Annotated in this window: 94 protein-coding genes, 2 tRNA genes and 1 pseudogene (2 of these 97 cut by a window edge); 44 read left to right on the forward strand and 53 right to left on the reverse strand. The window is 38.0% G+C overall.

Annotated elements, in window-relative coordinates; translation table 11 throughout:
* From GN157_RS02860 to porT, 7 genes are all read left to right on the forward strand, one after another.
* Positions 1–919, forward strand: the 3' portion of a protein-coding gene (locus GN157_RS02860; protein WP_157481620.1) for an electron transfer flavoprotein subunit alpha/FixB family protein. It extends 50 nt beyond the left edge of the window; 919 of the gene's 969 nt are visible here — the last part of the coding sequence; the start codon falls outside the window, past its left edge; it ends in the stop codon at positions 917–919.
* A gap of 97 nt (positions 920–1,016) precedes the next feature.
* The gene (locus tag GN157_RS02865; protein WP_157481621.1) at positions 1,017–1,628 is read left to right on the forward strand and encodes a bifunctional nuclease family protein; all 612 of its coding nucleotides are present in this window, start codon (positions 1,017–1,019) and stop codon (positions 1,626–1,628) included.
* 74 nt (positions 1,629–1,702) lie between these two features.
* Positions 1,703–2,527, forward strand: a complete 825-nt coding sequence (locus GN157_RS02870; protein WP_157481622.1) for a thymidylate synthase — start codon at positions 1,703–1,705, stop codon at positions 2,525–2,527.
* Between the two features lie 39 nt (positions 2,528–2,566).
* Positions 2,567–2,938, forward strand: coding sequence for a 2TM domain-containing protein (locus tag GN157_RS02875; protein ID WP_157481623.1), 372 nt, complete (start codon positions 2,567–2,569; stop codon positions 2,936–2,938).
* Positions 2,938–3,426: a dihydrofolate reductase gene (locus GN157_RS02880; RefSeq protein WP_157481624.1), complete on the forward strand. Its 489-nt coding sequence runs from the start codon at positions 2,938–2,940 to the stop codon at positions 3,424–3,426. Before GN157_RS02875 ends, GN157_RS02880 begins: the two co-directional genes overlap by 1 nt.
* A gap of 84 nt (positions 3,427–3,510) precedes the next feature.
* Positions 3,511–4,239 carry a bifunctional demethylmenaquinone methyltransferase/2-methoxy-6-polyprenyl-1,4-benzoquinol methylase UbiE gene (ubiE, locus tag GN157_RS02885; protein ID WP_157481625.1) on the forward strand — a complete coding sequence of 243 codons (729 nt, stop codon included), beginning with the start codon at positions 3,511–3,513 and terminating at the stop codon, positions 4,237–4,239.
* Between the two features lie 4 nt (positions 4,240–4,243).
* Entirely contained in the window at positions 4,244–4,945 is a 702-nt protein-coding gene (porT, locus tag GN157_RS02890) for a type IX secretion/gliding motility protein PorT/SprT (RefSeq protein WP_035133946.1), read from the forward strand.
* On the opposite strand, the gene GN157_RS02895 is transcribed toward porT, so the two are convergent.
* Positions 4,932–5,672 carry a TrmH family RNA methyltransferase gene (locus GN157_RS02895; RefSeq protein ID WP_157481626.1) on the reverse strand — a complete coding sequence of 247 codons (741 nt, stop codon included), beginning with the start codon at positions 5,670–5,672 and terminating at the stop codon, positions 4,932–4,934. The two genes, porT and GN157_RS02895, sit on opposite strands and share 14 nt — an antisense overlap.
* 39 nt (positions 5,673–5,711) lie before the next feature.
* On the opposite strand from GN157_RS02895, the gene tamL reads away from it, so the two are divergent.
* The 3 genes from tamL to accD are packed head-to-tail and all read left to right on the forward strand — an operon-like array spanning position 5,712 to position 10,288.
* Positions 5,712–8,282, forward strand: a complete 2,571-nt coding sequence (gene tamL, locus GN157_RS02900; RefSeq protein ID WP_157481627.1) for a translocation and assembly module lipoprotein TamL — start codon at positions 5,712–5,714, stop codon at positions 8,280–8,282.
* Between the two features lie 48 nt (positions 8,283–8,330).
* Positions 8,331–9,398 carry a class II fructose-bisphosphate aldolase gene (gene fbaA / locus GN157_RS02905; protein ID WP_035133950.1) on the forward strand — a complete coding sequence of 356 codons (1,068 nt, stop codon included), beginning with the start codon at positions 8,331–8,333 and terminating at the stop codon, positions 9,396–9,398.
* Between the two features lie 35 nt (positions 9,399–9,433).
* Positions 9,434–10,288: an acetyl-CoA carboxylase, carboxyltransferase subunit beta gene (gene accD, locus GN157_RS02910; protein ID WP_157481628.1), complete on the forward strand. Its 855-nt coding sequence runs from the start codon at positions 9,434–9,436 to the stop codon at positions 10,286–10,288.
* 68 nt (positions 10,289–10,356) lie between these two features.
* Here accD and GN157_RS02915 read toward each other — a convergent pair whose 3' ends face one another.
* A complete protein-coding gene (locus GN157_RS02915; RefSeq protein ID WP_157481629.1) occupies positions 10,357–11,607 on the reverse strand; it encodes an ABC transporter permease in 1,251 nt (416 codons plus the stop codon).
* A gap of 157 nt (positions 11,608–11,764) precedes the next feature.
* Between GN157_RS02915 and purH the strand changes: the two genes are divergently transcribed.
* From purH to rodA, 6 genes are read left to right on the forward strand one after another with little or no spacing between them, the layout of a single operon-like run.
* Complete coding sequence (purH, locus tag GN157_RS02920) at positions 11,765–13,291, forward strand: bifunctional phosphoribosylaminoimidazolecarboxamide formyltransferase/IMP cyclohydrolase (RefSeq protein ID WP_157481630.1); 1,527 nt, start codon at positions 11,765–11,767, stop codon at positions 13,289–13,291.
* Positions 13,292–13,349: 58 nt separating this feature from the next.
* The gene (locus tag GN157_RS02925) at positions 13,350–14,378 is read left to right on the forward strand and encodes a rod shape-determining protein (RefSeq protein ID WP_035133962.1); all 1,029 of its coding nucleotides are present in this window, start codon (positions 13,350–13,352) and stop codon (positions 14,376–14,378) included.
* 13 nt (positions 14,379–14,391) lie between these two features.
* A complete protein-coding gene (gene mreC / locus GN157_RS02930) occupies positions 14,392–15,216 on the forward strand; it encodes a rod shape-determining protein MreC (protein ID WP_157481631.1) in 825 nt (274 codons plus the stop codon).
* A complete protein-coding gene (locus tag GN157_RS02935) occupies positions 15,209–15,712 on the forward strand; it encodes a rod shape-determining protein MreD (protein WP_157481632.1) in 504 nt (167 codons plus the stop codon). The genes mreC and GN157_RS02935 overlap by 8 nt, the downstream gene beginning before the upstream one ends.
* The gene (gene mrdA / locus GN157_RS02940; RefSeq protein WP_157481633.1) at positions 15,709–17,562 is read left to right on the forward strand and encodes a penicillin-binding protein 2; all 1,854 of its coding nucleotides are present in this window, start codon (positions 15,709–15,711) and stop codon (positions 17,560–17,562) included. The genes GN157_RS02935 and mrdA overlap by 4 nt, the downstream gene beginning before the upstream one ends.
* Positions 17,559–18,815 (forward strand): rod shape-determining protein RodA, encoded by a 1,257-nt coding sequence (gene rodA, locus GN157_RS02945; RefSeq protein ID WP_157481634.1) that lies wholly within the window; start codon positions 17,559–17,561, stop codon positions 18,813–18,815. Before mrdA ends, rodA begins: the two co-directional genes overlap by 4 nt.
* A gap of 8 nt (positions 18,816–18,823) precedes the next feature.
* Here the strand turns inward: rodA and GN157_RS02950 are convergent, their stop codons facing one another.
* The gene (locus GN157_RS02950; protein ID WP_157481635.1) at positions 18,824–19,933 is read right to left on the reverse strand and encodes an ABC transporter permease; all 1,110 of its coding nucleotides are present in this window, start codon (positions 19,931–19,933) and stop codon (positions 18,824–18,826) included.
* 5 nt (positions 19,934–19,938) lie between these two features.
* Positions 19,939–22,137 carry a carboxy terminal-processing peptidase gene (locus GN157_RS02955; RefSeq protein WP_157481636.1) on the reverse strand — a complete coding sequence of 733 codons (2,199 nt, stop codon included), beginning with the start codon at positions 22,135–22,137 and terminating at the stop codon, positions 19,939–19,941.
* Positions 22,138–22,275: 138 nt separating this feature from the next.
* On the opposite strand from GN157_RS02955, the gene surE reads away from it, so the two are divergent.
* The 5 genes from surE to GN157_RS02980 all read left to right on the forward strand — a co-directional run bounded on the left by surE (position 22,276) and on the right by GN157_RS02980 (position 27,330).
* Positions 22,276–23,058, forward strand: a complete 783-nt coding sequence (surE, locus tag GN157_RS02960) for a 5'/3'-nucleotidase SurE (RefSeq protein WP_157481637.1) — start codon at positions 22,276–22,278, stop codon at positions 23,056–23,058.
* Positions 23,045–23,335, forward strand: a complete 291-nt coding sequence (locus GN157_RS02965) for a hypothetical protein (protein ID WP_157481638.1) — start codon at positions 23,045–23,047, stop codon at positions 23,333–23,335. Before surE ends, GN157_RS02965 begins: the two co-directional genes overlap by 14 nt.
* 45 nt (positions 23,336–23,380) lie before the next feature.
* The gene (gene lpxB, locus GN157_RS02970) at positions 23,381–24,502 is read left to right on the forward strand and encodes a lipid-A-disaccharide synthase (RefSeq protein WP_157481639.1); all 1,122 of its coding nucleotides are present in this window, start codon (positions 23,381–23,383) and stop codon (positions 24,500–24,502) included.
* Between the two features lie 64 nt (positions 24,503–24,566).
* A complete protein-coding gene (locus GN157_RS02975; protein ID WP_157481640.1) occupies positions 24,567–25,280 on the forward strand; it encodes a C40 family peptidase in 714 nt (237 codons plus the stop codon).
* Between the two features lie 34 nt (positions 25,281–25,314).
* Positions 25,315–27,330: a ComEC/Rec2 family competence protein gene (locus GN157_RS02980; protein ID WP_157481641.1), complete on the forward strand. Its 2,016-nt coding sequence runs from the start codon at positions 25,315–25,317 to the stop codon at positions 27,328–27,330.
* Between the two features lie 62 nt (positions 27,331–27,392).
* Here the strand turns inward: GN157_RS02980 and GN157_RS02985 are convergent, their stop codons facing one another.
* Genes GN157_RS02985 through GN157_RS03005 form a run of 5 tightly spaced genes read right to left on the reverse strand, consistent with a single transcriptional unit; the run spans position 27,393 to position 33,993 of the window.
* The gene (locus tag GN157_RS02985) at positions 27,393–27,872 is read right to left on the reverse strand and encodes a thioredoxin family protein (protein ID WP_157481642.1); all 480 of its coding nucleotides are present in this window, start codon (positions 27,870–27,872) and stop codon (positions 27,393–27,395) included.
* A gap of 34 nt (positions 27,873–27,906) precedes the next feature.
* Entirely contained in the window at positions 27,907–28,368 is a 462-nt protein-coding gene (locus GN157_RS02990) for a thioredoxin family protein (protein WP_157481643.1), read from the reverse strand.
* Positions 28,369–28,410: 42 nt separating this feature from the next.
* Positions 28,411–30,168 carry a peptide MFS transporter gene (locus GN157_RS02995; protein ID WP_157481644.1) on the reverse strand — a complete coding sequence of 586 codons (1,758 nt, stop codon included), beginning with the start codon at positions 30,166–30,168 and terminating at the stop codon, positions 28,411–28,413.
* Between the two features lie 28 nt (positions 30,169–30,196).
* Complete coding sequence (locus tag GN157_RS03000; RefSeq protein ID WP_157481645.1) at positions 30,197–31,828, reverse strand: peptide MFS transporter; 1,632 nt, start codon at positions 31,826–31,828, stop codon at positions 30,197–30,199.
* Positions 31,828–33,993 carry a S9 family peptidase gene (locus GN157_RS03005; protein WP_157481646.1) on the reverse strand — a complete coding sequence of 722 codons (2,166 nt, stop codon included), beginning with the start codon at positions 33,991–33,993 and terminating at the stop codon, positions 31,828–31,830. Before GN157_RS03005 ends, GN157_RS03000 begins: the two co-directional genes overlap by 1 nt.
* A gap of 176 nt (positions 33,994–34,169) precedes the next feature.
* Between GN157_RS03005 and GN157_RS03010 the strand changes: the two genes are divergently transcribed.
* From GN157_RS03010 to GN157_RS03025, 4 genes are all read left to right on the forward strand, one after another.
* Positions 34,170–35,519, forward strand: a complete 1,350-nt coding sequence (locus GN157_RS03010; protein WP_157481647.1) for a hydroxymethylglutaryl-CoA reductase, degradative — start codon at positions 34,170–34,172, stop codon at positions 35,517–35,519.
* Positions 35,500–36,414, forward strand: a complete 915-nt coding sequence (locus GN157_RS03015) for a GYDIA family GHMP kinase (protein ID WP_157481648.1) — start codon at positions 35,500–35,502, stop codon at positions 36,412–36,414. The genes GN157_RS03010 and GN157_RS03015 overlap by 20 nt, the downstream gene beginning before the upstream one ends.
* Positions 36,415–36,417: 3 nt before the next feature.
* Complete coding sequence (locus GN157_RS03020; RefSeq protein WP_157481649.1) at positions 36,418–37,305, forward strand: helix-turn-helix domain-containing protein; 888 nt, start codon at positions 36,418–36,420, stop codon at positions 37,303–37,305.
* A 183-nt stretch (positions 37,306–37,488) separates the two neighbouring features.
* The gene (locus GN157_RS03025; RefSeq protein ID WP_157481650.1) at positions 37,489–37,884 is read left to right on the forward strand and encodes a VOC family protein; all 396 of its coding nucleotides are present in this window, start codon (positions 37,489–37,491) and stop codon (positions 37,882–37,884) included.
* A gap of 75 nt (positions 37,885–37,959) precedes the next feature.
* On the opposite strand, the gene GN157_RS03030 is transcribed toward GN157_RS03025, so the two are convergent.
* From GN157_RS03030 to GN157_RS03060, 7 genes are all read right to left on the reverse strand, one after another.
* Positions 37,960–40,062 (reverse strand): peptidylprolyl isomerase, encoded by a 2,103-nt coding sequence (locus GN157_RS03030; protein WP_157481651.1) that lies wholly within the window; start codon positions 40,060–40,062, stop codon positions 37,960–37,962.
* A gap of 101 nt (positions 40,063–40,163) precedes the next feature.
* Positions 40,164–41,423, reverse strand: a complete 1,260-nt coding sequence (locus tag GN157_RS03035) for a hemolysin family protein (RefSeq protein WP_157481652.1) — start codon at positions 41,421–41,423, stop codon at positions 40,164–40,166.
* Positions 41,424–41,436: 13 nt separating this feature from the next.
* Positions 41,437–41,619, reverse strand: a complete 183-nt coding sequence (locus GN157_RS03040) for a hypothetical protein (RefSeq protein ID WP_157481653.1) — start codon at positions 41,617–41,619, stop codon at positions 41,437–41,439.
* A 9-nt stretch (positions 41,620–41,628) separates the two neighbouring features.
* A complete protein-coding gene (gene lptC / locus GN157_RS03045; protein WP_157481654.1) occupies positions 41,629–42,183 on the reverse strand; it encodes an LPS export ABC transporter periplasmic protein LptC in 555 nt (184 codons plus the stop codon).
* 1 nt (position 42,184) lies between these two features.
* On the reverse strand, positions 42,185–43,555 hold the full coding sequence (locus GN157_RS03050) for a tetratricopeptide repeat protein (protein WP_157481655.1): 1,371 nt from the start codon (positions 43,553–43,555) through the stop codon (positions 42,185–42,187).
* Between the two features lie 20 nt (positions 43,556–43,575).
* Positions 43,576–44,841, reverse strand: a complete 1,266-nt coding sequence (locus GN157_RS03055; protein ID WP_157481656.1) for a hypothetical protein — start codon at positions 44,839–44,841, stop codon at positions 43,576–43,578.
* Positions 44,834–45,568, reverse strand: coding sequence for a type III pantothenate kinase (locus GN157_RS03060; protein WP_157481657.1), 735 nt, complete (start codon positions 45,566–45,568; stop codon positions 44,834–44,836). Before GN157_RS03060 ends, GN157_RS03055 begins: the two co-directional genes overlap by 8 nt.
* Positions 45,569–45,667: 99 nt before the next feature.
* Here GN157_RS03060 and GN157_RS03065 point away from each other — a divergent pair.
* Positions 45,668–45,740: transfer RNA gene (locus GN157_RS03065), tRNA-Phe, on the forward strand.
* A gap of 66 nt (positions 45,741–45,806) precedes the next feature.
* On the opposite strand, the gene GN157_RS03070 is transcribed toward GN157_RS03065, so the two are convergent.
* Positions 45,807–46,040 carry a hypothetical protein gene (locus GN157_RS03070; protein ID WP_394350053.1) on the reverse strand — a complete coding sequence of 78 codons (234 nt, stop codon included), beginning with the start codon at positions 46,038–46,040 and terminating at the stop codon, positions 45,807–45,809.
* A 145-nt stretch (positions 46,041–46,185) separates the two neighbouring features.
* A complete protein-coding gene (locus tag GN157_RS03075) occupies positions 46,186–46,476 on the reverse strand; it encodes an RNA recognition motif domain-containing protein (RefSeq protein WP_157481658.1) in 291 nt (96 codons plus the stop codon).
* 304 nt (positions 46,477–46,780) lie between these two features.
* Between GN157_RS03075 and GN157_RS03080 the strand changes: the two genes are divergently transcribed.
* From GN157_RS03080 to GN157_RS03120, 9 genes are all read left to right on the forward strand, one after another.
* Positions 46,781–48,037 (forward strand): DoxX family protein, encoded by a 1,257-nt coding sequence (locus GN157_RS03080; RefSeq protein ID WP_157481659.1) that lies wholly within the window; start codon positions 46,781–46,783, stop codon positions 48,035–48,037.
* A 90-nt stretch (positions 48,038–48,127) separates the two neighbouring features.
* Positions 48,128–49,315: a porin gene (locus GN157_RS03085; protein WP_157481660.1), complete on the forward strand. Its 1,188-nt coding sequence runs from the start codon at positions 48,128–48,130 to the stop codon at positions 49,313–49,315.
* Between the two features lie 74 nt (positions 49,316–49,389).
* The gene (locus GN157_RS03090; RefSeq protein WP_157481661.1) at positions 49,390–50,481 is read left to right on the forward strand and encodes an acyl-CoA dehydrogenase family protein; all 1,092 of its coding nucleotides are present in this window, start codon (positions 49,390–49,392) and stop codon (positions 50,479–50,481) included.
* A gap of 107 nt (positions 50,482–50,588) precedes the next feature.
* A complete protein-coding gene (locus tag GN157_RS03095; protein ID WP_157481662.1) occupies positions 50,589–51,167 on the forward strand; it encodes an RNA polymerase sigma factor in 579 nt (192 codons plus the stop codon).
* 99 nt (positions 51,168–51,266) lie between these two features.
* Positions 51,267–52,199, forward strand: a complete 933-nt coding sequence (locus GN157_RS03100) for a FecR family protein (RefSeq protein ID WP_157481663.1) — start codon at positions 51,267–51,269, stop codon at positions 52,197–52,199.
* Between the two features lie 93 nt (positions 52,200–52,292).
* Positions 52,293–55,730: a SusC/RagA family TonB-linked outer membrane protein gene (locus GN157_RS03105; RefSeq protein ID WP_157481664.1), complete on the forward strand. Its 3,438-nt coding sequence runs from the start codon at positions 52,293–52,295 to the stop codon at positions 55,728–55,730.
* A gap of 12 nt (positions 55,731–55,742) precedes the next feature.
* Complete coding sequence (locus GN157_RS03110) at positions 55,743–57,173, forward strand: SusD/RagB family nutrient-binding outer membrane lipoprotein (RefSeq protein WP_157481665.1); 1,431 nt, start codon at positions 55,743–55,745, stop codon at positions 57,171–57,173.
* A gap of 15 nt (positions 57,174–57,188) precedes the next feature.
* Positions 57,189–58,763, forward strand: coding sequence for a calcineurin-like phosphoesterase C-terminal domain-containing protein (locus GN157_RS03115; RefSeq protein ID WP_157481666.1), 1,575 nt, complete (start codon positions 57,189–57,191; stop codon positions 58,761–58,763).
* 2 nt (positions 58,764–58,765) lie between these two features.
* A complete protein-coding gene (locus GN157_RS03120) occupies positions 58,766–59,683 on the forward strand; it encodes a glycerophosphodiester phosphodiesterase family protein (RefSeq protein ID WP_157481667.1) in 918 nt (305 codons plus the stop codon).
* Between the two features lie 87 nt (positions 59,684–59,770).
* Here the strand turns inward: GN157_RS03120 and GN157_RS03125 are convergent, their stop codons facing one another.
* Positions 59,771–60,457 (reverse strand): peroxiredoxin-like family protein, encoded by a 687-nt coding sequence (locus GN157_RS03125; RefSeq protein ID WP_157481668.1) that lies wholly within the window; start codon positions 60,455–60,457, stop codon positions 59,771–59,773.
* Between the two features lie 260 nt (positions 60,458–60,717).
* On the opposite strand from GN157_RS03125, the gene GN157_RS03130 reads away from it, so the two are divergent.
* The 3 genes from GN157_RS03130 (at position 60,718) to GN157_RS03140 (ending at position 64,380) form a co-directional block, all read left to right on the forward strand.
* The gene (locus GN157_RS03130) at positions 60,718–62,739 is read left to right on the forward strand and encodes a thioredoxin domain-containing protein (RefSeq protein WP_157481669.1); all 2,022 of its coding nucleotides are present in this window, start codon (positions 60,718–60,720) and stop codon (positions 62,737–62,739) included.
* A 2-nt stretch (positions 62,740–62,741) separates the two neighbouring features.
* Positions 62,742–63,578, forward strand: coding sequence for a mechanosensitive ion channel family protein (locus GN157_RS03135; protein WP_157481670.1), 837 nt, complete (start codon positions 62,742–62,744; stop codon positions 63,576–63,578).
* Positions 63,579–63,702: 124 nt separating this feature from the next.
* Positions 63,703–64,380: a hypothetical protein gene (locus tag GN157_RS03140; RefSeq protein WP_157481671.1), complete on the forward strand. Its 678-nt coding sequence runs from the start codon at positions 63,703–63,705 to the stop codon at positions 64,378–64,380.
* A 5-nt stretch (positions 64,381–64,385) separates the two neighbouring features.
* Here GN157_RS03140 and tsaB read toward each other — a convergent pair whose 3' ends face one another.
* The 3 genes from tsaB to GN157_RS03155 are packed head-to-tail and all read right to left on the reverse strand — an operon-like array spanning position 64,386 to position 67,741.
* The gene (tsaB, locus tag GN157_RS03145) at positions 64,386–65,048 is read right to left on the reverse strand and encodes a tRNA (adenosine(37)-N6)-threonylcarbamoyltransferase complex dimerization subunit type 1 TsaB (RefSeq protein ID WP_157481672.1); all 663 of its coding nucleotides are present in this window, start codon (positions 65,046–65,048) and stop codon (positions 64,386–64,388) included.
* A gap of 26 nt (positions 65,049–65,074) precedes the next feature.
* A complete protein-coding gene (locus tag GN157_RS03150) occupies positions 65,075–66,370 on the reverse strand; it encodes an efflux RND transporter periplasmic adaptor subunit (RefSeq protein WP_157481673.1) in 1,296 nt (431 codons plus the stop codon).
* Positions 66,371–66,376: 6 nt separating this feature from the next.
* Positions 66,377–67,741 carry a TolC family protein gene (locus tag GN157_RS03155; RefSeq protein WP_157481674.1) on the reverse strand — a complete coding sequence of 455 codons (1,365 nt, stop codon included), beginning with the start codon at positions 67,739–67,741 and terminating at the stop codon, positions 66,377–66,379.
* 138 nt (positions 67,742–67,879) lie between these two features.
* Between GN157_RS03155 and GN157_RS03160 the strand changes: the two genes are divergently transcribed.
* On the forward strand, positions 67,880–69,268 hold the full coding sequence (locus GN157_RS03160; protein WP_157481675.1) for a DUF4403 family protein: 1,389 nt from the start codon (positions 67,880–67,882) through the stop codon (positions 69,266–69,268).
* Positions 69,269–69,286: 18 nt separating this feature from the next.
* Here the strand turns inward: GN157_RS03160 and GN157_RS03165 are convergent, their stop codons facing one another.
* From GN157_RS03165 to GN157_RS03295, 27 genes and pseudogenes are all read right to left on the reverse strand, one after another.
* Positions 69,287–69,523: a hypothetical protein gene (locus tag GN157_RS03165; protein WP_157481676.1), complete on the reverse strand. Its 237-nt coding sequence runs from the start codon at positions 69,521–69,523 to the stop codon at positions 69,287–69,289.
* Positions 69,524–69,535: 12 nt separating this feature from the next.
* Positions 69,536–70,126: a DUF420 domain-containing protein gene (locus GN157_RS03170; RefSeq protein ID WP_157481677.1), complete on the reverse strand. Its 591-nt coding sequence runs from the start codon at positions 70,124–70,126 to the stop codon at positions 69,536–69,538.
* A 1-nt stretch (position 70,127) separates the two neighbouring features.
* On the reverse strand, positions 70,128–70,754 hold the full coding sequence (locus GN157_RS03175) for an SCO family protein (RefSeq protein ID WP_157481678.1): 627 nt from the start codon (positions 70,752–70,754) through the stop codon (positions 70,128–70,130).
* A gap of 5 nt (positions 70,755–70,759) precedes the next feature.
* On the reverse strand, positions 70,760–71,425 hold the full coding sequence (locus GN157_RS03180; RefSeq protein ID WP_157481679.1) for a hypothetical protein: 666 nt from the start codon (positions 71,423–71,425) through the stop codon (positions 70,760–70,762).
* Between the two features lie 81 nt (positions 71,426–71,506).
* Positions 71,507–71,857 (reverse strand): cytochrome C oxidase subunit IV family protein, encoded by a 351-nt coding sequence (locus GN157_RS03185; RefSeq protein ID WP_157481680.1) that lies wholly within the window; start codon positions 71,855–71,857, stop codon positions 71,507–71,509.
* 20 nt (positions 71,858–71,877) lie between these two features.
* On the reverse strand, positions 71,878–72,864 hold the full coding sequence (locus GN157_RS03190) for a cytochrome c oxidase subunit 3 (protein WP_157481681.1): 987 nt from the start codon (positions 72,862–72,864) through the stop codon (positions 71,878–71,880).
* 47 nt (positions 72,865–72,911) lie between these two features.
* Positions 72,912–73,496 (reverse strand): cytochrome c oxidase subunit 3, encoded by a 585-nt coding sequence (locus GN157_RS03195; RefSeq protein WP_157481682.1) that lies wholly within the window; start codon positions 73,494–73,496, stop codon positions 72,912–72,914.
* A gap of 2 nt (positions 73,497–73,498) precedes the next feature.
* Positions 73,499–74,401 (reverse strand): heme o synthase, encoded by a 903-nt coding sequence (gene cyoE / locus GN157_RS03200; protein ID WP_394350054.1) that lies wholly within the window; start codon positions 74,399–74,401, stop codon positions 73,499–73,501.
* A 253-nt stretch (positions 74,402–74,654) separates the two neighbouring features.
* Positions 74,655–75,398, reverse strand: a complete 744-nt coding sequence (gene deoC, locus GN157_RS03205) for a deoxyribose-phosphate aldolase (protein ID WP_157481684.1) — start codon at positions 75,396–75,398, stop codon at positions 74,655–74,657.
* A 39-nt stretch (positions 75,399–75,437) separates the two neighbouring features.
* Positions 75,438–75,740, reverse strand: coding sequence for a VanZ family protein (locus GN157_RS03210; RefSeq protein ID WP_197429384.1), 303 nt, complete (start codon positions 75,738–75,740; stop codon positions 75,438–75,440).
* Between the two features lie 55 nt (positions 75,741–75,795).
* Positions 75,796–76,176 (reverse strand): glycine cleavage system protein GcvH, encoded by a 381-nt coding sequence (gcvH, locus tag GN157_RS03215; protein WP_157481686.1) that lies wholly within the window; start codon positions 76,174–76,176, stop codon positions 75,796–75,798.
* Positions 76,177–76,237: 61 nt separating this feature from the next.
* The gene (gene sov / locus GN157_RS03220; protein ID WP_157481687.1) at positions 76,238–83,641 is read right to left on the reverse strand and encodes a T9SS outer membrane translocon Sov/SprA; all 7,404 of its coding nucleotides are present in this window, start codon (positions 83,639–83,641) and stop codon (positions 76,238–76,240) included.
* 3 nt (positions 83,642–83,644) lie between these two features.
* Positions 83,645–84,226: a Holliday junction branch migration protein RuvA gene (gene ruvA / locus GN157_RS03225; protein WP_157481688.1), complete on the reverse strand. Its 582-nt coding sequence runs from the start codon at positions 84,224–84,226 to the stop codon at positions 83,645–83,647.
* 56 nt (positions 84,227–84,282) lie between these two features.
* A complete protein-coding gene (locus GN157_RS03230; RefSeq protein ID WP_157481689.1) occupies positions 84,283–86,574 on the reverse strand; it encodes an NADP-dependent malic enzyme in 2,292 nt (763 codons plus the stop codon).
* 94 nt (positions 86,575–86,668) lie between these two features.
* A pseudogene (locus GN157_RS03235) lies at positions 86,669–86,812 on the reverse strand (winged helix-turn-helix domain-containing protein); the annotation flags it as partial.
* Positions 86,809–87,732, reverse strand: coding sequence for a tRNA epoxyqueuosine(34) reductase QueG (gene queG, locus GN157_RS03240; protein WP_157481691.1), 924 nt, complete (start codon positions 87,730–87,732; stop codon positions 86,809–86,811). The pseudogene GN157_RS03235 and the gene queG, both read right to left, overlap by 4 nt.
* A gap of 83 nt (positions 87,733–87,815) precedes the next feature.
* Positions 87,816–88,340, reverse strand: coding sequence for a hypothetical protein (locus GN157_RS03245; RefSeq protein ID WP_157481692.1), 525 nt, complete (start codon positions 88,338–88,340; stop codon positions 87,816–87,818).
* 33 nt (positions 88,341–88,373) lie between these two features.
* Complete coding sequence (gene ruvB / locus GN157_RS03250) at positions 88,374–89,393, reverse strand: Holliday junction branch migration DNA helicase RuvB (RefSeq protein ID WP_157481693.1); 1,020 nt, start codon at positions 89,391–89,393, stop codon at positions 88,374–88,376.
* Between the two features lie 24 nt (positions 89,394–89,417).
* On the reverse strand, positions 89,418–89,720 hold the full coding sequence (locus tag GN157_RS03255) for a GNAT family N-acetyltransferase (protein ID WP_157481694.1): 303 nt from the start codon (positions 89,718–89,720) through the stop codon (positions 89,418–89,420).
* A gap of 86 nt (positions 89,721–89,806) precedes the next feature.
* Positions 89,807–91,600 (reverse strand): cytochrome c oxidase subunit I, encoded by a 1,794-nt coding sequence (locus GN157_RS03260; RefSeq protein ID WP_157481695.1) that lies wholly within the window; start codon positions 91,598–91,600, stop codon positions 89,807–89,809.
* A 37-nt stretch (positions 91,601–91,637) separates the two neighbouring features.
* Entirely contained in the window at positions 91,638–92,810 is a 1,173-nt protein-coding gene (locus GN157_RS03265) for a cytochrome c oxidase subunit II (protein WP_157481696.1), read from the reverse strand.
* An 18-nt stretch (positions 92,811–92,828) separates the two neighbouring features.
* Positions 92,829–94,226: a quinol:cytochrome C oxidoreductase gene (locus tag GN157_RS03270; RefSeq protein ID WP_157481697.1), complete on the reverse strand. Its 1,398-nt coding sequence runs from the start codon at positions 94,224–94,226 to the stop codon at positions 92,829–92,831.
* Between the two features lie 25 nt (positions 94,227–94,251).
* Positions 94,252–94,797 carry a c-type cytochrome gene (locus GN157_RS03275; RefSeq protein ID WP_157481698.1) on the reverse strand — a complete coding sequence of 182 codons (546 nt, stop codon included), beginning with the start codon at positions 94,795–94,797 and terminating at the stop codon, positions 94,252–94,254.
* 7 nt (positions 94,798–94,804) lie between these two features.
* Positions 94,805–95,329, reverse strand: coding sequence for a DUF3341 domain-containing protein (locus GN157_RS03280; protein WP_035134090.1), 525 nt, complete (start codon positions 95,327–95,329; stop codon positions 94,805–94,807).
* A gap of 5 nt (positions 95,330–95,334) precedes the next feature.
* Positions 95,335–96,753, reverse strand: a complete 1,419-nt coding sequence (gene nrfD, locus GN157_RS03285) for an NrfD/PsrC family molybdoenzyme membrane anchor subunit (RefSeq protein WP_157481699.1) — start codon at positions 96,751–96,753, stop codon at positions 95,335–95,337.
* A gap of 38 nt (positions 96,754–96,791) precedes the next feature.
* On the reverse strand, positions 96,792–99,851 hold the full coding sequence (locus tag GN157_RS03290) for a TAT-variant-translocated molybdopterin oxidoreductase (protein ID WP_157481700.1): 3,060 nt from the start codon (positions 99,849–99,851) through the stop codon (positions 96,792–96,794).
* 33 nt (positions 99,852–99,884) lie between these two features.
* Positions 99,885–101,210 carry a cytochrome c3 family protein gene (locus GN157_RS03295; RefSeq protein WP_157481701.1) on the reverse strand — a complete coding sequence of 442 codons (1,326 nt, stop codon included), beginning with the start codon at positions 101,208–101,210 and terminating at the stop codon, positions 99,885–99,887.
* Positions 101,211–101,426: 216 nt separating this feature from the next.
* Here GN157_RS03295 and GN157_RS03300 point away from each other — a divergent pair, with 216 nt between their 5' ends.
* A complete protein-coding gene (locus GN157_RS03300) occupies positions 101,427–101,816 on the forward strand; it encodes an SPOR domain-containing protein (RefSeq protein ID WP_157481702.1) in 390 nt (129 codons plus the stop codon).
* Between the two features lie 135 nt (positions 101,817–101,951).
* On the opposite strand, the gene infB is transcribed toward GN157_RS03300, so the two are convergent.
* Genes infB through rimP form a run of 3 tightly spaced genes read right to left on the reverse strand, consistent with a single transcriptional unit; the run spans position 101,952 to position 106,691 of the window.
* Positions 101,952–104,909, reverse strand: a complete 2,958-nt coding sequence (gene infB, locus GN157_RS03305; protein WP_157481703.1) for a translation initiation factor IF-2 — start codon at positions 104,907–104,909, stop codon at positions 101,952–101,954.
* Positions 104,910–104,966: 57 nt separating this feature from the next.
* Complete coding sequence (gene nusA / locus GN157_RS03310) at positions 104,967–106,208, reverse strand: transcription termination factor NusA (protein WP_035134109.1); 1,242 nt, start codon at positions 106,206–106,208, stop codon at positions 104,967–104,969.
* A gap of 18 nt (positions 106,209–106,226) precedes the next feature.
* Positions 106,227–106,691 (reverse strand): ribosome assembly cofactor RimP, encoded by a 465-nt coding sequence (rimP, locus tag GN157_RS03315; RefSeq protein ID WP_157481775.1) that lies wholly within the window; start codon positions 106,689–106,691, stop codon positions 106,227–106,229.
* Between the two features lie 173 nt (positions 106,692–106,864).
* On the opposite strand from rimP, the gene GN157_RS03320 reads away from it, so the two are divergent.
* Positions 106,865–107,713, forward strand: a complete 849-nt coding sequence (locus GN157_RS03320) for a universal stress protein (protein ID WP_157481704.1) — start codon at positions 106,865–106,867, stop codon at positions 107,711–107,713.
* A 104-nt stretch (positions 107,714–107,817) separates the two neighbouring features.
* On the opposite strand, the gene GN157_RS03325 is transcribed toward GN157_RS03320, so the two are convergent.
* Positions 107,818–107,888 (reverse strand) — tRNA-Gln (locus GN157_RS03325).
* 153 nt (positions 107,889–108,041) lie between these two features.
* Here GN157_RS03325 and GN157_RS03330 point away from each other — a divergent pair.
* From GN157_RS03330 to GN157_RS03340, 3 genes are all read left to right on the forward strand, one after another.
* Complete coding sequence (locus GN157_RS03330) at positions 108,042–111,287, forward strand: protein O-mannosyl-transferase family (protein WP_157481705.1); 3,246 nt, start codon at positions 108,042–108,044, stop codon at positions 111,285–111,287.
* 140 nt (positions 111,288–111,427) lie between these two features.
* Positions 111,428–114,715, forward strand: coding sequence for a protein O-mannosyl-transferase family (locus GN157_RS03335; protein WP_157481706.1), 3,288 nt, complete (start codon positions 111,428–111,430; stop codon positions 114,713–114,715).
* Between the two features lie 61 nt (positions 114,716–114,776).
* On the forward strand, positions 114,777–115,343 hold the 5' portion of the coding sequence (locus tag GN157_RS03340; protein ID WP_157481707.1) for a polysaccharide deacetylase family protein. The gene runs 78 nt beyond the window's last position; the window shows 567 of its 645 coding nt (coding positions 1–567); it begins with the start codon at positions 114,777–114,779; its stop codon lies off the right edge, out of view.

The raw sequence follows: 115,343 nt of genomic DNA on the forward strand, positions 1-115,343 counted from the left end.
AGCTTTCGAGCTTGCTTCTTACGCTAAGAAAGTAGCAGGTGAAACAGGAAGTACTGTAACTGCAGTAGCTGTTAATGCTGCCGATGCTTCTCAACTTGGAAAATACGGAGTTGATAAAGTATTAAACGTAAAGAACGACAAACTAAATTCTTTTAACGCTAAAGCTTATGCTGATGTAGTTAAGCAGGCAGCGCAAAAAGAAGGTGCTAAAATAGTACTTCTTTCCTCTACTACAGACAGCCTTTACCTGGCTCCGCTTGTAGCCGTAGGTCTTGAAGCAGGTTATGCATCAAACGTAGTTGCTCTACCGGAAAGCGTTTCTCCTTTTCGTGTTAAAAGAAATGCTTTCTCTAACAAAGCTTTCAATGTAACAGAAATAAACACTGACGTAAAAGTATTAGCTATTGCTAAAAACTCTTTCGGACTTATTGAAGCAGCAGCTGCCGCTACAGAAGAAGAGTTTGCTCCGTCATTAAATGATAACGACTTTACTATTAAAATTGAGTCTACAGAAAAAGTAACAGGAAAAGTAACTATTGCTGATGCCGAAATAGTAGTTTCGGGCGGACGCGGACTTAAAGGCCCTGAGAACTGGGGACTAATTGAAGACCTAGCTACTGCACTTGGTGCTGCAACGGCATGTTCTAAACCGGTATCAGACCTTGGATGGAGACCTCACTCTGAGCACGTAGGACAAACCGGTAAACCGGTGGCTTCTAACCTTTACATAGCAGTAGGTATCTCGGGAGCTATACAGCACATTGCAGGTATCAACTCCTCTAAGGTAAAAGTAGTTATAAACACTGACCCGGATGCTCCTTTCTTTAAAGTTGCAGACTATGGTGTTGTAGGTGACGCTTTTGAAGTTGTTCCTAAGTTGACTGAAAAAATAAAAGAGTTTAAGGCTCAAAACTCATAATTTTATTATAAATTGTGCCCATTAAAGGGCTATCTGAAACAGATGGTTTTATATTTGTTCAGATAGCCCTTTTTATTTGAAAAGAGGAACGATTTTTATGAGCTTAGTTAAACTTACTATTAAAGGGATTTCGTACAGTCAAACACAAAACGGCGCGTATGCTCTTATCCTGAATGAGGTGGACGGTGAACGAAAATTACCAATTGTGATTGGTGCGTTTGAGGCCCAGTCTATCGCAATAGCGCTGGAAAAAGAGATTAAACCGCCAAGACCCCTTACCCACGATCTTTTTAAAAACTTTGCAGACCGTTTTGACATCGTAGTAAAGCAGGTTATTATACACAAACTTGTAGACGGTGTTTTCTTTTCGAGCATTATTTGTGAACGCGACCGCATTGAGGAAATTATTGACGCCAGAACTTCTGACGCTATTGCACTTGCCCTGCGTTTTAATGCTCCTATTTTTACCTATAAAAACATTTTGGACAAAGCCGGGATTTACCTTAAAATTAATCCTGAGCCGGATAATCCTGAAAGTGAAGATGTACTTTCAGAACCGCAAACTTTCGGAACTGAAGAAGTTTCGGGTGAAGGCTATTCACAGTACTCCATACAGGAACTGTATGATATGTTGGACGGCGCAGTGCAAAATGAAGACTATGAAAAGGCAGCTAATATAAGAGACGAAATATCTAAGAGAGAGAGTTAATTTGGTTATTCGTTAATTCGGTTATTTGAGAGTCAAATCAACAAATAACCACATAAACAAATCCACATAAAAAAATGAAGCAGTATTTAGATTTAGTGAAGCATGTAATGGAGAACGGAAACCAAAAAGGCGACCGTACAGGAACGGGTACTAAAAGTGTTTTTGGTTACCAAATGCGTTTTGACCTTAGCGAAGGTTTTCCGCTTGTTACTACAAAAAAGCTACACCTTAAATCTATTATATACGAACTGCTTTGGTTTTTAGAAGGCAATACCAATATTGGTTACCTAAACGATAACGGTGTAAAGATATGGGACGAATGGGCTGATGAGAACGGCGATTTGGGTCCGGTATACGGTCACCAGTGGAGAAACTGGGACAGTCAGGAAATAGACCAGATCAAAGAACTTATAGACACCCTTAAAAACAACCCTAACAGCCGCAGGATGCTTGTTAGCGCATGGAACCCTAAAGTACTGCCGGACACTTCTAAATCATTTGCAGAGAATGTAGCCGAAGGCAAGGTAGCACTACCTCCATGCCATGCTTTCTTCCAGTTTTATGTGGCCGACGGAAAATTATCATGCCAGTTATACCAAAGGAGTGCCGATATCTTTTTAGGCGTTCCGTTTAACATTGCATCATACGCATTACTTACCATGATGATTGCTCAGGTATGCAACCTTAAACCGGGAGATTTTGTACATACTTTTGGCGATGCTCATATTTACAACAACCACATGGAGCAGCTGGAACTTCAGCTAACGCGTGAACCAAGACCGCTGCCTAAAATGATACTTAACCCTGAGGTTAAAGATATTTTTGACTTTAAATTTGAAGACTTCACATTAACAGATTACGATCCGCATCCACATATTAAAGGAGTTGTGGCCGTGTAATTATTTTTTTCCTATCTTTAAGTTATATAAAACTAACTTATGGAACCAAATCAACAGGAGTTGTATGAATATGCCCGTAAAAGGGTAAAGCAGAAGAAACGTGTTTACTTCCATTTTATACTGTTTTTTGTAGGCAGTATTTTTTTATACATTATAAACAAATGGCTTAATGTAAACCCCGAACAGGACTGGTACTTATGGGCTATTACCGCATGGGCATTTCTGTTTATAATGCACTTTATAAAAGTATTTGTTACCGAGAGTTTTATAAACAAGAAATGGGAACAGGAACAAATTGATAAACTTGTAGCCAGACAGGAACGCAGGATAAGTCAACTTGAAAAGAAACTGGAGAAAGACAGCGAAAACACACAAACCGAAACCGATAATACTACTACCCCAACAGAATAATGACTATTACCCTTATAGCTGCTGCAGCAGAAAACAATGCTTTAGGAAAAGACAACCAGATGATATGGCACCTGCCGGATGATTTTAAACGCTTTAAGCAGCTAACTTCCGGACATTATATAATAATGGGACGCAAAACGTTTGACAGCTTACCGGGAATGCTTCCAAACCGTACCCACGTTATTATTACAAGACAACAGGACTACACTGCCGAAAACTGCATTATAGCCAACAGCCTTGAAGAAGCTTTAAAAGCCTGCCCGCAGGACGAGGAGGTATTCATAATAGGCGGTGGAGAGATTTACAAACAGTCCCTACCGTTTGCTAATAAGATAGAGCTTACCCGTGTACACGGCACCACTCCCGAAGCAGATGCTTTTTTCCCTGAGATAGACCTCAACAAATGGGAACTCACCGAAAAAGTACATCATCCAAAAGACGAGAAACATAAGTTTGACTTTACGTTTGAGACTTTTGTAAAGAAATAGAATTTGGTTTAAACCAAAATGAGTTTAAGTCAATAACAACGCATTACAAAAACTATTTTTATCTTTGCGCCGTAAATATTTGCAATGTCACAAAACGTAACCCCTTATAAAGATTCCCAACTGGGAAAAAAAGAACAGGTAGCCCAAATGTTTGACACCATTTCAGGTAAGTATGACGGGCTAAACCGCGTAATTTCTTTTGGTATTGATGTTAAATGGAGAAAAAAAGTATTGAAACTGGTATCGGACACAAAACCCGAAACCGTTCTTGATATTGCCACAGGTACGGGTGACCTTGCCATTTTAATGACACAAACCGGAGCAAAAAAAATTACCGGACTTGACATTTCTGCAGGTATGCTTGAAGTAGGCCGAAAAAAAATAGCCGAAAGAAAACTTGACATCAAAATTGATATGGTACTGGGCGATAGTGAAAACATTCCGTTTGAAGACAATAGCTTTGACGCAATCACCGTAGCTTTTGGGGTTCGTAATTTTGAAAACCTTGAAAAAGGTCTTTCAGAAATCTTAAGAGTACTTAAACCGGGTGGGATTTTTGTAATACTGGAAACATCAGTACCCACAAAAACACCTTTTAAACAGGGATATAAATTCTACACCAAATACATATTACCACTAATAGGCAAACTGTTTTCTAAAGACAAATCGGCCTATGCTTACCTTAGTGAATCGGCCTCAGTTTTCCCTCATGGCGAAATGTTAAACAATATTTTGAGAAAAATTGGGTTTATAGAGGTGAAGAACAGACCACAAACAATGGGTGTGGCTACAATTTATTCCGCTTCAAAGTAATACAATGAAAAGATATTTAATATACCTTATCCTTATATGTGGTATGCAAGGCCATGCCCAGCTTAAAATATTTGGTAAAGACCCAATTATACACCTTGAGAATTTTGACAAACAAAGGGTTCACTGGGGGTACTTTTTAGGCTTTAACAGCTATGGCTTTAAAATGGATTACATTGATGATCCGGTAACCGATATTGTAGTAAAACAAACTACCGGATTTAACGTAGGACTTGTAGGAAACCTAAGGATTATGGAGCATCTGGATCTTCGTTTTGAACCGGGACTATACTACACTCAAAGAGATCTTACTTATCCTGACATTGAACGCCAGAGCGACGCTTTAAGACAGGCAAAATCGACTTATATCCATTTCCCGTTATTACTTAAGTTTTCTGCAAAAAGAACAGGTAACATAAAACCATACCTTGTGGGAGGCTTTTCAAGAACATTAAACCTTTCGAGTAACGCTTCGTCTCTTGACGACAACTACTCAGGGACTTTCAGGATGAAAAAATGGACTACCAACTATGAAGTAGGATTTGGTATTGATTTATACCTGGAGTACTTTAAATTTTCACCGTCTATTAGAGGTGTGTTTGGACTTAACGACGAACTTATTCGCGATAACAACCCAGACAGCCCATGGACAGGAAACATAAACTCCATGAAAACAAGAGCTATTTTAATCAACTTTACTTTCCACTAAAAGAGCGCCTAAACTCGCTTAGTATTATTGCAGTAGCTGTAGCCACATTAAGGCTTTCGGTTTTTTGTATAGCACCAAAACGTGGTATGGCAATTTTATCGGTTACGGTTTGCTCTATAGTTGCTGATATTCCGTTTGCCTCGTTCCCAAAAACAACAATACCGTTTTCAGGGAGTTGTTGAGTATAAATATTTTCACCATCCATAAAAGTACCATATACCGGTAATGACGTATTTTTAAGATACTCTTCTAAATCAGTATAAACAACATTTACTCTGCTTATGGACCCCATTGTAGCTTGCACCACTTTTGGATTGTAGACATCAACACAGCCCTTAGAGCATACTAAATGGGTTACACCAAACCAGTCGCACATCCTTATAATGGTACCTAAATTCCCCGGATCACGCACCTCATCAAGCGCAACTATAAGTCCGCCGGTAGGCAGTACCTCATTTTCGTCAGGCATTAAAAAAACAGCCAAACAGGTATTTTGTGTAGTAAGCGCACTAATTTTTTTCAGCTCGGCATCAGTCACCTCTACCCTTTTGGATTGAGGTATTGCATTAAAATCGTTTTGCGTGGTAAACAACTGATGTAATTCAAAATGCGAGTTTAATAGCTCTTCCACCACTTTAACACCTTCGGCAATAAACATTTTATGCTCCTTTCGGTATTTTTTTTGCTGTAAACCCGTTATTGTCTTAATTTGGTTTTTACTAACCATAAAAAATGTATTTTTGAATTACGATTTAGAGTCCTGCCCTTGAGAAATAAGATAACAAAAATAGCACTTATTATATTAACCGCTTCTGTTTTATTTTCATGTTCCCTAACTAAAAGGGTCCCTGATGATAAACAGTTATTGCGTGAAACCAATATAACCGTAAACGACAAGAAAGTAAATGATGAGGATGTAACCAATCAGTTATATCAGTTACCTAATAGCGATGTGCTTGGACTTAACATCAGGCTGCACATGTATAACTGGGCAACACCTAACCCCGATTCATCATACCAGGCATGGCTAAACAGGAAACCTAACCGCCGTAAAAGATACACCGCCCTGCTTTCAGACAAACAGGTGCAGCGTTTAGGTCAATCGTTTTTTGTTACCGGTATAAGTAGTTTCCTTAAAAATGTTGGCGAACCTCCTGTTGTTGTAGATGAGAAACGCACTAAAAGATCGGCATCCAGGCTAAGAGCTCATTATTTCAGACAAGGGTATTTTCGCACACAGGTAGATTACAAAATAGACAGCATTGCTTACAAAAAAGCAAAAGTAAGCTACACAGTAAATACCGGTAAACCTTATATAGTAGATTCAATATCTACACAAATTGCAACCCCGGTATTGGACTCACTTTACCAAACTACAAAAGACAAATCCCTTATCAAAAAAGGAAAACAATACAACCAAAATGATTTTTCGGGAGAACGTGACAGGATTACAAACTATTTTCTAAATCACGGGGTTTACAATTTCCAACCCAACTATGTTTCATACAATATAGACACAATTGGAACAGGGTATAAAGCAAATGTAGAGCTATTAGTTACTGATGAGCTTATAAGAACACAGGATTCTACCTACACAAGACCTTTTAAAATATACACCGTTAAGGAAGTTAACATATATACCGAAAACCCAAATGGCGAAGAAACACCCGCTATAGACAGCACAACCTACAAAGGCTTTAATATATACAGTAACGGAAAACTTAACTACAGACCAAAAGCTTTGACCGATCCTGTATTTGTTACTCCGGGAAGCACCTATGCCGATTTTAGACGTACACTTACCTACAGATACCTTAACAACCTTAGCGTATTTTATTACCCTAAAATAATATATGAAGTAGACCCTAACGACTCTACAGGAACATCGCTTATTACAAATATATACCTTAAGCCGAAAGATAAGTTTGATCTTTCTACCAGCGTAGACTTTAATCACTCAAACATTCAGGATTTTGGTATACAGGGTAATGTTACTTTATCTGCCAGAAATGTTTTTAGAGGAGCCGAGGTATTAAGTATCAGTACAAGGGGCAACATCGGCTCATCAAGAGACCAGGCTATTAAGGATCGTTCTTTCTTCAACATTCTTGAATATGGTGCTGATTTACGACTGACTTTCCCGCGAATATTTTTCCCTCTCAATACCGACAGGATAATCCGTAAGGAAATGATCCCCTCTACCACTATGAGTTTTGGTATCAGCAGGCAGCAAAATATTGGGTTGGACAAAGAGAGCTTTACCGGAATATTAAATTACAACTGGACACCTAAAAGAAATGTTACTGCAAAACTTGATTTACTTAACATTCAATACATCCGTAATGTAAATCCGCAAAATTACTTTAACGTTTATCAATCGTCATACTCCCGATTAAACGATTATGCACTACAGTACCAGTCGCAGGTTGACCCCGATTATTTCACGACCAATCCGGACACAGGAGAAGAAGAGCTAATTATCGAATCAGGAACTAATGGCTTTATAAACGATGTTAAAAACGAAAATGTAACTGTAAGCAACGAAGACTTCAAAAGTATTAATAGCCTTGAGGAAAGAAGACAAAGGCTTACAGAAAACAATCTGATATTTGCTTCAAACTTTACTTATACCACAAGTACAAAAGAAAACCTTTTAGATAATACTTTTTTCATTTTTAAAACCAAACTGGAAACGGCAGGCAACTTCCTTACACTACTTTCCAGATTACAGGGTGATAAAAACATGAATGAAAACGGAAGAAGAACCTTTGTAAATGTGGAATACTCGCAATATGTAAAAACAGAATTCGACTTTATAAAACACTTTGACTTAAGGCGCGGAAAAGTACTTGCCATGAGAGCCTTTTTTGGTATCGCTATACCTTATGGGAACTCCAACTCAATTCCGTTTACACGAAGTTACTTTGGTGGTGGGTCTAACGATAACAGAGCATGGCAGTCTTACAGCCTTGGACCGGGACGAAGCGGAAGCCCTAACGACTTTAACGAAGCTAACTTCAAAATGGCTTACAGTGCTGAATTACGTTTTAACATATTTGGGCAGTTAAACGGCGCCGTGTTTGGCGATGTAGGTAACATTTGGAATGTTTTTGATAATGAGGAAGACGAAGACTATACCTTTAACGGTATTCAATCCTTCCGCGACCTGGCTTTTGGTTCGGGTTTTGGATTTAGATATGATTTTAATTTCTTTGTAGTCCGCCTTGACCTAGGTTTCAAAACATACAACCCGGGCAGGGAAGTAAACGACAGGTGGTTTAAAGAGTATAATTTCTCCCACTCTGTCCTAAATGTCGGAATTAATTATCCGTTCTAAATTTAAAAATACTATTTTTGTAAATTAATTTTAAAAATCTATAAATAAATGGCTCATAATATTAAACCCGGGGTTGCAACCGGAGATCAGGTTCAGGAGATCTTTCAGTACGCTAAAGAAAAAGGATTTGCTCTACCGGCGGTAAACGTAACGGGATCAAGCACAATAAACGGAGTACTTGAAACAGCTGCAAAATTAAATGCACCGGTAATCATTCAGTTCTCTAACGGCGGTTCGTCTTACAATGCAGGTAAAGGATTATCTAATGACGGTCAGAAATCTGCCATTTTAGGTGCTATTGCAGGAGCAAAACACATACATACACTTGCAGAAGCTTATGGAGCTACTGTTATATTACATACAGACCACTGTGCTAAAAACTTACTACCTTGGATAGACGGTTTACTTGACGCTAGTGAAGAGCACTTCAAAGCTACAGGAAAACCACTTTTCAGCTCTCACATGATTGACTTATCAGAAGAGCCTCTTGAGGAAAACATAGAAATTTCTAAAAAATACCTTGAGAGAATGAGCAAAATGGGCATGACCCTTGAAATTGAATTAGGTATTACAGGAGGTGAAGAAGACGGAGTAGATAACTCTGACGTAGACAGCTCTAAACTATATACTCAGCCGGAAGAAGTAGCTTATGCTTATGAAGAACTAAGCAAAGTTTCTAACAGATTCACTGTAGCGGCTGCTTTTGGTAACGTACACGGTGTATACAAACCGGGTAACGTAAAACTTACACCAAAAATCCTTAAAAACTCTCAGGATTACATTCAGGAGAAATACAACACAGGTGTTAACCCTGTAGATTTTGTTTTCCACGGTGGTTCAGGTTCTACACTTGAAGAAATCAGGGAAGCAATTACTTATGGTGTAATTAAAATGAACATTGACACTGACCTTCAGTTTGCATTTACAGAAGGTATCCGTGATTATGTTTCTAAAAACATTGAATATCTTAAAACTCAAATAGGTAACCCTGAAGGGGCCGATTCTCCAAACAAAAAATACTACGATCCAAGAAAATGGATGCGTGAAGGAGAACTTACCTTTAACGCAAGGCTTGCAAAAGCTTTTGAAGACCTGAACAACGTTAATACCCTATAATAATTAGGGCCGTATAACTAACTAATATTTGTAAAATGGCTTGGTTTAAAAGAACGGAAAAAGGAATACAAACACCAACCGAGAACAAGAAGGATGTACCTAAAGGATTATGGTACAAATCACCAACCGGTAAAATTGTTGATGCCGAAGAATTGGCAAAAAACTTTTATGTAAGCCCTGAAGACGGATACCACGTTAGGATAGGCAGTAAGGAATATTTTGAAATACTGTTTGACAATAACGAGTATGAAGAACTTGATGCCGATATGACATCAAAGGATCCTCTTAAGTTTGTGGACACCAAAAAGTATGGCGATCGTTTAAAAGACGCTCAGGAAAAAACAAAACTTAAAGATGCCGTTAGAACCGGAGTAGGTAAATCTAAAGGAAAAGACATCGTAATTGCATGTATGGATTTCGCTTTCATCGGCGGATCTATGGGAGCTGTGGTAGGTGAAAAAATTGCAAGAGCAATTGACCACTCTATCAAAAACAGAATTCCTTTCCTTATGATATCTAAATCTGGTGGAGCAAGGATGATGGAGGCTGCTTATTCACTTATGCAGCTTGCTAAAACATCAGCTAAACTTGCTCAGCTTGCAGATGCTAAAATACCTTACATCTCTCTATGTACAGACCCTACAACGGGTGGTACAACTGCATCATACGCGATGCTAGGAGACGTAAACATTTCAGAACCGGGAGCTCTTATCGGGTTTGCAGGTCCACGTGTAGTAAAAGACACTACAGGTAAAGACCTACCTGAAGGATTCCAAACTGCAGAGTTTGTATTAGAACACGGTTTCCTTGACTTTATCACTCCTCGTAGAGAACTTAAAGACAAGGTTAACCTATACCTTGACCTTATTCAAAATCAACCGGTACGATAAATAAACAAATAAAAATGCCCCTGCAATACAGGGGCATTTTTTTATCATTTTTTTATATCTATACTTAATTACATTCCGCTTCTTATAGCTTCTACAGGATCTAACCTTGATGCCGAAACCGCAGGCATTATTCCCGAAACAAGACCAATAGCTACCGATATACCTACACCCCAAATGATATTGGCTACACTTAAAACAAACTCAAAGTCTAGCACCTTGGTTAAAACCGCCGCTATTACCCATACGAGCGCCATACCTACCAGTCCGCCAATTACACAAAGTATAATAGCTTCAAACAAAAACTGAAGCAATATAAATTTCCTTTTTGCTCCAAGCGCTTTTTGAATACCTATAAGATTAGTCCTTTCTTTAACCGAAACAAACATAATATTAGCAATACCAAATCCGCCAACAATAATAGAGAAAAAGGCTATTATACCGCCACCAAGGTTTAGGTTAAACACAATATCATCAATAAAATCAGTAAAGCCCGAAAGGATATCAATCATAAAATTATCAATCTCACCAGCCTTTATACCCCTGTAACTTCTTAACTTATAAGCCACCTCAGCTTTTACTTCTTCTCCCGTATAACCAGCTTTGGGTTTTATGATAATTATAGGCGTCATAAAATCATTATGATCACCATATTTGCGACGTAAAAAGTTAACCGGAAGAAATACAGCCGTATCATTATTTTCACCAAAGCTCCCCTGCCCCTGCTTGTTCAAAACACCTATCACGGTAAATTTCTGACCATACATTCTTATTTTTCTGCCTACAGGATCAGCAGCTCCAAATAAAGCATCAGCTACTTCATAACCAATTACGATAACCGGTGTACCGGAAACCGATTCGGCTTCATTATAAAAACGCCCGTTAGATATATCCAGCTTCTGTATATCAGTAAACTCATACGACACCGGAACAACATTTATATCACTAACCGATTTATCATTATATTTAACCACCTCTCTACTGGTAAAAATCTGGTAGGCCAGCTTATCAGCCATTGTTACCGATTCTTTCAGGTACTGGTATTCGGCATAAGTAACATCAGGAAACTGATCTCTTTTCCACCTTGGCACATTGCTGGGCGCAAAAGAGAATCTTTTTAAATACATGGTATTCCTGTCCACACTGCTAAGTTGCTCTTTTATTTGCCTGTCCATAGAGTCTACAGCCGCCCAAACAGCAATAATAGAGAATATACCTATAGTAACTCCCAGCAGCGATAAAAAGGTACGCAGCTTGTTGTTCCTAAGTGCATTTAGGGCAAATCCGAGGCTTTCTCTAAGCAAACGCAGGTATAACAGCATAACATTTTTTATTGAGTTGTGTAAAATTCAATATTTTTTTCGCAAAATCCTAAAAACTAAAAACATTAAAATTAAAAAAACATAAAATTATATGTTATATCTCTTTGAATGTTAGCCATACAATAACTACTTTTGCACCTTTAGAACACGCATCAAAATGAGCACAGTAAAAAACATTTCATCGGCCCTTATCTCAGTATTCGATAAAGACGGCTTAGAACCTATTGTTAGGAAACTACACGAAAATTCAGTAACCATCTATTCTACCGGAGGAACAGAATCTTTTATCAAAGATTTAGGCATACCGGTTGTAGCTGTTGAAGACGTAACTTCTTACCCTTCAATACTTGGAGGACGAGTAAAAACATTACACCCAAAAGTATTTGGAGGTATTCTTAACCGTCAGGATAACGAGTCGGACGTACAGCAGATGAAAGAATTCGATATCCCGCAAATTGACCTGGTTATCGTTGACCTGTATCCTTTTGAAAAAACTGTAGCATCAGGCGCTCCTGAAGCCGACATTATCGAGAAAATCGACATCGGTGGTATTTCACTTATCCGCGCTGCTGCAAAAAACTTTAAAGACACTGTTATCGTTGCTTCTGTAGATGAGTACAGCCTGTTTTTAGACATGATTACTAAAAACAACTGCGGCACTACAATTGAAGAAAGAAGACTACTTGCTACAAAAGCATTCCACGTTTCTTCAAACTACGATACTGCTATATTCAATTACTTTAATACAGACGATACTTACTACAAAGAGAGTATTGCTAACGGACAGGTACTTCGCTATGGCGAAAACCCTCACCAAAAAGGCTTCTTCTTTGGCGAGTTTGACAAAATGTTCAGCAAACTTCACGGTAAGGAATTATCATACAACAACCTTCTTGATGTAGATGCTGCCGTTAACCTAATGCAGGAATTTAAAAACGACGACCCTACATTTGCCATCCTTAAGCACAACAACGCTTGTGGTCTAGCAACAAGAAGCAATGTAAAAGAAGCTTATCTTGATGCTCTTGCAGGCGACCCTACTTCTGCCTTTGGAGGTGTACTTATCTCTAATGCAAAAATAGACAAAGCTGCTGCCAGTGAGATAAACCAGCTTTTCTGTGAAGTTGTTATCGCTCCGGCTTATGACAACGACGCTCTTGAGGTACTTCAGGAAAAGAAAAACAGAATTATTTTAATTCAAAACGAAGTGGAACTACCTGCTAAACAGGTTAGAACATGCTTAAACGGATTATTAGTTCAGGACAAAGACAACATTACAGACAATAAAGAGCATTTAAACACCGTTACAGTAACTTCACCTACTGAGCAGGAAGTGGAAGACCTGCTGTTTGCTTCAAAAATCTGTAAGCATACAAAATCCAATACCATCGTTTTTGCTAAAAACAAACAACTGTTTGCCAGCGGTACCGGACAAACGTCTCGTGTAGATGCTTTAAGACAGGCTGTAGAAAAAGCAAATTCATTTAACTTTGACCTTAACGGAGCTGTAATGGCAAGTGATGCGTTTTTCCCTTTCCCGGATTGCGTTGAACTGGCTAAGCAGGCAGGAATCACCGCTGTAATACAGCCTGGAGGTTCAATTAAAGACGAACTAAGTATAAACTACTGCAATGAAAACAATGTTGCAATGGTATTTACAGGAACACGTCATTTTAAACATTAATTTGTTATTTTTGTTTGTGCATCTAATTTTAAATAAACTAAACCCTGAGGAATAAAGTATGGGATTTTTTGATTTCATGACCGAGGATATTGCGATTGACCTTGGTACCGCAAACACCCTGATTATACATAATGACAAAGTTGTTATTGACAGCCCGTCTATAGTAGCACGGAACCGTGTTACCGGTAAAATAATTGCCGTTGGTAAAGAAGCCAATATGATGCAGGGTAAAACCCATGAAAATATCAAAACCATACGTCCGCTTAAAGACGGGGTTATTGCAGACTTTGCTGCATCGGAAGAAATGATAAAGATGTTTATCAAAAGTATTCCGGCTTTAAAAAAGAAACTGTTTCAACCGGCCCTTCGCATGGTTATCTGTATTCCTTCGGGTATTACCGAAGTGGAGATGCGTGCAGTAAAAGAATCTGCTGAAAGGGTAAACGGTAAAGAAGTATACCTAATCCACGAACCTATGGCTGCAGCCATAGGTATTGGTGTGGATATCATGCAGCCTAAGGGTAACATGATTGTAGATATAGGTGGTGGTACTACCGAGATTGCTGTTATAGCACTGGGTGGTATTGTATGTGACAAATCGGTTAAGATTGCGGGTGACGTTTTCACTAACGATATTGTTTACTACATGAGAACCCAGCATAACCTTTTTGTTGGTGAGACAACTGCCGAAAAAATCAAAATCCAAATTGGTGCTGCCCTTGAAGACTTAGAGTCCCCACCGGAGGAAATGTCTGTTCAGGGTCGTGACCTTTTAACAGGTAAACCAAAACAGGTTGATGTTTCATACCGTGAAATTGCCAAAGCCCTTGATAAGTCTATTCAACGTATTGAGGACGCTGTTATGGAAACCTTATCACAAACCCCTCCTGAGCTTGCTGCCGATATTTACAATACCGGTATTTACCTTGCAGGTGGTGGTTCGATGTTAAGAGGACTTGACAAGCGTATATCACAAAAAACAGACCTACCGGTTTACATCGCCGAAGACCCGTTAAGAGCGGTTGTACGCGGTACCGGAATGGCACTTAAAAACATCGAGAAATTCAGGAGCATACTTATCAAATAAACAGCAATAGTTCATGCAGCAAATATTTAATTTTATATTTAAAAACAGTATCTTATTACTGTTTTTGCTGCTTTTAGGCATATCGTTATCGCTGGTATTTCAGTCACACTACTATCACAGGAGCAGGGCTGTTACATCGGCTAACGCTATATCGGGCTATACCTACGAAAAAATAAACGACGTAGAGCAATATTTCAGCCTTAAAGAACAAAATGATAAACTTGCTACCGAAAATGCCACATTAAAACAATTACTGTACAACAGTCAGGACACTATTAATATTCCTGCTGTACAGAAACCACAGGGACTTGATAATTTTACCGTTATACAGTCTAAAGTCATCTCCAACTCATACAACAATCAAGAAAACTACCTTACTATTAACAGCGGTACTAACGATGGTGTTAAACCGGATATGGGCGTTGTAAGCAGCTTAGGTGTTGTAGGTATAATAGAGAATACTTCAAAAAATTACGCTACGGTAATCAGTATACTAAACTTAAAATTTAAACTGGATGCCAAAATTAAAGGTAGTAACCACTTCGGGACCCTGAAATGGGATGCAAAAAATGCAGGTTACGCCCTTCTTACCGAAGTACCAAGACTGGCATCTGTAAAAAAAGGTGACACTATTGTAACCGGAGGACGATCGGTAATATTCCCGGAAAACATTCCGATAGGAAAAATTGAAAATATTTTCAGGGATACCAAAACAAATTATTACACCTTAAATGTTAGACTGTTTAACGACATGACTAACCTTGACCATGTATACATTATAGAAAATAAAGACTTGCAGGAAATAAGAGACCTGGAAGCCCGTACCGGAGATGAATAGTACACTTATAGGCAACATATCACGATTTGTCCTTTTAATGGCAGCACAAATTCTTGTTTTTAACAAGATGGAACTGTTTGGCTATACCGCATTTCCGTATATATTATATATCCTTTTATACCCTGTTAACGGCAACAAAGCTTTATTGCTTATCACTGCTTTCTTTTTAGGGCTAACTCAGGATATCTTTTTAAACACATCAGGACCACATGCCGCTGCCTGTGTTTGCTTAGCCTATTTCAGGCCTGCTTTTTTCAGATTCTCATTCGGTATCAGTTACGAATATCAAACTATACGGATAAATGACCGCCTTACGCCCGAACGTTTTTCATTTATTCTGATTTCAGTTGTAACACACCATTTAATTTTATATCTTTTGGAGTTATTAAGGTTTACTCTTATCATAGACACCCTGATAAGAACAGTTGCAACTACTGCTTTCACCTTGATTCTTAGTATTACCATAATTTATTTAATTAAGCCGGGCAAACAATGAGAAAGATTTTACTGCCAGCCATAATTATAGCTGCAGCGTTACTGATAACAGTCAGACTTTATTATCTACAAATACTTGACGACTCCTACAATGAGGCATCGGACAACAATGCTGTTAAAATAAAATACGAATACCCTGAGCGCGGTTATATATACGACCGTAACGGAGAGCTACTGGTAGCTAACCAACCTTCATACGATATTATGGTCACCCCTAATGAAATGAAGGACACAGATACGCTTGAAATATGCAGTCTTTTAAGCATCACCAAAGAAGAGTTTATACGAAAAGTTGAAAAGGCAAAAGTATACAGCCCAAGGCTACCCTCTATCTTTTTAGCTCAGCTAAACAAAAAAGAGTTTGCCGCTTTTCAGGAAAAAATTCGTCGTTTTAAAGGTTTTGATATCGTTAAGCGTTCACTAAGAGATTATCAGGTAAACGAAGCCGCAAATGTTTTTGGTTACATTCAGCAGGTTAATGATTATATCATTCAAAAAAATCCATATTACAAGAGCGGTGATCTTATAGGCAGACAGGGAGTTGAAGAAATGTATGAGGATGTACTTAGAGGTGTTAAAGGTGTAAAACGCATACAGAGAGACCGCTTTGGAAGGGAAATAGGCCCTTTTAAAGAAGGTATGTATGACACTATTGCCGTAAAAGGAAAAGACATCACATTAACCCTTGATGCCGAACTACAAAAATATGGCGAATCACTAATGTTTGAAAAGCGCGGTGGTATTGTTGCCCTTGAGCCTAAAACAGGCGAAATACTGGCATTGGTTACTGCCCCAAATTACGACCCGTCTATACTTGTAGGACGTAAACGTTCAGAGAACTACACCAAATTATCAAGAGATACTATAGGTGTACCTCTATTTGACCGTGGACTTTTAGCCGAGTATCCTCCCGGGTCTCCGTTTAAAATCCTTACCGGACTTATAGGACTACAGGAAGAGGTAATAGATGAGAACACTACCTTTATTTGCCACCATGGTTTCTTTTATGGCCGTGGGGCATTTATGAAGTGTCACGATAGCGGTCCGTCAAAACTGCATAACGGTATATACAACTCCTGTAACACTTACTTTGCCAGCACTTACAAACTGACTATAGATAAGTACGACAAACCTAAAGACGGTATGGATGCCTGGAGTAACCATTTAAAGAGTTTTGGGCTTGGTAACTTTTTAGGGTATGACCTGCCACCGGGAAGAAGAGGATTAATACCTGATGGTGATTACTACAACCGCTACTACCCTAACGGCGGATGGAGAAGCACAACCACTATATCAAACGCTATTGGGCAGGGTGAGATTAAAATGACTCCTATCCAGCTGGCAAACATGATGGCTACTGTTGCTAACGAGGGTTATTATTACACCCCTCATATCATCAAAAATATTCAGGATGGTGAAATTGACGAGAAATTTACCACCAAGCATGAAACCACTATCAACAAAGAGCATTTTAAACCGGTTATAGACGGGCTATATGATGTGTATAACTTAGGTACAGCAAAAAGCCTTCGTGTTGAGGGCATAGAGATTTGTGGTAAAACAGGTACAGCAGAGAACTATGCCAAAATAAACGGTAAAAGGGTAAAACTACAGGATCACTCGGTATTCGTAGCATTTGCTCCAAGGCATGATCCAAAAATCGCTATCGCTGTATTTATTGAGAACGGATATTGGGGAGCACGCTGGGCAGGACCTATTGCCAGCCTTATGATAGAGAAATACCTTAAAGGCGAAATAACACGTAAGGATTTAGAAACAAAAATGCTTACACAGGGTCTTAAAGAGGAATATGATAAAGTTATAAACGGATATTATAATAACAAGCAATGAGAAACCAGAGTGTAATTAATAATGTTGACTGGCCTTTAATTTTCCTGTATACCGCATTGGTATTACTGGGCTGGATGACTATATACTCTGCTTCCTTACCTACAAATCCGGGTTCTATTTTTGACCTGAGCGAGATTTACGGCAAGCAAATGCTTTTCATAATGATGTGTATCCCTTTGATAAGCGTAATACTTATGCTCGATGCTAAAATCTATGAGAAGTATTCCCTCATATTTTACATTCTGTCACTCATACTCCTTGCCGGACTCTTTGTTGCCGGTAAAACCATAAAGGGACAAACCAACTGGTATGCCTTTGGAGGCTTTAGTATACAACCTTCAGAATTTGCCAAGATAGCCACCTCGCTTATACTTTCTAAATACCTGAGTGATGTACAAATAAACTTAAAGACGACCAACAATCAAATGGTAGCCTTTGGTATCCTTGCAATGCCGGTATTACTTATCATGATGCAGCCTGATGCCGGTAGTGCCATGATATTCTTGTCTCTGGCTTTTGTACTGCACCGTGAAGGTTTACCTTCATGGTATTTATGGACAGGCTTTTTTGCAATACTGTTATTCCTTTTGGCATTACTTATAAAACTACAGTTCCTGGTGGTTTATATTATTGCCGGAATTATTATCCATTATGTACTGAACAGAAAAAACAAAAGAAACATATTCATTTACGTTATCACATTAATAGCAATGATAGGTTTTACCTTCTCGGTAGACTATGTTTTTAATAACGTACTGGAAGAACACCAAAAGGATCGTATCAATGTACTTTTTGATAAAAATGTAAACATTCAGGCAGAGGGTTATAACCTAAACCAATCAATGATTGCTATTGGATCGGGTTCATGGACAGGCAAAGGATACTTAGAAGGAACACAAACCAAAGGTAAGTTTGTGCCCGAACAACATACCGATTATATTTTTACTACAGTAGGTGAAGAATGGGGCTTTGCAGGTTCAATGGTTGTAATAGTACTGTTTGTAACTCTGCTACTACGCATACTATACCTCGCGGAGAGGCAAAAATCGCGCTTTAGCCGAACGTATGGCTATTGTGTGGCAGCATTGCTTTTTACACACTTTTTCGTTAACATAGCGATGCTTATAAAGCTTTTCCCAACTATCGGGGTTCCGCTTCCGTTTTTCTCTTATGGAGGATCGAGCCTGTTTGCTTTTACTACCCTCCTGTTTATTTTTATAAAACTGGATGCCAATAAGGTTAATGAGTGGTAGTTATTATTCTATTCGGCTTTTACATCGAGAGCGTCCCTTAGAGCATTACCTACCATCATAAAGGCAAGCACCAATAACAACATGGCTATACCCGGTGCTAATGCCAAATAAGGTTTCCCTAAAATAATATAGTTGTAGTGATCTTTAATCATACCTCCCCAGCTTGGCACGGGCGGTTGTGCCCCCAGCCCTAAAAAGCTAAGTCCGCTTTCCACCAGAATAGCCGAAGCAAAATTAGCCGCCGATATTACTATAACCGGAGCCATACTGTTAGGCAGTATATGATTAAATATTATCCTGACATTCTTATACCCTAAAGCCCTCGCAGCCGTTACAAACTGCATTTGTTTAATACTCATAACCTGCCCCCTAACCACACGGGCAACCTCTACCCACATAGTAAGCCCTACAGCTACAAAAACCTGCCAGAATCCTTTTCCTAAAGCCAGTGTAATAGCTATTACTAAAAGTAGTGTAGGTATGGACCAGATTATGTTTACCAGCCACATCACAAAAGCATCTACCTTACCGCCAAAAAACCCGGCAATGGCACCAAAAAATATCCCTACAAGAAGCGATATAAATACAGCCACAAAACCAATAGCAATAGATACCCTTGAACCAACAATAAGCCTACTTAATAAATCCCTACCCTGACTATCGGTACCCAGTATAAACTTTTGTTCCTTAATAAAATCTGACTTAATAGTTTCGAGATTAGTTGTACCAAATACCGTAAGCGGAACTGATTTAGTAACTGCCAAATCAGGATCGTTAGCATATTCGGTATAAGTAAGGCTGTCATTATTTATTTCATAACCAAGTATAGGCACTTTAGGCTGAATAAACTCTTTCCCTGTAAAATAATCAGACAGGTGTGTTTCCTCTGTTTTACCCGGCACAGGAAGCGTTAGCATTTCAACTGTAAACCCCGGTGACTTAGAATGAATAGACAAATCCCCCCAGTTAGCATTTTTGGTATTATCGGGCGCAAACACATAGGCAAACACAGCAATAAATACCAAAATCAAAATGAACGATAAACTTAAAACGCCCCAAAAGTTCTTTTTAAACTTTTGGAGCGCTAAGATTGTGAGGGATTGATTATTTCTACTCATTAAAACTATCTTGTTTTAATAGGTTTTTCTTTCTTATTAAGGGTAACCGCTGTTTTAGCCGATTTATCCTGCATGTCACCAAGTACATTTATTGCTTCTTCAACATAAACATCTTTAGCCAGGCTCTCATACCATATTTGCTTTTTCTCTGCAAAGGCAGGGTCTTTATCAAAAATTGCCTGTTCGTATGGAAGCGGTTTAAATTCAAGTCCGTTTTTGTAATCAGAGATAGCTTTAAACTTCTTGGTAATATCTTCCGTCTTTTTAAGCTCAGCCTTAAACTTATCAATATTCAGGTCAAACTGATTGTCGTCTTTTTTAGCGTCAATCCATTTTGCATTTTCATCAATAAGCTTAAACTGGTCATTTTTAGAAATCCTGTCGTTACTTTTAGCAATAACTAAATCATAGTTACTTTTAAAGGGCTTAAATGAAGCTGCATCTATTTTATCCCAAGGCATAGCCGTTTCGCTATCACGCTCACCCATTTGCAGGTAAGCATATCTGTCCGGCATTACAATATCACTGTAAACACCTTCTCTTTGGGTAGAACCACCGTTAATTCTGTAAAACTTCTGCGTAGTAGTTTTAAGTGCACCAAGATCGCCCATAGAGTTTCCTCTTACAAACTGGTTAAGATCTATTACATTTTGTACTGTACCCTTACCATACGTATGTCTGCTACCCAATATTAATCCACGGTTATAATCCTGAATTGCTGCTGCAAAAATCTCTGAAGCAGAAGCTGAGAAGTTGTTCACTAAAACCACAAGCGGTCCGTCCCACTCTACTTTAGTTCCTTTATCCTCTAATACTTCTTTATTCTTGTTAGATGATTTTACCTGAACAACAGGTCCTTCAGGCACAAATAAACCTGTCATATCTACAACAGTTCTAAGTGAACCTCCACCATTATTTCTTAAATCGATAACAATACCGTCTACTCCATATTCTCTTAATCTGATAACTTCCTGCTTAACATCTTTAGCCGCATCACGGTTGTCTTTATTCTCAAAATCAATATAGAACTTAGGTAGATTAATGATACCGTATTTTTTCCCATCTTTCTCTACAACACTTGATTTGGCATAAGTCTCTTCAATCTCTACTACCTCTCTTACTATAGGGATAACTTCAATGCTACCATCTACTTTTTTAACTGTAAGTCGAACCTCAGTTCCTTTAGGACCTTTAATTTTCTTAACCACATCGTCAAGGCGCATACCTGCAATATCAACAGGCTCTTCTTCACCCTGAGCTACTTTCATAATAAGGTCACCCTGCTCAAGCTCCTTACCTCTCCAGGCTGGTCCTCCCGGTATAAGTTCAGATATTTCTACATAATCACTTTTCTTTTGCAATCTGGCACCAATACCTTCAATAGAACCTCTCATACTGGTATCAAACTTCTCCTTATCATCGGGAGCAAAGTAGAATGTGTGCGGATCAAACCTCTCTACGATAGAGTTAAGATATATACTAAACCACTCATCACGGGTAAGATCGTCAATAAACTCAAAGTACTGGTCTAATGATTTACGGCTAGATTCGCGAGCCTCTTTTTCAAGCTCTTCAAAAGATTTCATTTCAGGCTTATCAGCTTTCTCTTTTTCTTCAGCCGACTTCTTGTTGTAAGTCTCAAGATTTTTTTCCTGTACCTTTTGCTTATCTGTTATAGATGAAAGCACAGAAAGTTTAAGTTGTTTTTCCCAACGTAACTTTAGTTCATCTTTAGATTTAGCATATGGTTTATGCTCATAATCAGCATCAAAAGTTTCATCGATACTGTAATCAAAAGGTTTATCCAATATATCTTTATAAATATCTTCAGACTCTTTTAATCGCTGAATCAATTTAGTGTAAGTAAGATCAAAAAAGGCAAGATCCTGAGTATTGATCATATCATCTATCTGAGTTTCATACTTAGCAAACTCATCAATATCTGACTGTAAGAAAAAACGTTTTGAAGGATCTAATCCTTCAATGTAGTCTTTATACACTCCTTTAGAGAAATCGTCGTTAATAGCAGCCGGATCATAATGTCCTTTTTCAATAACAAACGTTATAAGTTCCAGTAAAAGTTTGTCCTTATCTGGGTCAGATTCTTTTTTCCCGGGGATAAAACTAAGTAGTGCCACCGCAAGCACGGCAACAAACATCAGTATTTTATAGTTTCTTTTCATAAATTCCAAAATAGCTTTCATTATATAATCTGTATAAAAAAGCGTGCCAAAAATTCAAACGGCATGAGTTAACATCAATAAAAATAAAGGGCACGAAAGCAAAAATGCTTATTTTAGCTAACGTAAAAGTACAATACTTATTTTGATTTTACTAGAAGCATGAAGAAAAAACCCCTAATACTGGTCACCAACGACGACGGTATTTCTGCACCCGGAATAAGAGCATTAATATCGGTAATGAAAACCATAGGTGATGTTGTGGTAGTGGCACCCGACAGTCCACAATCTGCCACAGGTCACGCCATAACTATAAACAGCACACTGTCTGTCAACAAAATAAACATTGATCCTGATGTTGACAGCGAATACAGTTGCTCGGGCACCCCGGTTGACTGTGTGAAATTTGCCGTAAACGAAATACTGGACCGAAGACCCAGCTTATGTGTATCGGGCATTAACCACGGATCCAATTCATCCATAAACGTAATATATTCAGGAACACTAAGTGCCGCGGTAGAAGCCGGTATTGAAGGCATACCTGCCATAGGTTTTTCATTATTGGATTACAACTGGAACGCCGACTTTGAACCTGCTAAATCGTTTATTAAAAAAATAACCCTACAGGTACTTGCAAACGGATTACCGGAGGGCGTTATTCTTAATGTAAATATCCCTAAACTAAAGGAAAACGAAATTAAGGGCATCAAAATATGCCGACAGGCAAAAGCCATGTGGATGGAGGAGTTTGACAAAAGACAAAACCCCCAGGGACGTGATTATTACTGGCTAACCGGAAAATTTGTAAATCTCGACAACGGTGAAGACACTGACGAATGGGCTTTAGAAAAGGGATACATTTCCATAGTACCGGTTCAGTTTGACCTAACCGCACATCACGCCATACAACAATTAAATTCGTGGAAATTAAATGAAAATAAGTAAATATATACAGGTAGCCATAGGTATAATTATTGGCTTTGCCATTGCCTCACTAGGTATATTTTTATACCTGAAATATGTGGAATCTACTACAGGGAGTAACCTAAACGATACTATCACTGCAATTAAGTCGCAGGGGGTAATGGGTAAAGTAATTACCATTGGCGCAATACCTAACCTGCTTATATTTTTCCTCCTGTTGCGATTAAAAAGAGATATGATGGCATGGGGCATAATAATTGCTACGGCTATTTTAACTTTAATTACAGTATTTGTATAAAAAAGGCTGATTAAATTAAGTACTTTTGACCTATAAACACTAAGCATGAAATATTACATTATAGCCGGTGAAGCCTCGGGAGACCTGCATGGTTCCAACCTTATGAAAGAACTGCACAAACAGGATCCGGAAGCAAACATACGCTTTTGGGGAGGTGACCTTATGCAGCAGGCAGGCGGAACACTGGTTAAGCATTACCGCGAGCTGGCATTTATGGGTTTTGCAGAAGTTGTAGCCAACCTGCGTACTATTTTAGGTAATATTAAATTTTGCAAGGAAGACATATTGGGCTTTCAGCCCGATGTAATTATTTTTATAGACTACCCCGGCTTTAATATGCGCATAGCCAAATGGGCAAAAGAACTGGGTATTAAAACACACTACTACATTTCCCCACAAATATGGGCCTGGAAAGAAAACAGGATTAAAGCCATTAAGAGAGATGTAGACCACATGTATATCATTCTCCCTTTTGAGAAGGACTTTTATGAAAACAAACATCAGTTTGCCGTGGAGTTTGTAGGACATCCGTTAATTGATGCCATACACAACCGCAAACCAACCGATGCCGAAAGTTTTAAGAAAGAACATAACTTAGACGACAAACCCGTTATTGCGCTTTTACCGGGTAGTCGTAAACAGGAAATCTCGAAACTACTTAGCGAAATGCTTTCCGTAGTAAAATATTTCCCAGACTATCAGTTTGTAATTGCCGGAGCTCCGTCACAGGATTATGAGTTCTACCAGCAGTTTCTTAAAAACAGTAATGTTCATTTTATAAGCAATAAAACTTACGATCTCCTAAGTATAGCACATGCTGCTTTGGTAACATCGGGCACCGCTACGCTGGAAACAGCACTCTTTAAAGTACCCGAAGTGGTATGCTATAAAGGCAGCTGGATATCTTACCAGATAGCTAAACGCATTATCACCCTTAAATTCATTTCACTGGTTAATCTTATTATGGATCGTGAAGTGGTTAAAGAACTAATACAGGGTGAATGCAACCGTAAGAACATTAAAAAAGAGCTCCAGAAAATATTAGACCCAAAACACCGAAAGAAAGTACTTGCCGACTATGACTTACTGGAACAAAAACTGGGCGGTGAAGGTGCAAGCCAAAAAACAGCTCAACGAATAATTAAGCATTTGAACGAAGGAAAATAAAACCCATATTTTTATTTTTATATTTGTGTACAGCACAACTGTAATAATAACCAAATAACCGCTTTTGAAAAAATTAGTATCCATATCCGTTTTCCTGTTACTGGCGCTTTCCTGGAAAGCTTCGGGACAGATTATAACATCTAAGGAAGAGGCTGTGGAGAAAGGATTATATTCTTACAGTGAAGTACCCGGAAGCCTTGATATTACATCAGGAGGTAGCGGAAGCCAAAGTAGTGAGACTGAAGAAAAATCAAAGAAAAAGAGAAAGCGCAGAAGCAAAAAAAATGAGTCGGTAAACATACCTGCTACAGAGCCTGTATCCGTTACTAAAACAGAAATTAAACTGGACGAAAATGATTATGGTTTTGTTTCTGACTTTACCATTGATAATTACACTCAAATTCAGATTGTAAATAATGCCATGGATTTTGAAGGTGTACGTTACAGAACAGGCGGAACTACAAAAGACGGCATGGACTGTTCCGGACTTGTATTCACAACCTTTAAGATTTTTGATATTTCCCTACCCAGAAGCTCTTACGAACAGGCAAAGGTTGGCGAAGAAATTAAAATATCTGAAGTAAAACCGGGCGACCTGCTTTTCTTTAAAACTAACCGCCGCAAAAAAGCCATTAATCACGTAGGACTGGTTATATCTGTTGAAAACGGCGAAGTCCAGTTTATACATTCAACACTTAGCCTAGGTGTTACCATATCTTCCATGAGTGAAGAGTATTACACAAAAAGCTTTGCTCAGGCTAACAGAATACTAAACTAACATCTCCCTTTTACAAAACTAACTTTTACTATCTTTGGGCAACACCTTACCTAAAGATATGATAATAGCATTACTAACCCTGTTTTTTGCAGTAGGCATTATTGCCGGCTATTACATAAACCCATATTTAAGTTTAGCATTATCTTTTTCGGCAGTTGCCTTATTACTTTTCCTTTTCATGTACAGGAAAAGTAAAAGCCAACTAATACAAAAACCGTACTTTTCAATAAGTACATGGCTGTTAACTTTTAGCCTCGGAATACTTTCTTACACTATACACAACGCCCCTAATCAAAAACTACATTACTCTCATTACATAACCAACAATGCAATTATTGAAGGTACTATAACCCACCGACTAAAACCTACCGAATTTTCTGAAAGGTATTATTTTGAAGTTAGCAGAGTAAATCACTATAAAACCAGAGGCAGAATATTAATTAGCTCAAAAAATAAAACATTTAGTCCGGGAGACAACCTTATTATTACTGAAACACCAAAACCCATAAACAAACCTCTCAACCCTTATCAGTTTGACTATGCCGCTTACATGGAAAAACAGAATATTTTCCATCAATTAAACCTGAATAAAAATTATATACTTACCGGTGAGACCAAGAGCTTCAATTATTATCTTGACTACACAAGAAACAAACTAACAGACAGTTTCAACAAAAACACTTTCGCTCCAAAAGAAATTGCTCTACTAAAGGCTTTACTACTGGGACAACGGCAGGACCTGAGCACAGAAACAACAGAGATGTTTGCTTCGGCAGGAGCCATACATATACTGGCTATATCAGGACTACATATTGCAATCCTATTTTTACTGCTCAACCTGTTACTAAAACCGTTAGACCGATTATCAAAAAGAGGTAAAACAATAAAGTTGATATTATTACTACTATTACTTTTGGGGTTCGCCATACTTTCGGGTTTATCACCATCGGTAGTCAGGGCTGTCATCATGTTTAGTTTTATAAGTATTGGTCAATACCTAAACCGAAACAGCAGCATGATGAATTCGGTCGCCATATCTATGCTACTTATACTCCTGTTCAGCCCCAAACAGCTTTTTGATGTAGGTTTTCAGTTAAGTTATACAGCAGTTATAGCCATTATTGCTCTAAGACCTGTTTACAAAAACATAAGGCTTTCCAAATACAGAGTTATAAACTATTTTACCGATATAGCCATTATATCGGTCATAGCACAAGTAAGCACCCTCCCGCTATGCCTTTATTATTTTAAACAAATCCCATTACTATCTGTCATTACCAATATTATTGTTGTTCCGCTAACCGGATTATTATTAACCTTTGGAATACTGACATTACTAGTCAACTTTATTAGCACATACTTAGCACATGCAACAGGAACAATCTTAAAATGGCTTATACAAATCCTTAATCATTATACCGAATGGATTGCCGGGTTTGAGAGTTTTAATATTAAAGACATTACATTTCCTTTGTTATTTTCAATTACCCTGACATTAGTAATCACTGTATTTGGCATATGGTTAAGAAAGCCAACTTTTAAAACCACAATAGTTGTATTAAGTTGCTTTTCACTCTTTCAAATTAGCTATTTGGGTTATAAAACCTACATGAATAACAAAAGCGAACTGATTGTATTTAACAACTATAATGAATCGGTTGTCAGTATAAAAGACTGCAACAGATTAACCATTCTCTGCAACGATACTACAGCATATCCTATAAAAACAATTAAACCCTACCTCACAGCCGCTTTTAATCCCAAACCCACACTTACCCAACTCAACACATTATTATGGTTTAAAGGGCAAAAAATAGCCGTTTTAGAACCCAACACCATTTATCCCGAAGACCTAAAACCGGATATAATACTATTAAGTCACTCTCCTAAAGTAAATCTTGAAAAAATAATTATTGAAATGAAGCCGAAAGTAATTATTGCTGACGGCACTAATTACAGGAATTTAATACAACACTGGAAAGCTACCTGCCATAAACAAAATATCCTTTTCCATGCTACTGCAGAAAAAGGATATTATAAACTTGAATAAATAATTAATCACTAAAAAAATCCCTTTTCACCAAAACGGGAAAAGGGATAATATCTTTAATTTTATTTTTTTTGTGTTTTACCGTGGTCTAATATTGCATTAGCACCTTCAAGCCAGGCAGAAGCTCCGCCTCTAACATAGCCTGTTTTACCAAGCTGTTTCAGTACAGGTTTTTTATCTTCACCCTTTTGCACATCTACAAACCATACGGTAGGATATCCCTGCACAGCAAACGATCTTGCCAGTGAAGCATTTTGTTGCTTCAGTTCGGCAGACTGAGCTGTTCTTTTAGGAAAGTCAAGCTCCACAAGGATAACATTATCATTAGCCCATTTTGCAAATTCATCTGTTTTCAGCACTTCTTTTTGCAAACGCATACACCAGCCGCACCAGTCACTTCCGGTAAAAAACAACAATAAAGGTTTCTTGTTTTTTTGCGAAAGCTCCATCGCTTTATTCATATCGGTATGCCATTCAAGCTCCTGAGCCTGTATGGTAATTGAACCCAGTACAATAAAAAGCGTTAACAGTATTTTTTTCATGAGCTATATATTATCCGGCAATAACCGGAGTTAATTATTCTTCTTTTAAAGCAGTTAGTAACTGATCGGGAGTTTGTAAACCAACAATGGTATTTATAATCTGCCCTTTTTTATCAAAAACCATCATAGTAGGATAAGAACGAATACTTAATTCCCTTGCAAACTGATGAACAGAATTTCTTCCTTTACGTCCTTCTACAAAATTAGGGTTAGTATATTTTTTACCCTTATAGTTTACGTCAAAGTTACCTTCAGCATTAAACTTAACTGCATAATAATTTTTACTTATATACTCTACTACCGCAGGGTCATGAAAAGTGTGTTTATCCAGTATTTTACATGGACCGCACCAATCAGTATACACATCCATAAAAATAGGCTTGGCTTCTTTTTTCTGAGCCGTCAGTGCCTCGTCCATAGACATCCATTTTATTTCCTGAGCCTGTGTAGCCATAGTACCTAAAGCTACAAACAGTATTAAAAGTATTTTTTTCATAAGTATTTATTTTCCGATTGGATTTCAAAAACAGTGCCGAAATTATTTAACCCCGTGCATCAGTTTTTTAAGTATTGGGTTTAGCGACATAACAATTAAACCTGCTATTGTAGGAACAATAGTAAATATAAGGAAGAACGTAGAAAGAGAGTACTCTTTAGTAATATTCTCAATCTGCCCACCTAAGATAGCCGCCAACTTGTTACCTATAGCAATTGCCAGGTACCACATACCAAACATAAAAGCAATCATTCTTGCCGGCACCAACTTACTCACATAAGAAAGTCCTACAGGCGATAAACATAACTCACCCAATGTATGGAACAAATAAGCCAATACTAACCATATCATACTTACTTTAATACCTTCTGTAACGCCATAAGCACCGAAAGCAAGTAAACCAAAACCTATTGCCATTACAATTAAACCAAGTCCATACTTAACTGCTGCACTTGGATTATACTTACTATCCCATATTTTAGAGATTGACGATGCAAATGTTATGATAAAGAAAGAGTTTAATATACTAAACCATGATACTGTTATTTCTGACTTATCAGCTGTAAAGTACTGGTAAAGCATCCACACAACTACACCCCATACACCAATAAAACAAACTGCAAGTACAATGTTAGAACCAGGTATCCTATTCCATGTTTGTTTTGCTAATAAAATAAGTACCCAGCTAACTATTAGTAAAGGAACAATAGTTAATATCGTATTTACAATATTAAATGTCATAAGCGAACCTCCTTCAAGAGTCCTATCAACATTATCTCTGGCAAATATTACAAGTGAAGAAGCTCCCTGTTCAAACGACATCCAGAAAAATACCGTAAAAAATGCAAAAACAACAACAGCAATCATTCTATCCCTAACAACTGTAGTATATCTCGCAATTCTTGTAATTACCAACACAAGGAATAGAATAAGCGCGATTAACACCATTACATTTTGACCATCAACACTGCCGGCTTTAAAAGGGAAGAGGTTTATATTCCCAATTTTAGACAACGGGTCATTAAAAGCATATAATAAACCTATTACAATTGTAACCAATATCAATAATTTATCGACAAGCGTAAAAGGATTTCTTTTATCCTCAGCATTAAGAGATGTTTTTGCAGCCTCTTCAGCAGCAATACGATCTGCTTTTGAAGGCACTTCTCCAACTGTACCAAAAAGTGGTTTTGCCAACCAAAACTGAAGTGTACCAAAAAACATAAAGACACCTGCTAAACCAAAGCCCCAGCTCCATCCAACATTTTCAGCAAGGTAACCACACAGCATCATTCCAAAAAAGGCCCCTGCATTAACCCCCATATAGAAAATAGTATATGCTCCATCCTTTTTATCTGAATGACCTTTATACATTTCTGAAAGAATTGAGGTCATATTAGGTTTAAAGAATCCGGTACCTATTACCAATAGTCCCAAACCTATATATAAAAACAGAGGTGTTTCAATAGCCATTGAAGCGTGACCCAATGTCATTATTATAGAACCTATTACAACAGCCCGTCGATAACCTATATACCTATCAGCTAATATACCTCCAAAAATAGGAGTTATATAAAGCAGCATTGCATATGTACCGTATAAAGCAGCCGCATTTTCGGCAGACCATCCCCACCCTGGGTTATCCCCTATAATAGAAAATGTTAAGAAGTTAATAAGAAGCACACGCATTCCGTAAAAGGAAAAACGCTCCCACATCTCAGTAAAGAACAAAACAAACAACCCTGCCGGATGTCCTAATACTTTCGATTTAAAAAAATCATTCGTTGTTGTCGTAGACATATTAAATATATTAATTCCTAAATAAATTCTATTTTACATCCTGCATTAGCTTTCTCACAATTGGTGATATTACGATTAATACCACACCTGCTATTGCTGCATAAATTGCTAACTGTAAATAACCATCAGTGTAAGTTACCAGCTTTTGCTGCAGAGAATCTCCTTCACCTGCCTGAGAAAGACCAGCCCCAAGAATACCTGCCACATACTGACCATATGCACTTGCCAGGAACCACATACCCATCATTACACCCTGTAGCCTTTGCGGAGACAGTTTTGTCATGATAGATAAACCAATAGGTGACAAACAAAGCTCGCCAAAGGTAATTACAAAATAAGCTAAAACAAAAACATCTAAGCTTGCAATTCCTGACCCTGCAACTACTTCAAAGAATCTTGTAGTATAAAACGTATAAAAACCACCTGCAAGGAACAGGAAACCTAAACCAAACTTAATAACAGTATTAGGTTCTATTTTCTTTTTCGCCATAGCAATCCATACAAGACCTACTATTGGCGCAAATACTATTACAAATATTGAGTTGGCTGCATTATTTACCCCGTTTGGATCAAGCGTAAATACGCCCAACACTTCATTGTTAAGATTTTTAGCTGCAAAAATACTTAACGAACCTCCACTCTGCTCAAAAAATGCCCAAAAGACAATAGAGAACAAAATGAATACAAGTGCTGCTATAAGCTTTTTACTCTCTTCCCAAGAGTGTTTTGTCATTTCGTAAATAAGATATATTAATGTACATGGCCCTATTATATACATAAACCAGTCGGTATACTCAGTCTTGGCAACCATAGTCATAATAACAGGAATAAGAGCAAGTGTACCTAGGTATACTACATACTCATACCAAGCTTTACCTGATTTAACTTTAGTTTTTACTGTAGTAGCTTCTGGCTGCACTGTACCAACCCCATCAATTTCAGGAATTTCTTCAATCGTATCATTATTCTTTCTTAAAGGAGAAAGACCAATAGGACCTAGTGTTTTTTGAGTAAAAATAAATGTCACTAAACTAATAGTCATTACAACACCTGCAAGACCGAAAGCAACATTCCAGGTTTTATCGGCAGGGATAAAACTGGTAAATAACTGTCCCTTACCTATTGCGATACATGCATACCCACCTAAAAGAGCACCAATATTAATACCTGAATAAAATAATGAGAAACCTGCATCTCTCCTTGGATCACCTTTTTTATAAAGCGACCCTACCATGGTAGAGATATTTGGTTTAAAGAAACCGGTACCGATTACCGTGAAACTAATACCTAAAAAGAAATTCTTTTCAGGAAACGGGTCAAATGCCAAAATAAGGCTACCTATAATCATTAAAATACCACCCCAGAAAAGTGATTTACGGAAACCTAAAATTTTATCAGCAAACAAACCTCCTATAAAAGTAAAGGCATAAACAAAGGCCTGTGTTGCCCCATACTGTAAGTTAGCCTGACTTTCCTGCATGTGCTCACCATTTTCCAGTATAAGGTGAGTAATCATAAAGTAGGTTAAAACCCCTCTCATCCCATAGAAGCAAAAACGCTCCCACATCTCAGAGAAAAATAAGCCCCATAATTGTTTTGGATATTTCCCTTCAAAACCCTGAATCTCTTCCAGAGTTGCTGTTTTAGTAATAGTACTCATTATAGTTTCTCTTTAATAAAGTTGGTCATTTTTGTAAATAACTGAAGGCGTGTTGCGCCTCCATAAATACCATGATTCTTATCTGGATAGATAGCCCAGTCAAACTGCTTGTTAGCCTGAACCAAAGCCTCTACCATAAGCATAGTGTTTTGCACATGCACATTATCATCGGCAGTACCATGAATAAGCAGGTAAGAACCTTCCAGTTTGCCTACATGACTTATTGGAGAATTTTCATCATACCCAGATGCGTTTTCCTGTGGTGTTTGCATATATCTTTCGGTATATACCGAATCATAAAGACGCCAGTTTGTTACCGGGGCAACAGCTATTGCCATTTTAAACACATCATTTCCTTTCAAAATACAGTTTGAAGACATGAAGCCTCCAAAACTCCAGCCAAATATACCTATTCTTGACGCATCTACATAATCATAGCGACCTAGTACTTTTGCAGCATCAATTTGGTCTTCCACTTCATACTTTCCAAGTTCCTTATAAGTTACCTTTTTAAAGTCGGCACCTTTAAAGCCTGTACCCCTACCATCAACACAAGCCACAATATAACCCCGTTGTGCCAGCATTAAGAACCAATAGTCATTATAACTGTTCCATTTGTTAGCCACTTCCTGAGAACCGGGACCACTATATTGATACATAAACAGCGGATATTTTTTTGAAGAATCAAAGTTTGCCGGTTTAATTATCCAGGCATTAAGCTCATGCCCTTTATCTGTTTTAATGGTAGTAAACTCTTTTGTTGGAAGATTATAATTTGCTAATCTGTCCTTAAGAGCTTTATTATTAGCTATTTCTTTTACCTCTTTACCATTCTTAGCATTCAATAAAGCATAAGAAGTTGGTTCCTGAGCGCTTGAAAAACTATTAATAAAGTATTCGAAGTTAGGACTGAATGTAGCATTGTTAGTCCCTGTTTTTTGCGTAAGTCTTGTTTTGTTTTTACCTGTTAAGGCAATTCGGTACACATCACGGTTAATGGAACCATTTTCTACCGACTGGTAAAAAATATTTCCTGTTTTTTTATCAAAACCATAATAAGCCGTTACTTCCCAATCACCTTTTGTTACCTGACGGATAAGCTTACCCGATTTATCGTAGTGGTAAATATGATTGAATCCGTCTTTCTCACTGGTCCATATAAAACTGTTATCGTTAAGGAAAGTTAGATTATCAGTAATATCAACATAAGCCTTATCTGTTTCATGAAGCACTGATGTAACCTTACCCGAATTTCCGTTTACAAAAACAAGGTTAAGGTCATTTTGATGCCTGTTGATTAACTGAACGCTTAACGTTTGCTCATCATTAGTCCATTTAATTCTTGGAATATAGTAAGCATCGATATTAGTAAAAGCTATTTTTTGTGTAGTATTATTTTTTACATCATAAATATGAAGAGACACTTTAGAGTTGTTCTCCCCAGCTTTAGGATATTTAAATGAATATTGCTGAGGGTAAAGTCCGCCCTGGTAAATATCCATCGAGAATTCCGGTACTTCGCTTTCATCAAAACGGATGTAAGCAATTTTATCTCCGGCAGCATTCCAGTCATAAGCTCTTACAAAAGCAAACTCCTCTTCATAAACCCAGTCGGTAATACCGTTTATCACAGCGTTTTTAACTCCGTCTGTAGTAATTTGTTTTGTAGCACCTGTAGCCATGTCATAAACATACAGGTTGTTATTGTAGCCATAGGCTATTTTAGAATTATCGGCAGAGAAGGTAGGCTCCTGAACTTTATCATCACTAAGTCTTACCAGCTTTTTGGAAGCAATGTCATAAATAAAGTAATCAGCCACAAAAGAATGCCTGAAAATTTGTTCTGAATTAACTGCTATCAGCACTTTTTTCTCATCCGGACTAAAAGTATAACTATCTATACCATCAAGCTCACTAAAATCTTTTGAGCTGATAATAGTAGTGACTTTTTCCAGTGTAGCAAAATCATACAAATCGATTTGCCCGCTACCCCAACCACCGTTTAACACAGTATATTGGTTAGTGTTTTTCATGGCTTCCAGCGAATACATTCCCTGAGTTCTGAATGCTCCGCCCCAAATCTCTTCGAGGGTTATTTTTTGCTGACCGAGAACCGGCAGGCTTAACAGTAAAAATAAGTAAAGTGAGTTTTTGATATTTTTCATTTCATACTTGGTAAAAAACTTCCAATTTTAGTAAAATTTTATGAGATAACCCTGCTTTTTTTTGTTAAATGAAATTTTACCGCATATTCACTAACAATATCGCACCTATACTTTTTTAGTATTTACACATGTTAAAACGTATCTTTGCAACCTGTAATTACTTTAAGACACTGAAAATGAGCAAGGCTATAGCTGGTTTTTCAAAACTGACTAAACAAGAAAAAATTAACTGGATTGCAAATGAATATTTTACCAATCCGGCGGTGGCAGTTTCACTATTAAAAAAATACTGGAACAATGACGAAAACCTGCAAAAACTACACGACGAGTTTATAGAGAACACCATTACCAATTTCTATCTTCCGTTAGGGGTTTGCCCAAACTTCAATATCAACGGAAGGGAATATACCATACCAATGGCTATTGAAGAAAGTTCGGTAGTAGCAGCAGCATCAAAGGCCGCAAAATTTTGGGCACAGCGCGGTGGTTTTAAAACCATGATACTGGGTACCGAAAAAATAGGTCAGGTTCACTTTATATACAAAGGGGACAAACAAAAGTTAACAGCCTTTTTCAACACAATAAAACCAAAGTTTTTTACCGAAACAGAAAGTATTACCAAAAACATGCAAAAGCGTGGCGGAGGTATTACAGATATAGAACTAAGAGACAAAACCGAATCGTTAGACAACTACTACCAGCTTCATGCTACTTTTGAGACTAAAGACAGTATGGGAGCTAACTTTATAAACTCCTGCCTGGAGCAGTTTTCTAAAACACTAAAAACCGAAGCATTACAGTATACCGATTTTACTGAAGAGGAAAAACATATTGAAACGGTAATGAGTATACTTTCCAACTATGTTCCTAACTGCGTTGTAAGAGCAGAGGTTTCGTGTCCGGTAGCCGATTTAAACGAAGGAAACAATATAGACCCACAGGAATTTGCCGAAAAATTTATTACAGCCGTTAAAATAGCCGAAGTAGAGCCCTTTAGAGCCGTTACCCACAACAAAGGGGTAATGAACGGTATTGACGCTGTAGTTGTAGCAACCGGTAATGACTTTAGAGCTGTTGAAGCCGGAGTTCATGCTTACGCATCAAAAAACGGCACATACAGTAGCCTATCACACGCTAAAATAGAAAATGGCATTTTCACTTTTTGGATGGATGTACCTTTAGCTTTAGGAACTGTAGGCGGACTTACAACACTACACCCGTTGGTTAAGTTTTCACTGGAGATGCTAGGCAACCCAACAGCTAAAGAACTGATGCAAATTGTAGCTGCTGCCGGACTGGCACAAAACTTTGCTGCGCTTCGATCGCTTACTACTACAGGAATTCAGCAAGGTCATATGAAAATGCACCTGATGAACATACTAAATCAACTGGAAGCTAACGAAAGTGAAAAATTACAAACTGTTAAACATTTTGAACAGAACACCGTGACTCATGCCGCAGTGGTAGACTTTATAAAAGAGTTACGTAAAGCAACAGCAAGCAACATTGAAACAGACATTTTATAGTAACGGAAAACTTTTAATAACAGGAGAATACACCGTACTTGATGGTGCAGATGCTTTTGCACTGCCTACCAAATACGGTCAGTATCTCTATGTGAATGAAGCAGAAACCCAACTGGTTAAATGGACAAGTTTTGATGCTGACAAAAGTATATGGTTTGAAGATACTTTATCCTTCAGCGATATAAAAGCAGGTAAAACAGAAAGTATTAATCCTGTTACTCAAACACTGGTAAAAATACTGCATACTGCAAACAGTATGAATCCGAAAACACTATCGGATTCAAAAGGATTTAATGTAGTTGCAGAATTAACTTTTCCAAAGCACTGGGGACTGGGAACGTCATCTACACTTATAAACAACATTGCACAATGGTTTACCATTGATGCTTTTATTTTATTAAAAAATAGTTTTGGCGGTAGCGGATATGATATTGCCTGTGCCCAAAATAACACCCCTATCATCTACAATATAGGCAGCCCGACACCAACTGTAAAGAGCGTAAATTTTAACCCTGAATTCTCTAACAATATTTATTTTGTTTACCTGAATCAAAAACAAAACAGCCGTAGTGCTATCGCAGCTTACAACGAAAAGAAAAGCAATATAGCCACCACAGTTAACCAAATAAACAGCATTACACAGGAACTACTAAACACAAACAACATTGAGCGATTTATGGAACTACTGGACAAACATACAGCCATAATGAGTGACGTACTGGAAACACCTCCTGTTAAAGAACAATTATTCCCTGACTATACAGGGAGTGTGAAGAGTCTTGGAGCATGGGGAGGCGACTTTGTATTAGCAGTATCTAAAAATAGCGACACAGCCAGTTATTTTAAGCAGAAAGGCTATCCTGTGGTTATACCTTACAAAGACATGATATTATAAACAATGACCTCAGAATCTTTAGAAATAAAAGATTTCATAAAAAGGCTTTTTAATCATCTGCCTAATAGTACCGAAGACACCAGTTGTACCGTACTACACACTAACCAATACCCAAAATCTATTGACGCTTTAAAGCTAAATTTCCATTTGGTTATTTTATGCAACAAAGGTAAGTGTGACACATCTGTCGGGCATCATGATTTTGCCATACAATCATCTGCAATTTCTATTATTCCACCGCATACGGTTTTTTCCATAAAGCATTTCTCAGAAGATTTTAATGCTCATTTTTTACTCTTCAAATCTGATTTTGTAAAAAAAGGCTTTGTAAAAAGTGACATCATGGAAGAGCTACTACTCATAAACCCTGATTACCCGCCAATCTTCGACCTGGAAGCAAACAACTTTAACGACACATTATATAAGTTTGAAAAGATAAAATACGAAAACGAAAATCAATCACCATTTTGCGTTGAAGTTTCCCGTTTGTACGTATTACAAATACTTTATGATTATAACAGAACCTGCGAGATATGCCTGTTAAATTCTGATAAACTAATTAACCGTCAATATCAGGTTATGTATGAGTTCAGGAAATTAGTAGACAGCAATTTTGACAAACTCAAAACTGTAAAGGAATATGCCGATATAATGAACTTATCCTCTAAGTACATTAGTGAGTGTATTAAAAACCAAACAGGCGTATCTGCACTTAGTTTAATTCAAAACCGAATTATTCTGGAAGCCGAGTTTTTATTAAAATACTCTCAGCTAACCATAAAATCAATTTCTAATAAATTAGGTTTTACATCAACATCAGCCTTCTCACGCTTTTTTAAAGGAATAAAAAGTATATCTCCTGACAATTACCGCAACAAACAGGAAAACTGACAACACAAACCGAATTCCTGCAATTGACTAACAATGCTTTTGTTCTGAATTTTGCTTCATAACATTTAAATCAATTTTATGAAACAGAAAACATTAAGCATTATAGCTACCGCTATTGCGATGATTTTTATTACATCGTGCAACAATTAAACAAATTCAGAGTCAACTAAAAATCAAAAAGAAATGAAAGCTGTACAGTTTAGAATTGCAAGACCAACAAACAACCTTGCTCAAATTGTAAGGTTTTACCACGAGGGCTTAGGGCTAAATATATTAGGTGAATTTAAAGGTCATGCAGGGTATGACGGAGTTATGATGGGTATGCCCGATAAAACTTATCATTTAGAGTTTACACAACACATTAATAAAGAACCATTACCTAACCCTACAAAAGAGAATTTAATAGTTTTATACTACGATACCCCAGAAGAATACAAAAAAGCAAATGAACAAATTCAAAAACTCGGAATAATACCTGTAGAGCCCGAAAATCCCTACTGGAAAGGAAAAAGCGAAACTTATGAAGACCCAGACCAATGGAGAGTTATACTATTTAATGGCATTTACAGCCCTGAATAAAAGCTTTTACTACATTTTACAAATAAAAAATCCCGCCTATTAGACGGGATTTTTTATTTATATATGTTTGTGAAATTACATTTTCACTCTGTTATCTTCAATATCAGCATTCTCTTTAAGAGCAGGACTTATTCTTGATGCAGCAGCAGTTTTCTCCTGCTTTTCAACTCTAGCTAAATAAGAGTTATAGTTAGGAAGCTCAGCAGCTTTCTCTACAGTTTTTGTAGCTATTTTAAATACACCTGACTTACCTACAATAAGACCAGATGTTTTACCAGCCTCAAGAGCAAAAGCAGAACCTACTACTTTTGGCTCAACACCTACTGTTGGAACCATAGCAGAACCTAATGTTACATTTTCTGCTGTAGTAACCTTAGCTCCCGACGCCTGTGAAACAGCATCAAGAGTATCTCCAGTCATTTTAGTTTTTATCTGCTCAGCCTTTTTCTCATTTCTGATTGTTGGAGCTACAGCAAGCCTAGCTTCTTCAACAGGCATCAACCCAGACTCGTTTACATCTTTAATTCTTGCAATAACATATCCGTCTGAAATATCAAATCTCTTAACATCACCAACTTCAGAATCTTTAGAGAAAGCCCAAAGAACAACTCCTCTTTGCGCTCCTAATCCCTGTATTGCTTCATCACTTGGAAGTAATTTAGCTACATTAACAACATTAACGTTAGCAGCCTTAGCAACTTCTTCAAATGGTTTTTGTGCAGCATCAAGCTCAAACTGAGAAGCCTTAGCATAAGTATCATCTCCTGTTTTATCACTTGGACGAATTTCTAAAGCAAGAGTAGCAACTCTTACAGCCTCATACTTATCATCAACTTTAATTACGTGGTAACCAAAATCAGTTTCAACAACACCGGTTTTCCCTACAGGATTATTAAAAATAAATTCATCAAAAGCAGGAACCATTTGCCCCGGAGTAACATTATCATAAGTACCACCGTTATTTTTAGACCCAGGATCATCACTGTTTTGAGCAGCCAGCACTCCAAATTTAGATGAGTCAGCTTTAATTTGTTTTAGTAAGTCATCAGCTTTTGCTTTTGCTTCCTCCTTAGTAAGTTCAACAGTTGGAGCAGCTCTCATAGCACCTTTGTAGGCAATAAGAATATGGCTTGCTTTAACACTACCACCTTCTTTTTTATCAAGCATTCTGGTTACTTTATAATAACCGTTCTCTACATAAGGACCAAAAACATCTCCCTTAGCTAAATCAAAAATATCATCAGCATGATCTTTCGGAAGATTCTTTTTAACTACATAAGTAGAATCATATTTGATATCTGAATTTGATGTAACAAAAGCAGGCACATCTTCTAACTTCATATCTTTAAAGCCAGGAAGAGTATCGTTTTTACCATCTCTGTATTCAACTCTTGATTTAAGAAGAGAGTTAATTCTGTCTCTTATCTCAAGCTCATCTTCAGCAGAAGCTTTATCTTCTATTTTAACGTACTCAATTGAACGTGTAGGCTGAGATTTATATTTTTTCTCGTTCTTTTTCATGTAAGCAATGATTTCATCATCTGAGACTGTAATCTCATCATCATTGATACTTGAAAAAGGAACATATACATAATCAAAAGTAACTTTGTTGTTTTCTGCCTCATATCTGGCTTTAGCATCATTGTTTGTTGCTACATAACCCGACTTAACCATTGCAGTATATATTTGCCTCATGGCAGAAGCCTCTACAGCAGGCGTGTTTCTTTCCATAGAGTTCCACATTTCAGGATTTGTGGTTTTCATATTCACAAGAAACTCATTGAATTTAGCTTTGTCAAATTGCCCTGCAGCATTAAGAAACTGAGGATTTTGAGCAATTTGAGGATTTTGGGCATACATGCTAATAACATGATCTTTCCCTACTCTTAAACCAGCCTGTTCAAATCTTTCACCAAAAAGGACTCTGTCTACTTCCTGACTCCAAACTGAATTAGATGCCTGAGTTGGAGATATCCCCGGCTGTCTGCTTTCCAGTTCATTTACTTTCTCTAAAAATTCCTGTACAGGTATATCGGTACCATTAACACTACCTACGTTTCTGGTAACTCCAAACCCGCCGCTTTTGATAACATCACCTATCACAAAAGCGAAAAGACAAAAGCCAATAACAAGTATCAGTATAAGCGAACGCTCCCTAATTTTTGATAAAACTGCCATTTTTAATGTTGTTAAATTTTATTTCAGTGGGCGAAAATACAATTATCTATTTAATAATAAAAGATGTTAAGTTATATTTTCAGATTAAAATGTTAATTTTTTTATTTCTGCTGTAACGGAACAAATTTAATAAGCTCTATCTTCTTATTTGACGCCATTTCAATAAGAATTTCGAAATCATCAAACTTTACACGCTCTCCGGCTTTTGGAATCTCTTTAGTATTATAAACCACAAAACCTCCCAATGTAGAATATGAATCACTTTCGGGTATTTCCAACCCATACTCTTCATTAACATACTCTACATCAAGCCTTGCCGAAAAAAGATAAACTCCTTCACCCATATCTTTTTCCACCAACTCCTCTTCATCATCATGCTCATCCTCTATCTCTCCAAAAAGCTCTTCAATAATATCCTCGATGGTAACTATACCCGATGTACCTCCGTATTCATCTATCACCACTGCCAAACTTTTTCTTTTTTTGGTAAGTATATTTAAAAGCTCTTTTATATAAATAGTTCCCGGAACATATTCGGCAGCGATCATCATTTGCCCCACCGTTTTCGGTTTTTTAAAAAGCTCAAACGAATGTATGTAACCAATAATATTATCCAGTGATTCACGATATACTATCATTTTAGAATAACCGGTATCAACAAATAAATCCTTAAGTTCCTGCACAGTATCATTTATCTCTACCGCCACAATTTCAGTTCGCGGCGTCATGATATCCCTGGCTTTCAGATCTGAAAACTCGAGTGCATTCTGAAATATCTGAATTTCAGAATCCACCTCCTCCTGCTCTTCCACTCCATTCATTTGTTCGGTAATATAATGCCCTAACTCTCCTCTGCTAAAGTACCCCTGCTGCTTGTCACCACTTGTACGAAATACTTTTATGAGGATAAAATCAGATACGTGAATAACAAATTTTGAAGCCCACGAAAACAAACAGTAAAAAGCATAGGCAGGTAGCGCAAAAAACTTAATAAGCTTATTGGCATATACCTGAAAAAAAACTTTTGGAATAAACTCAGCCGTAAGAAGTATTATAAAAGCCGATATAATAATTTGAAGTAATATAGCCGAAGCCATTGAAAACCGCATTGGAGCAAGCCATCCCATTACAACTCCCCCCATATAGTAACCGTAAATCACAAGACATATACTATTACCCACCAACATAGAGGTAATAAAACGCGCCGGTTTTTCGGTAAGCTTGGTAAGTATCCTGGAGAGAAACGAAGTTTGCTTTCTCTCTACACCCAGGTAAATTTTATTTGACGACACATAGGCTATCTCCATTCCCGAAAAAAAAGCGGAAAGCAATAGGCATACTATGATAATTGTCGCTTCCATAAGCGTTTACTGTTTATCTCCTGTTTTGAAACTTCTTAATTTGGTTCTTCCTGAAGAAAAACATAAAAACACAAACAGCAACAATCGCAAAAGACATATACGGCGACTCACCTTCCTGTATCCTCATAACACCATCATACACAAAAAAAGCACCTACTACAAGATAAAGATATGCTGTAAATTTAAAAATCCCCATTTTTTATAACTATTCAATATTATCTACATTTCCTTCTCCGGAGTTCTGTTGTGCATTAATAATGCTGAAATCCTTATTGAAGTCTATACCCGGACCTTCATAATAACGTCCGTCCTCATCTGTAAATTTAAAATTTTTCTCGGTATAAAACCATTCATTTTTCTGATCGTAGTAAAGTTGCTGCGTTTCCAGCCTTTTTCCGTCGTGCGAAGTAATTTTCACATTACCCTGCAAATCTATGAGTTGGGTTTTATTATAACTAATAGCGTAATCTGACTCTATGAAGGTTTTATTTCCGTTCTCGTCCAGCATGGTTACATGAACCCCTTTAGGAAACTCATTAAACCCATAATCAAGATTAGAAAAATCAAGCATTAAAGGACTCTCAAGTATAGCCTTTAGCTCACCAGAGTCGGTATACTTTAAATTTATATCTTCAGACTGACCTGCAGGCAAAAAAGCTACAGCATTCATCATCTGAACATCTTTCAGGCTACTTTCGCAGGAAGCAAATACTACCGCTAAAAAACCTATACAAACAAAAGCTTTACTTTTTAAAAGCATCTTATTTCACTTTTGGAACAGTAACTGTTTCGTTAATCCAGCAACCATAAACAATTTCGTCACCTTTTCGTTTACCGGCTTCTTTTACTTCATCTCGATTAGGCAGTCTTTTTTCATAATTCTCAATCATGGAAGCAACAGTACCTTTATACTTAACGTCTGCCTCCTCAGCTTTCTTCACAGTATCGATTGCAAGCCAAAGTAACGCCTTTCTTTCAAAATCGGTAATACTACACTCTTTAGTCACCGAAGCGTACATCTCAGCAAGTAAAATATACGCACGGGCTTTTTTCGGATTAGCCCTAACTGTTTTCAAAATATATTCTTTAGTCCTTGCCTTATCTGAGTTTCTTAATATTCCGGCTACTTTGTAATATACTTCAGCTTTTTGATCGGCATCAGTTTCAAGTTGTGCCGATTTATCAAAATATTCGGCAGCACCGTCAATATTGTTTTTTCTAAGTTCAATAGTACCCATATTAAAAGCCGATTGAGCAGAAGGCTTTAACTTATATAAAGCCGCCGCACCTTTTGCTAATACTCCCGACTCATAACATCTGTTTAAAAACATTACATTAACGAGAGCCTCAAGCCAGTCACTATTTTCTTTATTCTTTTCAAAATTAGCCGTGTAATATTCTTCAAGTCCTTTGCAGCTAAAATGTTTTGACGACTGTCTGTCTACATTTTCACCCACAGCAGTAAGTACATCAATATTTTTATTTGCTTTGGCTAAAAAATCTTTTTCTTCCTGAGTAAGCGGTTCGGTTTTTTCCTTAACCTTTAACTGATTTTGCCTGTCGGCAATTCTGTTTTTAGCATACATTACCTGAGTGGAAATAGCTCCAAACTTTTCAGTAAAATCAGCAAGTGTAATCTCCTGGCCTGCCTCAAAACGCTTTAAGTAGACATTATAGTAAGCCTCTATAGCCCTGTAATCAGTATAATCATGCGGTTGTAATACAAAAGCAGCATCAAGCATTTTGAAAACTTCTTTCTCATCTGCCAACCTGTAATCATTTTGTATTAAAGCCTTATTAATATTATTACTGTTTTTAGCTTTCGGGAAGTTTTTATTATGCATCTGGTACACACCAAAAATACTATCAGCAAACTGCTGTTTCAGTTCTTTAGTCTGAGCCGATTCTATTTTATACACCAAAGCAGTTTCTGCCAGGATATATAATTTTTCATCAACATTAGGACACTTTTTCACTAGCCCTCCAAACTGTTGCAATGCATCATCATATTTTTCAGACTTTACAGTTTGCTCAAAAGCAGCAATTTGCTCTTCACACTTTGAAGTTTGCTGCGCAACAGCTGTAAAAACCGAAGCGATAAATAAAAAAGCCGTTAGATTTTTCTTTATCATAAATGACACATTTTTAAGCATTAGTTAAATTTACGCTTAACAAACCATTTTTCGTTAAACGACAAACCTATATGCAGATTAAAATAATTTTCCTGTATTAACCCGGCACTAGTAGTACCACGTTTTCCATACTCAAAGCCTATGTTTAGATTAGATCCTCCAATAGTACTTCCAAGAGGCAAGCCTAAACCAAAACTCACGCCAAGATCGGTTATATCTTCACCATTTAGAACAAGGCCTGTATTTTCATACCTCATACCTGCTCTGTAAGTAATTCTGCTCAAATAGCTGGTATACGAATCATACCTTGGAATAAAATATCCTCCTAACGATAATCTGTATGAACTTTTAAACGAAGCATCAGACACGTTATCAAACCTATTACCAAACTCATTACTTTCCTGCCCCGTGTATTGCGCCCCTACAAACCATTTTCTCTCTACACCATATCCCGTACCAATACTATATGAAGAAGGCAACTTTACTTTCTCGTCAAAACTAGACTCATCAAGAGCATCAATAATTATTTCTGCGCCATTGCTTGAATATGAAACCGTTGCCATATTACGTGTTACCGAACTATTTAAATTAGCTGAAGGCGTATAAGTTGCAGCCGCATACCATGTAGCGCCACTCTCAAAACGTGTTTGATATGTAGCCCCTAAATTAAAAGATGCACCTCCATAATGAGAATCATTACTCTCTCTTGTAGGATATTGTACATCTGCCACACCTATAATCGATTTTGTTTCAATATTACCAAAGTTATATTGAATTTCTGCTCCCACACTAAGTTTTGGAGTAACAGCATAAGATGCTGCAGCATAAACACGATTCAATCCGCCTTTACCGTTAAATCTCCTGTACCTCTCTAAACCATCCTCATCTACAGAGGAATTATCCAGCTTATAACCTACCGATGTAATTGGCATCAAACCAAAGCCAACACCAAATTTATTATTAACGGGAATCCCCATTGCAAGATAATTAAATGTAGTTCTGTTAGCTTTCTCTTCTGCTACATCAGTTTTTAAAGTAGTAGCCGAAGTATTAGCTCCCAAGGTAAAAGTGGTAAATTTTAAAGCTGCATAGCCCGAAGGATTTTGAAGGTTAACATGAATACTATCTCTTAGTATCCCTATACCTCCCATACTTATATTCTCTACAGTACCTTTAAATTTTCTGTCACCCAGACCGTAGTATGAATATGGTGACGAATTACTCTCTTGTGAAAATATTACCCCCGAAGAAAGAAGGAATATACCTGCGATTATCTTTTTAATCATTGTTGGTTTTATATATATACAAATTGTTCAAACTTTCCAGTAGAAAATTTGAATTGGCAAATATGGTGTTTTTTAATCTTTTAGCCAAAAATTCAGCATCTCCTCCTGTTAATATAACCGTTAAATCTTCATAGTCCCTACTGTAGTCTTTTATAAACCCCTCAATTTCATGCAAAAAACCATTCACAGCTCCCGAATGCATTGAGCCAGCAGTAGAGTTTCCAATATAGTTTATCGGCTCTTCAGGATATAACAACGGAAGTTTAGCGGTAAAATTATGCATCGCATCATAACGCATTTGCAATCCCGGCGCGATAGCACCACCCAAATAGTGATTATTCCTGTCTATAAAATCGTAGGTTATACAGGTTCCGGCATCGAGCACCAGTCTGTTTTTATCAGGATATTGCAGTACAGCACCTGCTGCCAGCACCATCCTGTCGATACCTAAAGTAGCCGGAGTGGCATATTTATTTATAAACGGAAACAAAAAAATAGGGTTCACTACCTCAACGCGGGTATATTTTTGAAGTAGGCTTATTACTTCTTTTTCCTTTTCTCCTACCGAAGAGAGGATGGAAACCTCAATTTTTTCATATTGATGAAAAATTTTTTTAATTTTTTTTTCGGACTCGTTTTTCTCAAAAATAAATTTCTCTCTTAAGGCATTTACCTCAAACACAGCGGCTTTAATTTTTGTATTTCCTATATCTACGGCTAAAAGCATTTTCCTTTTGTTAGTGCAGCAAAGATACAAATTGATTTTTTTTGATTTTTGTTTTGGATAATATAAAAATGGTTCTATATTTGCACCCGCAATGACAACGGTACCTTAGCTCAGTTGGTAGAGCAATGGACTGAAAATCCATGTGTCCCTGGTTCGATTCCTGGAGGTACCACAAACAAAAAGCCGATTTACAAAATGTAAATCGGCTTTTGTTTTTTATGTAAAAACCTATACTGGTTTATTTGTATTTTTTATTAAAAGCATCACTACGCTTTTCATTTTTCACTTCAGGCTGCTTTTGTACCGGTGGTGTAGAGGTTAACTGCCCGTTCTTATCAACATAAACAAACATATCTTCCAGGCTTTTACCTTTATTGTTGTTTGTTTTCCTGTCCTCTCTTTTTAACTCTTTGTCTTTTTTCTTTTTAATTTTCTTTTTGATATTCTCTTTTTTTGTAAATGAGTCTGGCATAAATGTTATTTAGTTTTTAATTTATATTTACTTGTTTTTATTTGGCTATAAAAGCCAATGTAATATTCTAAGCACGCCTTAAAACAAAAAACTAAGGATAATACATAAAATGTGCTACCCTTAGTTTTTTTTAGTCAGGTTAGCTCTAGTAACTTCTTTTATTGAACTTAAAGTTCCCTCCCCCCGAATGGGTAGGCTTTTTACGGGCTTCGTTCACAACAATAGTACTGGATTCAAAAACGATTGCATTAAGCTCGTTAATAGCTTTCTCTCCTTCTTTTTTACTACTCATTTCAACAAAACCAAATCCTTTGGATAAACCGGTAAGACTGTCTGTTATAATTTTCGCTGTTTCGACCTCGCCATAAGTTGCGAATAGGTCACGTAATTTGGTTTCTGAAGTCTCCTGACTCAGATTCCCTACATAAATGTTCATGATAAAATTTGTTTAGATTAGAAAAGTGGCAACTGAAACGCCGGGCTGAAGAGAAAGTGTGAACAAATTGCAGATCAGAAAAAGCTCAGGCAGAAAACCAATATGGGTAAAGGTAAGCATAATAATTTCATTTACACCATTTTATTGTAAAAACCACACAAAACAGCACTATTATGCCACTACATAAGAGCTAAGAAAAAACATAATAATAAACACTTCATTTTTTTAAAATTAAAACCAAAGAAAAAGCCTACAACATTTTTAAACCGATTGCGTTATTCACTACACAACCAAATCAACAGTAATGAATAATTCAAACACCTTATCTCCAACGCCATGGAATGGCTTCGCTAAATTTCTTTTCAGGTTTTTCTTTGCTTATTGCGCCTTTTCAATACTACCCATAATAGGAAACACCCTGTTTAACATCACTAACGAATTAATTAGTCCGCTACTGGATATTGAGATTGTTAGACACATCAGCGGTAGTGGAGACACCCTGTATGATTATTCCAAACTAGCCTTCACACTTATCCTTGCATTAATAGTAGCATTGATTTGGACACTTGTTGACCGTAAAAGCAAAGAATATAAACTTATACTTTACTGGCAGGAAACCTACATCCGTTATTACTTAGGCGCCTTTATGCTGGTGTACGGATTCTCTAAAGTTATCAAAACCCAGTTTGGATATCCTTCACTTAGCGCCCTGCTCTCACCTTTAGGCAATAAATCACCTATGGGGCTGGCATGGACATTTATGGGATATTCTGACACCTACACTATATTTTCAGGTTTATGTGAAGTAGCAGGCGGCTTACTTTTAATGTATCGTAAAACACGAACACTGGGAGCCGTTGTATGTTTTGGCGTAATGCTAAACGTGTTTCTAATGAACATGTCTTATGATATACCGGTAAAACTATTCTCTTTTGAATTGCTACTCCTTTCCGCTTTCCTTATAGGGCTCGATTATAAAAGACTTGTAAATGTATTTATCCTGAATAAACCCGTAAGTGCACAACTTAACCGAAACCCATTTAAACCAAAATGGGCAAATCTTACTACACAGGTATTAAAAGGGATAGCTATTATAGCAGCCGTGTCGCTTATGATTTACAGAGGGATAGAATCGCAAGTACAATATGGAGATATCGCCCCTAAACCACCCATGTATGGAATTTATGAGGTAGAAAACTTTATCATAAACAACGACACCCTTCCACCTATGCTTACTGACACCATAAGATGGCGCTATGTTGTTTTAGACAAATGGGATTCAGGTAATATTTTTAAAATGCATACCAAAAGATACAACAGCAGGATATATTTCAGATCAAAAGCCGATACCATTAACAAACATATTTCATTTTTAAGCTATAAAGACTCTACAGAAATAGGTAAGTTTAAATACTACAAAACCGACAGTATTCATTATGCTTTTGAGGGCATGTATAAAAACGATACCATAAAATTAAACACCCTGCGTACAGATGAAAACGATTTCCTGCTCATGAACAGGGGATTCCATTGGATAAACGAGTATCCGTATAACAGATAAACAATCCGTATCACAGCAAAACACAAAAGCCTCTGAAAACCAGAGGCTTTTTTTTTGTAAATTAGTTATACCCAACTCAAAACCAACCCAATGAACAAAGTATTACCTTACCTTCTTTTACTCCTCTCCTTATCGGTATTTTCACAAACCGAAAAAGATTCTTCGGCTGTAAAAGTCCGCTACGGACACAAAGGCTTTGAACTTACCACAGCAGACGATCGTTTTGAGATGCAGATAAGGGCAAGATTACAATTTAGAGCCGCTACACCGGGTGACCAGAACCCGTTAACTTATGATGATTTTCAAACCGACAATAAAACAGTTTTCAAAATAAACAGGGCACGCCTTAAAGTAGGCGGACATGCCTATGAATCATGGCTTAAATATTATTTTGAATATGAACTCTCACAAAGCAACCTGCTTGACTTTAGGGTAATGCTGGAAAAATGGGATTTTTTGAGTTTTAAGGCCGGGCAGTGGAAAGTAGAGTTTTCCCGCGAACGATTTATTAGCAGCGGTGAACAGCAAATGGTAGACCGCTCTCTTATAAACCGCGAGTTTACACTAGATAGGCAACAGGGCATTGAGGTTTACGGACACCTGAAAGGCAAAGGTATAATTGACTTTAATTACTGGGTCGCTGCACTTACCGGAACAGGGCGTGGCAATACTGCTAACGATGATAACAACCTTATGTATTTTGGGCGATTGCAATGGAACTTTTTAGGACGTGAGGTAGGGTTTGAAAGCAGTGATTTGGAGTTTCATGAAAAACCTGCTGCCATAATTGCTTTTTCGGCAGCCACAAACCGTAGTCCTTACACGCGTTTCTCACAGGCAGGTGGTGGTTACATAACCGGATTTGAAGACGGTCTTGACGGACAGTACAGGGTAAACCAAAACAATTTAGAAACAGCTTTTGTATACCGCGGATTTTCGGGGCAGGCTGAATGGCATCATAAAAACATTTTTGACAAACTTAACGGAGACCAAAAAACCCGAATGAGGGGATATTACTTTCAGGGTGGGTACTTTTTTCATTACCTACTGGACTGGTTCCCTAAAAAAATGGAGATTGCCGCCCGTTATGCCGAATATAAACCCAATATCGATTTGGCACAAAACCTGGAAACAGAAACCTCCATAGCCTGTAACTGGTTTTTCCACGGGCACGCGTGCAAACTCACAGGCGAAGGATCGTATTTCAGTTATCAGGATAAAAGTCTTCCTTATGAAGGCGGATGGCGCTTCAGGCTTCAACTGGATATTTCTTTTTAATATTTCTGTCGTTTTCATTTTCTGTAACTGGCCTATACTTTACTTTTGCAAAGCATCAGTCTAAAGAAACTATTATGGCTAATTTTGAGTTTAACGATTTATGGACACAAACCATAAAAGAACATGCAGCACAATCGGAACAAAACGGTAAACTGCATCATAAAATCCTTAACCTCATCCATTCCCAAAACTGGTTTAACATTTATGTACCGAAAGTATATGGCGGACTGGAAAAACCACTACCGGAAATACTACGACTGGAAGAACAAATTGCAAAAGCCGATGGCAGTACCGGATGGACCGTTACCCTATGCAGCGGGGCAGCCTGGTTTGCAGCGTTTTTAGACCCTGATTTAGCAAAAGAAGTATTCAGCAACCCAAAAGCCTGCCTGGCAGGAAGCGGTGCCGCAACAGGAACAGCAACCGTTACCCCAAACGGATATAGTATTAACGGTAGCTGGAAATATGCCAGCGGAGCACTGCACGCCACTCATTTCACCATGAACTGCATGGTTAAAAACAATGATGGATCTGTCGTTTTTAATAATGACAATGAAGAACTCGTACTTTCCTTCCTACTCAAAAAAGAAGAAGTGACCATAGTACCTAACTGGCCTTCCATGGGAATGGTAGCATCGGGCAGCCATAGCTTTACCGTAAATAACATTGAAGTCCCTTCAAACCGAAGCTTTACCATAAACGGAAGCCCTAAAACAACTGCTCCCTACCTTAACTACCCTTTCCTGCAATTAGCCGAAGCCACACTGGCTGTAAACTTTTTAGGAATGGCATCACATTTTATTGAGTTGGTTAAAGATTTGTTTTATAACAGATCGGGCATGGAACGTTTCACCCCTGAACAGAAATCTTATTTTGAAGATGAATTCAAAAAAGCACAATCACAACTTCAGGATGATTCACAGCAATTTTATGAAGTTGTAGACCTATCATGGGAGAACTACATAAAACAAGATACTATCCCTAACGATATACTAAAGCAGGTATCACATTACAGCAGAACTTTAGCTCATGCTGCCCGAAAGGTTACCGATACCCTTTATCCTTACTGCGGACTGGAAGCTGCCAAAACCGAATCAGAACTTAACCGTGTATGGAGGGATTTACATACAGCAAGTCAGCATTCGTTACTCACTTTCCCGTTTTAAAAAGCACCAAAAACCTCATCAATTTAAACATTACATAACACAAACTTAAAATAAATCTCTGGTAGGTTTTACAGGATTGTCATTCATTTGCCTATGCTGTTTTTACCATGAGAGAAAAGCTTACTTCATTACCAGACAATGAATTACAAAACCTTTTAAAACAAGGGAATGAGGCGGCTTTTGGTGTTATTTTTGACCGCTACTGGAAAAAACTCTACAACTACGCCCACAAGATTTATCGTGACGAAGAAATTTGCCAGGATATTGTTCAGGAAATTTTTATCAGTCTTTGGAACAATGCTTCTTCCTCAAACATATTAAATCTTGAAGCCTACCTTATGCGTTCGGTAAAATACAGGGTCGCCAACCATATTAGAGGTTTGAAATTCACTCAGGAACATATCGATGTGTTACAGGACATTCCTACCCCATCCAAAACAACTGTTGATATAGAATATCAGGAATTTGAAAAAGGCATCCTTAACGAAATTGAAAAACTTTCTCCAAAATGCCGTGAAGTTTTTCTTTTAAGCCGTTTTGAAAACTACACTAATAGCGAAATTGCAAAAAAACTTAATTTATCGGTACACACAGTAGAAAAACACATAAGTAACGCTATTAAACACCTGCGCAACAACTTAGACAATTACCAGATGGCTATAATTATTATTTCATTGTTTCTTTAATGTTACGGCTTAACCTCGTTTTTTAAGAAAACATTAAACGTAATTTTCTTACTACTTGTTCGGGTCAAAAAATGTGACTTAAGGGTAAAAGCAAGTATTTTGAAAAAAGAAGATTTTATCATTTTAGCCCAAAAGTACGCATCTGGCAACTGCAATGAAGAAGAAAAGACTGCCGTTGAAGCTTACTTTGAAAAAATGCAAAAAACCACTGATGATATCCCAGAGTATATTCTTGACTCAAAAAGGGACAGCATCTACAATGAAATAAACAAAGCCATAAAACCGGTTAAGGTTATTCCGTTATGGAAAAAAGCCATGAGGGTTGCCGCTACCCTGTTTATAGTAGCCGGACTTGCTTTTTGCTACACACTTATCAATAAAGAGATTCCTACTGTTACCGAGTTTGCCGCTAAAGGGGAGAAAAAAGAAGTTATGCTGCATGATGGCAGCGTAGTAGTACTTAATTCTAACAGTAGTATTAGCTACCCCGAAGAATTTGGTAAAACCAGAGAGGTTACTCTGGAAGGCGAGGCTTACTTTAAAGTATTTCGCAACCCGCAACAGCCTTTTATAGTTCAAACCCACAAGGTAGACATAAAAGTACTGGGAACTTCATTCAACATTAATGCTTATGACACTCTTAATACCAAAGTAACTGTACTTACCGGAAAAGTACAGGTGAGTGATGAAGCCGGAAAAAAAGTATTTCTTATTAAAAACGAACAGGCAGAATATACAACTCAAAATGAGTTTGTACTATCTAAAGAGAATAGCAGCGATGGTATAGCATGGACTAAAAACATAATAATACTTAAAGACAATACACTTGCCGAAACTGCCAGAATACTTGAAAACTGGTACAATGTAACCATAAAATTTGAAGACAGCAGCCTTGAGAACCTTACTATGACAGGTAAGTACAAAAACGAGAAGCTGGAAAACATATTAGAAAGTATCGCCTTCCTTAAAGAAGTAAAAATTGATTATTTAACTAAAAACCAAATCATTATAAGAAGAAATACTCAACATTAACCAACACAAAAAAACCCGCGTCTGCTGCAACAGAAACGGGCCACTTACTTAAAACAAAGACTACAAACAAAATCAAATTTATAGCCTATAGTAATGGATACTAAACTACAATTTTTTTTGAATCGAATATCAAACAAATTATTTTATTTGTTTTGCGCCCTTTTCATGGCTGCAACCACAATTGCAGCTCCGGTAAAAGGACAAGCAACAGGTAAGCAAATTAACCTAGACCTAAAAAATGCCTCAATTACAGAAGTATTTTCTGCTATTGAAAAAGAAACAGAATTCACTTTCGTTTTTGACGAAAAAATATCGGGAGCTAACCAGCGCCTAACCATTAAAGCAGTTAACGAAAGTGTTGAAGATGTTTTAAACAAAATCACCGTTAAAACAGGATTCCTGTTCAAAAAAATAAACAACACCATCACTGTTACTAAAAACCAGCAGGAAATAATCCGCGGTAAGGTAATAGATGAAGACGGACTTTCACTACCGGGCGCTTCGGTACTTGAAAAAGGAACCAACAACAGTGTAGTGACCGATATGGATGGTAACTTTACCATTACCACTTCAACAGGTGCTACCCTTGAAGTGTCATTTATCGGTTTTGAAACCGTAGAGGTAAAAGCAAACCCTTCTAAAGAACTTATTATTACACTTGCTCTAAAATCAAACGAGCTTAATGAGGTAGTAGTAACAGCTCTTGGTATTAAAAGGGAAGAAAAACGTTTAGGTTTCGCGCAGCAAACTATTAAAACAGATCAGCTTGAAACTACAACTCCAAACAACTGGTCATCGGCCTTAAAAGGTAAAGTAGCCGGTTTAAATATAGTATCATCAGGATCAGGACCACTTAACTCACAACAAATTGTATTAAGAGGAAACAGATCACTTGTTACCGAAAACAACTATGCTCTTATAGTAGTAGACGGTGTACCTATGAATCAGGAAATGACAACATCAGGATCATCATCAGCCTATATGGGTGAAGATTCTCCTATTGATTATGGTAACGGTATATCTGAACTTAACCTTGACGATATAGAAACCGTAACTGTACTTAAAGGTGCAGGTGCAACAGCACTTTATGGTAGCCGTGCTGCAAACGGTGCATTAATCATTACAACAAAATCGGGTAAAAAGAACAAAGGTTTAGGTATTACTTATACAACAGGAGCTACGTTTGATGTAATACAAAGATGGCCGGACTGGCAGTATAAATACGGTCAGGGTACAGGAAATTCTTTTGGCGCAGACGGAAACCCATATTACTCTTACGGAAGCTCTGAAGACGGAGGTAGTACCGGTGGTACAAGTAGTGCATGGGGACCTGAGTTTAACGGGCAGTCATTTTACCAGTACGACCCAACACTTGAAGGGCAGTCGGCAGAAAGACAATTATGGCAGCCATATAAAGATAACCGTAAGGATTTCTGGAGAACAGGTGTAACGTATAACAACAACCTTTCTATACAGGGAGGTGACGAGAAAGGGTCAATGCGTTTCTCTTTAGGTCACCAAAAAAATGAGTGGATTATGCCTAACACAGGTTTCGAAAGAATATCTGCTGCTGTAAATGCTAACTATCAGGTTTCAGAAAGAATTAAACTGGGAACATCGGTTAACTTTAATAACAGAACCAGTGATAACCTTCCTTCAACAGGTTACAACAACGGATCTATTGCTTACTTTATGATATTCCAAAACCCTAACGTAGACCTTGACTGGTACCGTAGCATATGGCAACAGGGACAGGAAAACATCCAGCAGGTACACCCTTTCAGTTCGTACATAGACAACCCATACCTTATAGCTTATGAAGCTACTAACTCACTGGATAATGACCAGATAGTAGGTAACATTTTCGCTAACATTAACCTGGCTTCAAACCTTGACTTAATGCTTAGATCGGCTATTAATACTTACAGTCAGCACAGGGAGCAAAGAAGACCTTACAGTATTAACCGTTATGCAAAAGGTTTCTTTAAAACACAAAATGTATTTAAGCAGGAAGTTAATACTGATTTCTTACTATCATACAAAAACAACATAAGTAATTCTATTGCTTTCTCGGGATCTGTAGGTGGTAACCTTAAAAACTACAAATACAGAAACACTGAAGCAGAAGTTGAAGGCCTTGTAGTACCTAATGTTTACAAATTAACAAACGGTGTTAACGCTCCGCTTATCAGAGCAAGAGATGCTTTTGAAAAAGTTAACTCGCTTTACGGCTTAATGTCGTTCTCTTATAAGGATCAGATATTTATTGACCTTACCGGACGTAACGACTGGTCTAGTACCCTACCGGCTGCTAACAACTCATTCTTCTACCCTTCGGCTAACTCGAGCTTTGTTCTTTCTGAGATGTTCAACATGCCAAAGGCTATCGATTACTTAAAATACCGTTTCTCTTTTGCACAGGTAGGTAACGATACCGGACCTTACAAAACACAGAAATACTATGACCAGAGTGATTTTGCAAGCTCGGCTGTGGCTCCGGTATTACTATTTAACGACCACTTTAAGCCGGAAATTACTACCAGCTTTGAAACAGGTATTGAGTTATACATGCTTAAAAAACGTATTAATCTTGATGCTACTATTTATGAGAGTAATACCAAGAACCAGATTATAGAAGTACCTATGGATTACAGTACAGGTTACAGCAGAGCCGTACTTAATGCTGGTAAAGTAAGAAACCGCGGTATAGAAATATTATTAGGCGGTAAAATATTTGACAATCCAAAATTCAAATGGGCTGCTAACCTTAACTGGTCACGCAACTGGAACAAAGTACTTTCGTTAGCCGAAGGTATCCAGGATCAACAGGTAATTGGTGAAGGTGGTACTGCATCGGTAATTGCACGTGTAGGCGGTACAACAACTGCAATTTACGGTTATGGTTTTGTACGTTCTGACGACGGACAGATTGTTTATGACAATGCTGGTTTACCGGCTTACCCGGATGAGATACAATACATAGGCGATGCCAGCCCTAAATGGAAAGCCGGTTTAACAAACGTATTTACTGTTGGCGATTTCACTGCCAGCGTAACGGTTGACGGACAGTATGGCGGTATTATTTACTCGCAAACGCACCACAAATCTATGGAGCAGGGTAAACTTACCTCAACGTATTATGGTAGAGAAGAAGGCTTTATTGTAGGTGACGGTGTTGTTCAAAACGGCGACGGTACTTACTCTCCAAATACTACACAGGTTAAACCTGCCGACTGGTATAAGAGATACTACCGCAGAGCTAATATTGAATCAAACTCATTTGACGCTTCATACCTAAAACTTCGTGAGGTGAGCCTTGGATATAACTTCCCAAAAACGTGGTTAAAAAATACAGGACTTAACTCAGTTCAGCTTTCAGTATTTGGTAGAGATCTGGCAGTAATTTCAGACTTCCCAATATATGATCCGGAAACTGCAGCACTTAACGGTAACGTAATGCTACAGGGTATAGAAATGGGGCAAATGCCTTCGCCTGCAACTTATGGTTTTAACTTAAAAGTGAATTTTTAATCTGATTTGAAAATGAAAAAGATAACTTATATAGCCGCCTGCTTATCGCTGTTTATGCTTAACACAGCCTGTACAGGTGATTTTGAAGAAATAAACGAAGATCCAAACCGTATAGCACAAATTAGTCCGGGTACACTTATTAACCCTATCATTTATGGCATGGCAAGTCACAATGCATCACGCAGTGCCAGTACTAATTTTGACCTTATGCAGGTTACCCTGCCTTTCCCAAGTGTATCGGGAGGCTTACATCGTTATGACGTTAGTCCTAATATAGGTAACTCGTCGTGGAATACATCATACAAGTGGCTGGCAAACATACGCGAAATGCGTATGGCTGCCGAAGCTTCGGGAGATAACAACTATCTGGCAGCTGCTTTAACGCTTAATGCATGGGTATATTCAAACCTAACAGACCAGTTTGGACCTGTACCTATGACTGAGGCGGTAAGAGCTGAAGACGGTATACTTTACCCGGCATACGACAGCCAGGAACTTATTTATGAAACCATACTTAACGACCTGGAAACAGCTAACCAACTATATGATACCGATATGGGTATGATATATGCAAGCGACATCCTTTTTAACAATGATGTTGAGAAATGGAAAAAGTTCACCAACTCACTACACATGAGACTTTTATTAAGAATCTCAAACCGTACTGAAACGAATGCTTTCCAAAAGCTTACAACAATGATAAACAACCCTGAAGAATATCCTGTATTTGAAAGCAATGCCGAGTCGGCTATACTACAGGTAACAGGTGTAGGTGCAAACGTATCGCCATGGGGAAGACCTCAGGATTTTAGGCTTAATGTAAAAATGGCTTCATTCTTTATTGACAATCTTAACGACTGGAATGACCCAAGGAGACCGCTTATCGCTACCACAGGTACTGATCTTGACAATAACAACATTGGCTACATAGGTATCCCAAGCGGATATGACGGACCGGATTCTCAGTTTGAATACAATGCCTCTACCCTACAGATACTACAGGTTACCAACCCAATGCAAATTTTCATCCTTCCTTATTCGGAAGTAGAATTCATTAAAGCAGAGGTTGCACAAAGAGGTTTTACAACTGATGCTGAAGAGCATTACAACAAGGGTATTAAGGCAGCTATTGAGCAGGTTAAAGCTACTGTGCCAGAGGATTATTTTGACAACACAGCAGTACAGTATGACGGTACACTGGAGCAAATAATGCTTCAAAAATACTACGCCCTGTACTTTGTAGATTATCAGCAATGGTTTGAGTTTAGAAGAACAGGCTTACCTGAACTTCCTACAACTCCTGCAATGCTTAACAACGCTATGATGCCATCAAGATTCCCTTATCCTTCAGATCAGCAGATTTATAACCTTTCAAACTATCAGGATGCTGTACAAATGATAGGTGAAGACGACATCAACACCAAAGTTTGGTGGGATAATTAATAGATTCAACTAAAAATGAAGAAACACATTATTACAACAGGTATGCTGCTTTTCGCAGCATACCTTTCTGCCCAAACCGTTAAAGGGACAGTATATAACGATACTAACCTAAACGGTAAAAAAGAAAGAAAAGAAAAAGGTATTGCTAATGTTGCCGTTACTAACGGACGTGATGTTGTACTTACCGACAAAAACGGTAATTATGAACTTAGCATTAACGATGATGCCATAATATCGGTAATTAAACCGGCCGGGTATAATGTTCCTGTAAACAGCGACAACCTGCCTCAGTTTTTTTACATCCACAAACCACAGGGTTCTCCTAAAGCAAAATTCGAGGGTGTTACACCAACAGGGAAACTACCTAAGTCGGTAGACTTTGCCCTAACAACTGCTAAGGAAACCGAAGATTTCACTGCGCTTGTTTTTGGTGATCCGCAACCATACAATCTTGAAGAGATTGACTTTTATGCAAGAGGTATTGTTGCCGATGTCCAGGACAAAAAAGGTGTTACTTTCGGGCTTAGTATGGGCGACCTTGTAGGTAACGATCTTAGTCTTTTTAATCCATACATACAGGCAACAAAGAAAGTAGGATTACCTTGGTATAACGTACTGGGTAATCACGATTTGAATTTTGATGCTGAAAGTGATAACCTTGCCGATGAGACCTATGAGGCTCACTTTGGCCCTGCCAACTATGCATTCAACTATGGCAAGGTTCACTTTATAGTGCTGGACGACGTTATGTACCCGGACCCAAGAGATGCAAAAGGTTACTGGGGCGGTTTTAGGGAAGACCAACTTGAGTTCCTTGAAAACGACCTGAAGTTTGTACCTAAAGACCATCTTATTGTATTGGCTTTTCATATCCCAATAAGCGAACCGGAAGCAAACGATGATTCTTTCCGCGATGAAGACCGTAACAGGATGTTCCGTGCGTTAAAAGATTATCCTTATACCCTTTCCCTTTCGGCTCATACGCATTTACAGCGTCAGGATTTCTTTACTAAAGAAGACGGATGGTTACAGGACAAACCTCATCACCATTATAATATCGGTACAACTTCGGGCGACTGGTATTCGGGTAAACTGGATGAAAAAGGAATCCCTATCTCTGTAATGAGAGATGGTACACCAAAAGGTTATGCCTTTATCCATTTTAACGGCAACCAGTACAGTATTGACTATAAAGCTGCCGGAAAAGCCAAAGAACACCAAATGGAGGTATTTGCCCCTAAGGTGGTTGCTAAAGGAAAAAGAACAAAAGCAGGTGTTTTTGTAAACTTCTTTATGGGAGGTAAAAATGATAAAATTGAATACCGTGTAGACAATGGCAAATGGGAGCAAATGCACCATGTTGAAGCACAGGATCCGTCATATGTGGAACTGGTTTACGAATGGGACCTTGCCGAAGAGCTTATGGCAGGAAGACGTTCGTCAGATCCGGTTATCAGTACACACGTATGGAGAGGCAGTCTTCCGGCTAACCTTGAAACCGGTGAGCATAAAATTGAAATCAAAGCTACCGATATGTTTGGTAAGGTACACACAGCCGTAAAAAGCTACCGAATAGAAATGCCTAAATAATTATGAAATACAATAAAGCCTATTTAGTTTTCGCAATGGCAGGAGCAATGATTTCCTGTAAAAACGAAAGTAAGAAAGTACAGGAAACTGTTGAGCAACCTAATATCACTATAGAAGTACAGGGACACAGGGGTGACAGGGGTAATTTCCCCGAAAACACCATACCTGCCTTTTTAAGTGCCGTTAAAAAAGGTGCTGATGTGGTAGAGCTTGATGTGGTAATATCTAAAGACGGTAAAGTGGTGGTTTCACACGAACCTTTTATGTCATCATTGTATGTTACCACTCCGTCAGGAGATTCTATTACAAAGGAAACCGAACGCAGCTATAATCTGCATGAAATGACCTACGACAGCATTAAAAAGTTTGACACGGGCTCTAAAGGAAATAAAAACTTTACCCAACAACAAAAAATGCATACCTACAAGCCATTACTTGAAGAAGTGATAGACAGCGTAGAAAACTATGTAAAGGCAAATAACAGTAAACCTGTACATTATAATATCGAAATCAAATCGGAAGAAAAAGAGTATGGCATCAGTCAGCCACATCCTACTGTTTTTATAGATATGGTAATGGAGGTACTTACTAAAAAATCGATAATAGGCAAAATGAATATTCAGTCATTTGATCCTGCTATCCTTAATGAAATGCATAAAAAATACCCTCAGGTAACCCTTGCTTACCTTACCGCTAAACCGGGCATAGACAGCAACCTGTCGCAAATGGACTTTACACCATCTATTTACAGCCCTAACTATAAGCTGGTAAATGAGGCTTTTATAGACTCTTTAAGACAAAAAAACATGCGTGTTATTCCGTGGACCGTGAATAACGATGAAGACATAAACCGCATGATACAGCTTAAAGTAAACGGTATTATTACCGATTATCCAGAGAGAGTACTTAGCAAGTTATAAAAATCGTTTCGTTGTGTTTAATTGAAAAAACCCTCAAAGGCAGTGCCGGCGAGGGTTTTTTACTATATATAAAAATGGTTTGATTGCTTATGGCAAATGGTCCACAATTTCCTCAACACTTGCTCTTTCTCTATAGTTAGGATTAAAGTGTCTATACACTATTTTACCGCCTTTATCAATAACAAACGTTGCCGGAACCGGTAACACAGCCTCACCTGTAGCATTAGTTTCCGCTACCGATGCGCTTAATTTTTCCTTGATCATATCCTGATAGCTGTCGGTTACTTTAAAATCTACATCAAAAGCACGCATTATGCTTCCGTCAGCGTCAGATATGGTAGTGAAATCGGTTTTCGTTTGTTCTTTGGTTTTGGCTACATTCTCATAGGTTTCGGGTGTAATGATAACCAGTTTGGCACCTTTATCCTCAATCTCTTTAGCTCTTTTGGCAAACTCGGCTAAATGTCTGCTACATACCGGGCACCAGTAAGCACGGTAAAACAACACCACAACAGGTTGTTTTTCATACAGACTTTGCAGTGTAACCGTTTTACTATCGGCAGTAGTCATGGCAATCTCCGGAGCCATATCTCCTACTTTAAGCCCTTGTGGCAAATCGGTAGTATCCATACCAAAATCGGCATAAGCGATAGTATCTTTTACAGGTTCAGCCTGCTCTGTTGTAACAGCAGGTTCTTCAACTGTTTCTTTGGTTTCATTTTTACAGGCAGTTACCGCACTAAGCAGTAATAGGGATGCCACAATTTTTTTCATAATGTTTTTTAGGTTTCTTAATGCAGTTTAATAATAATTATGTCTACTTGCGATAACAAATAAGATGCAGGTAGACGGATAAAACATTTCACAAAAAATTTGCCACTTTGCTTCTCTCACCAAAATCTTTTACTTTAAAGCAATAAAAGCAATAGGTATAAAAACACCTGATTTCACCTCTCAACAAGTGTTTGAGTTTTCTTAAAATACATTGTCTCCCGTTCAAAAATCCCTAATTTTACAGCTTTTATAACCAGCCTATGAACGAACTTCACTTTGAAACAAGTCCGTATTTACTACAACACGCCAATAACCCTATACATTGGAAAGCATGGAATGACCATGCCCTGATAAAAGCCCGGGAGGAAAATAAGCTCATCATATTAAGTGTAGGATATTCGGCCTGTCACTGGTGCCATGTAATGGAACATGAAAGTTTTGAGGACAGCGAAGTGGCCAAAGTAATGAACAGCCATTTTGTATCGATTAAAGTGGATCGTGAAGAAAGACCCGATGTTGATGCCGTATACATGAAAGCCGTACAGGTAATGACCGGTCAGGGAGGCTGGCCCATGAATGTGGTTTTACTACCCGATGGCAGGCCGGTTTGGGGAGGTACCTATTTCAAAAAGGAAAACTGGATTGCATCACTGGAACAACTGCACCAACTTTATGCAACCGATCCTAACAGAGTAACCGAATATGCCGGAAAGCTGATCGAAGGCTTACAGGCTATGAGCCTTATTAATACAAATGAAGAGGAACACATGCCTGACCCCAATGCAATAAGACCACTAGTTGAAAAATGGTCTAAAAGTTTTGACTGGGATTTTGGCGGTTATGCGCGTGCTCCTAAATTTATGATGCCTAATAATTACCTGTTCCTGCAACGTTATGGGCATCAGGCACAATCAGAAGATCTGCTTAATTTTACCAATCTTACCCTTACCCGTATGGCATATGGCGGACTGTTTGATACTGTAGGTGGTGGGTTTTCAAGATATTCGGTAGACATGAAATGGCATGTACCCCATTTTGAAAAAATGCTTTATGACAACGGGCAATTAATGAGCCTGTATGCCGAAGCATACAAGCGTACCAAAAACCCATTATACAAAGAGGTTATGGAGAAAACTCATCGTTTTATTAGCGACGAACTTACCACAGCAAATGGTGCCTTTTACAGTGCGCTGGACGCCGACAGTCCCGATAACGACGGACACAGTGAAGAAGGTGCTTTTTATGTATGGGAACAACAGGAACTTCAGCAATTACTAAAAGATGATTTTACTGCCTTTGCAAAGGTTTTTAATATAAACGATTTCGGGCACTGGGAAAACGGAAAGTATGTACTTATACAAACCGAGCCTATAGAAAAACTGGCAAAAGAACTGGGGTACTCACCTGAAGAATTAAGCCGTAAAAAGAAAGAGTGGGAAAATATATTATACCGCGAGAGAGAAAAAAGAACCAAACCGGGGCTTGACGACAAAATACTTACCTCCTGGAATGCCATTATGCTAAAGGGATATGCCGATGCTTATAAAGCCTTGGGTGAAGAACAATATCTAAACGCTGCACACAAAAACGCGTTATTTATAACCGAATACCTTTGGGATCCTGAAGGGTTTTTATGGCGCACTTATAAAGACGGTAAAGCAAAAATTGAAGCCTTTTTAGAAGATTATGCCCATGTGGCAGATGCTTTTATAAGTCTGTATCAGGCTACGCTTGATGAGAAGTGGCTACTTTATGCCAAACAGCTAACCGACTATACGCTCGAAAATTTTTATGACGAACAGAAAATATTCTTCGCTTATAATTCGCAAAAGGCAGAACAGCTTATAACCCCACATTATGAAACCGAAGACAATGTAATCCCGGCATCAAATTCGGTTATGGCAAATGTGCTGTATAAACTAAGTGTGATTTTTGATAATAGCTACTACGAAAAAACAGCCCTGCAAATGCTGCACAACATGATCCCTAATATGGATTACCCATCTGCATTTTCCAACTGGCTTAACCTGTGGCTGGATCTTTCGGCAGATAATAAGGAACTGGCGGTATGCGGTACAGAGGCAACAACGTCAATTAAAACCATAAACAGTGAATACCTGCCACATGTACTGATAGCAGGCAATACAGGTGAAAGCAACATACCAATACTTAAAAACCGCTTTGTGAAAGACAAACAGCTCTTTTATATTTGCAAAAATAAAGCCTGCGAACTTCCGCATACCTCAATAAGTGAAACTCTAAATAATTTAAAAATAAAATAGAAATGAAAAATTTTGAATCATATTATGACTGGTTTGTAAACTTAGTACTTGAGTATACTCCTAAAATCCTCGTAGCAGCAGGTATACTTATAGGTGGTTTAATAGCCATTAAACTTATTAGAGCTATTATCGTAAAAGTAATGAAGAAAAGGGAAATGGATCCCACTGCGGTACGTTTCCTTTTAGATATACTTACCTGGGCATTAAGAGTAATGCTGTTTATTACAGTAATTGGAGAGCTCGGTGTACAAACTTCTTCATTTGTAGCTATACTGGGTGCTGCAGGTTTAGCCATAGGTTTATCACTACAGGGATCACTATCTAATTTTGCCGGAGGGATATTAATTATCACTTTTAAGCCTTTCCGTGTAGGTGATTATATCGAAGCACAGGGCGAAGGCGGTACTGTAAACGAAATCCAGATTTTTGCTACTAAACTTACCACTCCAAGCAATCAGGTTATTTACATTCCAAACGGATCACTTTCTAACGGTAATATTAAAAACTATTCAAAAGAATTAACCCGCCGCGGTGAAATTATTGTTGGTGCCGGATATGGCAGCAACATGAAACACGTAAAAGATGTACTGACTAAAATTGTTGCAGAAGAACCTAAAATACTAGACGAACCGGCTCCTATTATCAGGGTTAAAGCGCTTGCAGATAATTCGGTTAACTTCCAGATACTGGCTTGGGCTAAAAATGAAGATTACTGGCAAATGCTTTCTGATGTTCAGGAAAATGTAAAATTAATGTTCGACCAGGAGAAGATAGAAATACCTTTCCCTCAAAGAGATATTGTTATAAGAAATCTGGACACAAAAAATCTGCCTTCTTAAATAATATATTCAAACATAATGCGTTAAAAAAACGCAGGTTTAATAAAACGGCACATTTGTTGCCGTTTTTTAACATAAAAACCTAAGCATATTACCTATTTTTGAGCATAAAAAAACTATAAAAATGAAATTAACTAAATTACTTGTAATCCCATTCCTATTTTCGGGTGCTTTAATGAGTGCCCAGCAAACCACTTACAATTACCAAGGTGGACAAATTGGTTACATAAATAACAAAAAAGCAGACAGTGAAGTTGCACAAGGTTCTCAATATTTTTCTGAAAGATTCATGCCTGCTATTGTAAACGGAGCAAAAGATGTTGTTTTAGTAAGATATAATGCTTACCACGATGAAATTGAAGTTCAGGTTGATGGTGAAGAAATGGCTCTTAAACCGGAAAACAAACAGGTTATTGAGCTTAAAGGAAAAGATCTTAGTTACGAATACCTGCAATACACAGATGAAGAAGGCACTAGTAAACAACGTTATCTTATTCCTGTGAATAAAAGTGATAAAGTAAGTATTTACAAAGAGGAAAGCATTTACCTACAACCGGAAGAACAACCTACAAGCGGTTACGGAAGATACAAAGCTCCTCAGTTCAGAAAAAATGATATTGAGTATTACATTCAGTTTAACAACGGAGAAATAGTACACATGTCTACTAAGAAAAAAGATATTTTAAGCCTTGTACCGGGTAAAGAAAAAGAGATAAAAGCCTTTATTAAGGAAAACAAAATCTCTACTGATGAGGACGAAGACCTAAAGCAACTTGCAAACTATCTTGGTACTCTTATCTAAGATTATTATTTATTTACAATAAAGTCTTTTAAATAAAAAGGCTCGAAATAAGCGACATCTACAGTGTCGCTTATTTTATATTTATTATACGCTATACTGCACATTTGTTTAGCCGACGGAAACAATGCCTCATCATGATAAACAAATTTATCATCTGTTAGTACTTCTTTACACTTAGCAACCCCATCACCTAAAAGATGAACTTTCCCGCCAAGCTCAGTAAATAATTCTTCGGTTATTATTTCAGCTTTGGTCTCCCTTAGCTTATTGTAGTTACTGTCAAAAATGGCTGTATAAGCTTCCATTCTTCTGGCATCAATCATAGGTAAAAGATACTCACCTTCTCCAACCTCAATATTCCTTGCCAGTACCTCTAAAGTATCTACCGCTATTAACGGAATACCTAAAGCATAACAAAGTCCTTTAGCTGCCGAAACACCTATACGTAATCCGGTATAAGACCCCGGCCCCATACTTATGGCTATTGCATTTAAGTCTTTAATTTCCTTATTGGCCTCAGCCATACACTCTTCAATAAAAACATGCAGTTTTTCGGCATGCAGGTATCCCTGAGCCGCTATTTCTCTTGCTGCAATCACCTCTTCGTTTAAAGACAAAGCTACCGAACAGTTTCTGGTAGCCGTTTCAATATTAAGTATTAAAGCCATTTCTATCTCCTGCCTTCTGTATAAAATTACTTTTTAGATGTATCCTGCTTAACCCTTACCACATCATTTGGGTTAAGCTCTTTTGAAACTAACGTATAAGGCCCTGTAATCACTTCATCACCTTTTTCAAGCCCATTTACCACCTCTATGTTAGTATCGTCCTGTATACCCGTTTTAATAGGCTTAAGGACAGCTTTACCTCCCTGGTTTATAAATACACATTCAAAACGCTCATCCAGTTTACCTGTTTTCTGCTCTTTTTCCTTGCGCTCCATCTCGGCAATAACATCTTTTTTAACCGATGTGGTATCTGTTTTTATAACTACGGCGCTAATTGGCACTGCAAGTATATTTTCCTTACGCTGGGTAATAATTTCAACTGTAGCTGTCATCCCAGGCCTGAAAGGTGAGTAATTAGATGCCTTACCTTCGGTCATATCTTCATACGACTCTTTCAGTATTCTTACTTTAACTTTAAAGTTAGTAACCTGATCGGCAGTAAGATCACTACTGGCCGAATTTGATATACTGGTCACAACACCTTTAAATTTTCTTTTTAAGTAAGCATCAACCTCAATATCGGCTTCATCCCCTATTTCAACCTTAACAATATCGTTCTCGTTAACATCAACTTCCACTTCCATGTTATTAAGGTTTGCTACCCTTAAAATTTCGGTACCTGCCATTTGCTGAGTCCCTACAACACGCTCACCCAGTTCGGCATCCAGTTTTGATATGGTACCGTCTACAGGTGAATATATGGTTGTTCTGTTTAAGTTATCGCGTGCTTCGCTAACTGTAGCATTAGCACTTTGTACATTAAAGTAAGCCGATTGCTTTGCAGCAACTGCCACCTCATAAGCCGAAACGATTTTATCCCACTCTGATTTAGATATTACCCCTTTATCAAAAAGCGACCTGTTTCTGTTATAGTTTGCCTCTGCTTCCTTTAACTGAGCTTCAGACTGACTCAGCCCCGCCTTAGCGGTAGATAATGCAGCAGCACTCCTGTTAACGCCAGACTCATATAAATCAGGATTAATCCTAACCAGTAAATCACCTTTTTTTATAGCCTGTCCTTCTTTTATAGGCAGTTCAATTATCTCTCCCGAAACCTCAGAAGATATTTTAACTTCCACCTCAGGCTGTACTTTTCCTGTAGCCGAAACTGTTTCGGTAAGTGTTATAGCTTCCACTTTTGCAGTTTCAACCTCTTTACCTTCTTCTCCTTTACCTATAACTCCTTTTTGCTTTAAAACAATAAGCAGTACTACAACAACAGCAGCAGCTCCTAATAAATAATATAATGACTTTTTAGACATAAGGTTTTAGTTTTGAGTAATTGGTATACCGAAATAGAATTCTAATATCTTAACTTTAAATATATAATCGTACTTGGTTCTAAGCACTTCACTTTGTGCGTTAGCCGAAAGTGTTTGAGCCTGATTTAGGTCAAAAACATTAATAAGCCCCACTTCATAGCGTTCTTTAGCATAAACAAGCGCTTCTTTTCTGGCATCTGCCGCCGATACGGCTGCCTCATAAGCTTTTTGCGCTCCCTGTACATCTGTATAAGCAGTATACACGTTACGCTGTAAATCCAGTTCTTCCCTTTCATAAGCCAGTTTGGAACGCTCTAAGGCTATTTTAGACTTTCTCACACTATTACGGGTAGAAAAACCATTGAATATCGGCACACTTAACTGAAAACCGAAAGAATGCCCTTTATTATCCCAAAACTGATTCCAGAATGGCGGCGGTGTAATACTTACTACCTGTCCGTTTTCAAAAGAAGAATAATCAGCATAGGTAACCCTAGTGTTCAGATTATAAAATCCGGTAAGTGTAGGCTGGTATGCCGCACGCGCAATTTTCACATCTTGCTGAGCCACTTCAAGATTGGCCTGGGCTATTTTAATTTCTGTACGCAGTTCTCTTGCTTTATCATATACCTGCATAGGTGTATTTAGCATCACTTCACTTTCACTTAAGTCATATTCCTCATCGGCTATATCAAATTTCCAAAACTCCTCCAGCTGTAACAGCTGTGCTAGGCTAAGTTTAGAAATAAGCAATTGGTTTTCTGACTGGATTACTTTTTGCCTGTCGGCCGCAACAGTTGCTTCAATATCTAAAAGATCACCTCTAGGCACCATACCTCCTTCAACAAGATCGGCAGTACGGTTTTTCTGTTCCAAATCAACTTTTAGCTGTTCCTGCTGTACTTTTAAATTCTCTTTATTAAACAGTATTTCAAGAAATGCATTAGCCACATTGAGCGAAATATCTTCTTTCATTTTGACCAATTGATACTGGCTTGCCACCAACGCCATTTTTTGCCTGCGGTATTGCTTTTGGTTTAAAAGTCCTTTGTACAGGTCAATACTGGCACTCGCACCGGCATTGGTAAACTGGGTAGTTTGCTGTTCAAGGATACCGGTAATACTTTGGGTTAAACCTATGTTCCAAAAGTGACTGGCATTAGCATTTACTCTTGGTAAAAAATTCCCTGATGCATCACTTTTATTTACAGCAGCTAACTGAACATCAAGTCCGGCTTCCCTTATAGATATGTTTTTTTCGAGGGCATAATTTACACACTCCTCCAGCGTCCATTTCTTTTCCTGAGAAAAGGAGACAAATGCCGAAAATGAAAAAAACAATAAAAAAGTTATTCGTAGGTTGGTTTTCATAGCGTAAAAATACGGGTTTCACAAAGGTATTTAATTTATTTAAAGTAAATACCCTTGTACTCTATACTTTTAGTCGACAAGATATGGTAAATGTTACAAATTAACCCTTACATTAGCTAAAAAAAAGCCGCACACTTAATGAAAAAGTTACTCGTGTTTAGTCTGTTAGCTACCATACTTACAGCCTGCTCCACAACAAAACATATACAGGCACTAAAGCCCGAACCTTCAAAAAATACACCAACGGTTTATGAAACCACAACATCGTTTATAAACCTACCCGTTACCATATCCCTGAGTGATATTGAAAGCCAGCTCAACAAATTTTTCACCGGACTTATTTATGAAGACAATAATATTAACGATGATGATATAGCCCTGAAAATATGGAAAACCGCTCCCATAAAATTTACTGATGAAAACGGAAAACTAAAATCAACAGTACCTATAAAAATAAATGCTAAAGTAAGATATGCCACATCGGCATTAGGGATAAACATTCAGGATACACGGGAGTTTGACCTCAATGCCATTGTAACTATGGAAAGTAATATTGGGTTAACCAACTGGGAACTCAAAACCGTTACCAGCCTGGAAAAAATTAAATGGCAGGAAAGCCCAACCACAACTATTGCCGGACAGAAAGTAGCCATTACCTACCTTATAAACCCTGCAGTAAAACTCTTTAAATCTAAAATTGAAGAGATGCTGGATAACGCCATTAAAGAAGCTACCAACTTTAAACCAAACGTACTGGATGCTCTCGACAAAATAAGCACTCCGTTTCTCTCTAACGAGCAATATGAAGCATGGTTTAAACTCAACCCAATAGAACTTTATGTGACCGATGCTGTTTTGAAAAACAAACAAATCACTATGGACATGGGACTAAAATGCACTATGCAAACCATTATAGGTCAAAAACCAAACAATACTTTTAATAAAGATAAAGTTGTACTGAAGGCTGTAAGCAAAATGCCCGATAAGATTAATGTAGTAGTGGCAGCAATATCGACTTACGAAAGTGCCTCAAAAATTATAACCAAAAACTTTAAAGGGCAGGAATTTGGATCCGGCAGCCAGAAGGTAACCGTAAACAATGTTGAACTATGGCATAAAGACGGAAAAATGATAATAGCCCTAAACATGTCGGGCAGTATTAACGGAACTATTTACCTTTCAGGATATCCAAGTTATAATACCACAACACAGGAAATTTATTTTGACAGGCTGGATTATGTACTGGACACAAAAAGTGTTTTAATAAAAACCGCAAACTGGCTAGCAGAAAAAACAGTATTATTGAAAATACAGGAGAACTGCCGATACACTATAACCGAAAACCTAAATGAAGGCGAACGAAGCCTTGCCCCATACCTGGACAATTATTCACCAATGCCGGGAATATTTGTAAACGGAAAACTAAACGGTTTTGAGTTTGATAAAATCGTGCTTACAGACAATGCTATTATAGCCTTTATAAAAACTTCAGGTACTATGAATATAAAAATAGACGGCATGAAGTAGCCGTCTATTTTTATATTATTATTCTGCCTTAGCAGTTTTCTTTTTCCTGAGTTTATAAACTGCAAATCCTACGAGACCTACAAGTATGTAAGGGAATGCCATAAGGTATACTATACCGTCGTTAACCGCCTCGGGTTTTATACCACTGTCACTACTCTCTAAAGCTGCCCTACACATTGCACATTGTGCCTGTGCACCCGCAGAAAGAAACACCACCACAAGCAGCAGTAAATATTTTTTAAGTCCGTTATTCATAACGTTCTTTATTTAATAGTTATAATAAGGCGATATCATCAAATAAACCACCACTCCTGTAACTGCAACATACAACCATAACGGATAGGTAATACGAGCCAGTTTTCTGTGCCTTAAAAAGCTTTTTGACAAAGCCCTCACATAAGTTAACAACACAAGCGGAATAATGATTACAGAAAGCGCTATATGAAACAAAAGGATAAACAGATAAATGTACCTTGAAAAGCCTACCTCGTTTTGTTCAGAAAGCTCTAACACGCCATTATGATTAAAGTCACCAAATACAGTAGAGTCGGCGGTCATATGGTACGCCACATACATTACTAAAAACATACATGAAAGAGTTATGGCAAACTTCATAAGGTTTTCATGTAACTTTTGTTTACCTCTTCTAATCGCCATAACAGCTACTACAAGCACCACAGCTGTAAGACCGTTAATCCCGGCATATATAGGCGGAAGGAAATACAAAGGTTCTACATCAAAACCAAAATCCTTAAGCTTAACACTAAAAAGCACTGCAACTGCTAAAGGGATTACTATTGATAATAATATTATCCAAACCCTGTACTTTTTTTCAACACTTTGAGCTGCTGTATCCATATTATTCTGCTAATAATTTTCGTATATCTTCTTTGATTGCCTCAACACCTTCTTCCTCCAGTCCGTCATAATACAAAATAGGATTACCATATTGATCTTCCCTGCATCTTATATTACCCTCCTTATCAACAAGAGCAAACAAACCAGAGTGTTCAAAACCTCCAGGCACTTTATCGTTTTGACCTGCATAAAGGTTAAAACCTTTTTCAGCAAGGTTAAAAATATAATCCTTATCTCCCGTTAAAAAATGCCAGTTATAATGTTTAACTCCTAAATCTTCGGCGTGTTGCTTTAATACTTTCGGAGTATCATACTCCGGATTAATAGTAATAGAGGCTATACCAAACTCAGGATTTCCATAATATTCATTTTGTATCTCAACCATATTCTGGTTCATCACAGGGCAAATTGTAGGACAGGTAGAGAAAAAGAATTCTACTACATATACCTTACCCAGATAATCTTTATCAGTAATGGTTTTGTTATCCTGATCTGTCAATTCGAAAGAAGGAACAGGCCCTATCTCTACCAGATCAGATTTACTAAAGCGTTCTCCTATCTCTTTTACCGCCCAAATACCAAAAACCAGGACAATAAACGATATACCTATATATGATTTATTTTTCATTGTAATTAGATTTCTCTTTTAACCCCTTTACTCGTATTCTTTTTCAGGGCAAGTCTGTATTCCCTTAAAAGGATTTTTATATCATCGGTCATCTCATTATGAAGTTCGGCTGCAGAAAAGGTATTATAGCCATCCATAACATTATTACCTTTTTCACTTTCAACCTCACCGTTTCTTCCTCTTAAATTCCTTTTTTTATCTATAATATAAACATAAAACGACCCATAATCTTCATCAAGAGGTTGTTTGGTTTGTAATGACCTGTGAAATGCCTCTATATTTTCGGGCTCAGTAAAAAGAAATCTCCATCCCGATAAATCACTCATTCGTTTCAAATCAGAAATAACCTGTTTCACCTCTTCGTCACTACCTTTAGGAAGCAACATCACCATTTGAAAATCATCAAACTCGGCACATTTATTATAAATCTTCTGATTCAGGTTAAAAAGGCTTTCTTTTCTCTTTGTAAGATCATCTCCGGGAAAACCAACTACGGTTATCTTATCCAGCAAATGCACCTTCATACCATTTAGAGTAGTCCCTTCCGGTAATTCATCAACATTTTCCACTACCGTAGATAAATAAAGGGAGTTATGCTTTACCATTGAGAAGTAAACATAAGCTGTTATAGGGAATATAAGCAGCAGTATAAGGACAAACTTTTTTTTCATAATATTGAGGAGAAGTTTCCGGGTACAAAAATAAAAAAAGGCGGTTGAAAAACCGCCTTTTTTATCGTTAATATGTGCTCTTTAGAATATCCATTTATATTGAGAACCCTGGAACACATCAAATACATAATTACCTTCTATAAGTAAGATGAACACTAAATAGATAATTAGAAATACCAGTGGAGCTACAATAGACCATCTTAAATTAGCCTTCTCCCCTTCAAGGTGCATGAAAGCCCACATGATATAATAAGCCTTTACTACTGTAAGGATAATAAATATCCAGTTAAGCAGGTGCATTTTAAACAAGTCAGTTTTGAAAAGGAAATCAGGTTTTACAATACCTAATGCTACCTCTACAATTGTAATTACTGACAGTAGTCCGAAAACGGTCCAGATTCTTTTTGTATTGGATTCGTGAGTATGTGCCATGACATTAATACTTTTAACAATTAAACAAGATAGAAGAATGTAAATACAAACACCCAAACTAAGTCTACAAAGTGCCAGTAAAGACCAACTTTCTCTACCATTTCATAGCTCTTTCTTCTTTCATAAGTCCCTAATAACACGTTAAGGAAAATAATGATATTAATCATTACACCAGAGAATACGTGGAAACCGTGGAAACCTGTAATAAAGAAGAAGAAGTTTGCAAACAATTTGTGACCGTATTCGTTTCTAATAAGGTTAGCACCCTCAACTACATATTGAGCATCTTTAATCCTTACCAGAGATTCTTCTCTTGAAAGTACTGTCTTATGTTTATCTTTAATTACTTCTGTTCTGATTAAAACTTCAGGATGTGCCTCAAGTCCTTTAGCAACCTCTTCAACAGTAAAGCTTGGTAAAGCTGCAGCATCTTCAAACCAAATACCATGACTTCTGGTATTATTTATACGGTCTGTTTCAATGTGAGCAGCAAAATCAGCAAGTTTCACTCTTTCGTAGCTACCATTTTCACCTTGTTTAACAAACTGAAGAATCGCACCACCTTTAGTTTCAATTGCTCCATATTCACCTTTAATGAAGTTTTTCCACTCCCAAGCCTGAGAACCTAAGAATATAAAACCTCCTACAATGGTAAGAGCCATATAAACAGCAACCTTTGTTTTTTTCAACTGGTGACCCGCATCTACGGCAAGCACCATGGTTACTGATGAAAAGATCAGGATAAATGTCATGAACGCTACATAGTACATAGGTGCATCAACACCATGCATAAACGGAAAGTGATTAAACACCTCATCCGCAATAGGCCATGTTTCTATAAATTTAAATCTTGAAAAACCGTAAGCTGCAAGGAATCCTGAGAAAGTTAGAGCATCTGATACGATGAAAAACCACATCATCATCTTGCCGTAACTCGCACCCATAGGTTCATTACCGCCGTCCCATGTTTTACCTGTAGTAGCTGAAGAAGTAACTGTCGCTGCCATAAAAGTTAGTTAATTATAAAAAGTTTCCAAATTTACATTTTTTTTTATTAATAGAAATACAAAAACAAAAACAAGTAAACCCACAAAACATCGAGAAAGTGCCAAAACATCGCACCTAACTCTATACCAAGCGTTTGAGAAGGGTTGTATTTTTGTTTAAAATGATTATAAATTACCACCAAAAGCACAATAAGCCCGGCAAAAAGGTGAGCCATGTGTACTACAATAACAATGTAAGCAAAAGATGTTGTCACTGTACTCTCGCTACCGGTGAAAAAATAACCACTTTCTATAATCTCATTAAAGCCGTTAAACTGGCAAAAAACAAAAGTAATACCTAACGCCAGTGTAGCCAAAAGCATTGTACCAGCCATACTATTATTACCTTTTTTTACAAAGGTTTTTGCCATATGAAACGTAATACTACTTAAAACAATAACTACAGTACTGATTAAAAAAGCCTGCGGAAGTTTAAAATCATTAAGCCAGTCGGGTCTTGATGCACTCACAACATAAGCACTCGTTAAACCGGCAAAAGTCATAAACATACTAATCATAGCAAACCAAAGCAGCATTTTCTTTGATTTTGCATTTCTTTCCATATGCTCCTGGGCAGTCATTTTCTCTACCATAATTATCTAATAAATTTATCTATTACATATATCACCTGTAACAGGGAAATATATGATACACTTACCAACATAAGTTTTCGGGCAGCAGGCCCATCCATTTTTTTATAAAGCTTAATTGCATAAACAAGCATCCATACTCCTACAAGTAACACAATAGCTGCAGAAATATAGCTTAGTTTAAGCTCACCTGTAAACCCTGTAACAGGAAGCAATGATGCTAATATTAACCAAACAGTATATAATATGGTATACAAAGCCGTTTTCTTATCTTTTTTCCTTGTAGGAAGCATAAAGAAACCTGCCTTTTTGTAATCGTCATATAAAAACCAGCCAATAGCCCAAAAGTGAGGAAACTGCCAGAAAAACTGAATCATGAACAGTGTACCTGCCTCAATACCAAAATTATTTGTTGCAGCTACCCACCCTAACATATAAGGTATAGCCCCAGGAAAAGCCCCTACAAATACAGCAAGGGGTGTTTTGGTTTTTAACGGAGTATAAACACTGGTGTAAAGAAAAATTGAGATTGCCCCAAACATAGCTGTTTTAGGATTAATAGCATAAAGTATCCCTATGCCTAACACAGTAAGCAGACAACCTAACCAAAAAGCATTTTTTACAGATATTTTTCCGGAAGGAACAGGTCTGTTTTTCGTCCTGTCCATAAGGGAATCCAAGTCTTTTTCTATTATCTGGTTAAAAACATTTGATGCCCCAACCATGCAGTAACCGCCTATTCCAAGTAAAATAAATGTAACCCAGCTAAACGGATTAGCATCAGAAAAGCCTAACAGGTATCCTGCCATAGACGAAAAAACAACACTTACCGCAAGCCTTGCCTTGGTAATTGCTGTAAAATCTGCAAATAAAGACTTAACGGAAATAGGTTTTTCAGTAGTATCCAAAGTAATTTTCATTGTTTTCAAAAACTGGCGCAAAGATACTTGAAAAATTGCTTTTCATCAAAGCATTAGCTTTTTAAAAAGGGATTTTCTAAAAAAAATATTTTTTTTCACTACCCAACGCAACCTTTTGCAATAAATACGCATCTATATATATACAGCTGCTAAGGTAGTGCAGGTGTAACGAAAAAGAAAAATTGGGAAAAATTGCTATGAAAAAGAAACCTTCCTCCATACCGGGAAGGTTTTTTTGTTTTTAGTATTCACCTGAAACCTGTTCTCCGGCAATTATTTCATTAGCAGAAGAAGTACCTATACGTTTTACCCCCAGCCTTATCATTTGTTGAGCTTCATTATAATTACGTATTCCTCCGGCAGCCTTAACAGGTAACGGAAACGAATTTTCAAGCATGAGCTTAACCGAATGAACTGTGGCTCCGTTAGGCTTATCACCCTCCGTTTTATAAAACCCTGTCGATGATTTCACAAACACATTAAAGTAATCAGACTCAGAAAAATGAGTCAGCACAATATTTTTAATCAATACAGTAATAGATATAATATCTTTATCTGACAAAGCTGCCACCTCAATTATCCATTTCACTACCTTTTTATGATCTAAACACAAACGGGTACACTCAATCACATCAGCTTTTACCTTCTCTACATCTCCCCTCTTAAAAGCTTTGTAATCGATTACAAAATCAAGTTCATCAGCACCTTCCTGTATACTCTTATTGGCTTCATCCAGCTTTTTAAACAATGCACCCTCACCTTCAGGAAAATCAACAACGGTTCCAACCAAAACTTTACTCTTTTCAACAGAAAGCAACTCCTTAACAAAAGGAACCATTTCAGGCCTTACCATAACTAATTTACAACCATAAACAACAGCATCCTTAACAAGTTTTTTTACAATCTCTTTGTTTTCGTTAATGGTAATACCTGCCATAGCAGGAGTTTTTAAATAGGTAGAGTCTATATATTGCCTTACATTCATACTATTAAAATAAAAAATCCCGCATTACACGGGATTTCATTATCGCTTATTTTTATTTAAAAGCCAAAAAAGTACAGTTCCTAACAGTGCTCCAAAAGTATTCACAAGAGCATCTGTAACATCTGGACTTCGCGTTACCGTAAAGAGTTTTTGACATAGCTCAATTACAACTCCGTAAAAAACTGCACAGGTAAAAATTAAAAGTCTGACTTTTATATTTTGTTTCTTTTTAAATGCGTAGTTCCACAACAAAACCAGCACAAAGTAAAAAGTAAAATGAACTATCTTGTCTTTATAAGGAACAGGAAATTCTTCAAACTCATTGAAGTTATTAGCAGGCATAAGACACATAACTGTGATTACAACCCACCAGACAATCGCACCCCAAAAAGATTTATTAAGCGCCAATTAGTTCTTTATATTGGTCACTCGTTAAAAGCTCACTTTCTTCCGCAGGGTTAGAAATTTTCACTTTAACCATCCAACCGTCACCATAAGGATCAGAGTTAACTGTTTCCGGTGTAGTCTCAAGAGATTCATTAAATTCAATTATTTCTCCAGATAGAGGTAAGAAAAGGTCAGAAACGGTTTTCACTGCCTCAACAGTACCAAAAACTTCATCTCTATCAAGAGTTTGGTCCAGAGTATCAACCTCTACATAAACAATATCACCTAGTTCTTTTTGAGCGAAGTCTGTAATACCTACAGTAGCAACATCTCCATCAATTTTAACCCACTCGTGGTCTTTCGTGTACTTTAAATCTGCCGGAATATTCATGTTAGTTTATATTTTTAGCAAATGTATGCTGAATAAAAATAATTATAAAATGTTTTTTTTATTAATTTCCAAAATTATACCTCAAAGTAAAGCCCGATCGAATATTTGTTAACGGATAGGCTGTTGAAATAACTGCTTTAGAGAATGAATGGTCATAATAGAATATAGCAGTTAGGTTTTTACTAAACGAATAACTCGCTGTAAACTTAACCGACCATATATTTTGCCCCCCACCTAACTGGTTATTATCATAATCAAGATAACGCACTATGGTTTCGTTTTTCCTTAGAGTAAAGTCGGCCTTCAGGTCAATATCACTCTTAATAACATTAGTTGGATTATCTGCCAAACTGGAATTAATTGTTACATCTTTAATACGGTAACCTAACCCTACAGTATACTCGTTACCTTTAACCTCAGTTAAAAGGTTATTATCAAAACTCATGTTAAGCGTACGGTCTTTTTTAATCTCTGCCAATATCTTAATAGAGTTTTTCATCTCCATATCAACACGTATAAGCGGATTAAACTGCTCTGCAAGGTTAATGTTAGATATAATATACTTATTAACAAAATTACCGTTTGCATCTGTAGATGTTTCTCCATACTCTAAATTAGTTCTATACGAATTAATATTATATGAAGCCCTATATCCGTGTTGTAACGAGAATCGTTTAAACCTATCTTTAAAGTATTTATAACGCATTAAACCGGTGTACTTAATTATCCAGTTAGGAAGCGGAACATCTCTAAACGGACTGGTTTTTACTTTTGATGCATCCTGACCTGAGTAAGCCGAAAGAAAAGCAGGAAGTAATACCGCCTGAGAATTTTTACCATAACCTAAAGGATAACCCGCATTAGCAATACTATATTCACTACCTGCATTACCATCAAGCGGACCGTTATAAACAGGGAAGTTAGAAGTACCATAACGCTGTTCAGCCAGCCTGTTAGCAACTAACAGTCTATTTGTACGGAACTGATCAAAAGCAGCAGATGAATTTACATCACTCTTACTAAATGCCGTTTTAATAAGTATGGTGGTCATCATCATGTTACCTGTTGTATAATGCGATTCAGGAAAATACCTAATAAACTCATCACCGGTAACATCATCAACATAAGGCCCTACATGATATTGTTCAGAATCGTTTTTAGAATAAGTTCTCTCGGCATTTAAATCTATCTTCAAATCAGGGAACAAATCTATAGAAGCAGTAATATTCAACAATCTGGACTTAACCCTTGTAAAGTTTTGGTTATATTTATCATAATTAGTAAGATAACCATTTCGTGCCATTTCATACCTAATATCACCCTGGCTACCAAAAACAAAACCAAGCCCCGGCTTTGTTGTACCAAAGAAACCTATACCCGGTATATAACCCGGCAGTACAGTACCTCTGTTCTCAACATACTTAACATTTATATTTTTTACACTGGTAATCACCCCTATAAGACCATTTAGGAACATATTACCATCGTCTCCTGATTTTTGATTATTAGTAACCTTTTCACCCGGCTTAGGTGCCTGTGGTTTTGGCTTAGCATTTTTAGCTGCTTTTTTACCGGTAAGCCCTATGTATTTATAGAACACATCCATGTTTAACTGAGTATTCAAATTATGAGAACTCGAGTTTTGAATAAGGTTACCTAAATCGTATGTAGTAGAAACACCATTAATAGTTTCAGTAAAATAACGTAAACCATCGGTAGACCTTTGCCAGTTAAAAGTAGTAGTATATGTATAAGTAGGTTTAATAAAACTAAACATAGGCAACTTATTGATAGGAATATCATAATTCATAGTAAGCTGCTGTGTATGCTGGTTTGCCGAACCTATATTCCAAAAATCATCCCATATGGTAAAGTCTTCAATAGGCACATTGTTCTCATCAAGATAATTACGAACAATATTACTTGTAGCCACACTATAATTAAACTTAAGTCCTTTTGACAAGATGTAATTAAAGCCATATTGATAGTTAAAGAAGTAGTTTCTTCTGTAAAGCGGGTTAATAGGAATACCCTCTACATCTACATTTCTAAACTGTTGCCTGTTATACTGCCTTAATATATTAGAACTGAAAGAAATATCAGAAGGTAAATAATTAAAATTAAAATCTCTTAACAATTTCCAGTACTGGCTCTTACTCATAAACTTCGTTTTAGCAAGAGGTTCTATAGGCTTACTATTAAATGCATATCGATAATCAACAGACGCTCTTACCTGCTGATCAAGTAAATCTTCCACTTCATAATCATGGTGATTAGTTTGATTATACGAGTAAGACAGTGTAAAGTTTTCAGGATCGTAAACATGAGGCTTCTGCTCCGGCGATCTGTTCTTTTTAACTCCTATAAAGTTTATACTCTTTGTTTTGGTATAATCAATAGCCCTGTCTTTAAGATTATCTTTTTCTGCCTGCGTTTCCGCTAAATCAACTAATTGATCCAGCCTCACATCCTGCTGGAAAGGATCATATTCCGGTGTGATTATCTCTTCACCTACACCATAGTTAAACGGCAGATTAATACCCCATTTTTTAGGAAGTAACTGACCTAAATTAAGATTTGTTACAATATTATACTGCTTAGCATCTTCCCTGCTTCTTTCATTAGGCCCCTGCTCAATAGTACCAAAACCAATTGTACTTACCCTACCTGTTGCCGAAATGTTTGCAAAATCAGCAAGGTTAGTATCCATACTGGCAAGTGCAGCCATACCACCGTTACTATCCATATCCGAAAGGCGTAGCTCATTAAACCAAACTTCACCTCTTAGGTTTCTGGCACCGGGATCTCCTACTTCATATCCGTTTTTAACACCCACCATTAAAGTACGCACTAAACCAAAGTTAGGATTACCTTTAATCCTTACCGTCATCCTGTCTCCAAGGGATGGATCTAATGTAGAAACGTCTGCATATCTGGCTCCCTCCTGGTCAATAGGAAGGTTATTCTGCATAGCCAAAATTTTTATTTGGGTAAGTAAATCAAGTGGTAAGTTAATTTCATTATCCTCAGGCCAAATTTCTTCAGCCGTAGTTGCATTTAACGAAGTTTTATCAAGCTTAATCTCTACCTGATAGTAGTTGTCAGTAAAGTCATTACCAAATCGGATAAACGCTTTAAGCTCTCCATTTTGTATAGCACCGTTTTCTTCTAATCCTCCACCTCCGCCGGCAGACAATGGTTCTGCATGCAGGAACATTCTCAGCTTTTTAAACTGACGCATGTCTACATTTACATTTTTAAATACAGCACGAGAGTCACCCGGTTCTAAACCACCATCTGTACCCGATCCGCTGGTAGAATAAACCCTTAACGATAACGCCTGCTCATTTTGATTAATAACAGCAGTACCACTATATAGTTGTTCGCGAACAACTCCCGGTGGTGATACATAATTAATAGGTGAGCGCGCTCCGTTTTCCTGCACATTAAGCGATGTAACATCAAATCCGGTTTGAGTATCGCTAGGACTTCCGTCAGGATCAGTATCTTCATCAAACAAGCCTGTATATCTTCTCCATTCACCTCTTACAAGATCTAAGGCTCCAAACCTTAAAGTTATTTCCTCTTTAAAACCGGAAACAAACATTCTCATAAAACGTATAGAACGGGTATTCGTTATACCTCCTACTGCATATTCTTCATCCTCTTCATCCGGCACTTCAATAGGCACTTTATAAAGTAGCCATCTACCTGTAGCCTGATTACTACCTGCATCACCGTTACTACCCGGAACATCAACAGTAAAAGGTCTGGAATCTATAACATATCCCTGCCCGGGCTGCACCCCTGGCTCAATTGGAATTCTATATCTATAGTAAGCATCAATAGTATTCATTGTATTATCCCTATTGATATCTTCTACATCAGGTAGCGAAGTAGATCCCCTGCTGTTACTTGTAACATCTACAGGAGAGTTCCCTTCTGTACCATTATAATTTTTATACCTATTGATCACATCACCATCGGCATCAAGGAAAAACTGATAGTTATCTCCCGAAGGGTCTTCATAACCACCATATCCCTGAGCTGCAAATTTTGCAGCTTCTTCCTGATCGCTTAAACCATCAAGACCAACATCCTGTAAAGCCCTGTTACCCGTATCGGTATCAAAAGCATAAATAAGCGACTGGGAAACCGGAACTTTACTCCATGAAGAAGTAAATGTAGGCTGAGTTCCTCCGGCAACCGGAAGTCCGTTCTCATATTGCTTACGATTATCTTTTAATATATCTTCAGATATTTCACCAAGGTTAATTTCCAGCATACCGGTATTAGTAGGATCTGCTACATCTCCTGCATTACCGGAATATGGGTCAAGAACCCAAAACTGAATATATTCAACATTAGTCTGTTCAAAGTTAGTAGAGGTTATAGATCTCATTATACCTCCCCAGTTTTGCTCTGCCTGAACCTGATCAAAAATACCTCCAGTACCCGCTACTGTAGGGTTATAGTTATAAGGACCTCTTTCCTGTGGGAAATAAGTAAGGTCTAAAGTATTGACTACAGTAGTTTGACCCGGTGCTATATCGGTTACAGGATACAGCTCGCTGTAATACACACGCCTTGTTCTGTTTGAAGAAAGGTCATCATCACTTACACCTGTAGGGCGTTGATTAGTAAAGAAGGTAGGATCTATGGTATACCATGCAAGTTTTGCTCTCTGGTAACCGTAAGAAAGATCATCTACTGGTGGTGCATTTCCGGAAAATAATGTAATTGGCGCACTGGCAAGTGACCATGATAGCGGCGCACGCATATCAATAGTAGTTTGCGACCCTTCAAAATCATCTACATAAGTAGTAGGCTCACTGTTAAACTGATCTGCCTTTGAAGCCCCAGGTTGCAGGTATGCTATTTCTCCCCTAAACGATAAGTTAGAAGGAACATCTGTATCAATATTTGGAAGTTTATTTACCAGTCTGGTAAAGAAAGGTACTTCTGTAGTATACGTAGTATTAAGTCCGAAAATAGTATTATTAACCGATTCCTGTCCGTAATTAGTTTTTTGGGTAAACGGCCTTTCTGCCATGTTTAATAAAGTGGCCCCAACCAAAAATTTATCGGTAAACTTATGTTCAACATATACCCCTGCAAAACGACGGGTTTGTTGCCCGAATACCGCATTGTTTTCTACAGAAACCTCAATAGGTGTATTTGAATTTTGAAGGGAAGCATCTAAAATTTGTACCCTACCTAACTGATAATTCACTGTATAATCCACCCCTTCAACAAGTGTACGACCACCGGCTGTCACTACAACCGAACCCTGAGGAACATTAAATGCTCCCAGAGATATACCGTCACCTCCGGTAGATTTGAACTTACCCCTTAACTGGAATTTATTTTTAGCACTTTCCTGAGATGCATCTGCCTGTGTACTCATGTACAGCCTGCGGTATACATATTTTTCCTGGTTAGCGTTATAGGTGGTTTCATTCTCATCAGAATAATTCTCTAAATCATCTAGCCTTAATTTTTCAAACAGATATTTACCAAATGGTTCTACAGTAGTAAAGATTAATCTACCGTTTTGCGTATCTACAGTAATCCCCGGATAAAAGTCAAAGAAACCGTCACCACCCGGTTGTGGGTCATTAGCATAACTTAACCTATCTACGTTAAATACATTCAAAAGAGGTGTTTCCGAAACACCTGTATCAGGAAACTGATCTATAATATTACCATTAACATCGGTAGCCGGTGTGATATAGTTTAGCGGAGAAGGATCGGTATAAAGGATATTCATTTTGAAATCCTCCTGCTCTAACTGGTAAGCTCCCGGAATTGAATAGATGTTTTTCATCATCAAATCCCAAACCGGCTCATTTACATTTACCAAACTACTCTTAAGCATTTTCAATATAAGGCTTTTGGTACTAACAGCTACATCTTCATTTGGATTATTAGATTCTGTTACCGAAGTAGCATCGGCACCATCGGTAGCAAATTCACCTACCTGATGCACTTCGTCACCGATGGTGTACTGATAGGCTACAGCAAGAATTTCATCGTTAGAAAGTCTTTGGTTTAAGGAAATATAACCTAACTGCGGATGGAATGTAAATTCATTTGAAGTAAGTTTTCTTGCATTTTCAAGCTTAGCATAATCACGTCCTTCGTTAGCATCAAGACCACCTATAAAACTATTATTACTTAATGTAACTATTTCCCTTATAGACGGACTTAAAAACTGGCTATTTCCCTCATCAAGAAGAGAAGGGTTAAGTCCGTTATTCTTATTATCAGATGCCGAGTTAGGGCTCGAAGTAAAGAAGCCTGCCGGAGGTGTACCACTACTGGCAAAACCTACAGCATCACTAGTAATATCAACATTACCATAGTTACTGGTTAACTGTGATTCACCTAAATCCTGAATTGCAATAATATTCCTGGAGTTGTTTTCCTGAGAATTGATTCTGTTCTGCCTGTTAGTTACCCATACTTCCACACGGGTAATTTGTACACGGCTGTCTATTAAAGGATATTGTTTTAATGCTTTATCATAGTTATTTCTAAACCATTGTGAAAGGAAGAAGTGTTTATCGCTATCATATTCGGCAGCAAAGAAACTAAATTCCTGCACTGTACCACCACCCTGAGCGGTTATGGTTTTGGTTTGGGATTTTTGCTCTGAGAAAATCCCCGTTACGGTAGTTTTACCAAACTGAAACTGCGCCTTAACACCAAAAAGGCTTTGCGCACCTCTAACTAACGAGTTAGATAGCGGAAAGCTCACATTACCTACTTCAATTTTCTGGATAATATCATCCTCATCAGGAGTATATTCTAACTTAATAAGGTTTTGGAATGCAAAGGTCGACTCGGTATCATAATTAGCGGTTACCCCTAATTTAGTACCTACCTGCCCTTGTAGACTCATACTAATCCTTTGGTCAAAATCAAAGGTAAAAGTACTTCTGTTTCTTGGTGAAAGTGACGGATTATCCTGCTTGGTATACCGAACTCCCAAATCAAGCTCTACCGAACCCTGAGGTTTAATATCAATGGTATTACCTCCAAATATGGTTTCAAAAAATTTAGAGTTTACATAATACCTCGGAAGCAGATTTTTCTGCTCTTCCTCTGTTCCTTTACCGTCAAGTGCTTTTGATTTTTGCTGATAATATTCGCGAATAGATTCACGCAACACCAACTCCTCATACTCTTCGGGAGTAAGGATAAGCGGATAATTGATATTAAAATCATCTACACTTTCTGTATAAATATATTTATTTGTAACAGGATCATAAGTATAGCCCTGCACTATACTCCTGGGATTTTCAAGCTCTACCCTTGCAGTACTGTAACCGGTAAGGGTATCCTGTTTTTCGTTATCTTCTTCATCATCCTGTGCCTGTGCGGTTAAATTAAAAAATAAGAACAATAGCGAAACAGCCAGCCTTAACTTTATGTAAAAATCTTTAGAGTATTCTGTTTTCAAGGACTATAAATTTTTTAATGCTTGTTTGATAATTGTTTCAACAGTAACATCCGGATTTTCCCTAACAATCTTATCTACAACTTTTTCGGCAGATTTTTTGTTAAATCCTAAAACCTCTAACGCAGATAACGCCTCATCTTTATTTGTATTGTAACCCGATACCGAAACTTCGCCCAAATCGTACACTTTTAACACTTTATCCTTAAGGTCCAGTATTACCCTTTGTGCCGTTTTTGCACCAATCCCTTTTATAGACTGAATTGTTGCCACATCTCCCGATGCAATGGCGTTTATAATTTGTTTCGGTTCAAGCGAAGAGAGCATTGTACGTGCCGTACCAGCCCCCACTCCTGAAACAGAAATAAGAAACTTAAATAGTTCCCTCTCAGCTTTTTCCATAAAACCAAAAAGGGTGTGTGCGTCTTCCTTAATCTGTAAAAAGGTATACAACCTTATGTTTTCAGAATCAGGTAAAAGAGAAAAGGTGTGCAGGGAAATATTAACCTGGTAACCAACCCCATTACAGTCTATCACTACTTCTGTTGGTGTTTTCTCAACAAGTCTTCCCTGAAGATGTGCTATCATAACATTTTTTTATCCGTTCCCAAAAATAATAAAATTCTCTAACGATTAGCTATGTATTAATTTTTTGCCATTTTTAAACGTTTTTCCTTCTCCTGAGCATCTACAACAGCTACTGCTGCCATATTTACCATCTCCTCTACACTGGCCCCTAACTGGAAAACGTGAACAGGCTTGTTCATACCAAGCATTATAGGCCCGATAGAAACTACCTTATTTAGCTCTTTTAACAACTTATAAGTAATATTAGCTGCATCCAAGTTAGGAAAAATTAATGTATTAACCTTTTTTCCTGCAATTTTTGAAAAAGGAAACTTATCTTTTGACATTTCTGCATTTAAGGCAAAATCGGCCTGAACTTCTCCATCTACCAGTAAATCAGGGTAATCACGGTGAAGTATTTGTACCGCCTCCCTCACTTTTACCGCTTCAGGGTCTGGTGATGAACCATAGTTTGAGAATGACACCATTGCCAGTACAGGCTCCATACCAAACATTCTTACCGTTCTAGCTGTCATAATTGCAATTTTAGCAAGCTCTTCAGCATTTGGATTAGGGTTAATTGCCGTATCTGAAAGGAACATAGGTCCGCGTTTGGTAAGCATAAGGTTAGTAGTAGCTATTTTAGTTACACTTGGTGCTTTACCAATAAGCTGTATAATAGGCTTAACCGTTGCCGGATAACTCCTTGAATACCCTGTAACCATAGCATCGGCATCTCCTTCGTTCACCATCATTGCTGCAAAATAGTTACGCTCACGCATCCACTTTTGTGCATCTAAAAGGCTTACGCCTCTGCGGTTCCTCGAACTCCAAAATACATCAGCATAACGGTTCCTTCTTTCCTCTTCTTCATCGGTTTTAGGATCAATAATAGCCACTTCGGCCTCAAAACCTATTTCTTCCTTAAGTTCGTTTATAATTTCGCTGTTACCTAACAGGATTGGAATACCAATTTTCTCCTCATGAACAATTTGCGCCGCTTTTAGCACATCAAGATGATCTGCCTCGGCAAACACAATTCGTTTGGGATCGGTTTTAGCCCTGTTGGTAAGCAGTCTTACCATTTTGTTATCGTTACCCAGCCTGTCTAAAAGCTCCTCGGCATACTTATCCCAATCGGTTATAGGGTTTAATGCCACACCCGATTCCATCGCTGCCTGAGCCACTGCCGGCGGCACCACTGCAATAAGCCTTGGATCAAAAGGTTTTGGAATAATATAGTCACGACCAAAGTTAAGTTTGGTTTCACCATAAGCAATATTTACCTGCTCTGGCACTGGTGCTTTAGCCAGTTCGGCAAGCGCTTTAACGGCAGCCATTTTCATAGCCTCGTTAATTTTTGTAGCCCTAACATCCATCGCACCCCTAAAGATATAAGGGAAACCAAGTACATTATTTACCTGATTAGGATGGTCAGACCTACCCGTTGCCATAATAATATCGTCACGTGTGGCGACAGCAAGATCATAATCAATTTCCGGAATTGGGTTTGCCATTGCAAACACAATTGGATCATGATTCATGGTAAGCAGCATTTCCGGTGTAAGTACATTACCTACTGATAGCCCTAAGAAAACATCGCTTCCCTTAACCGCTTCAGATAAAGTAACAGGCTCAGCATCCTTAGCATATTTCATTTGAAGGTCTAATAAATCGGTACGGCTTTTTACAAGCATACCATCTTTATCAAACATGGTTATATTTTCGGCCTTTACCCCTAAAAGCAGATAAAGGTTAGCACATGCCAAAGCAGCCGATCCGGCACCCGAAACCACTACCTTAACATCTTCAATTTTCTTATCAGCAAGCTCCAACGCATTTAAAAGTGCAGCCGAGGAAATTATGGCAGTACCGTGCTGGTCATCATGCATTACAGGGATATTAAGTTCTTCAACAAGCCTTCTTTCAATTTCAAAAGACTCAGGTGCTTTAATATCCTCAAGGTTAATCCCTCCAAAAGTAGGAGCAATATTTTTTACCGTTTCGATAAACTTATCTACATCCTTGGTATCTACCTCAATATCAAAAACATCAATATCAGCAAAAATCTTAAACAAAAGACCTTTACCTTCCATCACCGGCTTAGATGCTTCAGGACCTATATCACCCAAACCTAAAACCGCCGTACCGTTTGATATTACGGCTACAAGGTTACCTTTTGCAGTATATTTATAAACGTTATTTACATCTTTGGCTATTTCAAGACATGGCTCTGCCACTCCCGGAGAATAAGCTAACGACAAATCCCTTTGTGTTGCATATTTCTTTGTAGGCACCACCTGTATTTTACCCGGATGGGGTTTGGCGTGGTATAAAAGTGCTTCTCTGCGCTTACTGTACTTGTTCATTCTATTTACTTTTATTACAGAACTTACAAAGGTAAGCGTATCGCCGAAATTGAGAAATTTTTAAGAACTTTCTTTTTATTTAATTAATGAATAGTTAACAAATGAGCTTGTAACCAAAACCCCGAACATTTACAATCTCTACAGATGCATCTTCACTGAGCTTTTTCCTGAGCTTTGTTATATACACATCCATATTACGGGTAGTAAAAAAATTATCATCTCCCCAAAGTTGCATCAGGGCTTTAGGAAATTTATATTTCTTGTAAGCCCTTCAAATTTTGTACGCTTAACCGCCGAGTTTTTAAACACCGCCCTAAAAGTTTCTTCGGTAATTTCATCCCAGTCTTTTTTTGTCATAGACAATAAATCAGGATGCGGATTAAATAACGGTTCGCGATGTGGTTTGGAAAAACGGTTCCACGGACACACATCCTGGCAAACATCACAACCAAAAGCCCAGTCGTCAAACTTGCCCCTCATCTCTGCCGGAATGTTTTCCTTAAGCTCAATGGTAAAATAAGAAATACACTTACTGCCATCAACAACATAAGGTTCTATTATTGCCTGTGTAGGGCAGGCATCAATGCAGGCTGTGCAGCTTCCGCAATGATCTGTAGTTACACCATCATATTCTAAATCTAAATCAACAATAAGCTCGGCAATAAAAAAGAAAGAACCTACCTGCTTACTTAACAGATTACTGTTTTTACCTATCCAGCCCAAACCACTTTTTGCCGCCCAAGCCTTATCGAGCACCGGAGCCGAATCTACAAAAGCCCTACCTCCTACTTCACCTATGTTCTCCTGAATGGATTGCAGTAGTTCCTTTAGCTTGGATTTAATTACAAAGTGGTAATCCTGTCCGTAGGCATATTTTGATATTTTATACCCCCCCTCCGTTTGGGTTTGCTCAGGATAGTAATTCAGTAAAAGAGAAATCACACTTTTGGCTCCGTCTACAAGCAGAGTTGGATCTAACCTTTTATCAAAGTGATTCTCCATATACTGCATTTTACCGTGCCTATTATCATTAAGCCATTTTTCCAAACGGGGTGCTTCCTCTTCCAGAAACCCGGCTTTAGATATACCGCATGACAAAAACCCGAGACGTTTGGCTTCGGCTTTAATAAAGTCGGAATATCTTTTTCTGTTATCCAAGGTAAGCTATAATTACACAGGCAAAGTTACCAAAAGCAACCTCACCCTCAAAACAATAAAAAAAGCCGCTGTTAGCGGCTTTTTTATTGTTTTATATTATCTACGTTTACATAGAAGTATTGTATACTGTCTTTATACCGTTTCATACTTTTTTTGATAAGCTTATCCTTAAACTTAGCGTACCTGGCAAAATAATAAAAGGCATAATACTTTTTAGAAGCATCAAGTTTAAGCGTTTCACCTCCCTGAATGGTTTCAAAAACTTTGTTTACATCTCCGTCAAACTTCATATCATACATGCTAAGAGTATCCTTAACCTGAGACTTCATTTCAAAAAAAACATCCATATAGTATGGAAACTCCATATAACAGGTTCCGGCTTTAAGCTTTTGCATCTGCCTGTTTAAAACAATAAGATTAGGCTGACCTGTTTCAAGATACTGAGTCTGTAAATCGCTCTTTATAAAATACAAATCTTCCTGAGGTATACCTACACTCTTTGCATACGATTTGATTTCGTCTTTAGTATACGCATCGGCTATACCTTTGTAAGAAAGAAGCGCAACAGCTCCGACCAATAGTAAGGATGGAATTAAAAATCTTTTCATTAATAATTATATTGGTTGATTAATAGTTAAATGCTAAAACAATCCTCCCTGCGTCATTCTTATTTTACCCAGATGCTTATATGCTTTCTCAGTAACTTCCCTACCTCTAGGCGTTCTTACAATAAATCCTTCCTGAATTAGGAAAGGTTCATATACTTCTTCGATAGTCTCTCCGCTTTCAGACACTGCTGTTGCCAGTGTAGACAAACCAACAGGTCCACCTTTAAACTTATCAATTATAGTATTAAGTATCTTATTATCCATTTCATCAAGACCATGAGCATCTACATTAAGAGCCTTAAGCGAATATCTGGCAATCTCAATATCAATTTTACCGTTACCTTTTATCTGGGCAAAGTCACGCACTCGTCGTAAAAGTGCATTGGCAATACGGGGTGTACCACGACTACGCCCTGCTATTTCAATAGCAGCTTCCATAGTAATAGGCATTTTAAGTATGGCAGAACTACGCTCCACTATACTCGTTAAAAGCTCGGTAGTATAATACTGAAGTCGGCTTGAAATACCAAAACGGGCACGCATTGGCGCCGTTAATAAACCCGAACGGGTTGTAGCCCCAACCAGTGTAAACGGATTAAGACCTATTTGTACTGAACGGGCATTAGGCCCCGACTCAATCATAATATCTATTTTGAAATCCTCCATAGCCGAATAGAGATACTCCTCCACAATCGGACTAAGACGGTGAATCTCGTCAATAAAAAGTATATCCCTTTCATCAAGGTTAGTAAGTAATCCGGCTAAATCGCCCGGTTTGTCTAAAACAGGCCCTGAAGTGATTTTAATCCCCACTCCAAGCTCATTTGCCAGTATGTTTGCCAAAGTGGTCTTACCAAGCCCCGGAGGACCGTGAAACAGGGTATGATCTAAAGCCTCGTCACGAAAGTTTGCCGCTTCCACAAACACCTTCAGGTTTTCCAATACCTGATCCTGCCCGGTAAAATCGTCAAACGACAGGGGCCTCAGCTTTTTCTCTAAATCAAGCTCTTCGGGATTAAAGTTTTTATTAGTAGGATCTAAATTCTCATTCATACGGCAAATATAATTTAATTAGGCTCACATTTGATAACCTTCAGACAACACATCATTCCACTGCGGGTTATCATCAATAAAATGCGCCACATAAGAACAGGCCGGCACAACAATTAAATTGTTTTCCCTGCAATACGCCAGGCTCTTCTCAACAAGCTTTGCCGCAATGCCTCTTCCTCTCAAATCAACAGGAACTTCGGTATGGTTTAAAAAGATTTTTTTGCCGTCGGTATAGAATTCCAAAAAAGCAATGTTATCCTCATCCACAACCAGTTCAAACTGATTCATGTTTTTATTAATACTAAAAGTATAATCGTCTGCCATCATATCATTTCTTATTTTATATAAAAATAAGCATTTAAACAAAAAGCCTCCCTGTTAGGAGAGGCTTTTATTATGATATGTACCATTTATTAATGGTGTAACTGTTCTTCGTTTGGTTTCATCGGTACAGTTTGAGGTACGAAATCTTCATCGTGACCTGGTTTACTGTAGTCATATGGCCATCTGTAAACTTCAGGAATTTCTCCTGGCCAGTTACCGTGAATGTGCTCAACCGGAGTAGTCCACTCAAGAGTGTTAGATCTCCATGGGTTTTGAGGAGCTTTTTTACCTTTAAAGATGCTGTAGAAGAAGTTCCAAAGGAACACTAACTGGAATGCAGCACCAATAATAGCAAACATAGTGATAATAACGTTAACATCTGCAAGGTCATCAAATAACGGGAAAGCAGAGTTAGTATAGTAACGTCTTGGAAGACCCGCCATACCTATAAAGTGCATTGGGAAGAATACTCCGTAAGCACATACTGCTGTTACCCAGAAGTGAATGTAACCAAGGTTCTTGTTCATCATAGTACCGAACATTTTAGGGAACCAGTGGTAAATACCGGCAAACATACCGTATAGAGCAGAGATACCCATTACTAAGTGGAAGTGAGCCACAACGAAGTAAGTATCGTGAACGTTAATATCAAGTGTACTGTCACCAAGGATGATACCTGTAAGACCACCAGTGATGAAAGTAGATACAAGACCGATAGAGAATAGCATTGCAGGGTTCATTTGCAGGTTACCTCTCCATAGTGTTGTAATATAGTTGAATGCCTTAACAGCCGATGGAATCGCAATAAGAAGTGTTGTAAAGGTAAACACAGAACCTAAGAACGGGTTCATACCTGATACGAACATGTGGTGACCCCAAACGATTGTTGAAAGGAATGCAATTGCAAGAATAGAAGCAATCATCGCACGGTAACCAAAGATTGGCTTACGTGAATTAGTTGCAATAATTTCAGATGTAATACCTAAAGCAGGTAGTAATACGATATATACCTCAGGGTGACCTAAGAACCAGAATAAGTGCTCAAATAATACCGGAGAACCTCCCTGGTAGTGAAGAACGTCACCAGCAATAAAGATATCTGAAAGGAAGAAAGAAGTACCGAAACTTCTATCGAATATTAATAGTAATGCAGCAGAAAGTAATACAGGGAACGAAACTATACCGATAACAGCAGTAATAAAGAACGCCCAGATTGTAAGAGGTAGTCTTGTCATAGACATACCTTTTGTCCTTAGGTTAATTACAGTTACCACATAGTTAAGTGATCCCATAAGTGACGAAGCAATAAATATTGCCATAGATACTAACCAAAGTGTCATACCTGCACCAGAACCACCAATTGCCTGCGGAAGTGCGCTTAAAGGAGGGTATATTGTCCAACCTGCTGAAGCCGGTCCTGCCTCTACAAATAGAGAGATAACCATGATTACAGAAGAAAGGAAGAATAACCAGTATGATATCATGTTCATGAAACCTGATGCCATATCCCTTGCACCAATTTGTAACGGAATAAGAAGGTTACTGAAAGTACCACTTAAACCTGCAGTCAATACAAAGAATACCATGATGGTACCGTGAATGGTTACAAGCGCCAGATAGATATCGTTACGCATTACTCCACCCGGAGCAAATTTATCTCCTAAAAGAACTTTAAAAATTGTGAAAGACTCTTCCGGCCATGCAATTTGCATACGGAATAATAATGACATCACAATACCAATAATACCCATAACTACACCGGTAAGCAGGTATTGCTTAGCGATCATTTTGTGATCTATACTAAAGATATACTTCGTGATGAAGGTCTCTTTGTGATGTCCATGATCATCGTGACCGTGTACTTCGTGTCCTACTGCTGACATATTTCTTTAATTTGAATATTTAAAAAGAATTATTTTATTATTTATGGTCTACTACTGCTGTAGAATCGTTTACAGTTGCTGCCTCTTGCTCTTCAGTAGCAGGAGCAGGAGCCGCCTCAGCCGGAGCTTCACTAGCCTGAGATTCTTTTACAGCTGCACCAAGTGTTTTTTTCTCACCTAACCATTTATTAAAGTCGGCTTCATCCTCAACAACAATCTTCATTTGCATGTTGTAGTGAGATGCACCACAAATTTTGTTACAAAGAAGTAAGTAGTCAAATGTATAAGGAGAAAGCGCTTCACCACCATCAGCAATTAAACCAGCGCTTTTCTCAGATCTGATTTTGTTAATGTTAGCTACTTTATCCATGATTTTTGGATCTAAACGCATCTCTTCAGTTGTGATTGTAGGAGTAAAGGCAAACTGTGTTACCATACCAGGCACTACGTTCATTTGAGCTCTGAAGTGAGGCATGTAAGCAGAGTGAAGTACGTCCTGAGAACGGAACTTAAATATAACCTGCTTACCTTTTGGTAGGTGAAGTTCTGTAGACTGGATATCATCCTGAGCATTTGGATCAGACATATCCACACCTAAAGTATTAACACCTTCAATATATCTTACGTTAGCTTTACCAAGTACACCATCTTCACCAGCGTATCTTGCTTCCCAGCTAAATTGTTTAGCATAAACTTCAACAACAATAGTATCTTCTTTATTTTCATCAACAAACATGATGTTTGTCCAAGCATAAAGACCGTAAAGAATAAGACCTGCAAGTACAATTACCGGGATAATTGTCCAAACAAATTCCAGTTTGTCGTTATCTGCATAATAAAAAGCAACCTGTCCTTTTTTACCTCTGTATTTAAATGCGAAGTAGTGTAAAAGGAACTGAGTAATCGTTTGTACAATAAAGATTAATACTAACGAAATAGTCATTAGGTTATCATACTGCGGACCATGCTCTGATGCAGGAGTACCTAATGCAAGGTGACCCCATTTTACAAGAGAGTATATAGTGAACACATAGATGAAGCCAAGAAAGGCAAACATCAGGTAACCATTTACATTATTATCTCTATCATTAGCAACTTCTGAATCGCCGTTAACAGCTGTGCCGATTTGAGTTAAATCAAATATTTTAGTTAATTGCCATATTGCAATGCCTAATAAAACTAAAACTATAACTATCAATAAACTTGTCATCTGTTTATTCTTTAAATATTAATAATGAAAATGCTTACTTTCTTCAATCAGCGGGTTACGCTTAGCTAATAACGGCGCTTTTGAAATGGCACTGAACACAACAAAGATAAACAATCCCATAAAGAATAGTATAGAACCTATCTCACCAGCTCCAATGAACCACTGATCACCAACTGTTGCAGGCATAATCATGTTGAAGAAATCAACATAGTGACCACAAAGGATGATTGTACCTGCAAGAACTACAATCCAAGTAAGACGTTTAAAGTCGGTATTAACAAGGATAAGTACAGGCAGAACAAAGTTCATAACAACCATACCAAAGAAAGGAAGATTATAGTGTTCAATTCTTGTTACAAAGTAAGTAATCTCTTCCGGTATATCAGCATACCATATAAGCATGAACTGAGAGAACCAAAGGTAAGTCCAGAATACACTGAAACCAAACATGAATTTAGCTAAATCGTGTATGTGGCTTGTATTTACATACTCTAAATAGCCCTGAGATTTTAGGTAAAGAGTAACCATTGCGATAACAGTAACTGCACTTACAACAAAACTTGCAAACACATACCATCCGAATAGTGTACTAAACCAGTGTGGATCTACAGACATGATCCAGTCCCAAGACATGATAGATTCTGATACGATAAAGAATACAAGGAATGAAGCCGCAGCTTTAAAACTCTTCTTAAAGTTCAGGTTATCTGATGCCTCATCCTGAGCTAAAGAAACTTTTCTTGCATACTGACGGTAGAAAATCCATCCACCCATGAAAAGTGCAGCTCTGATTAGGAAGAAAGGACCGTTAAGGTAGCCCGATTTACCCTGAATTAAGTGATCGTGAGCAACCACATCCTTGTCCATCCATACGAACAGGTGGTGTGACCCCATAACACCTAATACAAGCAATAAGAATACTATAACAGCACCAGGGATAAGGTAAGCCGATATACCTTCCATAACTCTAAACAGCACAGGAGACCATCCTGCAGATGCAGCGTTTTGGATAGCATAGAAAGCTAATGCCCCAAGTGAAATTAACATAAAGAATAAAGCCGCTACATAAACACCAGCCCAAGGCTTGTTTTGTAATTGCTGTAAAACGTGTTTTAAATGATGAGTATGCTCATCGTGTGCTTCATGAGCTTCTGCTCCGTGAGCATCATGTGCATCGTGACCCGCTGCTGCATGAGCATCTTCAGAGTGAGCTGTATTAACATGAGCATCTTTAGCATCATGGTGCTCTGCGCCTTCAGCGTGAGCATCACCGTGATGACCGTGTTGACTGGCTAATATTGCCTCAACATCATTGATATCTTTTGGCGCAGTAAAAAAACTATAACCGATCCCCAGAACACCTACGATCATAAGGATGAAAGAAAAAGTTTTTAATTTACTTGAAAATGTATACATATTTTATGCTTTCAGTGTTCTACAATTATAATTCACTCCTAAGTTTCATTACATAGTGAGCTACCTGCCAACGCTCTTCCTGACTTAACTGGTTAGCATGAGAACCCATACTATTAAGACCGTAAGTAACTACATGAAACACACTTCCTTCAGTAATTTGCCTGTCTTTGTAGTTAGGCACACCAAGGAATTTTTCTCTTTTTACCAGGTTTCCTTTACCATCACCTTTATCACCGTGACAAACTGCACAGTAAATTGTGAAAAGCTGTTCAGCTCTTGGTAAGTCAACTTCAGCACTGTCAAGAGGAGATACTGAGTTAGCTTTAGCTAATTCGTAACCTTCAGTACTATTTTCATATTCGTATGGAGTAAATCCTCTTGGTATAGACCCTTCAGCAGGAAGCTGACCTTCTTTACCGTTAGCGAAAGTTGGAACCTCAGAATAAGTTTCATAAGGAACCGGCTCATACATATTTGGAAAATACTGGTAGTTTGGACGTGATTTATCGAAGCAGGAAGTAGCTACTGCCGACACACATGCCAATAATGCTATTTTATATAATGCTTTCATATCTCTCTTAATGCTTTTCAATTACTTTTACTTCCACAGCTCCTGTGTTCTCAAAGAATGAAACCATCTGGTCTACATCACCGTGAACAGAAACTTCCATTAAAAAATGGTCATCTGTAGTTCTTACATCCGGGTTCTCTGCTTCTTTAAATGGCCATAATTTACTTCTCATATAGAAAGTAATTACCATTAAGTGAGCTGCGAAGAATACTGTCATTTCAAACATTACCGGAACGAATGCAGGCATGTTTTGAATGAAACTGAAACTTGGCTTACCACCAATATCCTGTGGCCAGTCTACAATCATAATGTAGTATAACATAGATGTAGCAACAGATAAACCTACTAAACCATATAAGAAAGAGCAAATAGCTAATCTTGTAGGAGCAAGACCCATGGCCTTATCTAACCCGTGAACCGGGAAAGGTGTATAAACTTCTTCAATGTGATGATGAGCAGCACGCGTTTGCTTAACGGCATCCATCAGGATATCATCATCATTGTATAGTACATGTATAACTTTATTACTCATGATTCTTAATGATTATCTGAATGTGAATGATTGTTGTGTCCTTCCTGATCTCTTAATTTCTTGTACTTCTCACTTGAAGTTTTCATGATAGATTTTACCTCTGCCTGTGCAATTACAGGGAAACTTCTTGAGTAAAGTAAGAATAATACAAAGAAGAAACCAATTGTACCAATGAAGAAACCTGCATCTACAAATGTAGGCTGGAACATAGTCCATGATGATGGCAGGTAATCTCTGTGAAGTGAGGTAACGATAATTACGAAACGCTCAAACCACATACCAATGTTTACCACGATAGAGATAATAAACGATGCCATGATACTAGTTCTGATCTTTTTAGACCACATAACCTGTGGAGAAACAACGTTACAAGTCATCATTAATAGGTATGACCACCAGTAAGGACCTGTTGCTCTGTTAAGGAATGCATATTGCTCGTATTCAACTCCAGAATACCATGCAATAAATAACTCAGTAATATAAGCTGTACCAACAATCGAACCTGTAATCATGATAATGATATTCATAAGCTCAATGTGCTGTATTGTAATGTAAGCTTCAAGGTTTGATACCTTCCTCATAATGATAAGAAGCGTGTTTACCATCGCGAATCCTGAGAAGATCGCACCGGCAACGAAGTATGGAGGAAGAATTGTAGTGTGCCATCCCGGTATAACCGAAGTAGCAAAGTCAAACGATACGATAGTGTGTACAGAAAGTACAAGAGGAGTTGCTAAACCGGCAAGTACAAGAGAAACCTCTTCAAAACGCTGCCAGTCTTTTGCTCTACCACTCCATCCGAAACTAACGATCGAGTATACTCTTTTTGTGAAAGGAGTTACAGCTCTGTCACGAAGCATTGCAAAGTCAGGTAATAAACCTGTCCACCAGAAAACAAGTGATACAGAAAGATAAGTAGAAATTGCAAATACGTCCCAAAGTAGAGGTGAGTTAAAGTTAACCCAAAGTGAACCGAACTGGTTAGGAACCGGCATTACCCAGTAAGCTAACCAAGGGCGACCCATGTGGAATACAGGGAACATTGCTGCCTGAATTACCGAGAAGATGGTCATCGCCTCTGCAGAACGGTTAATCGCCATTCTCCACTTTTGACGGAATAATAATAATACTGCTGAAATTAGTGTTCCGGCGTGACCGATACCAACCCACCAAACGAAGTTAGTAATATCCCAGGCCCAGCCAACTGTTTTATTTGAACCCCAAGTACCGATACCTGTTCCAACTGTGTAAGCCACACAACCTACACCCCATAGGAAAGCTGCCAAAGCGATCGAGAATACAATCCACCATTGCTTATTTGCCCTGCCTTCCACCGGTGCTGCAACATCTACTGTTACATCGTGAAAATTTTTATCACCTATAACTAAAGGTTTTCTAATGGGTGCTTCGTAATGAGACGACATAATCCTTTATATTGTTTCTTATTAATACTTATTTGATTTTAGGTGTTTCTTACTTTAACCTGGAAGAATACGTTAGGCTGAGTACCTACATGCTCCAGTAGGTGATACATCCTGTCATCTTCTTTAAGTTTAGTAACTGTGTCCTCTGGGTTATTGATATCCCCGAATACTAGTGCTCCAGATCCACAAGCTTCTGAACAAGCTGTTGAGAATTCATCCTTAGCAACCGGACGACCTTCTCTCTTAGCTTTTAAGATTGTTGCCTGAGTCATTTGTAAACATAGAGAACATTTCTCCATTACACCTCTAGAACGTACGTTAACATCAGGGTTAAGAACCATACGTCCTAAATCGTCATTCATATGGTAATCAAACTCACTGTTCTTGTTGTAAAGGAACCAGTTGAAACGACGTACTTTGTAAGGACAGTTGTTTGCACAGTAACGAGTACCCACACAACGGTTGTAAGCCATGTGGTTTTGACCCTGACGACCGTGTGATGTAGCCGCTACCGGACATACAGTTTCACATGGTGCGTGGTTACAGTGCTGACAGAATACCGGCTGGAATGCAACCTGTGGATTTTCTGCCGGATCTTCCATAGCGTTAAATGTACTGATAGAGTTCATTAAGCCGGAAGTATTTTCTTTAAGCTCTACATCCTCTGCAAAAGTCTCTTCAGAAGAGTAGTATCTATCGATACGTAACCAGTGCATATCACGGCTTCTTCTAACTTCAGACTTACCTACAACCGGAACGTTGTTTTCAGAGTGACAAGCTATAACACAAGCCCCACAACCCGTACACGCATTAAGGTCGATTGATAAGTTAAAGTGGTGACCTACTGTTCTGTCAAAAGACTCCCATAAGTCAACCGAAGTAGAAGCTACTTCACTGTGATCTAAAGAAACCTGAGGAAGTTCATTCCATTCAGAAGCATCTTTAGTATTAAATATCTCAAGGGTAGTTTCTTTTACGATATCTCCTCTACCCATTAATGTTTTTTGTAACTGTAAACAAGCAAACTCGTGGTCACCGTTTCCTTTAGAGATTTTAGCCGACTGGAATGAGTTGAAGTTTTTGTACACAGGGTAAGCATTGATACCTACCTGCATTTCCTGCTTCATTGCCGCTGTACGACCATAACCTAAAGAAAGACCTAATGTACCTACTGCCTGACCCGGCTGGATCATTACAGGAACATTTTCAAGTTTTACTCCGTTTACCTCAAGAGTAGCATAGCTACCGTTAAGACCACCATTAGCAACATGGTAATTTTCAAGCCCAAGCTTTTCAGCATCAGCTTTAGCAACTGTTACATAGTTATCCCAAGATGCTCTTGTGATTGGATCAGGAAACTCCTGTAACCATGGGTTGTTAGCCTGTTGACCATCACCCATACCTGTTTTAGTATAAAGTACAAGCTCAAAATCTCCTGCAGCTTTAGCACCTGCTAATGCACTTGCAGCACCACCAAAATCGGCAGCACCCGCAGTAAGAGCAGGAACGTTTTCTGAAACAGAAATACCATCGTGAACTAATTGGTTCCATGATTTCCCTGTAAAGAACTCAGAAGAAGAAGCTTTTAAATATTCGTAGTAAGATTGCGAGTTACCACTCCAGCTTAATAAAGCATCCTGAAGTTGTTTTGTATCAAACAAAGGACGGATAGTTGGCTGAGTAACACTGTAAGTACCTTTTGTGATAACCACATCACCCCAAGACTCAAGATAATGAGGGGCAGCAACAGCCACAGTAGTATGAGCTGCGGTTTCATCCTCTTTCATAGAGAATGCAACAGAAAGTTTTACCTTACCTAAAGCCGCTTTAAATTCAGCTCCGTTTGGCAGAGTATAAACAGGGTTAACACCACTCATGATAAGCGCGCTAACACTCCCTGCTTTAATATCATTGATAAGCGCCTGTACTTGTTTAGCATCACCTTTACGGATGTAACGAGCCTCTTCCGGCTTGAATGCCTCACTTTGAAGCGCCTGGTTAATTGCAATTACAAGAAGCTGAGCATTAACATCATCTAAACCTGTCATCACAACACCTTTAGATCCGGCAGCTTTTAACTGCTTAGCAGCCTTCTTAACCTCTGCAGCATATTTCTCACCTACAGCAGGAACGCTTACAGAAGAACCTGTAACCTCATTATATAAATGAACTAATGCGTGTTTTTGTTGAGTAACAGTTAAAGGTATACGCTTATCCGCATTAGAACCTGACAGAGTAAGATTTGCCTCCATCTGGATATGCTTAGACATTTTACCCTGTTTCGGGATACGCTTACCGGCATAACCAGTATCATACCCTCCACCTTGCCAGTCACCCAGGAAATCTGCCCCAACAGCAACAATAACATCAGCACTTGAAAGATCGTAATTAGCTAAAGCTCTCTCACCATAAACAGTTTGGTAAGCATCCAGAGCTTCAGACGAAGAAACTGAATCATAAACAACATGCTTAAAGTTCGCATACTTAGCACCAAATTCAGCAATAAGCTTATCTGTAGACGGGCTAGCCATAGTGTTAGTTAATAAAACTACCTGACCACCGCTTGCAGCAGCTTCTGCTAAACCAGCTTTAACCCTGGTATCAACCTCTTCCCATGAAGCCGGCTTACCAGCAACCATCGGCTGCTTTAAACGCATGCTGTCATAAAGAGAAAGAACAGAGGCATAAACCCTTGCGTTAGCACTAATGCCCGAACCAGGCATCCTGTTATTCTCAACCTTAATTGGCCTACCCTCACGGGTTTTGATTAATATGTTTGCAAAATCAAAACCATCCGCTATTGTAGTTGCATAGTAATCTGCAACACCCGGAATGATTTCCTCTGGTTGAACCACATAAGGAATCGACTTAATTACTGGTCCTTCACATGCTGCAAGAGAAGCTGCAGCAGTACTGAACCCGACATATTTCAAAAAGTCACGACGGCTTGTTGAAGAAGAAGACATAGCCTCTTCATTACCAAGAAATTCATCAGTAGGAATCTCCTCAACAAACTCATTGTTTCTTAGCGTCTCAACAATAGAACTGTTTTCGTTCAGCTCTTCAACACTTTGCCAGTATTTTTTGTTTGATGCCATGTTGTATATAGATATTAGCTTCTTAAAAATTGATTAATAGTGACATTTTCCACACTCTGTACCTCCCATGTTGGCAGCTGTAAGCTTCTGCACACCATATTTCTTAGCAAGTTCGTCGTGGATTTTTTTGTAGTAGTCGTTACCTTCTACTTTCACATTTGTCTCACGGTGACAGTTAATACACCAGCCCATTGTTAACGGAGCGTTTTGTTTCATAATCTCAAACGTCTCAACAGGACCGTGACATGTTTGACATTCAACACCTGCTACAGAAACGTGCTGAGAGTGATTGAAGTAAACAAAGTCAGGAAGATTATGAATTCTAACCCATTTAACCGGTTTAGTTTTACCTGTGTATTGTTGTGCAGATTTATCCCAACCTACAGCGTCGTATAGTTTTTGGATTTCTGCAGTATAGAATTCTTTAGAATATTCAACATAAGTAGAATCTTTACTACCTGAGAACTCAGAAATGTTTTTATGACAGTTCATACAAACATTAAGAGATGGTATACCCGAAGTTTTACTTACCCTTGCAGAAGAGTGACAGTATTTACAATCGATACCGTTTTCACCTGCGTGAATTTTATGAGAGAAATGTATTGGCTGAATTGGTTCGTAACCCTGATCAACACCAATTTGCATTAAGTAACCATAAAGGAAGTATGCACCTGATAACAACAACAGGATTGAAGTAACCAATACAAGGAACTGGTTTCTTGCATAAGCCTGCCAAAAAGATACTGTATTTCCTTTTTTAGAAACATCAACACCGTTTGCAGCAGCAACTTTCCTTAATGTACTGTTCACAAGAACAAGCATAACAATAAGAACTAAAAGAACAAGAACTAACGCCCCAAGAATTAAATTATTAGAAGCTCCACCTTCCTGAGCGACAGGTTCACCACCAGCAGTCTTTTTCTCAACAACAGGAGCAGGCTGCGATGTATAAGCAAGTATATTATCTATATCCCCTGTAGACAACTGAGGAAACGGAGTCATTACCTGATTATTGTTTTCAGCAAACAACTTTACAGCTGCCGCATCACCTGATTTAATTAGCTCACTACTGTTATGAATCCATTTGTAAAGCCACTCACGATCATGCTTATCAGCAACACCTCTTAGAGCAGGACCTGTCATTTTGCCATCAAGCTTGTGACATGCAGCACATAATGAATTGAACAATTCTTTACCTTTTGCCGGATCTCCGGCACCTGCCGAAGCCGCAGCTTCCTGACCTGCATCAGCCGCCGGAGCAGCGTCTTGCGCGTAAGAAGCAAATGAGAATGAGAGCGATAAAGCTAAACAGAAAAATAAAATTCTCGAAAACGAAGTATGGTTACCCACTTTTTTCATATTAAAAAATGATTATCGACTTAAATTGGTATAGTTTTTAAGGGTATACCTGAATGAATTTGTATACTTTTTTAAAAACTCCCACAAAAATACGACTTATGTACTATTCTCAAACCTTAATTAAATCTTAAAGCATAATTTATAACAATTCTAAATAAATATATTCTAACGAGATTTTGTAATAAATCGTAATTTTGCATCCAAACCCTATTCATTATGAGAATTTTAAAAATAAACGCCCTAAAAATAGCTGCAGTTTTTCTTACTTTTTATTCTTTAGAAAGTACTGCCCAACAACAGGAAAATCCTATCTCTCAGGACCCCAAATTTGAGCAATTACTAAATGAAAAAAGAAAACTGAATTCAAACATCGATATTAACGACCGATACAAGATTCAGATTTACTATGGTGAGAACAGTAATGCCCGAAAAACATTAGCTGAATTTAAAAAAGAATACCAAGATTTAGACGGTACAATAATATTTGAAAGCCCAACCTACAAAGTATGGGTAGGCAGCTTTAAATCACGCATAGAAGCCGAAAGACAGCTTGTAAAGGTAAAAGAGAAATACCCTTACGCCTTATTGATAAAACCAAGCAAATAACAGCTCATAAATAATAAAAAAAGCCCTGACAAAGTCAGGGCTTTTTTTATTTCATAGAGAAGCAACTCCCAAACAATATGTCAAAACAAAAAAGTCCGACCAATGGCCGGACTTTTTGTCACATATAAACTCTTATTATTTAAGTGTCTTTTTAACTTCAACCTCCTGGAATGCTTCAATAACATCACCAATTTGGATATCGTTATAGTTTTTAACCTGCATACCACAATCATAACCTTTAGACACCTCTTTAACGTCATCTTTAAATCGCTTAAGGGTAGCAAGCTCTCCGGTATAGATAACCACACCATCCCTGATAAGACGGATTTTAGAGCTTCTGTATATCTTACCATCTGTAACCATACATCCGGCAATAGTACCCACTTTAGAGATTTTGAATGTTTCACGGATTTCTGCAGTACCGGTAACCTCTTCTTTAAGCTCCGGAGAAAGCATACCTTCCATAGCATCCTTAACATCATCAATAGCATCATAGATGATAGAGTAGTTTCTGATATCGATTTCCTCTTTCTCTGCAAGTTGCTTAGCACTACCCATTGGTCTTACGTTAAATCCGATGATAATCGCATCTGAAGCCGAAGCTAACAACACGTCAGACTCTGTAATAGCACCTACACCTTTATGTATGATATTGATTTGAATTTCTTCTGTAGACAGTTTAGAGAACGAGTCAGATAATGCCTCAACCGAACCATCCACGTCACCTTTAAGGATAATGTTAAGCTCTTTGAACTGACCTAAAGCAATCCTACGTCCAATCTCAGCAAGCGTAATGTGACGCTGAGTACGTACTGCCTGCTCACGTAGTAACTGAGTACGTTTTGCAGCAATTTGCTTAGCCTCTTTCTCATCTTCAAACACGTTGAACTTATCACCCGCTGTTGGCGCACCATCAAGACCAAGTAGCGATACCGGTGTTGACGGACCTGCCTCCTGAAGGCTGTTTCCGCGTTCATCGTGCATTGCTTTTACTTTACCATGGTGTTTACCTGCAAGTACATAATCACCTACTTTTAGAGTACCACCCTGTACAAGTACAGTAGCCACATAACCCCTACCTTTATCAAGGAAAGCCTCAACCACAGTACCAACTGCAGGCTTATCCGGGTTAGCTTTAAGATCAAGGATCTCTGCCTCAAGTAATACTTTTTCAAGTAATTCTTTCACACCTAAACCTGTTTTTGCAGATATATCGTGTGACTGAATTTTACCACCCCAGTCTTCCACTAACAGGTTCATACCTGCTAAGCGTTCTTTAATTTTATCCGGGTTAGCTGTTGGTTTATCAACTTTGTTGATTGCAAATATAATTGGCACACCTGCCGCCTGAGCGTGGTTGATTGCCTCTTTTGTTTGCGGCATGATATCGTCATCCGCAGCAATTACGATAATAGCGATATCTGTTACCTGAGCACCACGCGCACGCATCGCGGTAAACGCCTCGTGACCCGGTGTATCAAGGAATGCGATTTTCTGTCCGCTTTCAAGAGTTACTCCATAAGCACCAATGTGTTGTGTAATACCTCCCGACTCACCTGCAATTACATTTTCCTTACGGATGTAGTCAAGTAACGACGTTTTACCGTGGTCAACGTGACCCATTACTGTAACGATAGGTGCCCTGAACTGTAAATCTTCTTCTTTATCTTCTACAACCTCTATTGACTCTTCAATATCAGCTGTTGTAATTTTAACTTCATAACCAAACTCATCAGCAACAATAGTAAGTGTTTCAGCATCTAAACGCTGGTTCATACTCACCATGATACCTAACGACATACATACAGAGATAACCTTAGTAATAGGCACATCCATCATACTTGCAATTTCACCTACAGTAACAAACTCTGTTACTTTAAGCACTTTGCTTCCTTCTTCAAGCTGTTTTTGCTCGTCATCAGTACGCTGACGGTGTGTTTCACGCTTATCTCTTCTGTACTTAGCTGCTTTAGACTTGCTACCTTTACCCTGAAGCTTTTCAAGGGTTTCTCTAATTTGGTTTTTAACTTCTTCTTCGGTAGGCTCTACTTTGTTAACAATAGCCTGGCGTTTGTTGTTGCCTCTGTTATTATTGTTACCAAATCTGTTACCGCTACCTTGTCTGTTACCACCCTGGTTATTTCCTCCCTGTTGGTTACCGCCCTGGTTGTTGTTATTACCACCCTGACCACCACCCTGAGGTTTGGTAGTTATTCTCTTTCTCTTATTCTTATTATTGTTATTTCCGCCGCCCTGGTTGTTATTGCCGCCTTTATTATCTTTTTTAGGCTCTTCTTTTTTCTTCTTAGCTTTTTCGAATTGGGAAAGATCTATGGTTTTACCTGTAAAGGTAGTACCGCTAAGTTTTTGATATTGTGTTTTAATAACATCCTCTACAGGCGTTGCTCCTTCACCTTCTTTTGGCGTTTCCTGCTTAGGTGCCTGTTGTTTTGGAGCTTCCTGCTTAGGCGCATGTTGCGGCTTATCCTGTTTTTTATGTTTAACAGGTTGCTCCTGCTGTTTTGCAGGCTGCTGCTCTTTTGCTTTTGGAGCTTCCTGCTTTGGCACAGGTGTTTCCTCAGGTTTTTTAACCTCTTCTTGTGCTTTCACAGGTTCCGGTTGTTTTACAGGCTCCTCTTTAGCTTTTGAAGCTTCCTCTTTAGGAGCAGTTTCCTGCACAGGTTCCTCCACAGTGTCTGAAGATTGCTGCTGAGCCTTTTTATCAGAATTAAGATCTATTTTACCCACTGCTACCGGACCGGATATACTCGCTCTTGCACGGATTACTTCCTGCCTTTGCTTTTCTTCCTCTTCCTGCTGCTTACGTTTCTCTTCTAACTCACGCTCCCTCTCCAGCCTTAGAGCCTCCTTCTCCTTCCTTTTCTCTTCACTCACTTCAAGAGAAGCCTCTTTCTTACCTTTATCGGCAGAAAACTGGTTAATAAGAGCTTTATATTCCTCGTTGGATATTTTAGCGTTAGGGGTAGCATCAATATTATGCCCCTTATCCTTAAGAAACTCAACAGCCCTGTCCAGCGAAATGTTTAATTCTCTTAAAACTTTATTTAATCTTATTACTCTTTCTTCAGACATAAAATCTTTTTAATATTATCTTTCCCGGTTGTATGTTATATTTATACAATAGTATTATTAGTCTTCAAACTCTTCCTTAAGTATCCTTACAACTTCAAGAATTGTTTCTTCTTCCAGGTCTGTTCTTCTTACTAGGTCTGCCACATCCTGATTAAGCACGCTTCTGGCTGTATCTAAACCTATTTTAGCAAACTCCTGGATAATCCAATCTTCGATTTCGTCTGAGAATTCTGTCAATTCAACATCCTCATCCTCCTCTAGATTACCTTCACGTATTACATCAAGCTCATATCCTGTAAGCAACCCGGCAAGCTTAATGTTGTGTCCGCCACGGCCAATAGCCTTAGACACTTCTTCCAGCTTTAAAAACACCTCTGCCCTTTTAGCCTCTTCATCAATTTTGATAGAAGAAACTTTTGCAGGACTCAATGCTCTTGTAATATAAAGCTGAGTATTAGACGTATAGTTTATTACATCAATATTTTCATTTCCTAATTCACGTACAATTCCGTGAATTCTTGACCCTTTCATACCCACACAGGCACCAACAGGATCAATTCTGTCATCATAAGAATCAACAGCAACTTTTGCCTTTTCGCCCGGTATTCTCACTACTTTTTTGATAGTGATAAGTCCGTCAAACACCTCTGGTATTTCCTGCTCGAAAAGTTTCTCAAGGAATTTCTCAGAAGTTCTTGACATAATAATTTGCGGCTTATTTCCTTTAAGCTCAACATTTTCTATTATACCACGAACGTTATCTCCTTTTCTGAAAAAGTCTGAAGGGATTTGTTTTTCTTTTGGTAAAACAATCTCATTACCTTCATCATCCACCAAAATTACAGCTTTTGGTCGAACATGGTGCACTTCTGCAGTATAAATATCACCTATAAGCTCTTTAAACTGCTTGTATAGGTTTGTATTATCGTGTTCGTGAATTTTAGATATAAGGTTTTGGCGTAACGCAAGTATGGCACGACGACCTAACTGTATTAGCTTCACCTCTTCAGAAACATCTTCACCCACCTCAAAGTCAGGCTCAATTTTTCTGGCTTCAGAAAGAGAAATTTCCTGGTTAGGATCTTCTACCTCACCATCGGCTACAACCACACGGTTCCTCCAAATCTCCATATCCCCTTTGTCAGGGTTTATAATGATATCAAAATTATCATCAGAACCATATTTCTTCTTTAATGCATTTCTAAATACATCTTCCAGAATCGCCATCAGCGTAACGCGATCTATCAGCTTATCGTCCTTAAACTCTGAAAACGAATCAATTAATGCAAGATTTTCCATGCCAACTCTCTTTATTTTTTAAAATTTTATAACAACAACTGCTTCTTTAATTTCTGCATAAGGGATTTCCACTCTTTTTTGTACGGTTTCTTTCCCTTTACCTATCTTTTTAGGCTCCCTTGCCTTCCACTCCAGCACTATGAACTCTTCAGTAGCATCTGTAAGGTTAGCCTCAGTTTCACCACTCTCAGTCTTTACCTTAAGTGTTCGTCCAATATTTTTTTTATACTGCCTGATGTTTTTTAAAGGGCTTGTCGCTCCTGCCGAAGCTACTTCAAGAGAAAAATCCTGCTCTTCCCTATCCAAGTTATGCTCTACAGCCCTGCTTACATCTATACAGTCCTGTAAATTTATCCCGTTATCGCCATCCAGCGTAACATTAATTTTATTGGAGTCACTTATGGAAAGATCTATAAGAAACAACGAAGGGCGCTCTTCCAGCGCCGCATTCACCAGTTCTGCAACTTTCTCTCTAAATGTCATATCAAGTATAAAAAGAGGGGACTCCTGTCCCCTCATTATTTAGTTTTTTAGTAAATAACTGTGCAAATATACTAATTTTTTTATATATTGAAAATCATTACATAATGTAAAATTTATTCACTACTTTTATTGTATTATTTTTCCAACCAAATTTTTGTTAATAATTTACACATATGAAAAGAATTTTAGTACCTACCGATTTCTCAGACCACGCTGAGTATGCGCTTAAAGTAGCAGCTCAGATTGCTCGCAAAAATAACGGCGAAATATACCTGCTTCACATGCTGGAACTGCCAAACCACATTAGCGATGACGGTATAGGAGAAAGTAACGCCGTAGGACGAAGTGCAGGAGTACCTGAAGTTATGTTCTTTATGGAAAAAACACGCGAACGCTTTCAGGACCTGCTTAACGAACCATACCTTGAAGGTATAACTGTTATTGAAGCCATTCAGTTTGACAAAGCCTTTGACGGTATTATTGCTCACAGCAAGAAACACGATATTGACTTAGTTATTATGGGATCTCACGGAGCAAGCGGATTTAGAGAAATGTTTATTGGCTCTAACACTGAAAAAGTGGTTCGTACTTCAGACATCCCGGTTCTTGTAATCAAGAAAGAGGAAGGCGAGTTCGCTCCGCAAAACTTTGTTTTTGCTTCTGACTTCTCAGACGAAATCAAAAAACCGTTTAAAGACGCAGTAAGCTTCGCAAATCTGTTTAATGCAAACCTACACCTTGTTTTTGTAAACACACCAAACGACTTTAAGTCTACACACGCTGCAGAGAAGCTTATCCATGATTTTGCTGCAAACGCAAACCTAACAGGAGGCTACTCTACACACATATACAACGACATTAATGTAGAGAAAGGTATACTTCACTTTGCAAACAGTGTAAACGCCGACCTTATTGGTATGTGTACTCACGGAAGAAAAGGACTTGCACACTTCTTTAACGGAAGTATTAGCGAAGACCTGGTTAACCATGCCGTAAGACCAGTTGTAACTTTCAAAATCTAACCAGAAAGAAAAAACACAAAGCTGCCCTTAGGCAGCTTTTTTTATATAATTAACCTAAAAATAACGCAATAAAAAAAGCCTCCCAGTTTCCTGAGAGGCTTTTGTTGGTCTACTAGGACTCGAACCTAGAATGACTGAACCAAAATCAGTAGTGTTACCATTACACCATAGACCATTGTATTGGTGCGTGATTGCGGGTGCAAATGTAGCACATAAATTCATTTTTGCAAATTTTTATTTCAAAAAATATGAAAAAAATTTTTTCTGCGTTACTACTGTAATATTAGCCGTAAGGCAAACAAACTGATAACCAATTAAAAGACCCATTATGCACGATCATTACTTTAAAAGGTGGAACATTATTTTAGGATGGACTTCTTTTGCTGTTGCACTAATTACCTACTCCATCACCGTAGAACCCACTGTTAGTTTTTGGGATTCGGGTGAATATATATCTACTGCCGCCAAGCTACAGGTAGGCCATCCGCCAGGCGCTCCGCTGTACCAGTTAATAGGATCGGTGTTTGCGCTTTTTGCATTCTCTAAAGAAAAAGTTGCTCTAATGGTAAATATGGTATCGGTATTTTCGGCATCGTTTGCCATACTTTTTATGTACTGGTCGGTTTCATTACTATTAAAAAACATTGTTGTAAAGTTTGGAGAACTAACAAAAGGCAACACCATAATGATACTGGGAAGCTCGCTTATAGGCTGTTTGTGCCTTACCTTTTCAGACAGTTTTTGGTTTAACGCTACCGAAGCCGAGGTGTACGCCATGGCATCTTTATTTATATCGTTATTAATGTGGGCAGGATTACGCTGGGGCGAAGAAATGCATTTACCAAACGGTAACCGATGGCTATTATTAATCTCACTCTTGGTAGGATTATCATTTGGAGTTCATTTTTTAACGCTATTAACCATACCGTCAATAGGACTTATTTATTACTTTAAAAATTACAAAACAGTAATTAGTAAAAATTTCATACTAGCCAACATCGCTATAGTAGGTGTATTGCTTTTTGTATTTAAGTTTTTAATGCCATACACAATGGCGCTGTTTGGTAAAACCGAAATATTTGCCGTAAACACTTTAAGACTACCTTTTAATTCGGGCACTATAATAATGGGATTATTAGTTATAGGCTTCTTTTACTACGGACTACGATACACAAAACAAAAAGGACTACCTCTTTACAACACAGCAATACTTTGTACCCTTTTTATGTTTATTGGTTTTTCAACCTGGCTGGTTTTACCGGTTCGATCTAACGCCGGAGTAGTAATTAATGAAGTACCTCCTACCGATGCCACCGAACTGCTGGCATATTATAACCGCGAAAATTATGGCGAGCAAAAAGTATTTTACGGTCCGCTCTATACCGAAACCTATGCAGGCTTAGACCCGGACAATCCGTTTTCAGACGGAAAACCAAACTATGAGCGCGATTACAAAACCGGAAAATATGTAGCTGTAAACAATTATAAAAACGCAGTACACAACACCCACAAAGACCACAACGGGATATTACCCCGTATGATTAGCGAAAAACACGCCGCTAATTATATGGCTTACACAGCGCCACCAAAGTTCAAGATAAATCCGCAATACGATTTCTCTCAGGATCTTGGCAAATATGGTATTGACATAAACAACATTAGTCAGGATGAAGCCTATACCGCTATGAGCGAGATAAAGTCACAACTTACCGATGTAATAAACGAATTTAAATTGGCCTACAACAAAGGCGAAATAGACTATGAAGGTTATGACAGATTTCTTAAAACCTACAAAAGCTATCTTATTGTAGAAAAACCAACATTAATGCAAAACATGCAGTTCATGGCTGAATATCAGTTTGGCTATATGTTTTGGCGTTACCTAATGTGGAACTTTGCAGGAAAACAAAACGATGTGCAGGGAGAAGGCGACCACCTTAACGGAAACTGGCTAAGCGGCTTTAAAGCCATAGATGAAGCCCGACTAGGAGCGCAAAGCCATCTAACCTCAGACATGCTAAACAACAAAGGTCGTAACATATACTTTTTCATACCTTTTATATTAGGCCTTATAGGATTTATTTTCCATGCCCGTAAAGACCCAAAAAGTTTTTACACCTTATTAGTACTATTTGTATTTATGAGTTTAGCTATAAAAGTATTCCTTAACGAAAAGCCATTTGAAGTCCGCGAAAGAGACTACGTTATGGTTGGTGCTTTTTATGTTTTTGCCATATGGATAGCTATGGGGGTTTATGCTTTATACAATAGTATACAAAAACATATAAATCAAAAAGTAGCCGTTCCGGTTATATTAGGAGCAACATTACTGGCAGCTCCTACCCTTATGGCTTTTGAGAACTGGGACGACCATGACAGATCGGGCAGGGACACGGCGCTTGTAATGGCAAAAACCTATCTTGATTCATGCGATCCTAATGCTATACTATTTACTATAGGAGACAACGATACTTTCCCGTTATGGTATGCCCAGGAAATAGAAAACTTCAGGACTGATATTAAAGTTGCCTGCTCCACCTACCTACCTGCCGACTGGTATATTGACCAACTGAAACAAAAAACTTATGAAGCCGAAGGGGTACCTGTTTCAATGAATCACAATCAATATGTAGACGGAACCCGCGACTTTATATTATATGTACCAAGAACAGAAGAACGTTTGGACATAGATGACTTTATGGATTTTGTTTTAATGGATGACGAGCGCGCCAAGGTAGAACTCAATAACGGACATTGGGCCAATTATTACCCGAGTAATAAAATACGCATACCGATAGACAAAGAAGCCGTTATTAAAAACAAGGTTGTATCGCCAGAGTTATATGATTCTATTGTATCGTACATCGAAATAGACCTACCTAAAGAGGCTATTTTTAAACATCAGCTGGTTATGCTGGACATAATTCGCAACAACAACTGGGAGCGCCCTATTTACTTTACAGGCGGAAGCCCTAAAGCCGAAGATTATCTTTGGTTAAAAGACTACCTTCAATTAGACGGCATGACCTACAAACTGGTCCCTGTAAAAACAAAAGTACCAAAAGACAGCCCAATTGACATTGGTCATATTGATTCACAAAAAATGTATGATACCGTTATGCGATGGGACTGGGGCAGCAGTAATAAAAAAATATACCTTGATCCTGAAACAAGACGTAACAGCATTACCTACCGTAAAAACCTTGCCCGATTAAGCGACACTTTAATTCAGGAAGGCAAAACCGAAATGGCTAAAACCATAATTGACCTTGCCGTAACAAAGCTACCTACGCAAGATTATGGCTACCACTTCATGTCTGAACCTTTTGCAGAAGGATATTATAAAGTAGGCGAAACCGAAAAGGCTCGTGAACTGGCAGCGCAGTTAATAAAGAAATATCAGGAAAACATCGCCTTTTTCAATTCGGTTAACTCACCGGGTGACATAGGAGGTTATTACAGATTATTACAAATGATTAAAAAGCAGGGCGACAATGAATTTTATGACAAACAGCTCCCTGAATTTGACCGATATTACAAAATGATGGAGCGGTTTATGGAAGACAATAGCTGACAGAAATATTTTACAGGGCGGGAATTACAATAATTCCCGCCTTTTTACTTTATATTAAACATTAAAAATAAGTTTGCTTAATTACCTTTAAATAAAAAATAGTTTCTTTGCATATATAAATCCGGAATTTTCAAAACCGCATGATAACATTCAACTTTAAAAAATGGAACACCATCACCGGATGGTTTGTTTTTGCCATTGCATTTATTGTTTATTCGCTAACCGTAGAGCCAACCATGAGTTTTTGGGATTGTGGCGAGTACATCACCACAGCCGCAAAGCTTGAGGTAGGTCACCCGCCGGGAGCTCCTTTATTCCAAATGGTAGGTGCTTTCTTTGCCATGTTTGCATCGGGTCCTGATAAGGAAGCTCTTATGGTTAATATGGTATCGGTAGCCTCCAGTGCATTCACCATACTTTTTATGTTTTGGTCATTAACCATGATAACACGATCACTGGTTGAGAAATTTTCCGAATTTAATAACAACAATGCCTTTATGGTAATAGGGAGCTCTGCCGTTGGTGCACTTGCCTTTACCTTTACAGACAGTTTTTGGTTTAATGCGGTTGAAGCCGAGGTGTATGCCATGGCATCGTTATTTATAGCATTACTACTTTGGCTTGGATTACGCTGGGAGCAGGACATGAACACTCCGCGAGGCAACAAATGGTTACTTATCATATCGCTGGTAGTAGGTTTATCATTTGGTGTTCACTTTATGGCGCTGCTTACTATCCCTGCAATCGGATTTATATATTTCTTTAAGAACTACGAAAAAGTTACAGTAAAAAGCTTCATTATAGCAAACATTGTTATTGTAGCCGTACTCCTTTTCATCTTCAAATTACTATTACCATACACGCTTGCCCTTTTTGGTAAGACCGAAATATTTATGGTTAACAAAATGGGACTTCCTTTCAACTCAGGAACCATATTTGTAGCCATACTACTGGTAGCCTTCTTTTACTTTGGGCTTAGCTATACCCGTAAAAAAGGATATGCACTTGCCAATACACTTACTCTTTGTATACTATTTATCTTTATAGGTTTCTCTACCTGGATGATGTTACCTATACGTGCTAACGCAAACGTGGTTATTAATGAGAACAGACCATCGGATGCTGCCGAGGTACTTGCCTACTATAATCGTGAGCAGTATGGTGAGCAAAAACTGTTTTATGGCCCTATGTATTCTGATATTTATGCCGGACTTGATGCCGACAAACCATATGAGGATGAAAAACCAAACTACCAAAGGAACTATAAAACCGGAAAATATGTTATTGTAAATAATTACATAAACGCAAAACAGAATACCGATGACAACCACAAAGGCTTTATGCCGAGAATGTGGAGTACAGACAACGGTCATCCGGTAAATTATATGAATTTCACAAAACCTCTTGACTTTAGGATAGACCCTAACTATGATTTTTCAAGAGACCTTGTACAATATGGCCTTCCTTTAGATCAAATGAGTGATGAGGAAATAGGGAAAGCTATGGCACAGGTGCGTGATGAACTTCAAAACATAATCAATCAGTTCAAAGCCTCTTACCAAAAAGGAGAACTGGATCTTGATGATTACGACAAATTCCTTAGAAACTACAGCAGTTACCTTATAATAGAGAAACCATCATTTAGCGACAACATGAAATTCATGTTCCAATACCAGTTTGGTTATATGTATTTCAGATACTTTATGTGGAACTTTACCGGTAGGCAAAACGACATACAGGGACGTTATGATAATTATGACGGTAACTGGATGAGTGGTATTAAATTTATTGACGAAAACCACGTGGGCCCGCAAAGCAACCTCACAGAAGATCAGCTTAACAACAAGGCAAGGAACTTTTACTACTTCTTACCTCTATTCTTAGGATTTATAGGATTATGCTACCATGCGTCAAGAGACCCTAAGAGCTTCTATGTATTACTTATACTATTCCTGTTTACAGGACTTGCCCTTAAGGTGTACCTAAACGAAAGACCTTTCGAGCCAAGAGAGAGAGACTATGCCCTTGTAGGATCATTCTATGTATTTGCCATGTGGATAGGTATAGGTGTATATGCTATTTATGAAGCCATACAAAGATATTTAGCTCCAAAAATTGCAGGACCGGTTGTACTGGCTGCTACATTACTGGCAGGACCTGTATTACTGGCTTCTCAAAACTGGGACGACCACGACCGTTCAGGTCGTTATACTGCACTTGCAATGGCTAAGGCTTACCTTGAGTCGTGTGACGAAAATGCCATTTTATTTACCATTGGGGATAACGACACCTTCCCGCTTTGGTATGCACAGGAAATAGAAGGCATACGCACAGACATCAGGATTGTAAACACCAGTCTTTTCATGACCGACTGGTATATAGACCAGATGAAAGCGAAAGCATACACATCTGAGCCGTTACCTATATCCTTTACACACGACCAGTATGTACAGGGAACAAGAGACTATATGTTCTTCGATAAGCAAACCGAAAACCGCTGGGACATAAACGACTTTATATCATTTATCGCTTCAGATGACCAAAGAACAAAAGTTGAGCTTAAAAACGGACATAGTATTAACTACTTCCCTACTAATAAAATCAGGCTTAAAGTAGATCGTGAATCGGTTATAAAACACAAAGTAGTAGAGCCTGAGCTTTATGACTCTATTGTTCCTTATATCGATATCGACATTAAAGGCGATGCTATATACAAAAACCGCCTGTTAATGCTTGATATTGTTAACAACAATAACTGGGAACGCCCTATTTACTTTACCGGAGGTAGCTTTGGTGATGACGATTACATTTGGATGAAAGACTACCTTCAGTTAGATGGTATGGTATTCAAGCTTGTTCCTGTAAGAACTCCGGTTCCTAAAGAAGGAAGTCTGCTTGATATGGGACATATTGATACCGAAAAAATGTACAATATTGTTATGAAATGGGATTGGGGTAACAGCGAAAGCCCTAACATTTATCATGACCCGGAAACCCGTAAAAACAGTATTACATACCGCACCAACCTGGCGCGACTTATGGAAAAACTGATAGAGGAAGGTAAAAAGGATAAAGCTAAAGATATTGCTGATCTTGCCATGACTAAGATGCCGGTAGATTACTTTGGTTACTACACCTTACTGGAGCCTTTTGCAACAGCATACTATCAGCTTGGCGAAAAAGAAAAAGCACGTGACCTGCTTACTCAACTTATCAAAAAGTACCAGGAGAAGCTTGCCTTCTATAACAGTGTTGATGTAAGAGAACAAAACAACATTATTGTTGATATTATAACCGATATTGAACGTTACAGAAGCCTTTTACTAATTATGAAAGACGAAGGTGACACAGAGCTTTACAACAAGGAAAAACCTACCTTTAATAAGTACAACGAAATGTTTAAAAGGTTTAAACGTGAAAACGAATAATAACTAAATTATAATAGTAACTTTATAAGCAGCTTTGAGTAAAGCTGCTTATTTTTTTAGCATGAAAGCATACTGGGTCAAAACAGGGAAACTGATTAAAAAGTTGTTTAACGGTTTTGTTTGGGACATCCCTAACAACAGTAATACCGTATACCTTACTTTTGATGACGGCCCTACTCCCGAGATTACCGAGTGGGTACTTGGTGTACTGAAAAAACACGACATTAAAGCCACTTTTTTCTGCATAGGTAATAACATCAAAAAGTATCCGGATATTTTTAAAAAGGTAGCAGACGATGGTCACACTATTGCTAACCATACCTACAATCACTTAAACGGATGGAAAACCAAAAAGGAAACCTATCTGGAAAATACATTTGCCTGCGAAGAGGTAATTAAAGGCTTTACGCACGAAGAATACACTACAAAACTATTCAGACCACCTTACGGTAAGATAAAGTCATCTCAAGCTAAAGCAATAAGGGATAAGGGGTACAAAATAATAATGTGGGATGTATTGAGTGCTGATTTTGATAAAACCATAACTCCCGAAAAGTGTCTTGAAAACGTTACAGAAAACACAACAGAAGGTAGCGTGATTATTTTTCACGACAGTGTAAAAGCATTC

It is taken from the genome of Flavobacterium rakeshii (assembly GCF_009741375.1).
Lineage (GTDB): Bacteria > Bacteroidota > Bacteroidia > Flavobacteriales > Flavobacteriaceae > Flavobacterium > Flavobacterium rakeshii.

Coding starts and splice junctions, on each gene's coding strand:
- GN157_RS03120 (WP_157481667.1), top strand. CDS start 58,766: ATGAAATACAATAAAGCCTATTTAGTTTTCGCAATGGCAGGAGCAATG.
- GN157_RS03155 (WP_157481674.1), bottom strand. CDS start 67,741: ATGAAAACCAACCTACGAATAACTTTTTTATTGTTTTTTTCATTTTCG.
- GN157_RS03010 (WP_157481647.1), top strand. CDS start 34,170: ATGAGCAAGGCTATAGCTGGTTTTTCAAAACTGACTAAACAAGAAAAA.
- lpxB (WP_157481639.1), top strand. CDS start 23,381: ATGAAATATTACATTATAGCCGGTGAAGCCTCGGGAGACCTGCATGGT.
- surE (WP_157481637.1), top strand. CDS start 22,276: ATGAAGAAAAAACCCCTAATACTGGTCACCAACGACGACGGTATTTCT.
- GN157_RS03105 (WP_157481664.1), top strand. CDS start 52,293: ATGGATACTAAACTACAATTTTTTTTGAATCGAATATCAAACAAATTA.
- GN157_RS03030 (WP_157481651.1), bottom strand. CDS start 40,062: ATGGCAGTTTTATCAAAAATTAGGGAGCGTTCGCTTATACTGATACTT.
- GN157_RS03190 (WP_157481681.1), bottom strand. CDS start 72,864: ATGGCAGCGACAGTTACTTCTTCAGCTACTACAGGTAAAACATGGGAC.
- GN157_RS03335 (WP_157481706.1), top strand. CDS start 111,428: ATGATAACATTCAACTTTAAAAAATGGAACACCATCACCGGATGGTTT.
- GN157_RS03255 (WP_157481694.1), bottom strand. CDS start 89,720: ATGATGGCAGACGATTATACTTTTAGTATTAATAAAAACATGAATCAG.
- GN157_RS03170 (WP_157481677.1), bottom strand. CDS start 70,126: ATGGATACAGCAGCTCAAAGTGTTGAAAAAAAGTACAGGGTTTGGATA.
- GN157_RS03025 (WP_157481650.1), top strand. CDS start 37,489: ATGAAAGCTGTACAGTTTAGAATTGCAAGACCAACAAACAACCTTGCT.
- GN157_RS03040 (WP_157481653.1), bottom strand. CDS start 41,619: ATGGGGATTTTTAAATTTACAGCATATCTTTATCTTGTAGTAGGTGCT.
- ubiE (WP_157481625.1), top strand. CDS start 3,511: ATGTCACAAAACGTAACCCCTTATAAAGATTCCCAACTGGGAAAAAAA.
- GN157_RS03135 (WP_157481670.1), top strand. CDS start 62,742: ATGAAAAATTTTGAATCATATTATGACTGGTTTGTAAACTTAGTACTT.
- GN157_RS03185 (WP_157481680.1), bottom strand. CDS start 71,857: ATGGCACATACTCACGAATCCAATACAAAAAGAATCTGGACCGTTTTC.
- GN157_RS02935 (WP_157481632.1), top strand. CDS start 15,209: ATGAATAGTACACTTATAGGCAACATATCACGATTTGTCCTTTTAATG.
- GN157_RS02990 (WP_157481643.1), bottom strand. CDS start 28,368: ATGAAAAAAATACTTTTAATACTGTTTGTAGCTTTAGGTACTATGGCT.
- GN157_RS03075 (WP_157481658.1), bottom strand. CDS start 46,476: ATGAACATTTATGTAGGGAATCTGAGTCAGGAGACTTCAGAAACCAAA.
- GN157_RS03140 (WP_157481671.1), top strand. CDS start 63,703: ATGAAATTAACTAAATTACTTGTAATCCCATTCCTATTTTCGGGTGCT.
- GN157_RS03005 (WP_157481646.1), bottom strand. CDS start 33,993: ATGAAAAATATCAAAAACTCACTTTACTTATTTTTACTGTTAAGCCTG.
- GN157_RS03165 (WP_157481676.1), bottom strand. CDS start 69,523: ATGAATAACGGACTTAAAAAATATTTACTGCTGCTTGTGGTGGTGTTT.
- GN157_RS03295 (WP_157481701.1), bottom strand. CDS start 101,210: ATGAAAAAAGTGGGTAACCATACTTCGTTTTCGAGAATTTTATTTTTC.
- GN157_RS02880 (WP_157481624.1), top strand. CDS start 2,938: ATGACTATTACCCTTATAGCTGCTGCAGCAGAAAACAATGCTTTAGGA.
- GN157_RS03050 (WP_157481655.1), bottom strand. CDS start 43,555: ATGATAAAGAAAAATCTAACGGCTTTTTTATTTATCGCTTCGGTTTTT.
- GN157_RS03260 (WP_157481695.1), bottom strand. CDS start 91,600: ATGTCAGCAGTAGGACACGAAGTACACGGTCACGATGATCATGGACAT.
- GN157_RS03060 (WP_157481657.1), bottom strand. CDS start 45,568: ATGCTTTTAGCCGTAGATATAGGAAATACAAAAATTAAAGCCGCTGTG.
- GN157_RS03080 (WP_157481659.1), top strand. CDS start 46,781: ATGAATAATTCAAACACCTTATCTCCAACGCCATGGAATGGCTTCGCT.
- GN157_RS03300 (WP_157481702.1), top strand. CDS start 101,427: ATGAGAATTTTAAAAATAAACGCCCTAAAAATAGCTGCAGTTTTTCTT.
- GN157_RS03125 (WP_157481668.1), bottom strand. CDS start 60,457: ATGAAAAAAATTGTGGCATCCCTATTACTGCTTAGTGCGGTAACTGCC.
- ruvB (WP_157481693.1), bottom strand. CDS start 89,393: ATGAATGAGAATTTAGATCCTACTAATAAAAACTTTAATCCCGAAGAG.
- GN157_RS02925 (WP_035133962.1), top strand. CDS start 13,350: ATGGGATTTTTTGATTTCATGACCGAGGATATTGCGATTGACCTTGGT.
- nusA (WP_035134109.1), bottom strand. CDS start 106,208: ATGGAAAATCTTGCATTAATTGATTCGTTTTCAGAGTTTAAGGACGAT.
- GN157_RS03210 (WP_197429384.1), bottom strand. CDS start 75,740: ATGCCTGCTAATAACTTCAATGAGTTTGAAGAATTTCCTGTTCCTTAT.
- GN157_RS03150 (WP_157481673.1), bottom strand. CDS start 66,370: ATGTCTAAAAAGTCATTATATTATTTATTAGGAGCTGCTGCTGTTGTT.
- GN157_RS03280 (WP_035134090.1), bottom strand. CDS start 95,329: ATGAGTAATAAAGTTATACATGTACTATACAATGATGATGATATCCTG.
- rimP (WP_157481775.1), bottom strand. CDS start 106,691: ATGACATTTAGAGAGAAAGTTGCAGAACTGGTGAATGCGGCGCTGGAA.
- GN157_RS03085 (WP_157481660.1), top strand. CDS start 48,128: ATGAACAAAGTATTACCTTACCTTCTTTTACTCCTCTCCTTATCGGTA.
- tsaB (WP_157481672.1), bottom strand. CDS start 65,048: ATGGCTTTAATACTTAATATTGAAACGGCTACCAGAAACTGTTCGGTA.
- GN157_RS02955 (WP_157481636.1), bottom strand. CDS start 22,137: ATGAAAGCTATTTTGGAATTTATGAAAAGAAACTATAAAATACTGATG.
- GN157_RS03195 (WP_157481682.1), bottom strand. CDS start 73,496: ATGGTAGAGAAAATGACTGCCCAGGAGCATATGGAAAGAAATGCAAAA.
- GN157_RS03230 (WP_157481689.1), bottom strand. CDS start 86,574: ATGAACAAGTACAGTAAGCGCAGAGAAGCACTTTTATACCACGCCAAA.
- GN157_RS03180 (WP_157481679.1), bottom strand. CDS start 71,425: ATGAAAAAAAAGTTTGTCCTTATACTGCTGCTTATATTCCCTATAACA.
- GN157_RS03270 (WP_157481697.1), bottom strand. CDS start 94,226: ATGTATACATTTTCAAGTAAATTAAAAACTTTTTCTTTCATCCTTATG.
- GN157_RS03290 (WP_157481700.1), bottom strand. CDS start 99,851: ATGGCATCAAACAAAAAATACTGGCAAAGTGTTGAAGAGCTGAACGAA.
- GN157_RS03245 (WP_157481692.1), bottom strand. CDS start 88,340: ATGAAAAGATTTTTAATTCCATCCTTACTATTGGTCGGAGCTGTTGCG.
- purH (WP_157481630.1), top strand. CDS start 11,765: ATGAGCACAGTAAAAAACATTTCATCGGCCCTTATCTCAGTATTCGAT.
- GN157_RS03265 (WP_157481696.1), bottom strand. CDS start 92,810: ATGACAAGTTTATTGATAGTTATAGTTTTAGTTTTATTAGGCATTGCA.
- GN157_RS03035 (WP_157481652.1), bottom strand. CDS start 41,423: ATGGAAGCGACAATTATCATAGTATGCCTATTGCTTTCCGCTTTTTTT.
- GN157_RS02870 (WP_157481622.1), top strand. CDS start 1,703: ATGAAGCAGTATTTAGATTTAGTGAAGCATGTAATGGAGAACGGAAAC.
- fbaA (WP_035133950.1), top strand. CDS start 8,331: ATGGCTCATAATATTAAACCCGGGGTTGCAACCGGAGATCAGGTTCAG.
- GN157_RS03070 (WP_394350053.1), bottom strand. CDS start 46,040: ATGCCAGACTCATTTACAAAAAAAGAGAATATCAAAAAGAAAATTAAA.
- GN157_RS02865 (WP_157481621.1), top strand. CDS start 1,017: ATGAGCTTAGTTAAACTTACTATTAAAGGGATTTCGTACAGTCAAACA.
- GN157_RS03000 (WP_157481645.1), bottom strand. CDS start 31,828: ATGAGTACTATTACTAAAACAGCAACTCTGGAAGAGATTCAGGGTTTT.
- GN157_RS02915 (WP_157481629.1), bottom strand. CDS start 11,607: ATGCTGTTATACCTGCGTTTGCTTAGAGAAAGCCTCGGATTTGCCCTA.
- GN157_RS03115 (WP_157481666.1), top strand. CDS start 57,189: ATGAAGAAACACATTATTACAACAGGTATGCTGCTTTTCGCAGCATAC.
- gcvH (WP_157481686.1), bottom strand. CDS start 76,176: ATGAATATTCCGGCAGATTTAAAGTACACGAAAGACCACGAGTGGGTT.
- mreC (WP_157481631.1), top strand. CDS start 14,392: ATGCAGCAAATATTTAATTTTATATTTAAAAACAGTATCTTATTACTG.
- GN157_RS03020 (WP_157481649.1), top strand. CDS start 36,418: ATGACCTCAGAATCTTTAGAAATAAAAGATTTCATAAAAAGGCTTTTT.
- GN157_RS02950 (WP_157481635.1), bottom strand. CDS start 19,933: ATGAGTAGAAATAATCAATCCCTCACAATCTTAGCGCTCCAAAAGTTT.
- ruvA (WP_157481688.1), bottom strand. CDS start 84,226: ATGATAGCACATCTTCAGGGAAGACTTGTTGAGAAAACACCAACAGAA.
- GN157_RS03175 (WP_157481678.1), bottom strand. CDS start 70,754: ATGAAAAATAAATCATATATAGGTATATCGTTTATTGTCCTGGTTTTT.
- GN157_RS03320 (WP_157481704.1), top strand. CDS start 106,865: ATGAAAAGAATTTTAGTACCTACCGATTTCTCAGACCACGCTGAGTAT.
- nrfD (WP_157481699.1), bottom strand. CDS start 96,753: ATGTCGTCTCATTACGAAGCACCCATTAGAAAACCTTTAGTTATAGGT.
- lptC (WP_157481654.1), bottom strand. CDS start 42,183: ATGCTTTTAAAAAGTAAAGCTTTTGTTTGTATAGGTTTTTTAGCGGTA.
- GN157_RS02965 (WP_157481638.1), top strand. CDS start 23,045: ATGAAAATAAGTAAATATATACAGGTAGCCATAGGTATAATTATTGGC.
- GN157_RS03110 (WP_157481665.1), top strand. CDS start 55,743: ATGAAAAAGATAACTTATATAGCCGCCTGCTTATCGCTGTTTATGCTT.
- GN157_RS03055 (WP_157481656.1), bottom strand. CDS start 44,841: ATGATTAAAAAGATAATCGCAGGTATATTCCTTCTTTCTTCGGGGGTA.
- infB (WP_157481703.1), bottom strand. CDS start 104,909: ATGTCTGAAGAAAGAGTAATAAGATTAAATAAAGTTTTAAGAGAATTA.
- rodA (WP_157481634.1), top strand. CDS start 17,559: ATGAGAAACCAGAGTGTAATTAATAATGTTGACTGGCCTTTAATTTTC.
- GN157_RS03130 (WP_157481669.1), top strand. CDS start 60,718: ATGAACGAACTTCACTTTGAAACAAGTCCGTATTTACTACAACACGCC.
- mrdA (WP_157481633.1), top strand. CDS start 15,709: ATGAGAAAGATTTTACTGCCAGCCATAATTATAGCTGCAGCGTTACTG.
- GN157_RS02985 (WP_157481642.1), bottom strand. CDS start 27,872: ATGAAAAAAATACTGTTAACGCTTTTTATTGTACTGGGTTCAATTACC.
- accD (WP_157481628.1), top strand. CDS start 9,434: ATGGCTTGGTTTAAAAGAACGGAAAAAGGAATACAAACACCAACCGAG.
- GN157_RS02995 (WP_157481644.1), bottom strand. CDS start 30,168: ATGTCTACGACAACAACGAATGATTTTTTTAAATCGAAAGTATTAGGA.
- GN157_RS03090 (WP_157481661.1), top strand. CDS start 49,390: ATGGCTAATTTTGAGTTTAACGATTTATGGACACAAACCATAAAAGAA.
- GN157_RS03160 (WP_157481675.1), top strand. CDS start 67,880: ATGAAAAAGTTACTCGTGTTTAGTCTGTTAGCTACCATACTTACAGCC.
- GN157_RS02875 (WP_157481623.1), top strand. CDS start 2,567: ATGGAACCAAATCAACAGGAGTTGTATGAATATGCCCGTAAAAGGGTA.
- GN157_RS03330 (WP_157481705.1), top strand. CDS start 108,042: ATGCACGATCATTACTTTAAAAGGTGGAACATTATTTTAGGATGGACT.
- porT (WP_035133946.1), top strand. CDS start 4,244: ATGAAAAGATATTTAATATACCTTATCCTTATATGTGGTATGCAAGGC.
- GN157_RS03095 (WP_157481662.1), top strand. CDS start 50,589: ATGAGAGAAAAGCTTACTTCATTACCAGACAATGAATTACAAAACCTT.
- deoC (WP_157481684.1), bottom strand. CDS start 75,398: ATGAATGTAAGGCAATATATAGACTCTACCTATTTAAAAACTCCTGCT.
- GN157_RS02895 (WP_157481626.1), bottom strand. CDS start 5,672: ATGGTTAGTAAAAACCAAATTAAGACAATAACGGGTTTACAGCAAAAA.
- GN157_RS03275 (WP_157481698.1), bottom strand. CDS start 94,797: ATGAAAGCATTATATAAAATAGCATTATTGGCATGTGTGTCGGCAGTA.